The sequence below is a fragment of the Streptomyces sp. NPDC096311 genome (assembly GCF_044763085.1).
In the GTDB taxonomy this organism is placed as follows: Bacteria; Actinomycetota; Actinomycetes; order Streptomycetales; family Streptomycetaceae; genus Streptomyces.
Genome location: NZ_JBIWFN010000006.1, coordinates 1 through 112,723, shown reverse-complemented (window position 1 = coordinate 112,723; position 112,723 = coordinate 1). Strand labels below are relative to the sequence as shown.

Below are 112,723 nucleotides of genomic sequence, written 5' to 3'. Positions count from 1 at the left end.
CGCTCCTCGACCTGGCCGCCGTCCTGGCCGCCGCCCTGCTCGTCACGACGGCCGCGCTCGTCGGCACGTCGATCCAACGCCGCCACCACTCGCTCTTCGTCCGCTGGCCTCCCCTGTTCGCCCAGTGGGAGCCGCACCTCGGCCCCGGCACCCCGGCCGCGCTCGCCGTGGCCGTCGCCGTCGTCGCCTACGGGCCGCTCCTCGCCACGCGGCTGCCGTGGCGGGCGCTGCTGTGGGCGTCCTGGGGCACCGCCACCGCCTGGACGTTCTCCCTCGCGCTGGTCGACGGGTGGCAGCGGGGGATCGCCGGTCGGCTGACGGCCACGAACGAGTACCTCACGGTCATCGACCGCTTCCACGACATCCCCGCCACCCTGCGGGACTTCACCCACCACATCGTCAGTCACTCCCCCGCCCCCTGGCCCGCGCACATCGCCGGCCACCCGCCGGGGGCCACCGTCACCTTCGTGCTCCTCGACCGGGTCGGGCTGGGTGGCGGCGGCTGGGCGGGCGTCTGGTGCATCGTGGCCGGGGCGGCGGCGCCGGCCGCGGTCCTGGTCGCCGTACGGGCGCTGGCCGCCGAGGAGCTCGCCCGCCGCGCCGCCCCCTTCCTGGTCCTCGCCCCGGCCGCCGTATGGGTGGGCGCCTCCGCCGACGGCTACTTCGCCGCGGTCGCCGCCTGGGCCCTCGCCTTCCTCGCCCTCGCGGTCACCGGACCCCGGCCCCGGGCGACGGGCCTCGCCGCCGGGCTCCTCCTCGGCCTCACCGCGTACCTCTCGTACGGCCTGACGCTGTTCGCCGTGATCGCCGCCGCCGTCCTGCTGCTCGGCTCCCGCCGACTGCGCCCCCTCCCGTACGTCCTCGCCGGACTGGTCGTCGTCCCCCTCCTGTTCACGCTGCTCGGCTTCAACTGGTGGGAGGCATACCGCCTGTTGGTCACCCGCTACTACGAAGGGGTCGGCGGCCTACGGCCGTACGGCTACTGGGTCTGGGCGAATCTCGCCTGTACGGCGCTGATCGTGGGCCCGGCGACGGTGGCCGGCCTGCGCCGGACGGTCGCGACGGCCGTACGCGAGGGCCCCCGCGCCGTCCGGCGCCCGCACGCCCTCTCCCCCGAGCCGCGCCTCGCCCTCCTCGCGCTCGCCGCCCTGCTCGCCCTCCTGGCCGCCGACCTCTCCGGCATGAGCAAGGCGGAGACGGAACGGATCTGGCTGCCGTTCGCGATGTGGCTCCTGCCGACCTGCGCGTTCCTGCCCCGGCCCCGTGTCTGGCTCACCGCCCAGGCCACCCTGGCCCTGCTCCTCAACCACCTGCTGCTGACCGGCTGGTGACACCAGGAGCGAAGACCGTGACCGATGCGGCGAAGACCGTGACCCGTGCGGCGGGGACCGCGATCGCTGCGGCAGGGACCGAGTTCAATCCAGCTGCGATCCGCGGCCGGGCGTCATAGCCTCCCCCGCATGACCGACCATCCCCTCGTCCCCGACGACTTCGCCGTCCCCACCGAACTGATCACCCCGCACTTCCGTCTGGAACCCCTGGGACCTCGGCACAACGCCTCCGACCACACCGCCTGGTCCGGCAGCGTCGAACACATCCGTGCGACCCCGGGCTTCGAGGACGGGGAATGGCCCCCCACGGACGGAATGACCCTGGAGGCGAACCTCGCCGATCTGCGACGGCACGCGGACGACTTCGCTCGCAGACGCGGATTCACGTACACCGTCCTCGACACCGTGAGTGGCGAGGTGATCGGGTGCGTCTACATCTACCCGTCCCGCGACCACGCCCACGGCACCGACGTGAGCTCCTGGGTCCGAGCGGACAGGGCCCACCTGGACGCGCCCCTGCACGAGGCCGTCACGGCCTGGCTGACCGCCGACTGGCCCCTCGACACCTTCACCTACCGGCCTCGCCCCCGCCGGCTCCCCTGACAGCCGAACGGCGACGGGCCGGGACGGTCGTGGCGCATCGGGGGAAAGGCGCTGTTCAGTGCCGTACCGGGGAAGGAGCGGGGGGCCCGGCGGGGGCGTGGGGCGGGTTGCGGCGGGGGGTCGTGGATCTCACGGTGGGCCCAAGCAGAAGCAGCCGCCGAAAGGACCACGTATGCATGCCGACATATCCCGCTCCCGCGTATCCCGATCCCTCATATCCCGATCCCGCGGCATCCTCCTGCCGACCCTGGGCGGCGCCCCGCCGGTCCGCGGCCCGGTCGGCAGGGCCGACCACGACGCCGTGTTCCACCCGCTGCTGGATGTACTGTCCGCCGTCGCCGAGCGGGGCGGCCGTCTCGACGCGGCCGAGGCCGCCGGTTTCGCGCGCGCCCTGGAGACGGCGAACGCGTCTCTCGAGCGGCGGCTGAAGGAGCGGGCCTCCGCCACGTCCGCCGCCCCCGGCGTCACCGATCGGGCCGGGGCCGCGGTCGCCGATCCGGTCGCGGTCGCGGTCACCAATTCGGTCGCGGTCGCCGATCCGGCCGCGGTCGCCGATCCGGTCGCGGATCTCCTCGCCCAGCTCCAGTCGACGGTCGACGGGCTGGTCAAAGCCCTGACGGGAGCGCTGGGCACGGTGACCGGCCTGCTGTCGCCGGTGGTCGGGGTGGTCACGGGCCTCCTCGGCGGCGGAGTGCGCTGACAAGCGCCCCGGGGCCTGAGGGACGTCAGCGGGCGAGGGACGTGGCGTCGCCCATGACGATCACCGGGTGCCGGGCGGGATCCAGCGTGCGCATCAGTTCCCGCAGGTGCTCCTGGGCCAGGCTCACACAGCCGTGCGTGGGGCCCCCGTGATCGACGTGCAGCCAGACGCCGCCGCCCTTGCCCGCGCCGAGCGGACGGGTCCAGTCGAGGGGTGAAGTGCCGGGCACGTGGTTGTAGTTGATCGCGACGACGTAGTCGAAGGAGCCGGCCAGCGACTCCCCCTCGAAGCCCGTGCCGGCGATGGTGAACCCGACCGACCGGTCGTAGGGCAGCTTCGTCCCGGGGTCGGGCCGGAGTCCGCCCGCGTCGGTGAGGGTGAACACGCCGATGGGCGAGCGGAGATCACCGGCGTGATGGTCGTCCGTCCAGCCCTTGAGGGCGTTATGGGCCGGCCAGATCGCTCCCCGCTCCCAGCCCGCGCCCGTACGCCGGTACAGCGCCACCTGCGACAGCGGGGAGTCCTTGCCCCGGCCGGTGACCAGGACGACCTGCCGCGCGTTCCCGGGTATCCCGGCCAGCATCCCGGGGCCGACACCCGGCAGCCGCGCCGGCACGACCGGCGCGGCGGACTCCGCACTGTCCGGTGCGGGCCGCCCGGGTCTGGCCTGCGTCGTACCAGGGGCGCCGGTCGACTCCCGGGCACCGCCGGCCGATTCGGCGCCGGCGCTTGCGCATCCGGCGAGCGTGACGGACAGGACCAGAGCCCCGGCGGCGATCAACGGCGTACGGAGACGCTGTCGGGGGGAGGCCGGGCGACGGGTGAAGGAAGCCATGATCGTCAGCCTGGGGGTGACTTGTGAGGAACTGGTCAGCTCCGCAGCTTTCCTGGCCGAGGCACGGCAGCCCTACACCCGGCTCCAGCCTGTCGCCGACGCGACCGCCGTAGACGACGATTTCCTCAAGGTCGCCCTCTTCGCTCCACCGGACGGCTTCGTCGTCACCCTGCGGCCCCGTGCTCCTGCAACCACCGCCGGGCGCCGACCTCGCTGGGGTATTCGCGCACGGTGAGCGCGGCAGCGAACCAGCCCACGCACCAGGCGGCGAACGCCGGCATGATGGGTGCCGCAATCGCCAGGAGGCCACGACCGGCGAGAGCGAGACCCGCGGAGCGGCGGACCTCCGCGCGCTTGCGGCTGCGGAACTCGGCGGGGGTGGGTGGGTCCAGGAGGGCCTTTCGGTGATCCCGGCGCTGCTTCACCCACCCCCAGACCACCGCCACGCAGGACGCGGTCATCTGCGCCCAGTCCCACACCATCCGCACGGTCGACGGCAGCACCGTGCGGAATCCCAGGTAGAGATTGACTGCGGCGAAGCAGAGGAAGGCCATCACGGCGAACATGAGAACGACCGTGCGGACCCGGCGCAGCCAGTAGCGCGTACTGCGCTCGTACCAGGTGGTGCCGAGCCCCGGCAGAGCCGGGATCCGGGCGGGGATCCCGGAAACGGGCAGTTCAGAAGATGCTCTTGACGCCACCCCAGACATCCTTTCCAAGTCGCTTGAAGTCGTCCCCGGTCTCCGAGAGGACATTGCCGGTGCCGTGCAGCACACCACCGACCACGCCGTGGTGGTGGATGTCCTCGCCCCAGTGCTCGTGGAAGGAGTGGTCGATGATGCCGGTCGCGCCGACCACTGCCACGATGCCGATCCCCGCAACCGTGACCGCACCCGCTTCGAAGGGCAGCGCGGCCACCACCCCTGCGGTGACGGCCGCACCGACGGCCAGGCCGCCGAAGTTGGCGCCCTCGTCCACCGCGACCGAGTGCTGCCAGGACCAGCCCTTGTCGTGGTCGTCGGAGGACTCCAGCAGCCCACAAGCACCGGCCGCGGCGATGTCCAGGACCGGCACCTCCTTGAGGAAGTCCGGCAGCTTCTCCACGCCCTCGCCCGCGCGCAGCGCCTCGGCCGCGTCGACCAGTTTGACGTTGAGGGCCCGGTCGTACGGCAGTTTGGTGCTGCCGTGGTCGGCGCGGGCGATGTCATCTTCCAGCGACTCGACATCGGCGACCGCGTCGCGATAGGCCCCCTTGGCGGGGAGGTCTTCGGGGAGCGCGCGGCCCGCCTTCTGGAACGCCTTGCGCTCCGCGCGGAGTTCCTTCTTGGCTGCCCGTTCCTCGGCCTTTGCGTCGTCGATCAGTTTGCGGGCCTTGGCGCCACCCACCCGGGCGTCCTCGGCGTCGTAGGCGTACAAGGTACGCAACATGTCGGCAAGGGTGATCTTGTCGCCCGGCGACACCGCCGCGGTGACCTGTGCGTACAACCCCCGCAACTTGTCCGCCGCGACCAACCTCGCGTGCTGCGCCGTATGCAGGATCTCCGTGCGCACCTTGTCGTACTCGCCGAACGCCGAGATCGTCCGCTGTTCGTCGGCGCTCGGCGGGTCGGAGGTGACGAACGGGAGCGGAGCGCCCTGGGCGCCCATGGGTACGCCCTTCTTCACGGCGATGTGCTCGGCGTTCTGCAGGGCGCTCTCGCACGCGGACAGCGCACCGACGAGGGTGTCGAGGATGTCGCCCGCGTCGTGGACGAGGCCCGCGAAGGCGCCCGCCGTGAGGGCGTCCTCGCTCCAGGTGGCGCGGAAGGCCTCGGCCGCGTCGCCCCTCCAGCTCGCGTCGCCGACCAGCTCCTCGACGGCGCTGCTGAGCGGACGGACGACGTCCTCGAGCTTCTTCTTGGCGTTCTTGTACGTCTCGGCCATCGTGCGCAGTCCACCGATGTCGCCGCCGACCCAGCTGTCGCTCATCAGCCGTCCCCCACCATCAGGTCCTCGAACAGGCCGTGTACGTCGATGTCGTGCCGCTGGAACGAGTCGCGGGCGTAGGTCACCTTGTCGCCGTGGTCGTCCAGCCGGTCGGCGAAGCCGGTGTGCAGGGCGACGATGAGGTCGGCGACCTCCTTGATGGCGTGGTCGAGGCCGCTGTCACCGCCGCTGACGACGGGCGGGGCGACCTGGCCGTGCAGGTTCCGGTAGTGGGTGGCCTCGTCGTGGAAGGTCTTGGACATCGAGGTGAGGTCGCTCAGGACCGCCTTGAAGTCGGGCGGCATCAGCGCATCTCCCGTGCGTAGGCGGCCAGATCGTCCGGCTGCCAGTTGTGGTGTCCGGGCGCGACGCGCGGGTCGACGCGGACGGTGACGCCGTGCTCGCGCACTCCCTCGGCCAGCGGCCCGATCGACGTGGCGACCCACGGCTGGGCCTCGCCGAGCGCGGCCACCAGCCGGGCCGGCGTGGTGAAGGCGAGGGCCACGGTCCCGTCCGTGGGGTGCTCGAAGAGTTCGTAGGCGATGAAGGGCACGCGAGTGGGACGGCCGGACGCGTCCAGCGCGTCGACGTAGCGCGGATGGGCCGGGACGAGCACGGGGGTGTGGTAGGCCGGAACCCCGGGCTTCGGGGCCTGCCGTCCCTCCGCGTCCGGCCGTACGGGCGCCTCCGCCTCGGCGTAGTCGAGCAGGCGCGAACGACGCGGCTCCGGGTTCGACGGACGGGGTTCCAGGGCCGAGGAGCCGGCCTCGGCCGACGGCTCGGGCGGCCGGGTCCCGGCGTAGTCGGAAATGTGCGACCGTATCGGCGCCCCCACCGCCGTCACCTCTTCACTCTTCACCGTGGGCGTGGTTCAACCCGGACGTTTTGGCGGGCTCACCCTAACGACCGGCCCCGAGGGCAAATCCCGCTATGTCAGGCTGCCGGGCCGTGTACATGCCGAGTGCATGCCTACTGCATACCGACCGCATACCGACCGCATGCTGAACCGAGACGCCTCCTGTGACCCAGCTCTCATCTCCCTCGTGCAGCAGATGAAGGGGCTTCCCCGTCGAGGAGGGGTGACAGGAAGGGAGGAGCGTGTGGATCTGGCAACCGAGTGGAAACTGGGCGCCGAGCGCGGCGGGACCGAGTCCCTGGCCATGGACTTTCCCGCTTTCGTCGCCGCCCGGTCGGCCGCCCTGTTCCGTGGCGCCCTCGTCTTGACGGGAAACCGCGAAGCCGCGGAGGACCTGCTCCAGGAAACCCTGGAACGGACCTGCCGCAAGTGGCGCACGATCGCCGCCAAGGACGCCCCCGACGCCTATGTGCGGCGGATCATGGTGAATCTGGCGAACGACCGCTGGCGAAGATTCCGCCGCACGACCCCTCACCCCGACAGCGGCGGCGACCGGGCCGCTCCGGGGGACGAGTACGGGCAGATAGACAGCAGGGACCAGCTCGTTCGCGCCCTTCAGCAGCTGCCGATGCGCATGCGCACGGTCGTGGTCCTGCGGTACTTCCACGATCTGTCGGACGCGGAGATCGCGGCCGATCTGAAGATCTCGGCGAGTACCGTACGGTCCCAGCTCGCTCGTGGGATCGAGAAGCTGAGAAGCCAGTTCCCCGCGCTCCCCGGCCCTTCACCGCAGCGGCCCACGGAAGGAAACCGATGACTTCACACGATGCACGGCCTTCCAGCCGCACCGGTTACACACCCTTCGAAGAGGAACTGGTGAACGCCATGAACGCATTCGCGAACTCCGCCGACGCGCCGTCCGTCGACACCGTCGGCATCGTGCGCAAGACCCGCCGCAAGCGCGTCACGGCCATCGCGGGTCTCGCCGCCGCCCTGATCGTGGCCGGCGGCGGCACCGCCCTGGCCACCGCCGTCTCCAACGGTTCGGACGCCTCTCGGCCCGCCGCCGCGACCACCGCGACCGACGACGCCACCACCGTTCTGGTCAACGGCAGCAAAATCAAGCGCGAGTTCGCGGGCCTCGACCTGGACTTCGCCAAGCAGTTGCTGCTGAAGTCCCAGCTCAAGCTCGGCACGGTCAGCAAGGTGGACTGCGGCAAGAACGGCAAGCCGGGCTCGGTCCACTCGGTCGACCCGCACAGCCCGAAGACCGTGTCCATCGGCGACACCATCAACGTGACCATCTGCGCCGGCTGATCCAAGACACCTCAACCGCCCCGAACCGCCCCCGCCCCGGTCGTCGCGAGCTCCGACGACCGGGGCGGAGTGCGTTCCGCGGACAACCGACAACCGACGACTGACGACCGACGACCGGCCGGAGTCGGCTCAAGGACAGAGGTGTGTGCCGAAGTGCCGTGAACGGTCGGGACCTCGTCAGGTGAACGCCAACACCCTGGCCCGCCGCCCTCCCCCCGCGTTCGATGGAACGCGGATACCCGTGTCGACGTACGCCGAGGGGTGAGCGAGCGATGGGCGAGGGAGAGCGGCGGCGGGTCGTCGTGGGGGTGAGCGGTTCGCCGGGGAGTCTGGCGGCGCTGCACCGGGGCGCGTTCGAGGCACGCCGCACCGGCGCCGTGCTGCTGGCCGTGGGTGCCTGGGAACCGCCGCGCGGCGCGCTCGCCCACCCGAGTTCGATGCTCGCGCCGCCGATGACCGAGTTCCGGCAGATGGCGGACGACCGGCTGCTCACCGCCCTCGACACGGCCTTCGGCGCCGACGGCCCCGGGGTGCCGTGCCGGGGGCTGGTCGTGTGGGACCGGCCGGGGCGCGCGCTGGTGCGGACCGCCGACCGGATCGGCGACCTCCTGGTGATCGGCGGCGGGCGACGCGGCCGGATGCGCCGGGCGCTGTACCCGTCCGTCGCGCGCTACTGCCTCGCGCACGCCGCCTGCCCGGTGCTGGCCGTACCGCGCTCACCGCTGCACCGCGAACTCGCCTCCGTACGCCGCCGGGTCAGCCTGCGCCTGCCGCTCGACGCCAGCGAACTGACGGACGGCAGGTCCCCCGACCCGCTGTCCTGAACCGTCGTCCCGATCTGCCGTCCCGGCTCAGCCGACCCGGAAGCCTGCCGAGACCGTGTCGAAGACCGGGCGGAAGCTGTCCCACTTGAGGTCCGGAGCCGAGAGGTAGATGTCGTACTCCCGGCCGCCCTCCTGCCCGAAGCCCAGGTCGATGGCGCGGAACGCCCGGACCCGGCCCTTGAAGGTGAACTCCCACACGGCCGCGGGCTTCTCCTGGAACGTGGTGCGCTGCATGCGCAGTTTCCGGTACGAGGAGGGGTAGTTGACCTTGGTGTTCGCCTCGATGTTCGTGAAGTGCGACTCGGGGTTCGCGCCCGCCGGCTCGACCATGCCGATCGTGAGTTCCGCGAGACCTGACGTGTCGGTGTAGGTGACCTGTTCGGAGGTCGCCTTGCCGCGCTTCCAGCCGTCCGGGACCGGCAAGGAGACGCCCAGCTTCTTGTCCGTGACCAGGTGGTAGCCCGCGGGAACGGCCGGCGGCGCGGAGGTGGAAGCGTCGGCTTTGTGGTGGGTGCCGCCGCTCTTGCCGTCCCGGGTCATGGACCACGCGCCCGCCACGGTCGCGGCCGCCAGCACCACGGCCAGCGCGCTCCAGACGGCCACCCGGCGCCCACGGGCCCGGGGCGGTGCGTCTTTTTGCGCCGGTGCCACTGTGGTCGCGGTCCGCGGAGACGGTGCCGGTACCGGCATCGGCGCCGGTACCGGTACCGGTACCGGACGTGTGGGCGTCAGCTGCGTCGGTACCCCCGACACCACTTCCCTCAGGACCCGCTCCACCTCCTGCGCCGACGGCCGCTCCTGCGGTTCCTTCGCGAGCAGCGCGTCGATGAGGGGTTCCAGCGGCCCGGCCTGCTTCATGGCGTCGACCGGGTCGACCGCGATGGCGTACGCCGTCTCCACGGCCGTGGCCTTGCGGAACGGCGGCCGCCCCTCGACGGACTGGTAGAGGGTCGCCCCGAGCGCCCACAGGTCCGCGGCGGGTCCGGGCTTCTTGCCCCGCATCCGTTCGGGCGCGATGTAGTCGATCGAGCCGATGATCTCGCCGGTCTTGGTCAGCGTCGAGGTGCCGGTCGCCATGGCGATGCCGAAGTCGGTGAGGACGACGCGGCCGTCGGCGCCGAGCAGGACGTTGCCCGGTTTGACGTCACGGTGCAGCACCCCGGCGGCGTGCGCGGCCCGCAGCGCGGCGACCATGCCGAGGCCGATCCGCGCGGCCTCGCTGGGCGGCACCGCGCCGCCGTCCGTGAGCAGGGCCGCGAGGGTGGTGGAGGGCACGTACTCCATGACGATGCAGGGCAGCCCCTCGTCGTCCACCACGTCATGCACGACGACCACGTGGGGATGGGCGATACGGGCGGCGCTGCGCGCCTCGCGGCGGGTGCGTTCGTGGAGGGTGACGAGCTCGTCGTCGGTCAGGTGCCGCTGGACATGCAGCCGCTTGACGGCGACCTCGCGGTTGAGGACCTCGTCCTCGGCACGCCACACCGTGCCCATGCCGCCACGGCCGATCTGTTCGATCAGCCGGTAGCGCCCGGCGACCAGCCGCCCCTCGTCCGCCACCGCGTGCCCCTTGCCGTTCTTTCCGGACCGCTCGCTCCGGACCGGTTCGAACCATTGCGCGTTCGATTCGTGTCGACACCATAGTCGGCCCAGGTTGCGGGGGAATCTCAGCCCGGGTCCCGCTCGTCAGGGGCCGCGAGGACGAGTTGGGTCAGCGGAGTGGGGTCGCCCGTGTCCAGGGTGACCCGGTAGAGGCCGGGCGCGGGCACGGTGACACGGGCCGCGAGGTGGTCGTCGTCGCCGTACAGCCGGGCGGGTCCGGCGAAGGCCCCGCCGACCTCCTCGACCGCGCAGTCCAGTCCCGCGGGACTGTCGACGCCGCGCACCCGGACCGTCCAGGGCGTGCCCGGCGCGACGAGGTCCGGGACCTCGATGCCGACCCGGGCCCCGGCCTGCGGGGGACCGAGGTGCTCGTCCTCCTCCAGGAACGACGTCACCGCCTCCAACGCGGCCTCCCCCTGGGCCAGCGCACCGTGCTGCAGTGCGAGGGGCACGATGGCGCGGTTCAAGGGGGAGGTCGCGGACTCCTTGTGCACGGTGCCGTCGCCACCCACGTCGAAGCGGCGCGGGGCACCGGTCGCGTCGCGCATCAGCTCGCCGTCGCTGTGCTCGCGGTAGCAGTGCTCGGAGGCGGTCACCACGCCCTGCCGGAGGGCCAGGGACTGAAGGGTGGGCTGGCTGATGCCCACCAGCGCCCGGTGCCCGGGCAGCGCCCGCCCGCGCAGGGTGTCGTGCAGGGTCTGGGAGTCGACGGCCAGATCCTTGTCGCCGCCCAGGTCGGCGATGTCCGTGGGGCTGAGCCGGCGGATGTTCAGGCCCTCGTCGAGACAGGGGAACGTCGGGAGCAGGTCGTGCAGGCCCGGCATGGTGTACGCGAGTCTCCTGAGCCTGCCGTGCGGCAGCGGAACCGGCGCGCCCCGCCCGGTGTTGAGGATCGCGGCGGCGGCCACCGCCCCCTGGAAGGGCGTACCGAGGGTGAGCACCCCACGCGTGTCCGCCGCGAGGTCACCGTCGGGGCCGTCGGTGAGAGCGGCGAGGGTGAGCAGTCCGCCCATGGAGTGCGCGACGAAGACCAGCCGGCCCTCCCGCTCGTCGACCCGGTGCTTACGGGCGAGCGCGTGCGCGGGGTGCCGCCGCCACCGCTCCAGGTGTTCGCGCGCGGCCTCGGCGAGGAACCGGGCGTTCGTGGCGACGGACAGCCGCCAGTCGTAGGCGAAGGGCAGCACAGCCGCCGGGTCGGCCACGCTCCGGGTGACCGTCGCGACCAGGTCGTTGTAGGGCTCGATGCCGCGCAGGAACGGGCTCCAGGCGGGGGTGCGCAGCAGGCGCCGGGCCCGGATGCGGCCGAGGCGGCCCTCGCGTTCGTCGGACGTGAGGCGCAGGGCGCGCAGTCCCCGGGGCGCCGTCCACGCCTTCAGCAGCCATCCGGCGTTCGCGAGACCCCAGACGACCTCGCCGGACTCGGTGTCGTACAACTCGCTCCCCATGATGCCGGGAACGACGACGACGGCGTCCTGCGTCGTGTTCGGGGAGAGGCCGGGGAGGCTGTAGGGCCGCTCGTCCGGGCGGCGGCCTGCGGTATTGGGCTGCGACGACTCGGTCATGGCGGGAACAATAGAGACCATGCGAGGGCGGGCGGGCGGGCTTGTCAGGATCGGGGAGCCGGGGGACGGCGGCGATACGGGGCAGGCCACGGCGGGCCGTGCGCCGGCGAACACCGTGGAGGAGGACTCCGCGCACCGCACCCTGTTGACCCTCGCCGTCCGTGACTACGGCGACGGGGACGCGGAGTTCACCGCCGGGATCGACGAACAGCTCTCGGTCGTGGCCGACTGGTGGTGCGCCCCGGGGGCACCGGAACCCTTCACCCACGTCCCCGCGCCGGAGCTGCGCGAGCGCTACGACGTCGAGCGCTTCCTGCACGAGACCGGGGTGCGCGAGACGCGCGGCCGCGCCCTGGTCGTCTTCATCACGGGACACGGCCAACTGGGCGCCTCCCGCACCCACTTCCTCCAGTTGCCGAGGACCGAACCCCGGCGCCAGCTGGCCACGGCCATCCGCACCAGCGAGATCGTCGCCGCCGCCCTCGACTCCCGCGCCGAACACGTCCTGGTCGTCATCAACACCTGCTACGCGGCCGGGATCGCCGAGGAGCTGGAGAAGCTGCACCAGGAGATCCTGCCGAGCCGGCGCACCGGCGGCAGCCTGGACGTCGTCGCCACCTGCGCCCACGACCAGCTGGTCCAGGTACGGCAGTTCCCCTCGGTGATGCGCCGAGTGCTGGAGCGGCTGCGCACCACCGCCCAGATCACCACGCCCTGGCTGAGCGTCGCCCATCTGATGACGGAGTTCGAGAGCGAACTCGGCACCGACACCGAGCGGCGCAAGCACCGGCTCAAACGGGTCCTGGACGGCGGCGGCCAGACCACCCTGACACCCTGTCTGCCGAACCCCGGCTACCGGCCCGTACGGGAACTGGTGGGGCCCGCGCGCCGCCAGGTCGCCACCCCCGCCGACGAGGTCGACCACTGGCTCGACCGCGCCAGCGGCCGCCCCCAGAAGACCGACCCGGGCTGGTACTTCAGCGGTCGGGAGGGACTGGGCCGCGCCGTCACCGCGTTCCTCGGCCGTCCCCGCGGTGTCCTGCTGCTGACCGGAACCGCCGGGAGCGGCAAGTCGGCCGTGCTGGCGCGGGCCGTGACGCTCAGCGACCCGCTGTTCCGCGACGACCCGCGCTACGGCCGCGCGCTGCGCTCGGCCGCGCCCGAGACCGTCCCGCCCGAGGGCTCCGTCACCGCCGCCGTACTGGCCCGCCACCGCACCGCCTCCGACGTGCTCGGCGACCTGCTGCGCGCCCTGGAACTGCCACCGCGCCCGGCCGGGCCGACCGACGACCCGGTGGAACTGCGCCGCGCCCAGCTGCTGGCCCATCTGGACGAGCCGGGCGACCCGGTCACGCTCGTCCTCGACGGCCTGGACGAGTCCGTCGAACCCTTCCGCGTGGTCAGGGACGTCCTCGCCCCGCTCACGGCCCACTGCGGCGCCGCCCCCGCGCTGCCCGGCCAGCGCCGTCCGGAGCGGCAGCGGTCCCTGCGGCTGCTGATCGGCGTACGCAGCAGCCGTCCCCGTGCGGACCGCGCCGCCCCTCCCGGCCCCGCGGGGCGGGAGGCGGGGCTGCTCGGCGCGCTCCGGGAGGTCTTTCCCACGGCGTCCGTGCTGCGTACCGACGAGACGGACAGCGAGAGCGACATCGCCGACTACGTCCGGGCGCTGGTCGGCGACGGGACGTCCGGCGGCGACAGCACCCGGCAGGCGGCCGAGACCGTCGCCAAGCGGGTCTGGCCGTCGTTCCTGGACGCCCGGCTGGCCGGCGAGCAGCTGCACCACGCGTCCGACCCCGACGCGCTGGCGGGCAACCCCGACTGGCTCGACCTGCTGCAGGCGGGCACCATCGGTCTGCTCCGGCGCGATCTGGCGCTCGTCGAGGACGAGGGGCTGCCCGCGGAGGTCGCCCTCGCGCTGCTGCGGGCCGCCGCGTTCGCGCTGGGCGCGGGCATCCCCTGGTCGGACGTGTGGCCTGCCGTCGCCGGGGCGCTGCTCGGCCGGCCGGTCGAGGAGCCGGACCGGATGATCGAGAACCTGCTGAAGAGCAGGCTCGCCGGATATCTGGCCCACGACGACGAGGACGACCGGCTGGTGTACCGGCCGGCCCACGAAGCCCTGGCCGAGCTCCTGCGGGATCCCCGCCAGGACCTGCTGGCCGGCATCGGGGGCGACGCCGTATGAGCGACGCGGACAGCCCGTACCGCGCGCCCCGTCCGGGCCGCTCCCACACGGGCGACTCGAAGACGTGGGCCGACGACTCGAAGGCCTGGGCCGACACCAAGGACGCGCACCGGCTCATCGCCGAGGCGCTGGCCCGGCTCGTCGCCGCGGACCCGACGATCCCGCCGCACCCGTATCTCAGCCGCCACCTGGCCCATCACGCGGCCCGGGGCGAGGTCCTCGACGACGCCCATGTGCCGCTCGCCGTACTGCCCTGGGAGTCCAGCGCGAACGTGCGCACCCTGCTGCGGCAGAGCGACGCGGTGAGCGCGGCGCGACGACAGGAGTGGCTGGAGGCGTGGGCCCGCATCGAGCCCTTCATCGGCGACGCCGGTCCGGACTCCCGGCTGACGAGCCTGCACCTGGCCCATCACGCGGCGACCCGCCCCCGCACCCCGCTCGACACGTCCGCCGCGCGGGTGTCCGGTTCGCGCATCACCCCGCTGTGGAGCGACTGGACGGCGCAGGACAACGTACTGGCGGTCTCCGAGACCCGCCTCGAATCGCTGACCCGCACCACGACCACCGACGGCCGCTCCCTGCTGGTCAGCGGCGACAACCACGGCACGATCCGGATGTGGGAGCCGCACGGCGTACCGGCGATGGCGCCGCTGCACACGTACGGCGGGGCGGTCCAGCATCTGCTGCCGCTCCCGGGCGATCTGCTGCTCTCCGCGGGCACCGACGGTTCGGTGCGCGTCTGGCACCTCACCCGGGGCCAACTGCTGGCCGAACCCGTCCACCGCCCCGGCACCTGGGTCAGCGCCCTCACGCTCTTCGCGGCGAAGGACGCCCCGGAGGTCGTCCTCGTCGCCCACAGCGACGGCCGTCTCGGCGCGCTGGATCCCGTCACCTTCCGGCCCGTCGACACCCCGCTGCCCTCCCTCGACCCCGCGCCGGCCCTGCTGAGCGGGGTCGGTCTGGGCGGGGCGGAGGGGATGGCGCTGGCCGTGGCCCAGGGCCGGCGGGTGCGCGTCTGGGACCCGCGGCGGGCCGACGGGTACACGCACGAGCACGAGCACGAGGGGGCGGTGCGGGCCCTGGTGGACCTCGCGGCGCCGGGGCGCTACGCGCTCTGCGACGACTCGGGGTACATCGGCTTCCGGGACGCCTCGACGGGCCGGGAGACGGCCGTCGCGCCCGCTCCGCCCGCGGGGCCCGTCGTCGCCCTGACCGCCCTGACCGTGGCGGGCCGGGCGGCGGTGGCGTCCGGGGGCAGCGACCACGCCCTGCGGGTCTGGGACGCGCGGACGGGCGCGGCGATCGGCGGCCCCCTGGAAGGGCACACCGCTCCTCCCGTGGCCCTGACCACCCTGCCGGGCACCGCGCGGGAACTCCCCGCCCCGGCCGGACAGGAACTCCTCGTCTCGGCCGGCGCGGACCACACCCTGCGGCGTTGGAAGCCGGGTGGCCCGGGCGTCGGCGCCGGGCGCGCGGTCCGGCGGCCCGTCACGGCGGCGGCGCTGTCCGGTCCGGGGTCCACCGCCGGGGCGCCGCTGATCGCCGTGGCCGACGAGTCCGGTACGGCGCTGTGGGACACCGGGACCGGTCGCCCGGTCCCCCTCCCGGCGGGCCACGCCCCGGTGACCGCCTTCGCCTCGGCGCGCGTCCGGGGCGAACCCCTGCTGGTGACCGCGCACCACGACGCCGGAATCCAGCTGTGGTCCCTGGACCGGGGTGCCCACGCCGCCCCCGCGCGGCTGGCCGGGCTCCTCGGCCACAGCCTGCCGGTGCGGTCCATGGCCGCCTTCCCGCACGACGGACGGACCCTGCTGGTCACCGGGGGCGCCGACGGCACCGTACGCCTGTGGGACCTCGACCGGATGTGTGCGCTGGCCTGCCGGGAGGACCATCTGCTCAGTGTCCGGGACGTCACCGTGCTCGACACGGCACAGAGTCCACGGATCGTGTCGGCGGGCACCGACGGGACCGTACGGTTCTGGGATCCGGTCACGCTGCGGCCCGTGGGAGCGCCGCTCCACTGCGAGCAGCGGGTCGTCAACGCCGTCGCCGCCGTGCCCGTCGACGAGCCGGACGGGGCCGAACTCGTCGCGTCCGGCGGGGAGGACGGCACGATCCGGCTCTGGGATCCCGGCACCGGGCGGCCGGTCGGGCGGCGGCTGGACATCGGCGACGGGCCGGTGGCCGCGCTGGCGTTCTTCCGGACCGCGACCGGCCGCCCCTGCCTCGCGGCGACGGGCCCCGGCGGAACCATCCACCTGTGGGACACCGGCACCGGCTCGCACCTGCTGCGGATCGTGACGGGCAGCCCGCTCGGGACCCTCGACGCGCTGGAGGCCCGCCAGCCGGGCGGCCCGCACCCCGAGCACCCCGTCCTCCTCGCGGCCGGAGTCGCGGGCGTATGCGTGTTCGACGTCCGAATGGAGGGGCGCTGATCCGGCGCCCGCCGAGCCGCCCACCGTGGGCGTGCGCCTCCCGTGTGCCCCAGCGCCCCCCTCTCGCGCCCCCGCCACGGCGTGGAACCGGGCATCCCGGGGCGCGCGCTACGGGAGAATGATCGCCCGCATGTTCCGGCGGAACATGCGGGCGAGGGACACATACAGCCACGGAAACGTACGGGCACGGGAACCTGCGGGACACAGGGACGCGCGCCTCGTGCGGACCGCGCGGACCGCGCGGCACCTTCCGCACGGCACGGAGGCCGCGCGGGCCGCACGAACCCGGGCCCCTCGGCCCGCCGGGCGGCGCCCCGGCAGTGCGGCAGCGGCCGCAGACCATCGGCTCAGCAGCGAGGACCAGGATGAACAACAGCCCTTCGGCGGTGACCACAGCCCACTTACCGTCTCTCGTCCCCGCTCCGGAACGCGGAGTGTGGCGGCTGGGCAAGAGGGACCACCCCAAGGAGTACAACCGGCTCGAACCCGAGACCAGCCAGGGCTCCAGCGCGGGCCGCTTCAGCCTCGCCACCTACGGAATGCTGTACTGCGCCAGCGATCCGGCCGGCTGTTACGCCGAGGCGCTCGCGCCCTTCCGCGTCCACCCCAAGCTGCGCGGGCTCATCGGCCACGAGTGGGACGAGCGGCCCAGCCACATGAGGCTCGGCCACCTGGCCTCGGGCTGGCGCGAGGACCACATCCTGGTCCGGCTCGAACCCGCCAAGGACGCCCAGTTCCTCGACGTCGACGCCGAGGCCACCCGGGCCGTCCTCGCGCGCGAACTGCGGGGCGAACTGACGGCGTGGGACATCGAGCCCCCGCTCACCGACCTGCACGTCCACGGGCGGGACCGCAGACTGGCCCGGCAGATCGCGGCCTGGACGGTCGCCCAGCGCAACGACGCCGGCCACCGGCTGGCCCAGGGCATCGCCTACCGCTCCGGATACGGCGGGCGCACCTGCTGGGCCATCTTCCACGACGTCGATCTCGTCGAGGCCGAGCGGCGCCCCATCCAGCCGGAGTCCCCCGAACTGCGCGCGGTCGCGGCGGAGTACGGCCTGCGTGTCTTCTGAACGGGGCCGGCGGATCTCCTGAACGGGGTCTTCGGGTCCGCCGAACGGCGCCGGCCCCCCGGGCGTTCGGCCGCACCCGCGTCGCCCGATCGAGCGGTGCTCCGTCCCGCACCCATCGGCGGCACCGGAGAAAATCCCTGGTCAAACCCCTCATGCCACATTCGAGGTGGGATTTCACAGGGGATTGAAGGGGGGAAAACGGTGGAGTGAGGGACCCTCAGACGGGTAGACTTCCTTCAACACAACTGAGGAGACGCCATGTTGACACCCTGTATGTCACCCCTCGCGCCATCCCGTGTCTTACCCGTTTCATGACCGCCAGGAAGCGAGGAATCATGCAGCCACTGCGAGAGCCCGCGGCCAAGACGGTCACCACGAGCGTCATCGACACGGTCACCGAGACCACCGCGCACGCCAACACGGTCCAGAAGTCGATCGCCGACATAGCGCGCTTCCTCCAGGACAACTTCGGGCAGAAACTCACCGCGTTCATCGCCGGTATCGAGGACCCGAAGCAGGTCGGCAAGTGGTCCAACGCCCAGAACAGCCCGAGAATCGACTCCGAGTTGCGCCTGAGGGCGGCCTACCAGGTGTTCCAGATCATCGAGCTCCAGGAGAACTGCCACACGGCACGCGCCTGGATGATCGGCATGAATCCGCAGCTGGAGGACGACTCACCGCTGCAGGCCATCGCCGAGGACCGGCACAAGGACGTCATGGCGGCGGCCCGCTCGTACGTCAAGGGCGATCTCTGACGCGCCCCACGGGCTTGCTTGCATATGCAAGGATCTCGCGCCTATCTTGGCGCGCATGCAGTCCTACACCATCGGTCAGGCGGCCCGGCTGCTCGGCGTGAGCCCGGACACCGCACGGCGGTGGGCGGACGCCGGGCGGATGGCGACGCACCGGGACGAGGGCGGACGGCGGCTGATCGACGGGCGGGATCTGGCCGCGTTCTCCGTCGAGCTCGCCAAGGGCGGCAGCGGTGAGGAGGACGCCTCCTACACCTCCGTGCGCAACGCGTTCCCGGGCATCGTCACCGCCGTGAAGCTCGGCGACGTGGCGGCCCAGGTGGAGATCCAGGCCGGACCGCACCGGCTGGTCTCCCTGCTGACCCGGGAGGCCGTGGAGGAACTCGGCCTCGAGGTCGGCATGGAGGCCACCGCCCGCGTGAAGTCGACGAACGTGCACATCGACCGGGTCTAGGGCCCGTCTTTCGGTTCAGGCCCGTCGGGCGGTGGCCTCGGCGGCCGTCGGTCTACCCGCTCATCGGGTGACGGAGTACGAGTGCGCCCCCGTCCCCGCCAGCGCACCCCCGTCGACGATCAGGTACTCGTCCCGGATCGGGGTCCCGTCGAGCCAGGACTCCAGGATCTCCCGGGTGCCCGCCGCGTAGCGGGCCTGCGCGGACAGCGACGAACCCGAGATGTGCGGGGTCATTCCGTGGTGCGGCATGGTGCGCCAGGGGTGGTCCGCCGGCGCGGGCTGCGGATACCAGACGTCACCCGCGTATCCCGCCAACTGCCCGCTGCGCAGCGCCCGGTCGACCGCGTCCCGGTCCACGATCCGGGCCCGCGCCGTGTTGATGAGATAGGCGCCGCGCTTCATCGTGGCGAGCAGCTCGTCGCCGAACAGGCCCTCCGTCTCCGGGTGCAGCGGCGCGTTGATGGTGACGACGTCGCAGTGCGGCGCCATCTCCGCGGCCGTGGCGTGGAAGGTCAGCCCGAGCTCCCGCTCCAGCTCCGTCGGCAGCCGGTGCCGGTCCGTGTAGTGCAGCTTCACATCGAAGGGGGCGAGGCGGCGCAGCACCGCGAGGCCGATGCGACCGGCGGCAACCGTACCGACGTGCATGCCCTCCAGGTCGTACGAACGGGCCACGCAGTCCGCGATGTTCCAGCCGCCGTCCAGGACGACCTGGTGGGAGGGGAGGTAGTTGCGGACGAGGGAGAGCGTCATCATCACCACGTGCTCGGCGACGCTGATGCTGTTGCAGTACGTCACCTCGGCAACCGTGACACCCTGCGCGATGGCCGTGTCGAGGTCGACGTGGTCGGAGCCGATGCCCGCCGTGATCGCCAGCTTCAGGTTCTTCGCGGCGGCGATCCGCTCGGGGGTCAGATAGGCGGGCCAGAACGGCTGCGAGATGACGACGTCGGCGTCCGGCAGCTCCTGGTCGAAGACGCAGCGGTCACCGTCCTTGTCGGAGGTGACGACCAGGGTGTGCCCGCGTTCCTCCAGGAAGCGGCGCAGACCGAGTTCGCCGCTCACACTGCCGAGGAGATGGCCGGGGGTGAAGTCGGTCGCCTTCGGGGTGGGCGTGGTCTGACCGCCGGGGTAGTGGCCGATGACGGGGAGATCGTCCCGGGCGTACGTCGTGGGGTATCCGTCGGTCGGGTCGTCGTACAGCACGCAGAGCACCTTGGCCATGACGCGGCTCTCCTCAACTCCGTTGATCGCGGGCTCCGTTGAACGGACGGTGCTGTCACGATCCTCGGAGCCGAACGCGCTGGTCAAAGCGAACGTCGCTATGCCCGGATAGACGGCGGCTATCAACGCCCCCTCAACCGCGCCCGCCCAGATAGGTGTGGAGCAGCGCGTCCAGCGCGTCCCTCACCCGCGCCTCCCGCGCCACCGTGAACAGCGCCTCCGCGAGGACGGAGGGAGGATCGTCCCGCGCCACGACGAGCCCCACCCTCGGCCCGTGCGCGGGCCCCTCCAACGGAACCACCCGCATCCCCTCCGGCATCCCGAACATGTGCAGCCAGGCATGGGAGATCACGCTGGACCAGCGGCCACTGGGCAGATGCGCGTACAGCCCGGCGACACTGTCCGACTCGATCGCCGGGGTCGCCTTCGCGCCGTCCGCCGCGAAGCACTCGTCGATGATCCGCCGGTTGCGCATCCGGGGGCTCAGCAGGCACAGGGGCAGGGCGGCCGCGTGCGCCCAGCGCGCGGTCGTCGCCGCGCCGAGCGGACCGGTCACCGGGGTGAGGAGCACATACCGCTCCTCGTACAGCGGGAAGCGGCGTACGTGACGGAGCTCTTCGTCGTCGAGATACGTCATGGCCGCGTCGAGCTCGAACTCGGCGAGCCCCTGGGTGATCTCGGCCGACGACAGGGACTCCAGGCCGACGCGGACCCCCGGGTGGCGTTCGCAGAACGGGGTGGTGAGGAGGGAGGCGGCGGGCAGCGCGGTGGGGACGATGCCCAGGCGCAGGGTGCCGGTCAGGCCGCCGCGCAGTGCCGACAACTCCTGGTGCAGGGCGTCGCGTTCGGCGAGGATGCGGTGCGCCCAGGCGAGGACCACCTCCCCCTCCGGGGTCAGCCCCTCGTACCGTCTGCCACGGCGCACGATCGGCACGTCCAGCTCGTGTTCGAGACGGCGGATCGCGGCGGACAACGAGGGCTGCGAGACGAAGCAGGCGGCCGCCGCGCGGGCGAAGTGCCGCTCCCTGGCCAGCGCGACCAGGTACTCCAGCTGACGCAGCAGCATCCACGACCTCCCCGGCGGGTCAGGCTCGCAGACGCGTGTGCGTGGCGTCCATGCCCTGCCCGGCTACGTCCACGACGGGTAGTGCCCGTCCACACGGATCGCGTTGATGCCGCTGATGTGCCGGGCGCCGCAGCGGTCCTGGGGCAGCACGAGCTGGGGGCCCGCCCGGTCCAACGGGGTGTCGTCGATGCCGACCGCGAGGAGGACCGGGGCGTGCCCGAAGTCCGGGTCGATCTCGGCCCAGGTGAGGAGCGCGTGATGGCCGTCCGCCCCGGCCACCGCGATGAGGAAGCGCAGCCGGTCCTTGCGGCGGGCGGGGTCGAAACCCGGTCCGGCGTCGTGCAGGACGTCGTGCAGCAGGGGCCCCTCGAAGCGGTGGTGCTGTACGCCGCTGGTGGCGCACTCGAAGCTGACCCGGGCCCGGTGCTGGGGCCAGGCCAACAGGTCGGGCACGGTCAGCCGGACCGGGCGGGCGAGGTCTCCGGTCAGGGCGACCGACGCGAGCGAGTGAGCGGGCGGCTGAGTCAGGGACTGCCCCACTGGGCACCACCTCCCGAATGTCCGTACCCAGGAAGCGGTCCCGTACAAACGCACATGCATACACCCCGGCAACGATCGTGCGGCTCATGCGATGTGACAGGAGACTTCCGGCTTGCATCTGCGGAAGTATGATCGGCGTAAGCATGCCTGAGGCTTCCGAGGGAGTAGACCCGTGATGACCCGATCCACGCGCCGGACCCGCACCCGCACTCTGCGCGTGGCCGGCGTCGGTGCCGCCGCGCTGCTGGCCCTGAGTGCCTGCTCGTCCTCCGACTCCGACTCCTCCTCCGACTCCTCCCCGAAGTCGGACACCTCGGCCTCCTCCTCGCCGAAGCTCTCCGGCACGGTGACCGTGTTCGCCGCCGCCTCGCTCAAGGAGAGCTTCACGGCCCTGGGCAAGGAGTTCGAGAAGGCCAACCCGGGCACGAAGGTCACCTTCAACTTCGGCGGCAGCGACACACTCGCCGCCAGCATCACCGGGGGCGCCCCGGCCGACGTGTTCGCCGCGGCCAGCCCCAAGACGATGGCGATCGTGACGGACAAGAAGGACGCCGCGACCACGCCCGCGACCTTCGTGCGCAACCAGCTGGAGATCGCGACCCTGCCCGGCAACCCCGACAAGGTCGCCTCCCTGAAGGACCTCACGAAGTCCGGCCTCAAGGTCGTACTCTGCGACAAGACGGTGCCGTGCGGTGCCGCCGCGCAGAAGACGCTGGACGCGAGCAAGCTGAAGCTCACCCCGGTCTCCTACGAACAGGACGTCAAGAGCGCCCTGACGAAGGTGGAGCTGAAGGAGGCCGACGCCGCCGTCGTCTACAAGACCGATGTGAGGGCGGCGGGTGACAAGGTGGAGGGCGTGGAGTTCCCCGAGTCGGCCGAGGCCATCAACGAGTACCCGATCGCCCTGCTCAAGGACGCGCCCAACGCGGAGGCGGCGAAGGCGTTCATCGCGCTCGTGCAGTCCGCCGAGGGCCAGAAGGTGCTCACCGCCGCGGGGTTCCTGCAGCCGTGACCGAGCTGGACGCCTCCGACGCCGCGGCCGACACCCTCACCGGTGGGCCGCGGCGCCGGCGCGTCCGGACGGGCGAACGGGCCGCCGGGGTCCCGCTCCCCCTCCTCCTCCCCGCCCTGGTCGGCCTGGCCTTCCTCCTGCTCCCCCTGCTCGCCCTGCTCGTACGGGCCCCCTGGCGGGACCTCCCGAACCAGCTGACCAGTACGGCGGTCTGGCAGGCGCTCCAGCTGTCCCTGGTCTGCGCCACGGCGGCGACCGGAGTGAGCCTGGTGCTCGGCGTGCCACTGGCCTGGCTCCTCGCCCGTACGGATTTCCCCGGCCGGGGCTTCGTGCGGGCCCTGGTGACGCTGCCCCTCGTGCTGCCTCCGGTCGTGGGCGGTGTGGCGCTGCTCCTGGCGCTCGGGCGCAACGGCGTCGTCGGGCAGTGGCTGGACTCGTGGTTCGGGATCACGCTGCCGTTCACCACGGCGGGCGTCGTCGTCGCGGAGGCGTTCGTGGCGATGCCGTTCCTGGTCATCAGCGTGGAGGGCACGCTCCGGGCGGCCGATCCGCGCTACGAGGAGGCCGCCGCGACGCTCGGCGCCTCCCGGTTCACCGCGTTCCGCCGGGTCACCCTGCCGTTGATCGCGCCCGGGATCGCCGCCGGTGCCGTACTGGCTTGGGCGCGCGCCCTGGGCGAGTTCGGGGCGACGATCACCTTCGCCGGCAACTTCCCCGGCCGCACCCAGACCATGCCGCTCGCCGTCTACCTGGCCCTCCAGAACGACCCGGACGCCGCGATCGCCCTGAGCCTGGTCCTGCTGGCGGTGTCGATCGCGGTCCTGGCGGGCCTCAGGGACCGCTGGACGGCGGCGCCGTCATGACGGACCCGACGCTTCCCCCGGGTAAGCCCTCCGGCTCGGACAAAGGCCTCGACGCCCACCTGGTCGTCCACCGGGACGCCTTCCGTCTCGACATCGCCCTGACCGCCGCGCCCGGTGACGTCGTCGCGCTGCTCGGGCCGAACGGGGCGGGCAAGAGCACCGCGCTGCGGGCGCTGGCGGGGCTCACGCCGTTGTCCGACGGCGGCCGGATCCGGCTGGACGGCGCGGACCTGGGGCGTACGCCGCCCGAGGCCCGCCCGGTCGGTGTCGTCTTCCAGGACTATCTGCTCTTCCCGCACCTGTCCGCCCTCGACAACGTGGCGTTCGGGCCGCGCTGCCAGGGCGTATCGAAGGCGGCGGCGCGGGAGCGGGCCGCGCGGTGGCTGGAGCGGATGGGGCTGGCCGAGCACGCGGCCGCCAAGCCGCGCCGGCTGTCCGGCGGACAGGCGCAGCGCGTCGCGCTCGCCCGCGCGCTGGCCACCCACCCCCGGCTGCTCCTGCTCGACGAGCCGCTCGCCGCGCTGGACGCCCGCACCCGCCTCGATGTGCGCTCCCAACTCCGGCGCCACCTCAGCGACTTCGAGGCCGTCGCCATACTCGTGACGCACGACCCGCTGGACGCGATGGTGCTCGCCGACCGGCTGGTCGTCGTCGAACACGGCCGGGTGGTCCAGGAGGGGACACCGTCGGACATCGCCCGCCACCCGCGCACGGACTACATCGCCCAGCTCGTCGGCCTCAACCTCTACCGGGGCGCGGCCGAGGGCCACACCGTACGACTGGACACGGGTCCGGCGATCACCACGACCGAGGACCTGGACGGTCCCGTCCTCGTGGCGTTCCCGCCCAGCGCCGTCACGCTGTACCGCGACCGTCCGACCGGCTCCAGCGCGCGCAACCTGTGGCGGTGCGAGGTCGCGGGCCTGGAGACGCACGGCGACCAGATCCGCGCGGACCTCACCGGAGAGCTCGCGCTCGCCGCGGACCTGACGACGGTCGCCGCGGCCGAGCTCGACCTGCACACCGGGGCGCCGGTCTGGGCGACGGTGAAGGCCGCCCAGACGCACGCGTATCCGGCCTGACAAGGCCTGAGAACAAGGCCTCAGGAGGGGGAGGGGTCACTCCTCCTTGGGTGCGGCGTCCGCGCGGACCATCACGCAGTCGAACTCGACGACCCGGCCGGTGCTCTCCTCGCGCGTCACCGGGTACATCCCCGAGATCTCGAACCCGCTGCCCTCGTACGTGGCGATCGACTCGCTCATCCGGGGGCTGCCCTCGTAGAGCCGCAGGGCCGCGACCTCCGACTGCATGCCCACGAAGTCCGCGATCCGCTCACCGGCCCCCGCGAACACCTCCAGGTCGTAGCCCTGGGTGTCCATCTTCAGATACGGCCGGGGGTCGGCGATGCCGTCCAGCGCCTTCTCCAGCATCCCGTCGAGGCGCCGGATCTCGATCTCCTCGGTGTTGGTCTTCGCGAACCGGAGGTAGCGGTCCTTGCCGTAGTCGCTGGGCGGGAGAAGGGAGTTCATGGTGTTCCAGCCCACGTGGATGGACTGGGCGGAGTCCTCACGGCCGAGCCCGACGTTGTACACCCACCAGTCGTCGTCCTTCTTGGCGGCGCGCTCCAGCTTCTCGAAGGCGTCCTTGGTGGGTTCGAAGGAGACGATCCGGCCGGTGTAGCCGAGTTTGCGCAACCGCCGCCCGTACTGACCGGAGTTGGCGCCCACGTCGAAGACACAGTTGACCTGGTACTTCTCCAGCAGGGCCGTAACGTGCTGGGTACACAGATACTCGGCGGCGGCCAGCTGGAAACGACGTTCGTCCGCCGCCGAGGCCGTCTCGTCGACCAGCAGCCGCCCACCGGACTCGCCGAAGGAGACACTGCCCCAGACGTCACCCGGCGCCGAGGGCTCCCGGGCGACCACCCACATGTCCGCCTTCGCCTCCGCGCCCACCGGTGTGACCACGTACGATCCGCTGCCGCGGGTGATCAGATCGGCGGCGCGCCCCAAGGGGACGCGGGTACGTTTGCCGCGCCGGTAGACCACCGCCGCACCCGAACCGAGATCAAGAACCCGCACCCCGATCCGGGGCAGCAGACCGAGCATTCTTCTGTAAAGGGTCGGCATCCCCACACCCTTTCAGACTCCTGTGGGACACGGGAGTGGTCGGAGAACTTTCGAGCGGAAGGACGGAAAGTGAACACGAGCACCGATCCGGAGAAACCGGCGACGGCCGCCGCACTGGGCATGCTGAGGCATCCCGAGGGCGGCTGGTTCGTGGAGACGTGGAGGGCGGCGCGGGACTTCCACCCCGACGGTTACCCGGGTCCCCGGGCCGCCGCCACCGCCATCTACTTCCTCTTGTCCCCCGGGGAGACCAGCGCCTGGCACACGGTCCGCTCCGACGAACTGTGGCTGTGGCACCGCGGCGGCCCCCTCGACCTGCTCCTCGGCGGCGACGGCGAAGCCCCGGACGCGGAGCCGGCGGTCCTGCGTCTGGGCCCCGCCCTGGAAAGCGGCGAGCGCCCGCAGATCCTGGTCCCCGGCCACGTCTGGCAGTCCGCCCGCCCGGCCGGCGACCAAGAAGTCCTGGTCAGCTGTGTGGTGGCCCCCGGTTTCGACTACGCCGACTTCCGCCTCCTCGGCAACGGGCCGTGAACCACCGGCAACTCTGCCGTGAACCACCAGCAACTCTGTACATCCTTGGCGGCTTTGTGACCTCCGCCCCTGGTTGCCGATCGCCGGGGGCGGGCATCACCCGAGGGCAGGACCGGCCGCGCGCTGTTTCGCGCGGGTCCCGGCCGGCGGGGGTCCGGTCGCCGGGTACCGGTTGTCCTGGGAGGGGAAGTGAGGTTGTCATGCGTGCGCAGCAGCGCGCCGTCCGACTGACCGCCCGCGTGGAGTACACACTGCCGCGCGCGGCCGTTTCGGCAGGCAGGGCCCGCAGGTTGACCTCGGCGTTCCTGACCCGTCCGCGTCCGCGGACGGCGGCGCCGACCGCCGACCAGGTCGACGACGCCACGCTCATCGCTTCGGAGCTCGTCGCCAACGCCGTCCGGCACGGCCGTACGGGCTGCCGGCTGCGGCTGCAGCTGGGACAGAGCGGCGAAGTGACCGTCGAGGTCCATGACGACAGCCCCGGCCGCCCCCGGGTCGGCCTGGTGGACACCGACGCCGAAAGCGGCCGCGGCCTCGCGATGGTCCAGCAGCTCGCCCACCGCTTCGAGGTCGTCAACACGGGCGTCGGCGGCAAGACGGTCCGGGCGATCCTGGCGGTGTAGCCCCGCCCGCCTCACCCGGGAGAGTGACCCGGGGCGAACCGTCCAGCGGAGTCGACCGGTGGAGAGCCCGCCCGCAGGTAGAGACAAGCATGCGCTTCTCTCCTCACGAGCCTCACGAGCTCCACCTGCCGCAACCGCCGCGTAAGCCAGGCAAGCCGCGCGCACCACGCGAGCCGCGCAAGAAGTTCCGGGTGGCGGCGGTCGCGGCCACGACGGCGCTGGCGGGCGCCCTGACCGCCCTCCTGCTGCTGCTCTCCGGCAACGGAGGCGCGTCCCCGCACCCGGTCTCGGTGGACGAAGCCGAACGCATGGCACTGGCCCGGTTCCGCGCGTACGAGGCGAGTCCTGCGGAGGTGATGGTGCGGCTGCCCGCGGCGGAGTCGGGGGACGGGACGATCACGGTGCGTGCGGTGGTCGACCACCATGTGCACCGGGCCGTGGGCGCGTACGAGATCGTCGACGACACCCGGACCGTGCAGGGCCTGCTCGCCTGGGACCTGGAGGGCATTGCCGTGGCCCGCCCGCCGACCGCCGCGCCCGGCGCCGAACCCGGCCGGACGACGGCCGGACCCCCCGCCCCGGACATCGTGACGAGCGCCGCGCAGGCCGTCCGCAGGGCCGGCACCCTCAAGCGCGAGGAGTGGACCCGCCGCCCCTACTCCACGGCGCCTCTGGACCGAGCCCTGCGTCTGGTGGTGTCCGTGGCCGCGGACCGGCCCGACAACGCGGCACTCCTCGCCCGTTCGGGTCCGCTGTGGCTGCGCGACGAACGCCTGGACGGCCACGGTTACGGTGTCTTCTCCGGCCCGAGCGCCTCCGCGAGCCCCGTCGACGACTCGACTCTCACCTACTGGATCGACACCGACGGCAATCTCCGCCGCGTCACGTCGCGGATGTCGCCGGGCCACTACGCGACGGTGGACTTTGTGGCGACGAGGGTGCGGACGGGCGTCCCCGGCGCCCCGTGGATGAAGGGCTGAGGAGACCTTCATCGACTGCGGCGGTCCGGCCGGTCCGGAAAAAGGCCCGGGGCTGCTGGGCCGAACGGGGTGTTACGCGGTCTCGGCCCAGCTGGGGACGGCGGAGCGGGCCGGGGTGACGGCCGGATGGCAGACGAAACCCAGGCGGGTGAGGGCGCGGGCGACCTCGACCTCGGTGAAGTCACGGCGGTCCTGCTTGGTGATGACCTCCCCGACCTGCTTGACGGGGTAGGTGTGCGGGCCGACGACCACGGACGCGCTGGTGACGGGTTCGGGCTCGCGGCCCGCCATCGAGTGCTCGACCTCACTCTTGATGAGGTCGAAGGGGAAACGGGCGATCACACAACGCATGGTGTCTCCGCGGGATGAAGTTTCACGGCGCCGGAAGGTGGGCACGGCAGACCGGAAAGTGGGCACAGCGGCCAGAAAATTCGCCGGAAATTCAATCCGGAACGACCGGGAACGGCGGGGGCTGAACCGGGGCCGAACCGGACGGAAGAAAAAAAGCAGGTGGCCGGGGCCCACACCTCATGGTGCAGGTCCCGGCCACCTGTAAGCGTCGGCCGACTCAGAAGTCAGGCGTCAGCGGGTCCCGGACTAGGCGGGGACGATGTTCTCCGCCTGCGGGCCCTTCTGGCCCTGCGTGACGTCGAAGGTCACCTTCTGGCCTTCCTGGAGCTCACGGAAGCCCTGGGTGGCGATGTTCGAGTAGTGGGCGAAGACGTCGGCGCCGCCGCCGTCCTGCTCGATGAAGCCGAAGCCCTTTTCCGCGTTGAACCACTTCACGGTGCCAGTAGCCATGTCAAATCTCCTTCGGGGCAAAGCTCGAGGACCCACACTGTGCGGGTCCGCGTCGCCGCAATGATTGCCCCATCCGGAAAAACTTCCGGATAATTCAGAAGCGACCGACCGGTACGGACCGGAAAGTACGCTCCAAGACTTTGGGAACCACAACTGCAACTGATATCGACACTAGCACGTGCGGCTCCCGAAGGGCGGCGCACTATCTCACCCCACCCCGGGGAATAAAAAAACCGCCCGGACGGCGGCCCATTTTCTACCACGGTCATGACAGATATGCGCCCGCGGAGCCTCGCCGGGGCGGTCCTGCGGGCAGGGGGCGGTCCGGGCAGGGGCGGGGTGATCGGCCGGGCCGCTCACCCGGACGGCCCGGTACGGCTGGTGGGCCGCGGGGCCCGGTGGTGGCGTGGGAGGGACACTCGCGCGTCCGCCCCCTGGAGGCCCCCGCCATGAAGGTTCCGAACGGTCCGACCGCTCCGAACGGTCCGTACCGTCTCCTCGCCCGCGTCCTGACCGCGGGCGTCCTGGTGTCGGCGTCCGCGTGCTCGTTGCACGGCGTCGTGAGGTCCGCGGACGCGCCGTCCATCGTGCCGCCCGCCACCTCCGCCACCCCCTCCCTCACCGACGCCCAGGCCTCGGCCGCGCTGATCACCCAGGGCGAGCTGGGCGGTCGCTGGTCCGCGACGCAGGGCGGGGCGACCTGGCGGGACGGGCTCCTCAAGACCAGGACGGACGCGCCGGACTGTCAGCGACTGCTCGACGGTCTGTACGCCGAGGATCTGCTGGGCGAGCCGACGGGAGCCCGGGCCGTCGTGGGCCTCGACGAGAGCGGCAACGCGGCGCAACTGCGCTACCAGGTCGCCGCGTACGCCGCTCCTTCGGAGGTGGACGCCAAGCTGGCCTGGTTGCGGACGCTGCCCTCGAAGTGCGGGCGGTTCACGTCCACGGACGTGCGGGGTGGGCGGCTCGACGTGACGGTCGTGCCGGCGGTGTTGCCCGGGGTGGGCGATGCGCGGGAGGGGCTGCGGCTGACGATGAGCGGGGCGTCGGCCGCCGACGCCGGTGACGGTTCCGGCGCGGTGCCGATGCTGACGCTGGACTTCGCCGCCGTGCGGGTCGGGGACCGCGCGGTCTCCCTCACCAACGGCGGGCTCGGCGGGGCGGCACAGGACTCCACGCAGCAGGCCGTCCAAGTCGGTACGCAACGACTCCAGGACGTCCTGGCGGGCCGACCCCCCACCACCGCGCCGGCCACCCCCACGACCGGGCCGGGCCACTCCACCACCGGGCCGGGCCACCCCCTCACCGGCAGGCCCACCGAACCCCTCGCCGAGAGCCCCGCCGACACCGACAACAACACCACCGACAGCACCACGGCCGACACCACCGACACGGCTGACACCGCCGACACCGCCGACACCGCCGACAACGCCCAGGAGGGCTGACCCCGGGGCCCGACACCAGGACGGGGCTCCGCCCCGAATGCCCCGCCCACCCGAAGTGCCCTGCCCGCGGGCCCGTGGAGGCTGGGCGCGCAGTTCCCCGCGCCCCTAAAACGGGGCTCCGCCCCGAATGCCCCGCCCACCCGAAGTGCCCTGCCCGCGGGCCCGTGGAGGCTGGGCGCGCAGTTCCCCGCGCCCCTGAAACGGGGCTCCGCCCCGAACCCCTGGCCGGCGCTGAGAGTCCTGGATCGTTCGGCGTTCGAGGACGGGGCGCGGGGGCGGTCAGGCCAGTTGGTCGACCGCGTCCTTCGCCTCCTTGAGGCCCGCGCCCGTGGCCTCGCGGTACGCCTTGATCGCCTGGATCTTCCTGCCGTCGCGGGCGAGCGCGGCGACCTGTTCGAGCTCCGGGTCGGCCTCCGCCAGGCCCAGGTGGTCGAGGATCCGGTCGAGCTTCTTCTCGACGCGGGCGATTCTGCGGTCGTTGCGGCTCAGTCTGCTTTCCAGGCCCGCGTAGGCCGCGAAGACGATCATGGAGAGGACGAAGAAGCCTAGTGTTCCCATGGAGTCAGATCCTAGGGAAGCGCTTCTCCCCGGACTCCCGTTCGGGGAGACAACGGGCACCTAACCGGCCGGTACCGCCACCACGGAAGGCGTTGTGGGCGCTGACGGCGTGGGCGTACCGGCGGTCCGGGCGGGATAGGTCGCGGCGCCGCCGGTGCCGCCCGGCAGGACCGCGCCCTCGGTCGCCGACGGCGGCAGGTCCGTCGCCGGGGTCGGGGTGGTCGCGGCCCTGATCTCGATCACCGCGCCCGGCGCCAACTCTTTGTACAGCCACACCGCGTCCGCGCGGCGCAGGCCGATCCATCCGGTCGTGACGTCGTAGTTCCCGGGGGCCTTCTCGTCGCTCGTGAGGGCTCCGACGAAGTTCGTCGTCCCGTCGGCGGCACGCAGACCGATCACCCAGGCCACTTTCTGCAAGTCCTTGCCCGCGAACAAGGACAGCGTCCTGACGCTGTCCTTCGTGACGACCATCATCCGTCCCGTGGCCGTTGGGTAGCGGACGGAACCGGAGGAGATCGGCAGCTCTCGGCCCGCGACCGTCAGCACACGCCGCGAGAGGTCGACGGTGGCGACGGGCGCGGCCGGGGAGGGGCTGCTGGGCGGGGCGGTGGGGCTCGAGGCCGGGGAGGGGCGGTCCTCGCGGTCGCCGCCGGTCAGGTTCAGGGCCAGGAGCAGGGCCAGGCTCGCGGCGGCGCAGGCACCGGCGACGGTCACGGCGGTCCATCGAAAACGCCGGCGCCTGCGGCGTACGGCCCGCAGCCGGATCTCGGCGCCGGACACCGACGGGGGAGTCTCGGCGTCCTGAGCCAACTCTCGCAGGCCGGAGGCGAGTTCATCGGACACGGTCGTCCTCCCTCTTCCCCTCGTCCGTCGGATGCAGCGAGCGCGCGGAGCCCGGCGAGTCCGGGGAGCCCGCGGACGGCTTCCCCCTGTCCGCGCTCTTCTTGCCCCCGTCGACGGTCTCCCACTCGTCCGCCGTCGCCAGCGTCTGCGCCAGCGCCGCCCGGCCCCGGGACAGCCGGGCCTTGACCGTGCCCACGGGGGCACCGGTTTCGGAGGCTACCTGCTCGACACTGAGGTCGCACAGATGGTGCAGGACCAGCGCCCTCCGCTGCGCCTCGGGCAGCGTGCGCAACGCGTCGACCAGCGCGGTGCGCTCGGGGTCGGGGCCCGGCGTGTGCTCGGGCGGCGGGGTGCGGCGGACGAGTTCAAGCCAGCGGCGCGCGCGGCGCCAGCGGCTCACCGCGAGCCGCATCGCCACGGTCCGTATCCACGCCTCCGGCGCCCCTTCGGCGAGGAAATCCCGCCGCCGGTCCCAGGCGCGGACGAACGCCTCCTGGACGACGTCCTGCGCCTCGCCGTGGTCCCCGGTGAACGCGTACAGCTGGCCGGTCAGCCGGGGGAACGCGGCGGCGTAGAACGCGTCGAACTCTTCCTCGGTCATGCCCCCCGTCTCCTCCTCGGTCGTGCCCCCGCCGAAGACTTCGGAATTTCAACTGCCCCGTGCAACCCGGCGGTCCGTGCCGTGCGTACAGGTCCCGTACGCCGCACATCGAAACACACCGCAGGGGGATCAGGATGACCAGGAGAGCCAGGAGCCGTCGTATCGCGGCCGGCTGGACGGCGGCCGCCCTGTGCGCGCTCGCGCTCGCCGGCTGCTCGAAGGCGGCGGTGACGGGGAGCGCGGGCACCGAGGTGGACACGGCGGCGAAGCCGGACACGACGGCCGGCCAGAAGCCGACCACCCGGCCTGTCGAGACCACACCCCTCGCGAAGCTCACCGGCGCGCACATCAACATCGCCGACGGGCAGACCGTGGGCGTCGGCATGCCGATATCCGTGACCTTCGACCACGCGATACCGGCCGGTGAACGGGCCGAGGTGGAGCGGCAGTTGAAAGTCGACGCCGCTGTCGAGGGCTCCTGGAGCTGGGTGAAGGACCGCGATCTGCTGGAGGGGCAGCGGGTGGACTTCCGGCCGCGCGCGTACTGGAACCCGGGCACCGAAGTCACGGTACGGGCGGGCTCGGGCATCACCCGGCACTTCACCGTGGGCCGTTCGCTCGTCGCCACGGTCGATGTGCGCACGCACCTGATGAGAGTCGTCAAGGACGGGCAGACCCGGAACGTGCCCATCACCGCGGGCGCCCCGGGCATGGACACCTGGAACGGCACGATGGTCGTCTCCGACAAGGCGACCAAGGTCTTCATGAACTCGCAGACCGTCGGCTACGGCGACGCCTACGCGGGCTATTACTCCTACGCCGTCCACCTCACCACCTCCGGGACCTACCTCCACCAGAACCCGAAGGCCAATACGTACGCCGGGCACCAGAACGTCACCCACGGGTGCGTCGGGCTCGCGACGGACGGCACCGCCAAGAAGTTCTACGACGAGGTCATCCCCGGCGACGTCATCACCGTCGTCGGCTCCAAGGACACGGTGGCCGTGGGCAACGGCTACGGCGACTGGAACGCGGACTGGGCCCAGTGGCGGGCCGGCAGCGCGCTGAAGTGAGCGTGCGGGCGGGAGAGCCGGGTGTTCAGGTCCCGGCTCCCCCGCCCGCCCGCACCCCCCACGTACCCGACTCCGAGGGACCGCAGGCAGTGCCCCACACCTCCTCCCCCGCATCCTCCGACGCCGCGCCTGCCGGGAAGGGCGAGTTCGCCCCGTACGCCACCGCGGCCTGGCCCCGTCTGGTCCGCACCGCGCACCTGCTCACCGGCGACCTCCACGAGGCCGAGGATCTCGTGCGGACCACACTCGCCCGGGTCCGTGCCCGCTGGCGGCACATCCCGCGCGACGACGTCGACTTCTACGTACGGCGCTGCCTGGTCAGAACCCACCTCGGCCGGACGCGCAGGAGACGCACCGCCCGTCTGCTGACGCCGCTCCTGCCCGAGCAGGCGCGCCGGGCCCTGCCGGATCCCGCGAGGGCCGCCGGCCGGCGGGACGCGTTCGGCCGGGCGCTGGCCGCGCTGCCCCAGCGGCGGCGGGCCGTGGTGGTGCTGCGCCACTGGGAGGGCCTCGGCGAGGCCGAGATCGCGCAGCTGCTCGGCTGCTCGGCCGGCACGGTCAAGGCGCATGCCCGGCGCGGTCTCGCGGCCCTGCGCGCCCATCCCTCCCTCGCCGCCCGCCTCGCCGCCCCGTGCGTCGCCCCCTCCGTCGCCCCGTCCCCCGCTCGCCGACACCCCGTCTCCGGAGCCCGCTCATGAAACGTCACCGCAAGTTCCCGCGTCCCTCGGCCGAGTCCGAGCGGCTGCGCGAGGTGTTCGCCGAAGCCGCCTACGACGTCACCCCCTCGGCCGTGCCGCTGGCCGCCATCGAGCGCGCGGGCCGGCGGCGCGGACGGCGTCGCACGGCCGCGGTGGCGGGGTCCGCGTGCGCGCTGCTCGTGGTCCCGCTGGCCGTGATCGCCCTGCGCGCGGCCGTGACCCCGGGGTCGGGCGACGAACGGTGGACGGCCCCCTCCACTACGCCCATGGCCACGGTGCGGGTCGTGACCGCCGGCGAACGGGTCGAGGTCGCGCACGGCATCAAGATCTGGCTCACCGAGGACGGCGCGCACTGGTCCTCGGCCGCCGGCTCCGGGCCGCTGTTCAGCAGTGTGAAGGACGGCGCCGACAAGCCCGGCGTCACCGTCCAGCAGGAGGGCGCGGGGGACTGGGGGTACTTCCTCTCCGGTGTCTACCGCGGCAGGCGCGAGGCGGCGCGGGTCGAGATCGAGACCACCGCGGGCCGGGTCGCGGGCACGGCCCTCACCCTCGCGGGCGGACCGCACTGGGGAGTCTGGTACGCGATGGTGAGCACGCCGAAGTCGGTCGCGCCCGGCAGGCCCGTCGATGTGACCAGGAGAGTCACGGTGTACGACGCGGCGGGCGGGGTGACAGCGAGCACGGGGGCCGGCCGGTGAACGCCGCGGACGTGGACACGGGCACAGGCGCCGTCGGCACCGGCGTCACCGTGACGGCCGATGACCACGGCGGGGGCGGAGGCCCCGGCCACGGGCCCGGCGGCGGACGCCACGGCGCCGGTGGGCGCGGCCGGCTCATGGCGGGCCTGCGACGCAGGCTCGTCAAGCGGCGGATCCGTATCCGTCGCACCCGCGGGCGCCGGCTGCGCCGCGCGCTCATCGTGCTGCTCGCGCTCCTCGCGAACCTCGTCGGCGCGGCCGTGGTGGCGTACCACCTGACGAAGATCCCCGAGCCGCACCCGGAGACGGCCATGCAGAGCACGGTCTTCGTCGACGACCACGGCGACTACCTGGGCCGGCGCGGCCCCGTGGACCGGCAGGAGATCCCGCTCTCGCAGGTCCCCCGCTATGTGCAGGAGGCTGTGATCGCGGCGGAGAACCGGTCCTTCCGCACGGACACCGGGATCTCCCCGAAGGCGATCGCCCGGGCCGCCTGGTCGACGGTGAGCGGCGGCGGCCGGCAGGGCGGCTCCACGATCACCCAGCAGTACGTGAAGAACGCCCTGCTCAGCCCGCAGCAGTCGCTGTCCCGCAAGGCGCGCGAGGCCTTGATCTCGATCAAGCTGGACCGCACCCGTTCGAAGGACGAGATCCTGCAGGGCTACCTCAACACGGTGTACTTCGGCCGGGGCGCGGCCGGCATCCAGTCCGCCGCCAGGAACTACTTCGGCGTCGACGCCAAGGACCTCACGGTGAGCCAGGGCGCGGCGCTCGCGTCCGTCATCAACATTCCGTCGTACTACGAGAAGGCCGGCTCCGACCCGAAGGTGACGGCCAAGCTGGTGGACCGCTGGGAGTGGGTGCTGGACGCGATGGCGCACAGCGGCGCGATCACGTCCGCGCAGCAGGCGGCGGCCCGTTTCCCGGCCTTCCGTTTCTATCCGCCCGGCGACACGGACGGCCAGCGCCAGTACCTCATCGACGCGGCCGCCTCGGAGGCCGCCGACCGGCTCGGCATCACCGAGGACCAGCTTGCCCGCGGTGGTTACACGGTCCGTACGACCTTCGACCTGACGGCGCAGGACGCGACGGCGGAGCTGGCGGCCGACGGCACCGACAAGAAGCCCGGGGAGAAGACGGCCGAGGCGAAGGCGGCCGAGGCGAAGGCAGGTGGAATGAAGCAGGCCGAGGTGAAAACGACCGGGGACGTCCGGGTCCACACGGCCGTGGTCGCGCTGGTCCCCGGCGACGGCGCGGTCCGCGTGCTGTACGGCGGCGCGGACTACGCCAGTCAGCCCTTCAACGACGCGCGGGACGGAGCGGTGGAGGCGGGCACCGCGCTCCAGCCGTTCTCCGGCATGAAGCTGCTCGCCCCCCTCACGCACCTCACCCGCACCGCGGCGCCGACCCCGCTCCGGCTCGCCTCCGCGTACGCCACGGCGGCGGCGCACGGCGTCTACGCCACGCCGTACACGGTCGCGAAGATCACCCGCGCGGGCCGCACCCTCTACGAGGCCCGCCCCCGCACCCGTACGGCCATGACACGCGCCGACGCGGGGATGGCCGCCAAGCTCCTGTACGGCCGGTCGGACGCTCCTCCGGCCATCCAGACCGGTGCCGCGGGTCTGCGCACGCTCTGGCAGACGACCTACGACGAACGCCTCACCCTCACCGTCGCCCTCTTCGCGGAACACCCGGCCAAGGGCAAGAAGGCGGCCCTGCCCGCACCCCTCCCGTACACGGCGGAGAACCGTTCGCTGTCCGTCTCCGAGGGCGTCTGGTCCAAGATCGTCGGCACCGCCGAAGGCCACGATCCGGCTGCGGAACCAAATCCGGGGCTTCCAACCGGCCAAACAAAGCCCATACTGGCTACACGATGACGAAACCCTCCGCGCCCCGGCGCCACCTGCCCACCAGCCCCTTCGCCGCCCCGGTCGTCCCCGTGGCCAAGGAATTCAGCCTCGGAGACCGGGTCACCCACGACCAGTTCGGCCTGGGCACGATCATCGGTGTCGAAGAGGGCATCGCCATGCTCGTCGACTTCGGCTCCCGCCAGGCCCGCATCCTCAGCCCCTACACCCGGATGGACCGGCTCTGACGCACGTCACGAGCCCACACCTCGCGACCGCGCACCTCACGAACGGCCCACTCCACTAGCCGCTCGCCGCTCGTCGGCAGAGGCTGGACGTATGACCGTCCCGGCGCGTGATGACCTTCCCTTCGACGATCTCACGGACTTCGAGAACGCCGATCGGGGGTTCATCGCGGCGTTGGACCCGCCCGTGATCACCGATGCCGAGGCACAGATCGTCTACGACGGGAACGCGTACGCGTTCCTGGACGAGGACTGCCCCGACACCGCGCACCCCAGCCTGTGGCGCCAGTCACAGCTGTGCGCACGCCACGGCCTGTACGAGGTCACCGAGGGCGTGTACCAGGTGCGCGGCCTCGATCTCTCGAACATGACCCTCGTCGAGGGCAGGCACGGCGTGATCGTGATCGACCCGCTGATCTCGGCGGAGTGCGCCGCTGCCGCGCTGGGGCTCTACCACGAGCACCGGGGTGCACGGCCCGTGACCGGGCTCGTCTACACCCATTCCCATGTCGACCACTTCGGCGGCGCCCGCGGAGTGGTGGCACACGGCGGCGAGAGCGGGCTGCCCGTCCTCGCGCCCGATGGCTTCCTCAAGCACGCGGTCAGCGAGAACGTCTTCGCCGGCAACGCGATGCTGCGCCGGTCGGCGTTCATGTACGGCTCCCGGCTGCCGAGGGCCCCGCGCGGCCAGATCGGTACCGGGCTCGGCACCACCATCTCCACCGGCACCGTCACGCTCATCGCCCCGAACGTGGACATCACCCGGACGGGGCAGGAGGAGACCGTCGACGGTGTGCGGTTCGTCTTCCAGCTCACGCCCGGGACCGAGGCGCCCGCCGAGATGAACTTCCTGCTCCCCGAGCAGCGCGCCCTGTGCGTGGCCGAGAACGCCAGTCACACCCTGCACAACGTGCTCACCCTGCGCGGGGCCCCGGTCCGCGACGCGCACGTGTGGGCCCGCTACCTCGACGAGACGATCGACGTGTTCGGTGACACCTACGACGTGGCGTTCGCCTCCCACCACTGGCCGATCTGGGGCCGGGCGAACGTCGTCAGGTTCCTCGGCGAACAACGGGACCTGTACGCCTACCTGCACGACCAGACCCTCCGCATGCTCAACCGGGGCCTGACCGGCACCGAGATCGCCGAGGAACTGCTGCTGCCGCCCGCCCTGGAGAGAGCCTGGCACGCCCGCGGCTACTACGGCTCGGTCAGCCACAACGTCAAGGCCGTCTACCAGCGGTACATGGGCTGGTACGACGGCAACCCCGCCCACCTCTGGGAGCATCCGCCGGTCGAACTCGGGCGGCGGTACGTGGAGTTGGCGGGCGGCCAGGCGGAGACCCTGGTCAAGGCGCGGGCGTACATCGACGCCGGTGACCTGCGGTTCGCCGCCACCCTCCTCAACCACCTGGTGTTCGCCGATCCGTCGAACAACGCGGCCAAGGACACCCTCGCGGGCGTCTACGAACGGCTCGGGTACGGCGCGGAGAACGGGACCTGGCGCAACGCCTACCTCACGGCCTCCCTGGAACTGCGCGCGGGCACCGCCGACATCCCCGTCGACACCACGAGCCCCGAACTGACGTCCGCGCTGACCGTGAGCATGCTCCTCGACTCGCTCGCCGTCCGTATCGAGGGCCCCCGCGCCTGGAACGAACACCTCACCCTCGACCTCGTCATCATCGACGAGCAGCGCCGCCACCGCGTGAACCTCCACAACGGCGCCCTCACCCACCGCGCCATGCCGGTCCATCACACCCCGAAGCCCCACGCGGACCTGACCCTGACCCTCACCCGCCCGGAACTGCTCGGGGTCGTGTCGGGCCAGGGCCTCGCGGGCATCGAGTCGGACGGCGACACCACCGTGCTGGCCCGGCTGCTGTCGTACGTCTCCGAGCCGGACAAGGCGTTCCCGATCGTGACGCCGTGAAGCCCCCGGGAGGGCGTGCCGGGGAAAAACCGTTCGACAGGTCCGGCTCCCCCCGATGAGGATCCGCGCTGTGACAGACAACGCTGCAAGAGACAACGTCGAGCAGGCCGCCCGCGTCCTCCCCGCCGGCCCGAAGGCGGTGCGATTCGTCGAGGTGACGAGCGCGGCCATGACCGCCCTGCTGGACTCCGACCTCGACCGGGCCGGTGCCGAGGTGGAGGCCGAACTCACCGAGTACTTCCTCAGCGACAGCGCGCGCTGGCTCTGGCGCTACCGGCTGAACCAGCTGACCGCGCGCCCCGAGTGCGCGGGATGGCTGTCCAAGGTCGTGATCGCCGAACCGGAGGGTACGGTCGTCGGCTACGCCGGGTTCCACGGGCCGCCGGACGAGACGGGCATGGTGGAGATCGGCTACTCCGTGGACCCCGCCCACCGCCGCCAGGGCTACGCACGGGCGATCCTGGCCGCGTTGATGCGCCGGGCCGCCGCCGACGCCCGGGTCCGGACCCTACGCGTGACGATCAGTCCCGACAACGCCGCGTCCCTGGCCACGATCGCCGGGTTCGGCTTCACGGAGGTCGGCGAACGGTGGGACGAGGAGGACGGCCTCGAAACCATCTTCGAGATCCCCGCCTCCGAGGTATCCGAGATATCCGCCCCCGGGACATCCGTCCGGGAGTCCGCGCCCCACCGCCGCCCGTAGGGGTTCTCCGGCTTCCCCGCCCCCGCCGCCCCTACCCGTCCCGTCCCAGGGGGCTGCGCCCCCAGCCCCCCGCTGTCGGCTTGGACGGCCTCGCCCTCAAGCGCCGGACGGGTCGAGGCCTTCGGAGGCGCGGGGAACGGTGCGAGCGGATCCGTTACAGCGGGGGCTGGGCCGGGGCCGGGCCCAGGGTGGTGGTGCCGGGAGCCGTGCGGTGGCCGAGGCCCGTGCGGTAGGCGTCGAGGGCCGCTTCCACCCGGCCCGTGCGGCGCAACAGGTCCCCGAGGAGACGGCACAGGTCGGCGAGATCCCCCGCCGCCCCCGCCCGCTCGAGAAGGCTCAGCGCCCGCACGTAGTGCTCCTCGGCGGACTCCGTGTCCCGGGCGTCCTCGGCGATGATGCCGAGCAGGCGGTGCGCGCCGGCCGAGTGCACGGCGCCGCGCTCGGGACTGAGGTCACCGAGCACCTCGTGGAGGAGGATGGCGGCCTCGGCCGACTTCCCCCGCCGGTGCAGTACGTCCGCGAGCTCCACGTTGACCTGGCTCGTGTACAGGGCGGCGCGCTTCGCGGAGAGCATCGTCTGCGCCTCCCGCAACTCGCCCTCGGCTCGCTCCAGTTCACCGTTCTGGGCGTACAAATAGCCGCGCATCCAGTGACAGTTGGCGAGCTCGGTACGGATCTGGAGCTGCCGGTAGAGCTCGGAGGCCTTGGCGAGGGAGGCGTCCGCCTCGGCGACCCGGCCCTCGGCGATCATCGTGCGGGCGACGGAGCGGTGCATCCGGGCGACGAGGGCCGGATCGCCCACCTGGGGCGCCAGGGCGAGCGCGAACTCCGCCGCCTGCGCGGCCCGCGCATGGGCGCCCATGTCCATGTACGGGGCGATGACGCCCGTGTACAGGAGCAGCAGCGCGTCCGGGTCGTGCATTCCCTTGCGGTTGAGCTCGTCGAGGGTGGACTCGAACAGATAACAGGCGTAGCGGAGTTCACCGGCGAGGTAGTGGGACACGGCCCGGCCGCGCAGGGCGGGCACCCGGTTCGGGAGGGGCGCGTCGCCGAGACGCTGTTCCGAGGCCTCGAAACGTTCCCGCGCGGTCTCCAGGTTCCCGGTCTCCAGGGCGCACTCGCCGAGCCCGAGCAACGCCGCGGCCTGCTCGGCGACAAGCCCGTGCGCGTCCGCCTCCGCGAGGAGCGCGTCGTACTGCTCCGCCGCGACCTCCGCCTCGCCGGTGGCGAGCGTGCGCTGGGCGTCGGTGAGCCGCAGCCGCAGATCGGTGGCGAGGTGGGCGGGGCGCCCGGTCGCGATCTCCTCGTACGCCACCCCGAGCCGCTCGGCGATGTGCCGCAACGCGGGCTCGGAGGCCCGCACCCGCCCGGCCTCCAGGGTGGAGATGTACGCGGGCGTGTACGCCGGTTCCGCCAACTGTTTCTGCGTCAGCCCGCGTTCCGTACGCAACTGCTGAACCCTGCGCCCGATGACCTCCGGGCCGTCACGCTCCGCCATGGATTAAGCATGCCATTAACCCGACTTACACTCGGCCAAGTTTTGACTATTGTCCAACTCCCCTTGCGCCCCTTGCCCTTTGATGCTTCGAACCCCTACGTTAAGCGGCGGATTAAGCCTGCTTAATACGCCGCTGTTGTTGCGAGGTCGCCATGCTCCGACGTATTTCCGCGCGCTACTTCAGAGGATTCGGTGCGGCCGTCGTCGCCGTCGCCGCCCTGGTCCTGGCAGCGAACGCCGGCCCCGCCCGGGCGGCCGAAGCCACCACCCCGCACCTCCAGCACCTTCAGCACCTCACGGGCCACGCGCAGGCCCTTCGCTAGACCGGCCGCCGACGGGAACTCCCCCGTCCCGTCGGCGGCCCCTACGCTGGCCCCGTGATCTCGCCTGCCGCACGCATCGCACTGGACCTCACCGCCGATCTCCCGGTTCCCGACCTGGAGGACTTCTACCGCGACCTGCACCGGCACCCGGAGCTGTCGACGCGGGAACACCGGACGGCCGCCGCGCTCGCCGACCGGCTGCGCACGTCCGGGTTCGACACGGTCACCGGCGTCGGCGGCACCGGAGTCGTCGGCGTCCTGCGCAACGGACCCGGGCCGACCGTGCTGCTGCGCGCCGACATGGACGCGCTGCCGGTGCAGGAGGAGACCGGACTGCCGTACGCCTCCCGGGTGCCCGGCGTGATGCACGCCTGCGGGCACGATCTGCACGTCACCTGGCTGGCAGGCGCGGCCCGGGCGCTCGCCGCCGGACGCGGCGCCTGGTCCGGCACGCTCCTCGTGCTCGGGCAGCCCGCCGAGGAGACCGGCGAGGGCGCCTCGGGGATGATCGCGGACGGACTGTACGAGAGGTTCCCGCGGCCGGACGTCCTGCTCGCCCAGCACGCGGCCCCCGGTCCCGCCGGGCTCTACGCCCACTCGCCCGGCCTGATCATGTCCGCCTCCACCGACGTGGACATCGTCGTGCACGGGCGGGGCGGGCACGGTTCGCGTCCGGAGTCGACCGTCGATCCGGTCGTCACCGCCGCGTACCTCGTGACCCGGCTGCAGACCGTCGTCAGCCGGGAGATCGCGGCGCGCGAGTCGGCCGTGCTGAGCGTGGGACGGATCGAGGCGGGCACCCGGCACAACATCATCCCCGCCGAGGCCCGGATCGCCCTCAACATCCGTACGCAGTCGGACGAGGTCCGTGAGCGGATGATCGCGGCGATCCGGCGGATCGCCGCGGGCGAGTGCCTGGCCGCCGGCTGCCCGCGCGAGCCCGACGTCGTCGTCGGCAACAGCTTCCCGGTCACCGTCAACGACCCGGAGACCGACCGCCGGGTCGCGGCCGTGCACGGCGAGGTCTTCGGCGCCCAGGCGATCCTCGACCCGGGCCCGGCGATGGGCAGCGAGGACTTCCCCCGGCTCGCGGAGGGGAAGATCCCGTACTCCTACTGGTTCGTGACCAGCACCCCGGCGAAGGTGTGGGACGCGGCCCCGGGGGACGACCTCATGGAGAAGTTCGCGGCCGTGCCCAGCAATCACAGCCCCCAGTTCGCGCCCGACCTGGCGACGCTGGCGCCCGGCGTGCGGACACTGGTGTCGGGGGCACTCGCGTATCTCGTCAGCCCGGAAGAGCCTTCCTGAGTTCCTTGTCCAGTTCGGCGGCCAACTCCGCGTCGCCCGGCGGGTCGTCGGTGAACAGCTTGCCCAGCTCGGTGGCGAACGTCTGGGTGAACGCGCCGTACAAGGGGGTGCGGGGGCGCTGGACGGCGCGCCGGAGCGCGGGGAGCAGGATCGTCCTGGCGTACCCGGGGCGCCCGTGGTCGTCGCGCGGCATGCGGTCGGCGCTCTCGCCGGAGGGGGAGGCCGAGGGGGACGCCGCTCCGGGTGTCCTCGCCACGTCGCAGGTCACGTCGTCGGTCGTGTACGCGGACTCCCGGGTGGCCGCGAACCCCGCGTCGAGCAGACAGCGTTCGCTCTCCTTGCTGGTGAGGAACCGTATCAACTCCCGTGCCTTGTCGGCCTGTTGGGACGATCCGGCCAGCGCCAGGTTCTGGCCGCCGAGCACCGCCCGGCCGGGCAGCGGAGCGACGCCGAGCTGCGCGTCGGTCAGCGACTGGTGCAGGGTGCGGTAGGCGTAGGGCCAGTGACGCAGGAACGCCGTACGCCCGTCCGCGAAGTCGGTGAGCGATTCGCCCTCGTCCGAGCGGACCGCGTCCCCGAGCGTGTACGCGCCCTGGGTGCGGGCGCGCAGCTCCGCGAGGCCGTCCGTCAGCTGCTGGACGGTGGCGGTGTAACGGCCGTCCTCGTCGGTGAGGCCGGCGCCGTCCGTGGCGGACAGGAACGCCTCGATCCCGTTGACCGTGCGGCCCTCGTACGGGCCGAGCTGGGTGGTCCAGCCCTTCTCGTACCCCTTGGGCCGCGACCGGCCCGGCGCCTCGACGGCGTCGATGAGGTCCCGCAGCTGCCGCCAGGTGATCCCCTTGCTCAGGTCGGTGTCCTGGACGTGCGCCTGCTTGAGGTGGTCCCGGCGGTAGTAGAGCAGGCCGACGTCGCTGTTGAAGGGGACGGCGTAGAGTTTTCCGCCCCAACGGGCCGTGCTCGCCACCGACTTGATGACGTCCGCGTCGACCAGGGCGTCCGGCAGCGCGCTGATGAGGTGCGCGGCGGCGAACTCCGGCACCCAGGTGACGTCCAGGTTGACGACGTCGTACTGGGCGCCGCCGGACTGGAGCGCGCCGAGCAGCTGGCTGCGCTGCTGGTCGGCGGAGCCCGGGAGTTCGACCAGGCGGGCGTGGACGCCGCTGTGTTCCCTGTCCTGCTGGGCGTTCCACGCGTCGATGAGCTGCTGGCGGACGCCGCCCTTGCCGGTCACGTCCCGCCCGCTGGCCACGACGATGTCCCCGGAGGCGCCGGGGGAGACCGTGGCGCCGGGTCCGGCCTGCCCGCCGCCGGTGCAGGCGGTCAGCAGCAGAGCGAGGGCCAGCCCATACCCGTGGACCCGCCCGTGGACTCGCCCGCAGATCCGCCCATGACCCCGCCCGGATGTCCGCCGCCGTCGCCGCATCACTCGTCCCCCGTTCCGGTGCGCGCGACCTCGTCCCGCAGGCCCGCCACGAGGTCGCCCTTGGTGTCCAGGCAGCGCCCGCCGCTCGCGTCCGAGATCCGCTGGTCGGGCCTGCCCTTGGCGCAGCCGCCGCTGTCGAGGGCCGCCATGACCACCGGAACGCCCTTGGTCCGAGCCGAGGTGAGCAGCTCGTCCAAGTGGCCCTTCGCCGTGAGGTGGTTGTCGTCCTCGTCGTCCGTGAGGAAGACGATCAGCTCGGGGCGGTCGTCGTCCCTGCCCTTCTGGGCCATGGTGTCCAGCGCCGCCTTCAGCGCGCCGTACGGGTCGGCCTCCGCGTCCTTGACCGCGGCCCGGTCGAGGGCCCGCTCGGCGTCGCCGCGCTTGTGGGGTCCGAAGGGCAGCAGTTCGGCGTACGGGCTCCGGCCCGGGGAGGCCACGGACCAGACGCCGTACTCGTCCTGGGTGCCGAGTCCGCCGAGGGACTGCTTGAGGATCCCGGGGGCGCCGCCCGGCCCCTGCCACAGGCCGGCCATCGAGCCGGAGCTGTCCAGCAGGAAGAGCACCCGGCCGGGTCCCTTGGCGTTGCGGTACTGGTTCAGGGCCGTGTCCATCGCCTCGGCGCCCGCGGCCCCGGCGGGCCGGCCGGGGTCGGAGATCAGACCGGTGGCCGAGTCGTGGGCGGCGAGGAAGGCGCGGGCGCCGGAAGGGGCGCGGAAGCCGTCCTGCCCGAACACCGCGAGACCGGTGCCCGTGAGCCAGTCGTGGAAGCGCTGTACCGCGTCGTCCCGGGCCGCCTCGTCGTTGTCGCCGCCCGTCCAGCGGACACGGACGAAGGTGGGGGTCAGGCCCGGCACGTCGTCGGGGTACTCGGCCCTCCGCGGGGTGCGTGTCGTCCGGTCGCAGCCGACCCCGCTCACCATCAGGAACTCCGGTACGAGGGCCGCGGTGCTCCGGTCGGTGTCCGCATTGTCGGGCAGGGTGCACAGCAGGTCACCGGCGGTGGGCGCGGGCGGTCCGGTCTGGGCCACGCTCCCCTCCGCCCGGCCCACGTCGGCCTTGCCCGGGCCGTAGAGGCCGACCGTGGCCAGCAGCGCGGAGTCGGTGTACTCCGGGTCCGGGCGCCGCATGGAGGCGCTCTCGTCCCGGCGCGCCAGCTTCGCCCGCAGGCCCGCGAGCGAGTCGCCGGTCCGGTCGCGCACCGAGTCCTCGGCGATGCCCTGCGGCAGCGACAGCACCATCGGGGAGTACGCGAACGGCACCGTGTCCGGCTCCAGCGTCACGTAGGTCCGCGCCACCCCGGAGGAGCGTGCCCTGGCCGCGGTCGCGCGTGTGCCCGGGATCCAGATGTCCGGCTGGGGCCCGATGTCGCGCTGCGGGTCGGTGTCGTCGCTCACCGGCCGTTGCCAGGGGTCCGACTGGTCGCGCAGGCCCGACACCACGGCCGCCGAGCCCGCGCCGTACACCGTGATCCCACTGCGCCGGCAGCCGCCGCCCGTGGTGTTCGCCGCCGACGTGAGATAGGTGTCGGCCGCCTTGCGGACGGTGGATTCGAGATCGGGGTCCGTGAGCAGCCGCAGTTCCACGGGCGGGCCGCAGGTGGACCGGTCGGAGGCCGCGTTGTCGACGACGAAGTAGCCGACGAGACCGAGGGCGGCGGCGAGGACGAGGAGGACGACGGCGGCACGGCGGGTCGATCGCCCGCCGGGGGCCTGGCCGGGGGGCCGGTTCGGGGCGGGAGCCGAGGGCCGGAGCGCGCCCGGGCCCACGGCCGCGGACCGTAACCGGGCCGCCGCCGCGCGCACCCGGGCCACCAAGGCGCGCCGCCGACGGCGACCGGACGCGGGGCGGCTCGCCGGGCCCGCTCCGACGGCCACCGCCCTGGAGCCGACGGTTCTCCCGGCTCCCGCCCGGATCCCCAGCACCACGTCCACCGGAGGGTTCTCCGTGCGGCTCTGCGGTTCCCACGCTTCGCCGCGCTCGGTCCGGTGGTGGGTGGACATGTAGGCCCTGAGCGCCTCCGCGAGGGCCAGGAAGTGAACCTCGTCGCCCCGCCCCTCGTCGCCCCGCCCCTCGCCCTCCTGATCCTCGATGCCCGACGTCAGCAGTTCCACCAGCCGGGCGGTGAACGGCGTGGGGGTGTCGGCGTCGCCCGCGTCGATGCGGTGGTTGGCCTGCACGCTCATCAGCACAGAGACGCGCCGTCGGACGTCGGGGCGCTCCACGGCCTCCCACACCCGGGCGGCGTTGCCCGCGTTGCAGCAGTCGAGGACGACCACGATCCGCTCCGCGTGGCTGTTGGCGAGGATGCGCAGCACGTTGGTGAACCGGGCCGCGCCCTCGAACCCCGCCGTCTCGCCCCGGACGACCTCGGCGTCGCGCATCTGCAGCCACAGTTCGTCGCCCGCGCTGGGCACGGCGCCGTGTCCGGCGAAGTAGAGCAGGAGCAGCCCCTCGGCGGAGCCGGCGGCCGCGCGCAGGGAGTGGCGGAAGTCGGCCAGCCGTGGTGAGCGCGCGACGGTGATCTCCAGGGGACGGAGGACTCCGCCCCGTTCCAGGGCCCGTACGAGCACGGCGAGGTTGTGGGCGACGGCGGGCAGCTGGCCCGGAACGCCGTCGCGGTGCTTCGGCCGCGTGAACTCGTACTCGGACACACCGACCAGCAGCGCCCGGTTCACCTTTCCCCGCGGGTCGAAGCGGTCCACCCGGCTACCTCTCGTCGGAACCCAGGGGATCGACACGGGCCTCCGGCGGATCGCCGTTCTCCACGGAGCCGCGGTTGTCGCTCCAGGCCCGTACCGCGCTCTTGACCTGTGCGAACAGTTCCTTGAAGAGCGTCTCGGCGCCCGCCCCGATCAGCACCAGCACGATGTCCATGCCGACGCCCATGGGCGTGCCGTGCTCATCGGTCCCGGCGCGCTCCTCGATCCTGAGATCGCCCCGTTTGACCAGCTGCTCCAGCGGCCTCTCCCGCTCGAGCCATTTCTTCAGGGCGCCGACATCGCTGTCGCTCGCCGTTCCGTCCAGACGCACGCGGATGGCCCGGGCTGCCACACCGTCCCCCTCAGCAGTCATGACTCACCATCATGGCACCGGAGTTGACGCCGGGGGAGGCTCTCGACAGGGGCGGAACGGCATGCCCACGCGTTTCTGGGACCCCTGCGCCTCCTGTTGTCAGTGCCATGACTTAACCTTTGCCCACTCGCCACACACGGCTCACAGGTTCTGCACGGATCGCAGGTCATACACGGCTCGCGGTCCTACCCGGCCAGGACATCACCCGACCCGTATCCGTGGCGTCCACACTTCGTTCCGGGGGGTTCGAATCAGCGTGCGTATGCGCACTCTTCCCGCCGCCACAGCGCTGGCGGTCCTCTTCAGCTCCGCGGTGCTCGTCGCCGCACCCGTGGCGTCCGCCGACACCAGCAGGCCCATCGCGGTCTCGGACGCGGACGACACGGTCGTCGACGGCGTCCATCAGCGGCTCTACTTCAGCGACCGCTACCAGAACCGGATCGTCGTCACCGACAACACCGGCAAGGTCGTCACCTCGCTCACCGGGCTGCCCCAGGTCCGGGACCTCGAACTGAGCCCGGACTCCGGCACGTTGTACGCGGCGGTCCAGGGGGCCGACAAGATCGTCGCCTTCGACACGGCGACGCTCACCCAGACCGCCGAGTACCCCACCGGCGAGAAGACCATCCCCTCCCGACTCGCCTACGCCGACGGCAAGCTGTGGTTCGGCTACGGCGACCAGTGGGAGTCCGGGCTCGGCGAGGTCGACCTGACCGCCGAGACGCCCACGGTGACCCTCGACCTGGCGGCCGGCCACGACTTCTCCAGCCCGCCCGAGCTCTACGCCGACCCCGACAACCCGGGCACGCTGCTCGCGCTCGACGCGCACATCAGCTCCGCCCCGATCGTCGTCTACGACATCTCCTCCGGCACCCCGGTGATCCGCGTCTCCGCCGAGAAAGGCGGCTTCTACCGCGACGCGGCGCTCACCCCGGACGGCCAGAACGTCGTCGTGGCCGGGCCCGGGAACCGGGCACTCACCGAGTACCGGCTCTCCGACCTGGAGCAGGTGCGCACCTACCCCGTGCGCGACGAACCGGAGACGGTCAGCGTCGCTCCGGACGGCACGGTCGCGGCGACCGTCCTCGACACCGACAACCTCGGCGACACGTACGTCTTCAGCGGCGGCTCCGACAAGCCCGCCAGCGTCCGCAACCTGTCGTCCAGCTGGATGCCGTGGTTCGGGCACTCGATGAACTGGTCGGCCGACGGCGGGAAGCTGTTCGTGCTGACCGGGTCCAACGAGTCCACCGAGTTCCACGCCGTCGACGAGCCCCGCAAGTACGCCGGCACCCTGACGGTCGACGCGCCCGCCACCGCCACCCGGGCCAAGTCCCTCACCGTCAGCGGCAAGCTCACCTCCGGTCTGGCGCTGCCCGCCGGGACTCCGCTGACCGTCACGCGCACCGACATGGAGTCGCCCGGCGGCAAGTCGCTCGGTACCAAGACCCTCGGGTCCGGCGGGAAGTTCTCCTTCAACGACACCCCGCCGGCCGGCGGCAAGGTGAAGTACACGGTGAAGTACGCGGGCGACGCCACCCACACCGCGGCGTCCGCCTCGGACACGGTGGAGGTCTCGCGCGCCACCCCGACGCTGACCCTGAACAACGATCGCAAGGTGTACGCGTACGGCACCGACGTGAAGTTCACGGCGCACCTGGGGTCGACGTACAAGAACCGCGCGGTCGAGATCTGGTCCGACCCGTTCGGCTCCGACAAGCCCAACAAGCTGGTGAAGTCCGGCAAGGTGAACTCCTCGGGCAACCTCACCGTGACGCTCGACCTCACGCGCGACGCGAAGGTCACCGCGAAGTTCGCGGGCGACTCGCGCTACAAGTCGAAGTCCGTGAGCAGCACGGTCGGCGCCAAGGTGAAGGTGTCCACGGCGATCAGCGGCCAGTACAAGAAGAAGTCGGTGTACGGCCACACGTACTACTACTTCCACAAGTCCAAGGACCCGCAGTTCACCACGACGATGACGGCGTATCCGCACCGTCAGCAGCGGCTGGAGATGGAGCTCTACTACCAGGGCACCTGGTACGACGCGGGCACCAAGTACTTCAAGCTGAGCTCCACCGGCGTCTCCAGGGTGCAGCTCGGCGGCAACCACGAGACGGGCTACCGGATGCGCGTGCGCTCCTCGTACTACAACGGCACGTCGGGCGACACCGTGAACTCGACGACGCACGGCGACTGGAAGTACTTCATCTTCACCAGCTGATTCATCGGCTGGTGAACCAGCCGAGCTGATACCTCGGCGCCGTGACCCGGAAGCCCGCCTTCCCCGGGGAAGGCGGGCTTCCGCATGTCTCGGGATCCGCACCCACACCCCGCACGGCGGCGGGCGTCACACCCGCGTCTGGAGCCTGCTGAGGTGCCGCTGTACGTGGTCGAGGGCGCCCCGTCGGCGTCCGGGCACGCGCAGTCTCAACTCGGCCAGTGCGGGGCCGAGTTCGACGGCCCGTGCGGAGTCGCCGATCTGTCCCCACTGGTGGTGGGCCCGGTCCACGGCCGACTCGACGGCCGGGGCGTCCGCGGGCTGGCCCGCGTCCAGCCGGTGTCCGGCGATCGCCAGCCAGGTGCGGCAGCTGCCGACCGGGTCGCCCGCGAGCATCGCCAGGTCCGCGCGGACCTCCGCCCAGTGCAGGGCCTGTTCGGAGGCGACGCCCCAGGCGCGGGCCGCCTCCTGCTCCCAGCGCGCGGCCAGTGCCGCGGCCTCGCCGTGCCGGCCCGCCTGCGCGGCGGCGGTGATCGCGGCGTGCGGGTCCGGGACCACGGGTATCCGCGCGGGAGCCGCCAGCACGATCCCGGGCGGCCCGCTCTCGGCCTCGATCCGGGCCAGCGACTGCTGGTGCAGCAGCGGGAGTTCGGGCCGCCGGCCGCTGCGCAGGATCGTGGCAAGGGCCTTCATGTACGCCGGTGACGCCACCGTGCGCCGGGGCGGCGGCGGGGCGACGCGCCCGTACAGGCCGACCCCCGCGCCCGCGGTGAGGGGGCTCGTCGCGAGGTACTCCCAGGTCTCCGCGTCGGCGTGCAGGTCGACCAGGAGCTCGGTGGTGCCCGGCGCGCGCAGCCGGAGCTCCTCGGTGATCCAGTGCCAGGGAAAGGCCGTGTAGCGGACGGTCGAGGGGGTGGTGCGGGCCAGCGCGAGGTGCGGCAGGCGCTGGCGGCGGTCCAGTTGGAGCTGGCCCGTCACGAACATCGTCAGCGGGCCGGGGGCCGTGGCGGCCGCGCGCAGCCGGGTCAGCACGGCCTGCGGCTCCAAGGGATCGGCCAGTTCCACCACGTTCGCGGTGTCCGTGCCGGACAGCACCGCGGGGGACACCGCCGCGAGCACGGGGAGCACGGACGCCGCGTCCACCAGACACCCCTTGCCCACCGGTGAGGCCGCGAGGAGCAGCACGGTTCCGGGCATGGTTCCCTCCCTCCCCATCGATCACGTACGCCAGCACCGTAACCGCTGCGCCTGCGAAGGGGGGACGGCAGCCGGGCAAACGCCCGCCTATGGCTGGGTTGTGCCCCCGCCCGTGCCCTCCGGGACCACGTTCGGTGACGCCACCGGACTGGGGTCCTCCCGTCGTCGTACCGCGAAGATCGTGGTGTCGTCGGCCAGACGCCCGCCGCAGTGCCGCAGTGTGCCGTCGCGGACGAGTTCGACGAGGTGCTGCGGCTCGACGGTGCGCGGGTCCTCGGTCAGGGCGCGCGTCACCCGGTCGAGGAGCGGGAAGAACGCTCCGTCGGCGTCGCGGGCCTCGGTCACCCCGTCCGTGACGAGGAGCAGGGTCTCGCCGGGGACCAGTACGGCGGTCAGGACGAGCGGCCGGTCGGAGGTCAGCTCGGCGAGACCCAGCGGGAGTCCGTGGCCCGGCGGCAGGGTGCGTACGCCGTCGGGCGCGACCACGAGGGGCGGCTCGTGGCCGAAGTTGACGAACTCGACGGTGTCCCGGGGGTCGTCGGGGAAGCCCATCAGGACGGCGGTGGCGAAGCGATCACCGTCGTCGCGGCCGACCGCCGTGCGGTAGCCGACATGCCGGAGCATCCGCACCTCCAGACGGTCGGCGACCGTCCGCAGGAGGGGTTCGTGGTACGCCGCCTCGCGGAACGTGCCGAGCAGCGCGGCCGCCGACTCCACCGCGCCCAGCCCCTTGCCCTGCACGTCGCCGAGGAGCAGCCGGGTGCCGCGGGGGCCCGGCTGGATGTCGTAGAAGTCCCCGCCGACCCGGGCCTCGCTGTCGGCGGTGAGGTACACGGCCGCGTGGTCGAGGCCGCCCCAGCCCGGCGGCAACGGGCGCAGCACCGTGCGCCGGGTGGTCTCGGCGACGTCCCTCATGTGCAGCATGCGCCGCTCGCCGCGGACCCGCACCGCACAGGCCAGGACCGCGAGGCCGCCGCCCATGCTGACGAGGATGAAGTCGGGAATGCCGGTCTGGTGCTGGTGCTGCCAGGACGCGTCCACCTCGACGTAGGTGACGACCGCCAGACAGGCGAAGACCGCCGTGGTCCACACCCCGCAGATCGCCGCCGCGATGGCGGGGACGAGGACCACCCAGGAGATGATCCGGAACTCGCCGGAGGTGTTCCAGTCGGCCAGTCCGATGGCGATGAGGAGGAGCAGCGGCGGTACCCAGGCGACGCTGTGGCGGCGCAGCCGCAGCATCTTCTGCCGCTGGAGGGGGTCGTCGCGCTGCTCCGGGGGCACGGGGCCGAGCAGCGGCGACAGGTCTCGGATGCGTCGCAGGGCGCCCACGTCGCCGTACCATCCGTTCCTCGTCAGTACGCCACCGACATCCGGGCGCGCGGGTGGGCGGGCGTCTCCAGCTCGTCGACGAGGGCGATGGCGTAGTCCTCGGCGCTGATCCTGCTGTTGCCGTGGTCGTCGGTGAGCAGCCGGTCACCGCCCAGGCGGAAGGCGCCGGTGCGGGCGCCGGGGGCGATGTCGGCGGCGGGCGAGATGTACGTCCAGTCGAGGTCGTCGACCGTGCGGTAGAAATCGAGGGCGTCGCGGTGCGCGAGCGCCTCCGGCAGCACGGCCGCGGGGAAGCCGGGCTGGTCCGCGACCTCCTGTCCGGGCGCGACCTCCAGACTGCCCGCCCCGCCCACGATCACCAGCCGCCGCACCCCGGCCGCCCGGACGGCCTCCACCAGCGCCGTGTTCAGCGCCAGAAACGGCCCCCGGGGATCCGTCCCGTCTCTCGGCGGTACGACGGCCGAGACCACCGCGTCCGCGCCCGCCACCAGCTCGGTCACTTTCGCCGTGTCCGAGGCGTCCGCGGCGGTCGCCGTGACCCCGGGGACCGGCGATTGCCCGGAGCGGCTCACCGCCAGGACCTGGTGCCCGCGCGCCGATGCCTCCGTTGCGATACGGCTGCCGATCATTCCGGTGGCGCCGAAGAGTACGACCTTCATGGAGTTCAGCGAAACACGAGGCCAAAACCCCCGCATCCCGACTTGCCAGCCACCCGGCCGGGGTGTGACCTGGTAGGCGGGGCGAGGAGAGAGGAGTGCTCCCATGACTCACGTGGCACCAGTCTCGAAGGCGTCAGGGGCACGACACGGAGCGGTGACAGGGCGTACGGCGGGAACGGCGGGCATCGCGGGTTCGACCTGGGCGGCGCGGACGCACCGCGCACCCGATGTCTTCGACGCGCGCACCCACGCCGTCGCGAAGTGGGCGGTGCCCGTCGTCGGCGGGCTGCTCTACGGGTACTGGGCGGCGGCCAACGCGCGCGACGCCGGATCGATCACGGGCTGGAACGTCCTGTTCGGGTTCGTGTGCGCGATCGTGTTCGCGGCCGCCTACATCGGCGTGCGCATGCTCGCACCGGTGCTGAGGCGTGAACTGCACGCGCTGGTGTGGACCGCGTTCGCGGGCATCGCGTTCGGGTTCCTCTTCAGCACGACCGGTGAGTCCGTGCTGCGCTCCACGTTCATCGGGCTGGGGGCCTCGGTGCTCGTGTTCGCGGCGAGCTTCTACCACTACTACACGCACGAGGACGCGGCGGGCCATCCGGTGAACTGACGCGGCGGCACGCCGACGCGACGCCACGGCATGGTGCACGAGGCCCCGGCAGGCTGCCGGGGCCTCGTGCACCTCCCTCACTCACCTACCCCCTGGGACCAGGTCCCAGGAGTCTGGGGAAGAGCCGCTACAACCAGGTAACACCCGTTCGGGTGAGCTCTCCACCGGAGCGGCTCGTCGTTTGCACCCATATGGAGTCACACCGCTCGCGTTCTCCGCCCACGCGGCCTTGCCTGGTGAGGTGTCCCCTCGCGTGCGCAGCACCCTGTCGGCCGTCCTGATCGCCCTCGCCTGCCTGTTCGCGCCGCTCGGCGCGCTGTCGACCTGGGCGGCGTACGGGATCGGCGACGACGAGCGCTACGCGGCCGCGATGGAGCCGCTCGCCGCCGACACGGACGTAAGGGAGGCGATCGCCGCGGCCGTCACGACCGGGATCCTGCGCGAAGTCCATGTGCGGGCACCGCTCCAGGGGCCGGTGAACCACTTCGTACGGGACGCGGTGCGCTCGTTCACGCTGACACCGGCGTTCCACACGGCGTGGCAGGCGGCGAACCGGGCCGCCCACGAGGCGGTGATGCGGGCGCTGCGCAGTGACCGGGAGGAGGCCGTGACGATCGACCTCGCCCCGGTCGCCGAACAGGTCAGGAATCAACTCGCCGACGCGCACGTGCCGTTGGCGAACCGTATCCACGTCGAGCACACCGAGATCACGGTGTTGCCCTCGGAGGATCTGGCCGAGCTCCGGAAGGGGTTCCACGTGCTTGAAGTCGCCGGATTCTGGCTGCCCGTCTCGGCGGCCGTCCTCGCCGTGACGGGCATCCTCGTCGCGGTGTGCCGCAGACGGGCGGTGCTGGCCACCGGGCTCGGCACGGCGCTGGGCGCCGCGCTGCTCGGCGTCGCGATCGCCGTCGGCCGCCGGCTCACCCTCGCCGACCTGCCGCCCGATGTGTCCCCCACGGCGGTGGGCGCGGTCTACGACGCCCTCACCGACACCCTGCGCCTGGTCTCCTGGGCGCTGCTCGTCCTCGGCCTCACGGTGGCGCTGACCGCCCTGCTCACGGCCGCGTACGCGCGACGTCGGCGAGCGTCCGCAGAGCCCGGGCCAGCTCCGGCGGAGCCACCGACGCAAGTCCGAGCCTGACGGCGTCCGAAGCGCCCGCCGCGGCGGCCGGGGCGGCGGCGAAGGCCGAGCCCGGGGTCACCGCGATCCCGCGCGCCGCTGCCGCCGCCGTGAACGTGTCCGCCCGCCACGGCGCGGGCAGCTCCCACCAGACCTGGTACGCCCGCGGATCGGCCCGCACACGGAACCCGGCGAGGTGCTCGGTGACCAGCCCCTGCCGCAGCTCCGCGTCCGCCCGCTTGGCGGTGACCAGCCGGTCGACGGTGCCGTCCGCCAGCCAGCGCACCGCGGCCTCCAGCGCGAACCGCCCCGCGCTCCAGGCACCGGAGCGCAGCGCCGCCGCCACGTCCTCGACCCGGTCCTCGGGCGCGACGAGAAAGCCGACGGTGAGGCCGGGCGCGACCCGCTTGGAGAGGCCGTCGACGAGGTAGGTGCGCTCGGGGGCGTGGGCGGCGAGGGGGTCCTGGCCGGTGTGGAGGAAGGACCAGATGCGGTCCTCGACGAGCGGGAGGTCCAGGTCGCGTGCGGTGCCGGCCAGTTGCCGGCGGCGCGCGTCCCCCATCGTCACGCCGGTCGGATTGTGCAGGGTGGGCTGCACGTACACGGCGGACAGGGGCGCCGAGCGGTGGGCCGCGGTGACCGCCTCGGGCCGCAGCCCTTCGTCGTCCATGGCCAGCGGGACCAGGGTGACGCCGAGCCGCGTCGCGATCTCCTTGACCAGGGGGTACGTCAGTGCCTCGACGCCGACACGGCCGCCCGGCCGGACGAGGGAGGCGAACGCGGCGGCGATGGCCTGGCGGGCGTTGCCCGCGAAGGCCAGCCGGGACGGGGCCGGACGCCAGCCCGGGGTGGCGAGGAGGTCGGCGACGGCCTCGCGGGCGGCGGGCGTACCGGTGGCGGGAGCGGTGCGCAGGGACTCGGTGAGGACGTCGGGGCGCAGCAGGGGGGCGAGGGCGGGCGTGAGCAGCTCCGACTGGCCCGGCACGGACGGGTAGTTGAGCTCCAGATTCACGAGCGGGGCCGGGGATTCGGGGGACGGCTCGGCGAGGGCGCGTCCCGAGGGGACCGGGGCGGCCCGGACGAAGGTGCCGCGCCCGACCTCGCCGACCACCAGTCCGCGCCGCACCAGTTCGGCGTAGACGCGTCCGGCCGTCGATCCGGCGATCCCGCACCGCCGGGCGAACGCCCGCTGCGGGGGCAGTCGTTCGCCGGGGCGGAGCCGCCCGGCGGCGATGTCGTCGGCGAGCCGGTCGGCGATGCGCCGGTAGTCGTCCGCCACGTGAAGTCCCCCTGTTCGCGTTCCGGATCGCGGCACCGGATCGCACCGCCTGGATGGCACTGCCCGGAGCGCATCTCCTGGAGCGCATCTCCTGGAGCGCATCTCCCGGAGCGCATCTCCTGGATTGCACCGAGGGCAAAGATCCTATTGCACCGAGCAGTTGGCCGGACCTAGGGTCGTGACCATGGCACCCTTCCTCGCATACGAGGACAAAGGGGGCGCCGTCGATGCAACGGCGCTCCCTCTCGTCCTGATCCACGGCCACCCCTTCGACCACACGATGTGGACCCCCCAGATCGCCGCGTTCTCGTCGCGACGGCGAGTGATCGCCCCGGACCTGCGCGGCTACGGCGCGTCTCCTGTGGTCCCCGGCGTCACGCCCCTCGCCACCTTCGCCGAGGACATCGCGGCGCTGCTCGACCACCTCCGGGAGGACCGGTTCATCCTCGCCGGACTCTCCATGGGCGGCCAGATCGCGATGGAGTGCTACCGGCTGTTCCCGGAGCGGATCCGGGGGCTGGTGCTGGCCGACACGTTCCCGTCGGCCGAGACCCCGGAGGGCAGGAAGGCGCGCGCAGCGATGGCGGACCGCCTGCTGCGCGAGGGCATGGCAGGCTACGCCGACGAGGTGCTGTACAAGATGGTCGCGCCGTACGCGGACGCCGAGGTCGCGGCGCACGTGCACCGCATGATGACCGCCACGCCGCCCGAGGGCGCGGCGGCGGCCCTGCGGGGACGGGCCGAGCGCCCCGACTACCGCGACCTGCTGACCCGCGTCACCGTGCCGGCCCTCGTCGTCGTGGGCGCCGACGACGAGTACACGCCGGTCCCGGACGCGGAGGCGATGCACGCGGCGCTGCCGCACTCGACGCTCAGCGTGATCGCCTCGGCGGCCCATCTGCCGAACCTGGAGCGACCGCAGGAGTTCAACGGGGCGCTGGCGGACTTCCTGGACGGACTCGAGGCCTGAGCAGACGCCCCGCCCGTCGGTGAGGGAGGATTCGGGCACCCCACGCGAACGAGCGGAAGGCAGGCCGAGACGTTGAGACTGCTGAGACCGCGGTGACTGCCCCGGCGGCCTCCGAGGACCGGCCGACGCGCTCCGGGGGCCGTCGGGCCGCGGCCTGGGCGGCCGGGCTGCTGCTGGCCGGGGTGAGCGTGGTGGTCGGATGCCGGGCCGCCGACAGCGACGGCATCACTCCCGTGCCCCAGCTGCTCGCCTTCCTGCCATGGCTCCTCGCGCCCACCGGCCTCGGACTCCTGCTCGCCCTGTTCGCCCGCCGGCGGATCGGCATGGTGTGGGGTGTGCTGGTGCTGGGCGCGCTCGCCTGGTACATCGAGCCCTACGGCAGGACCAGCGAGCCGACCGGGAGTCCGGTCGCCGAACTGCGGGTGATGACGTCGAACGTGCAGTTCGGAAGGGGTGCCCGCGCGCTCGTCGCCGCCGTCCAACGGCACCGGCCCGACATCGTGTTCGTGGAGGAGTGCGAGTACACGTGCTCCGCCGCGCTCACGAAGGCCTTCCAGGGCCCGGGAGGCGCCTATCCGTACCGCGTGTCCGTCGAGGGCGCCGGATCCGACGGCTCCGTGATCATCAGCCGGTTCCCGCTCGCGATGGCGGACGGCGTACGCGGGACGATGGGGATGCCGGGGGCCGTGGCCGACGTACAGGGGCACGCCGTACGGCTCCAGCTCGCGCACCCCATGCCGCCGCTGCCGGGGCAGGTCGGACTGTGGCGGCACGAGCTCGGCGCACTGCGCGACTACGCCGCCGGGGGCAAGGACGGCTCCACCATCCTCGCCGGGGACTTCAACGCCTCCCAGGACCACGCCGCGTTCCGCCGCATCCTCGACACCGGACTGCGCGACAGCGCCCGCCTGGCCGGCTCCCCGCGCACCCCCAGCTGGCCCGAGCGCACCGCCCCCACCCTCGGCGCCCAGATCGACCACGTCCTCGTCTCCCCGGACTTCTCCGCGAACGCGGCCACCTTCCTCGACATCGCCGGCAGCGACCATCGCGCGCTCGTCGTCGATATCACCCTTCACCAGCACAAATGAGCCCCAGGGTCGGTGGGGCGATGCGGTCATAATGGGTCCATGCCCCGCCAGTTGCCCAGTGTTCTCACCCCTCCCGACTGGCTGGTCAGGAACCTCCGACCGCAGCAGGCCCCCATGCCCTGGGCCGCCGCCGCACGCGCCGCGATCGCACTGGCCCTGCCGCTGGCGATCGGCCTCGCGGCGGGCGAACCCGCGTACGGCGCCCTCGCCTCCATGGGCGCCCTGTCCGGCGTCATCGGCGACACCGCGGACGCCTACCGCATGCGCATCTTCAACATCGCCGTCCCCCAGCTCTTCGGCGCGATCGGCGTCACCATCGGCTCGCTCGTCTTCGGACACGGCTGGGTCGCCGTCGGCGCGGTCACCGGCGTCGCGCTCGTCTCCGGGATGATCTCGACGATCGGCGCCGTGGCCTCCGTGTCCAGCCTGCTGCTCCTGCTCAACTGCTCCATCGGCGCCGGACTTCCACTGCCGGGATCCTGGTGGCTCGCACCCCTGCTGATGTCCGGCGGCGGCCTCCTCGTACTGGCCCTGGCCCTGCTCGCCTGGCCGCTGCGCTCGGGCATCCCCGAACGGGCCGCCGTCGCCCACACCTACCGGACCGTCGCCGACCTGCTCGCCGCGACCGGCACCGAGCGGTACGTCGACATCCGCTTCGCCGTCACCCAGTCCCTCAACCAGTCCTACGACCTCACCCTCGCCCGGCGCGCCTTCCACCACGGCCGCAACCCCGAACTCGCCCGGCTGCTCGCCCAGCTCAACGCCATCACGCCCGTCATCGAAGCCGCCCCGGCAGCCCACCAGTTCAACGAGCCGCTGGCCCCCGAGCTCCCGGAAGCCCTGCGTCACCTCGCCGACGCCGTCGAGACCGGCTACACAGGCCCCATAGGGCTCGGCCTCCCGGTCCCCACCAACGAGACCGCGCGCGCCATCGACCACGCCCTGCGGCACACCGCCGACGTCGTCAGCGACCGGCCCGCCGGCAAGGCGTCCCTCCGAAACGTCGACGACCGCCTCGGCAGTCCCTCCCCCAAGCTCTCGGCTTCGCTCGACCAGGGGGGACCACCGTCCCTGCGCGTCCGCGCCGCCCGCGCCTCCCGCAACGTCCTGCTGTCCGCCGCCTCCTGGCGCTACGGCCTGCGCCTCGCCCTGTGCATCGGCCTCGCCCAGGCCCTGGTCTCCCTCGTCTCGGTGCCACGCTCGTACTGGGTCGCCCTCACCATCACCTTCGTCATGAAGCCCGACTTCGGATCGGTCTTCTCCCGGGCACTGCTGCGTGCGCTCGGCACGGTGGCCGGACTCGTCGTCGCGGCCGTCGTCCTCGCCCTGGTGCCGCTCGGCTGGTGGGACGTGCCGGTCATGTTCGTCCTCGGCCCGCTCATCCCGGCCCTCGGCCGACGCGGCTACGGCTACCAGACCGCCGCCGTCACCCCGGTGATCCTCCTCCTCTCCGACGTCCTCAACCATCTGGGCACCGCCCTGCTCGTGCCACGCCTGGCCGACTCCCTCATCGGCTGCGCGATCGCCCTCGTCGCCGGCTATCTGCTGTGGCCGGAGAGCTGGCACACCCGGGTCGGCGACCGCCTCGCGGACGCGGTCGCGGACACTGCCCGCTATGTGGAGTACGCCTTCGGAACGGACGTCGACCCCGCCGCCCGCGCCCGGATGCGCCGCCGCCTCTACCGCGACCTGTCCGCCATCCGCACGGAGTTCCAGCGCGCCCTGACCGAACCGCCGCCCAACGGCCGGCGCGCCGCCGCCTGGCTGCCGCTCGTCGTCGCGGTCGAGCGGATCGTGGACGCGACCACGGGCGCCGGGGTACGGATCCGGCACGGCGCCCAGCGCCCCTCCCCGGCCGAGATCTCCCACGTCGCGCTGCAACTGCGGGAGTTGTCGGACGGGCTTCGCGAGACCGACACCCTCGTCGCCGTCCGTACGGATCTCACGGGGCCGGCCGACAGTGTGCTGGAGCCGCTGCGCCAGGAGGTCGCCGCGGCCCGCGCCATCGCCTCACCGCACTGACCGGTCCCCACACAGGGGGTGCGGGCCGCCCGTGCAGGGGACGGCCCGCACCTGTGGGGGTGGGGACTGGCTGTTACGGGTTCAGCTGCCTAGCGGGCGTTGGTCTTGCTCAGGGCCTTGTCCAACGCCTGTGCGAGACCGTTGGCCCAGAGCTGGTTGACGCGCGAGCGCTCGGTCGCGTTGGGGATCGCGTTGGTGCAGGACGGGCCGGGGCCACCGCCCGACATCAGCTCGCTGCACGGACCGGAGTAGTGATCGGGCAGACCGAGCACATGGCCGGTCTCGTGCGCGGTGATGCGGATCGGGTCGTACTGCTCGCTCTGGGCGTAGTCGAGGAAGACGTACCCGCTGCCGTGGCCGTCCGTGGAGGCATAGGAGCCACGCGAGTCATTGCCCTCGCGGTAGGTGAAGTCGGCGCTCGACGCCGAACCCGACTGGAGCTTGACGTTCGAGACCGCGCTGTTCCATATCTGGGTGCTACGGGCTATCTCCGCGCTGAAGGACGGGGCGCGGGAGGCGTTGTAGACGACCGTGACGGCCGCGGCGCTGCTCGGGTTCGCGGCGCGCTTCTCGGCGACGGATCTGATGACCGCCTGGAAGAACGCCTGGTTCGCCGTGGCCTCCGCGGCCGATCCGGAGTAACCGGCGTACGGGGCCGACGCGGAGACGGGAGCGGGGGCCGGGGCCGCCGTCGCCGGGACCGCGCCGAACGTGGCGGCCGTGAGGCCCAACCCGACCGCGGCCGAGAGCATGGGCAGGGAGAGTCGCATGATGACTCCTTGTGTGGGGGGGGGAAGTCGTCATCGGTGAGTGTCGATGCCTGTGCGTCCGCTGTGATGATGGCAATCGGCGATAGGACAGCCCTATCGGGGCGAGCTGCCCGCACCGTCCCGGAGCACCCAACTCGCCTGCCTTGCACAGGGTTTGTGCGTCTGGTGCAACCCACGCCCGCGACTTAGGCTCCGACGGCATGGAGCTTGAGGTCCGGCATCTCCGCGCGCTGTGCGCCATCGCCGACACCGGCAGCCTGCACCGCGCCGCGCGCCTGCTCGGCGTTGCCCAGCCCTCGTTGAGCACCCAGCTGCGGCGGATCGAACAGGAGCTGGGCGGGGAGCTGTTCACCCGCGAACGTACCGGCTGCCGTCCCACCCCGCTCGGCCGGGTCGTGCTCGGCCGGGCCCGCCCGCTGGTGGCCGAAATGCGGTCCCTGGTCGCGGAGGCCCGCGCCGCCGCCGCGGACGACCCCCAACTGCGCATCGGCTCCACCGCGAGCCGTGCCCTCGCGGGCTGGCTGCGACGACTGCGCGAACGCCGCCACGAACCGGTCCTCCAGATGGACGTGTCCGCGAACGCCCTGCTCAACCTGGTCGCCGAGGGCCGGCTCGACGTGGCGTTCGTGCACGAGGTCGAGGGCTGCCCGCTGCGCATCCCCAGCGGGCTGCGGCTGCGCGTCCTGGTCGAGCGCGAGCCCCAGTTCGTGTCCCTGCCGAACGACCACCCGGCCGCCGCACGCTCCGTCGTACGCCTCTCCGACCTGGCCGAGGACCGCTGGATGATCGACCCGACGGTCGACGGCGAGTGGGACGCGGTGCACCGGATGCTGCGCTCGGCCGGGCTCAACCCCCGCGTCCTGCACGGCGATTACCACACGACGGCGTCCCTGGTGGCGACCGGTGAGGTCATCACGGTCTGCCAGCCGACCCGCCAGTCCGGCCCCGAGACGGTCGTCCGCAGACTGTACGGCGACCCCCTCGGCGTACGCCTGCTGCTCGCGGCCCGCACCGAGGCCGAGCTGGACGGCGTCTATCCGGACCTGGCGGAGGCATACCGGGAGACGGCACAGCAGTCCCCGGCATACCGGGAGTGGCTGGAACGCAGCGGTGTGGACAACCCCGTCCCAGCCCTCCCCTGAGACCCGTCAAGACCCGTACGCGGCTTTCGCGACGGCGCCCGCGACGACTTCCCGCGGCCTCAGACCCCGATGTCGCAGCCGTCCGTGCGCCACACCGAGACGACCGCCGGGCGCACGATCTTCCCGGGTCCGTCGGGCCAGTTGCTCGCCGGTTTCTCCACCGACGCGCCGTCGATCTCGCCCGGGTGCTGGACCGCGACGAGCACCCGCCGGTCCTGGATGATCGGCCCGCAGGTCTCCGCGCCGGTCGGCACCGTCAGGAACTGCTTCAGCTCACCGCGCCGCTCGCCCTTCGTCGCCACGCCCAGCAGGCCGTCGTGCGAGCCGAGCTGGTTGCCGTCCGTGGAGATCCACAGGTTGCCGTGCGGGTCGAAGGCCACGTTGTCCGGGCAGGAGATCGGGCTGACCTTGTCCTTCGGGAAGCCCGCGAAGTAGGTCGCGGGGTCGGCCGGGTCGCCCGCGACGAGGAACAGCGACCAGCCGAAGGTGGTCGCCTCCGCGCGGCCCCGGCGCTCGGTGAGCTCCAGGATGTGCCCGTGCTTGTTGGCGTTGCGCGGATTGGCCTCGTCGGCGCCCGCGGACCCGGCCTTTCCACGGTTGGTGTTGTTGGTCAGAACGACATAGACCTTGCCGGTGTGCGGGGAGGGCTGGATGTCCTCGGGCCGGTCCATCTTGGTGGCGCCGACCTTGTCACCGGCGAGCCGCGTGAAGACGAGGACCTCCTCGGCCGTCATCCCGTCCACGTGCGAGACGGCCCCGCGGGCGGTCGCGGTGACCAGCGGAATCCACTCACCACTGCCGTCGAACTCCCCGTCCACCGGAAGCTTCCCGCTCCCGTCGATGTCGGCGGCGGGGGAGTCGCCGGTCAGCCGGGCCACGTAGAGCGTCCCCTCGTCGAGGAGGGAGAGGTTGTGCTCCCGGACGGAGCGCGAGGAACCGTGCCGCATCCGCTTGCTGCCGACGAACTTGTAGAAGTAGTCGAAACGCTCGTCGTCGCCGGTGTAGACGACGGGCCGCCCGTCGTCCGTCAGCCGCACGGTCGCGGCCTCGTGCTTGAAGCGGCCCAGGGCGGTGTGCTTGCGGGGCGTGGAGGAAGGGTCGTACGGGTCGAACTCGACGACGTATCCGAAGCGGTGCGACTCGTTGGGCTCCTGCGCCACGTCGAACCGCTTGTCGAACCGCTCCCACTTGCGCTCGGTCTCGCCCGTACCGAGCCCGTACCGCTTGTCGGTGTCACGGCTCGCATGGGCGAAGTACTGGTTGAAGTTCTCCTCGCCGTGCAGCGTGGTGCCCCAGGGGGTGGTGCCGCCGGAGCAGTTGTTGAGCGTGCCGAGCACCTTGCGGCCGGTCGGGTCCGCGGAGGTCTTGAGCAGGTCGGACCCGGCGGCGGGGCCGGTGAGCCGGAACTCGGTGGTGGCGGTGACCCGACGGTTGAGGGCGTGCCGGGTGACGGCGGTGAGCCTGCCGGTCCTGCGGTCCTCCTCGACCACGACGGCGGACAGACCGTGGGCGGCCCACGCCACCTCGACCTGCTCACGGGTGGGGTTCGCGGGGTCGTACCCGCGGAACATCAGCACCTCGTCGGTGTACTCGTGGTTCGCCACGAGCAGCTGCCGTCCGCGCTCGCCGGGCAGCGGGAGGAGAGCGAGGAAGTCGTTGTTGTAACCGAACTGGCCGGCCTGGGCCTTGGCGGTCTGGTGCTCCGGGTCGAAGGCGGGAGCGCCACGCAGGATGGGCTCACCCCAACGGATGACGACATTCTGGCCATATCCACCGGGGACGGTGACGGCGTCGGCGGTGTTCGGCGGGACGGGGCTGAACCGGAGCCCGCGCGCGGCCTTGTCGGCCGTGTGTCCGGTACGGGCCGCGGCACCCCCTTCCACCCCCTGAGCGGCCTGCGCGTCCTGGGCGCCGGTGCCGACGACCGCCGCACCCGTCGCCGTGGCGACCGTGACGACGGCCGCGGCCCGCATCATCGAACGGCGGCCGATCGCACCGGCGATGACATCACCGACGTACGCGTTGTCGCTGGTGTTGGGCACCTCGTGGAAGCAGGCGTCACCACAACGGAACCGACAGGTCAGGGCAGATCGCCCACCGGGATGCGAACCGGGCGTTCCGATCAACGGCAGCAGTCTGCGCATTTTACTCTCCCCTTACGAAACCTTGGTGTGAGCGTGACGCTAGGGGGGTGCGGGTGCAAGCACCCTGCGGCCGGGTGAACAGCGGGTGAACCTCCCGCTCTCGCAGGGGTCTTGATAACGCTCTTGACACCGCTACCTGTCGGTACCCGACCCTGCCCAAGATCGCCGGAGACGGCCGCTAACCTTACGTGTCCGTCCTGGCCAGGGATTGACGGCTTCAACTCATGCGAAGGGTTGCGCACATGGGCATTCTCACTCTCCTGCGGAACGCGTTCGGCCGCTCACGCAAGGGGCGTGACGCCGACGCGGAGACCTCGCCGACGGAGGCTACGGCCCCCACGGTCCCGGCCCCGGCCACCGAGCCGGAGCTCACGCCGGCTCCTGCTCAGGAGGCGGAGCCGAAGATCCCCGCACCTTCGTCGGAGCCGTCCGTGGTGGACGAGCTGGTGTCGGCGGCCTTCGACAACGTCACGGTCCCCAAGCCGGCGGCGCCGGTACTGGAGGAGAAGACGACCGAGGAGACGAAGGCGACGGAGAAGACGGAGGCGACTGAGGAGACGGAGAAGGAGAAGGCCGAGACGGAGCCGACTCCGACTGCCGCTTCCCCTTCCGCTTCCCCTTCCGCTTCTACTTCGGCTTCCGCTTCGATTCCTTCTCCGGCTCCGGATCCCGAGCCGGTGATCGCCGCCGAGGTCGAGACCGAGGTCGCGGCGGAGCCCGAGGCCGAACCGGTGGCCGAGGTCGAGGTCGAGGTTCCGGCCGAGCCTGAAGCCGAGGTCGAGGTCGAGACCGAGGTTCCGGCCGAGCCCGAGGCCGAGGTCGAGGTCGAGGCGCCCGCGCCCGAGCCCGTGGTCGAATCGGAGCCGGTCGCCGAAACCCCCGAGGTGTCCGCGCCGGAGCCCGAACCCGTGGCCGAAGAAGCTCCCGAGCCCGTGGCCGAGGAGGTCTCCGAGCCCGAGCCGGAACCCGTCACCCAAGACGCCCCCGCGCCCGCCGCCGAGGAGACCCCGGAACCGGTCGCCGCGGAGGCCTCCGAGCCCGTGGCCGAAGAGGCTCCCGAGCCCGCCACGGAGGAGCCCTCGGAGCCGGTCGCCGAGGAAACCCCCGCCCCGGTCACCGCTGAGATCACCCCCGCCGAACCGGTCGCGGAACCGACCACGGAAGCGGTCACCGAACCGACCGCGGAACCGGTCGCGGCCTCGGTGGACGAGCCGACGGACGACTCCGTGGACGTGCCGACGGCCGACTCCGTGGACGAGCCGACGGACGAGCCGGTGCACGACTCGGCGAACGAGCCGGTCGCCGCCGACGGCGATCAGCCCCCGGCAGGGCCCCCCGCACCCGACGACGAGAGCGTCACCGGTGGTGCGGGCGGGGAAGAAGACGTGACCGAAGGCGAAGCCGAGGCCGGAACGACCGGCACCCCGGCCACCCCCCTCACCCACGTGAAGACCCACGCCCCCGACCTCGCCACCGCCTACCAGGAAGCAGGAACGGCCCTCGCGAAGAGGGACCTCACCGGCACCCGGGCCAAGGTCTACCTCGTCCTCGACCGCTCCGCGTCCATGCGCCCGTACTACAAGGACGGCTCCGCCCAGGCCCTCGGCGAGCAGGCCCTCGCCCTCGCCGCCCACCTCGACCCCGAGGCCAGGGTTCAGGTCGTCTTCTTCTCCACCGAACTGGACGGCACCGGCGAGCTCACCCTCCCCGAGCACGAGAACACGATCGACGACCTCCACGCCGGCCTCGGCCGCATGGGCCGTACGAGCTACCACATCGCGGTGGAAGAAGTCGTCACGCACCACCAGAAGTCCGGCACCACCGACCCGGCCCTGGTGATCTTCCAGACGGACGGCGCCCCGGACGCCAAGACTCCCGCCACCCAGTCCCTCACGGACGCGGCGAAGGACCACCCCACCGTGTTCTTCTCGTTCATCGCATTCGGTGAGCACGACAACAAGGCCTTTGACTACCTCCGCAAGCTGAAGACCGACAACACGGCCTTCTTCCACGCGGGCCCGACCCCGCGCGAGCTGACCGACGCGGAGGTCTACGAGGGCGTGCTGGAGAACTGGCGCCCGTAGCACCCATGGGCCCAGCAAGAACAACCGGAGGCCGCCCGTTTCCCACCCCTTGAAAAGGGAAACGGGCGGCCCACCCATGTCGGCTACGATTTCAAGGTTCGCAAGACGACCGACGGTACGACCAGCACCGACGATCGTCACCCCACGTAACGACACGTAACGACTTGGGAGCAGCCGCGATGGCTCGACACCTCATCACCAGCGCCCTTCCGTACATCAACGGGATCAAGCACCTGGGCAACATGGTGGGGTCCATGCTCCCGGCGGACGTGTACTCCCGGTACCTCCGCCAGCGCGGCCACGACGTCCTCTACATCTGCGCGACGGACGAGCACGGCACCCCGGCCGAGCTGGCGGCCAAGGAGCAGGGTCTACCGGTCGACGTGTTCTGCGCACAGGCGCACGACGCGCAGAAGGCGGTGTACGACGGCTTCGAGCTGGCCTTCGACTACTTCGGCCGCAGCTCAAGCCCGCAGAACCGCGAGATCACCCAGCACTTCGCGCGCCGCCTGAACGAGAACGGCTTCATCGAGGAGCGCGCGATCCGCCAGGTGTACTCCCCGACGGACGGCCGCTTCCTCCCGGACCGCTATGTGGAGGGCACCTGCCCCCACTGCGGCTACGACAAGGCCCGCGGCGACCAGTGCGAGAACTGCACGCGTGTGCTGGACCCGACCGACCTGATCAACCCGCGTTCGGCGATCTCCGGCTCGACGGACCTGGAGGTCCGCGAGACCAAGCACCTCTTCCTCCTCCAGTCGAAGCTCCAGAGCGAGGTCTCGGAGTGGGTGGCGCGCCACGAGCACGAGTGGCCGCAGCTCGCCTCCTCCATCGCCCGCAAGTGGCTGACGGAGGGCCTGCACGACCGGGCGATCACCCGTGACCTGGACTGGGGCGTCCCGGTCCCGGCCGACACCTGGCCGGAGCTGGCGGCGGAGGGCAAGGTCTTCTACGTCTGGTTCGACGCGCCGATCGAGTACATCGGGGCGACGAAGGAGTGGGCGGACCAGTCCCCGCAGAACCGGGACTGGAAGTCCTGGTGGTACGAGGCGGACTCCGGCGAGAACCCGGTCCGCTACACGGAGTTCATGGCGAAGGACAACGTCCCCTTCCACACCGTCATGTTCCCGGCCACCGAGCTGGGCGTGCGCGAGCCGTGGAAGAAGGTCGACTACGTCAAGGCCTTCAACTGGCTGACGTACTACGGCGGGAAGTTCTCCACGTCCCAGAAGCGCGGTGTCTTCACCGACCACGCGCTGGACATCCTGCCCGCGGACTACTGGCGTTACTTCCTGATCGCCAACGCCCCCGAGTCGGACGACTCGTCCTTCACCTGGGAGCACTTCACCGCCACGGTGAACAAGGACCTGGCCGACACCCTCGGCAACTTCGTCAACCGCGTCCTGTCCTTCTCCAAGAAGCGCTTCGGCGAGGAGGTCCCGGCGGGCACCGAGGCGGGCGAGGCGGAGGCGAAGCTCGGCGAGGAGATCGCGGGCCTGCTGGCCGAGTACGAGACCCAGATGGAGGCCCTCCAGTTCCGCAAGGCCGCGGCGGCGCTGCGCGCCCTGTGGTCGGCGGGCAACTCCTACCTGGAGGAGAAGGCCCCCTGGCTGGAGATCAAGACCGACCCCGACGGCGCGGCCCTGACCCTGCGCACGGCGATGAACCTGATCCACCTCTACTCGGTGGTCTCGGAGCCCTTCATCCCCGCGTCCTCCCGCGCGATGCGCTCGGCGTTCGCGCTGACGGACGACACGGCGGCGTGGGTTTCGGCGGACGAGGCGAGGTCCCTGTCCTCCGTCCCCGCGGGCACCCCCTTCACGGTTCCCCCGGTCCTGTTCGCCAAGATCACGGACGAGGACCTGGAGTCGTACAAGGAGCGCTTCGGCGGCGCACCGGAGTAGTGACGGCGCAGAGCGGGGCCCGGCACCGGAAAGGTGCCGGGCCCCGCTCTTTCCCTGCCCGCCGCACCCCTCTTCGCAGCCGCTCCGTCTCACTCCTCGGCCGGAAACCGACCCCGCTGGTGGCATGCTCTTGACCACCCGTATGGTTTCGCCATGGCAGTCCCTCCGGTCATCCCGATCGCCTACGAGCCGAAGTCCCGCACCGAGAGCATCGGTCGCTACGCGGACGGCCAGTTCCTGGCGTCGATCACCTACGCCTTCCCCGAGGGCTACCGTCCCGACGATGGCTGGGAACAGCACAAACGCCTCTACACGGTGTTGCACACCTTCGACGCCGAGGGCCGCTACCGCGACTCGGAGATCTGGTGCGCGGGCACCTGGGCCGAACAGCAACTGGCGCCGGACGGACCGGACTCGGTGCTGTCCCGGGCCAGGGCCCATCTGGCGAAACTCCTGCGGAGCCTGCCTCGCCGCTCCTACACGGACATCGCGGTCCGTCCCTTCCAACGCACCGTCGACGGCGTCCTGTTCGGCCTGGTGATCAGGGAGGACGAGGAGGAGGCCTGGGCCGAGCTCTACCCGGACCGGCTCGCGTTCGCCGAGCCGTGGAACGGCCAGTACGACACCTGAGCCGCGCGGCGGCATCCGAGGACCGGGCGCCCGGAGCCTTCCGGCCCCGGGCGCCCTTGCCGTCCCCTACGAGGTCAGGACCGCACCGGTCGTGGTGGCCAGCTCGGTCGGCAGGTTCTTCGCGGAGGACTGGATCCCGGCGTTCAGGGTCGGAGTCCAGTTCACCGTCGTCTTCAGCTTCTTCGAGTTCGCGGCGTTGTACGCGGCGACGAGGTCGGTCGAGGTGCCGTTGACGAGGTTGCCGCCGCCGGCGATCGAGCCGGTGCCGTCGCCGCTGAGCAGCTTGGAGATCTTCCCGCCCGTCGGGACCTTCCAGTAGTTGTCCTCGGCGACGACCTGGGCCTTGGCACGGGAGTTGATGCTGTAGAGGGGCGCGTACCCGTTGACGGTCGTGGTGTCGAAGTAGTTGTTGTAGATGTGCACCTGCCCGATCCGGGTCAGGGGAGCCCGCTGGACGATCCCCTTCCACACGTTGTGGTGGATGGAGACACGCAGCTTGCCGACGCTGTCGGTGTCGCTGCTGCCGATCAGCATGGTCTTGTCGTGGTGGGTGAACTGGTTGCGCTCGACGGTCACCAGGTCCGAGCCCTTGGTGATGTCGAGGTCACCGTCGTGGATCTGGTACTCGCGGCCGTAGTACTTCGGGTTGGCGCTGTCGAAGTGCGACGCGTCGGTGAAGGTGTTGTGGTCGGCCCACACGTGCGTCGCCCCGCGCAGGGTGACGGCGTCGTACTGGGAGTTCCAGTTACCGCTGTCGCCGTCGGTCGGGTCCCACTGCGGGAAGCAGTCCTCGGTGGCGGAGAAGGTCAGGTTGCGGATGATGACGTTGTCGACGCTCTGCACCTGCAGACTGCCACCGGTGATCCCGGCCTTGGTGCCCGGCACACCCACGATGGTGGTGTTGGCGGGCACCTTGAAGACGATGTTCTTCGCCTGCTTCTGCTGCGCGGCGTCGCGGGCCTTCTCCTGCGTGCCGGAGGGCAGCTTGGAGCGGCCGTAGGTGGCGGGGTCGTAGGCCTTCAGATAGGCGGCCTGCGAATATCCCGTACCGGCGGAGTAGTCGGCGCACGTCAGCTTCTTGCCCGAGTCGTCGGTGTTGGCGTCGATGACACCCTTGACCTGAATGATCTTCGGCGTGGAACGGGAGCTGCTGCCCAGTGCCTTCACGAGCTGGGCGCGGGTGCTGACGGTGTAGACGTGCGAGGAGTCGGCCTGCGAGCCGCCGGTCGTCCCGGTTCCGGAAGCCGCCCAGCCGTCCTTGGCGGGCAGCACCTGGTGCGCGAGGTCGACCGTACCCGCGTTCGCGTTCATCACGAACGCGACGGCGCCGAGGCCCGCGGCCGTGACGGCGGCGGCGGAGACGATGACGGCGCGACGCTTGCGGAGGGACCTGCGGTGCGAGGGGGATGCCACGGATGAGTCCTTACGTGGTGGTGGAGCACGTGTCGTAGTGCGCGAAGCCCCGCTGAACGACGCTTCTGACTCATCAGTGGCCGCGGGAATCGGAAAGGTTGCCGGTCTTTTCTCAACTCGCCGGGCCATGCGAACCGACCTCGGCGGCGTGAACGTTTCGTCGACCCCCGAAAGAGTGATCCTGTCCTGTCGGCCGAACACTCGGCCCAAGATCCTCCTAGGTTCCGCCACATGGTCACATCAACCCACGAGGTCTCACACCGGATCTTCGACGCGCACCCAGAGGCCCTCGCGCCCCTCTACGAGGCGCTCGGTGTCCCGCCGCCGACGAAGTCGGACATCAGGGAAATCACCCCCGACGCGACGGAGATCCGGCCGTTGGAACGCCGGGTGGACACCGTGCTGAAGGTCGAGCCGCCCGAGGGGGAGCACTATCTGCTCGCCATCGAGGCCCAGACCAAACGGGACCCGGACAAGGCGACGAACTGGGCGTACTACGTCGCCTACCTGCGCGCGACGTACGACCTGCCGGTCCTGCTCGTGGCCGTCTGCCGGGACCGCCCCACCGCGGACTGGGCGGCCGGACCCTTCGCGTGCGGCGTGGGCCCTTGGACGACACAGGTCACGCGCCCGTTCGTACTCGGTCCCCAGACCGTTCCGGAGATCACGGACCCGTCGGCCGCGGCCCGGCGGCCGGGGCTCGCGGTGCTCTCGGCCATCGTTCACAGCGACAGCAGGAGAAGCGCCGCCATACTGGACGCGGTGGCCGACGGATGGCGGTCGTTCGACAAGGACACTCTGGCGTACTGGTTCGAGACGATGGAAATCGCCCTGGCGAACACCCCAGCCAGGGCAAAGTGGAGGGAGCTGCACATGCCGGTCGGCAGTTACTACCCGGGCCAGGGAACCCTCATCGAGGAGAAGTACCTGGAGGGCGAGGCCAATGGCGAGGCCAAAGGCGAGGCCAAGGACCGAGCCACGCTGATCCTGCGCGTGCTGGACAAGCATGCTGTCGACGTCCCCGAGGACATCCGGGAACGCGTCACCTCATGCACCGACCTCGACACCCTCATGCTCTGGTTCGACCGGTCCCTGACCGCCACCACGGCCGAGGACCTGTTCGCCGAGAACGAAGACGGTCCGGATGAAGGCAACCAGAACCAGACCTCCGTCTGACCTTCAGAAGCGTCCGCCGAAGTCCCCGAGGCCTCCCAGTCCGCCGGGCCCGCCCATCGGGCCGCCCCCGTGCGGGCGGCGGAGGCCGTCGAGGAGGGCGTCGGCCAGGATCACCCCGCCGGCTCCGGCCGCGCCGGCGACCAGGGCCGTCTTCCACCAGGGGGCGCTGTACCAACCGCCCGGCATCTGCCGGCCGCTCACGACCCCGCCGGGGTAGTAGTACGGCGTTGCGTCACCTGGGCGGGGCGAGGCCGCGTAGGTCCGGCCGTCGATCGTGACGCGGCCGTCCCGGGCGGTGATCGCACCCATGCCCAGGTCGGGCAGGGCGGGGCCGGTGTCGAGGCCCAGCGAGGTGCGGGCGGCGCGGATGTAGTGCAGGCCCTCCAGGGCCGTCTGCGAGGCCATCGCGTACTGCGCGCCGGAGCGAGCCGTGACCAGCTGCCCCTGCGCGGCCCGGTGGCGCTCGGCGGCGTCGGCCAGCGCCTGCGCCGCCGTCGCGTTGTCCCGCGCGTCGAGCGTGGACAGGCTCCCGCCGAGCCGCTCCACCCACCGGTGGGCCTCCGCCTCCGCGTCCAGGTCGGACACCGCGCCGTACGGCTGCGACAGCCGCCGCTGGTAGGCGACCGCGGCCACCGCTCCGACGATCAGCAGCACTGCGACCAGCACGACTCCCATGGCTTCCTCCGGCGCTTGCGGTGTTCCGGTACGGCGCGAGGTGACCTCACCCGCCTCCGCCCATCACACGCCCAGCCGCTGTGCACCCGCGCCGAACCGCCTGTGCGTCGACGGTGAACCTCCCCGGACGTCGTTCAGGAGGCAGCCGGTGTCGGTACGGCGGAGGCAAGCAGGAGGAGTTTTTCGGCGCTGTCGGTGCCGGGGTCCGGGTGGTAGACGACAAGCGTCTGACCTGCCGTTCCGTCGATGCCCAGTCTCTCCCGGTTCAACTGCAGGCCACCGACCCGAGGGTGGTCCATGTGCTTGGGTGCGCCTTCGCACGCCTCCACGTCGTGGCGGGCCCAGAGCCGTCTGAAGCGGGGGCTGGCGAGGCAGAGTTCACCGACGAGCTCGATGACCCGGGGATCGTCGGTGTCCGTGCCGACGGACTCGCGAAAGCCGGCGACCATGCCCCCGGCCGCGCTCTCCCAGTCCGGGTGGAGGGCCTGCTCGGCAGGGTCGAGGAACAGGTCGCGCAGCCGGTTGGCCCCTGCCACGAGGCGCGGTGACAGAGCGGTCGCCAGGGCGTTGGCGGCGAGGACGTCGAAGGAGCGGCCCTCGACCAGTGCGGGCAACGGGAGCGTGGCGACGAGCTTGGCGATGCCCGGAGGCACGGTCTCCTCCCGGCGTCGGCGTCGGTGCCGTCGGGGTGTGTCGGCGCCGAGGCGCAGCAGGTACGCCGTCGCGGCGTCGTCCAGCCGCAACACGCGGGCGAGGGACTCGAGGACCTGCACGGAGGGGTTGCGGTCGCGGCCCTGCTCCAGGCGCAGGTAGTAGTCGGCACTGATGCCGGCGAGCATCGCGACCTCTTCCCTGCGCAGACCCGGCACCCGCCGTACCCCCGAAACGGGGATACCGACCTGTTCGGGAGTGACGAGCTCACGGCGGGCACGCACGTAATCGCCCAACAGGTTGGGTGCGTCGGTCATCTCCCCACTGTAATTCGCGCCGTCGCGCGCGTGCCTGGTCCTGTCACCCCCAGGATCGCGGGTGCCCTGGCTCGGTCAGCACCTCGGCGGCAGCCTTCAACACGACCGAGCCCGACCACACCGCCCTCGACCTCACCGCCGGTGTCGACGGCGCGCAAGGAGCGAACCCATGTCAACGTATCTGCTGGTACACGGTGCCTGGCACAACGGAGAGTGCTGGGAGCGGGTGGTCCCCTTGCTGGCGTCGGCCGGACATCGGGTGATCGCGCCGTCCCTGACCGGCTATGGCGACAGGTCGCATCTGCTCGGCCCCGAGGTGGGGCTCGACACACACGTCGACGACGTCGTCGATCTGATCGTCGAGGAAGACCTCACCGAGGTGGTCCTCGTCGGACACAGCTACGCCGGGCTGGTCATCTCGTCCGCGGCCAACCAGATCCCGGACCGGATCGCGCGGCTGGTCTACCTCGACGCGATGGTCCCCGAGGACGGCGAGAGCGCGGCCGACGTCCTCCCCGTGACCCAGGCCCTGATCGACCTCGCCGTGCGGTCCGACAGCGGCTGGCGGGTTCCGCCGCTGCCCGAGATGCCGCCGCCCTCGGGTCTGTTCGGGGTCACCGACCCGGCGGATGTCGCCTGGCTGCGCACGATGCTGTCCGATCAGCCGGTGCGCTGCCTCCAACAACCGGTCCGACTGGACAACCCCGCCGTGCACACGATCCCGCGGACACACATCCACTGCACGGTGGGCAAGCCGGAGGGCCTCGACCGGCGGCCCGTCCCCGCGACACAGCCCAACGGCACCCCGGCACAGGTGTGGGAACTGGCGACCGGCCACGACTGCATGGTCACCATGCCGGTCGAGCTCACCGAACTGCTGCTCAAGCTCGGCTGACCCGCTCATCCTGCGCAGGCGACCCCAAGGGCCCGGAACCAGTGGAGTTCCGGGCCCGGGTCGAGCGAGCCGGTGGGTCAGCTCGCCGAGGGCGACGCCGACGTGCTCGGCTGCGTGTCCGTGCTGTCGTGCGTCTCGTCCGGGGCCACGCCCATCGTCAGGTGCGCGCGGACTCCCTTCGCGATGTTCTTCTTGTCGTACTTGAGGTACAGAAGGCCGCCCGTGTGGCCGTTCTGGGGGTAGATCGTGTCCTCGGTGAGCGTGGTGCGCGTGGTGGTGTTGGTGGAGTACGGGGAGACCTTCGCCGACGCCAGCACCGACTTCTCGTCGAAGAAGAACTGGCCTGTGTGGCAGGTGTGCCCGCCCTCGTAACCCGCGTCGGTCCAGGTGCCGTCCACATGCACCTTCGTGTGGATGTGGACGGCGCGGCCCTGGTACCAGCCCGGGAAGATCGTCTTGAAGGTCACATAACCGCGCTTGTCCGTCTTCCAGGTGCCGCGAAGATAGCGCTCGTCGTCGGTCGGCTCGGAGTGGCCGCCACCCGTGCCGCCGGAGGGCCCGCCGGACGGGGGCTCACCCGTGGGCGTGCCCGAGGGGGCGTCGGTCGGGGCGCCGGAGGGCGGGGTGCCGCCGCCACCGCCACCGCCGCTGCCCATCGCCTCGAAGCCGGAGTAGACACCCAGAGCGGTGCAGTGCCAGATGTCGACCGCCGCGTTCTTGACGGGCTTACAGGTGTCAGCGTCGATCACTTTGAGTTCGAGGGTCATCGGAATGCCCTCCTTGCCCTCGGTGATGTTCTGACGGAGCTTGTCCGCGTCGATGTAGTAAGGGCCCTCGGTGGTCTCCGAGGTGAGGGTGTAGCACGTCTCCGACGCCGTGGCGGAAGAGGAGGCAGAGGCAGAGGCGTCCGTCGTCTCGCCCGCGAACGCGTTCACGGCGAGTCCGCCGCCCACGCCCACGGCCGCGACAGCCGCGCCACCTGCGACGACGACTTTACGTCGCGTCATGTCCCGCTTGTGCGCCGGTGCTTGTTTCTCAGTCATGTGCAGGGACGCTAGGGACCCCGCCTGTCAGCAGCATGGGTGCGGACTGTGGTTTTGCGTGGACACGCAAAAGTGGCCCGGAACCGGCGGCGGTTCCGAGCCACTGAGGCAGGGAGGGGTACCTGGAAATGCCCCTGCGAGGACTACTTCGGCTGCGGCTTGCGCACCGAGAGGTGCAGCTCCCGCAGACGGGTCTCGTCCAGCTCCGTCGGCGCGCCCATCATCAGGTCCTGCGCGTTGCCGTTGAGCGGGAACGCGATCGTCTCGCGGATGTTCGGCTCGTCCGCGAGGAGCATGACGATGCGGTCGACGCCCGGGGCGATCCCGCCGTGCGGCGGGGCGCCGAAGCGGAAGGCGCGCAGCATGCCGGCGAACTGCTCCTCGACGGTGTCACGGTCGTAGCCCGCGATCTCGAAGGCCTTGAGCATGATCTCGGGCTCGTGGTTGCGGATCGCGCCGGAGGACAGCTCGACGCCGTTGCAGACGATGTCGTACTGCCAGCCCAGGATGTCCAGCGGGTCCTGGGACTCCAGGGCCTCCAGGCCGCCCTGGGGCATCGAGAACGGGTTGTGCGAGAAGTCGATCTTCCCGGTTTCCTCGTCCTTCTCGTACATCGGGAAGTCGACGATCCAGCAGAACCGGAAGACGTTCTCCTCGAAGTTGCCCGAGCGCTTCGCGGCCTCGACCCGCACCGCGCCCATGATCTTCGAGACCTCGTCGAACTCGCCCGCTCCGAAGAACACCGCGTGGCCGGGGGCCAGGGAGAGGCGCTTGGTCAGCTCGGCGACGTTGTCCTCGGTGAGGAACTTGGCGATCGGGCCCGTCAGCGAGCCGTCCTCACCCACCCGGACCCAGGCCAGGCCCTTCGCGCCCTGCTCGACCGCGTAGTCACCGAGGCCGTCGAAGAACTTGCGGGTCTGACCGGCGACGTCCGGCACCGGCAGGGCGCGTACGTGCTTGCCGGCGAAGGCCTTGAACTCCGAGCCCTCGAAGATGTCGGTGATGTCGACCAGTTCCAGCTGGGCGCGCAGGTCCGGCTTGTCGGAGCCGTACTTCAGCATCGCCTCGCGGAACGGGATGCGCGGGAAGGGGGAGGTGACATGACGGCCACCGCCGAACTCCTCGAACAGCTCCGTCATCAGCTTCTCGATGGGCTGGAAGACGTCCTCCTGCTCGACGAAGGACATCTCCACGTCGAGCTGGTAGAACTCGCCCGGCGAGCGGTCGGCGCGCGCGTCCTCGTCGCGGAAGCAGGGCGCGATCTGGAAGTAGCGGTCGAAGCCGGAGATCATCAGCAGCTGCTTGAACTGCTGCGGCGCCTGCGGCAGGGCGTAGAACTTGCCCGGGTTCAGACGGGAGGGGACCACGAAGTCGCGCGCGCCCTCGGGGGAGGTGGCGCTGAGGATCGGGGTCGCCATCTCGTTGAAGCCCAGCGCCGTCATCTTGTGACGGATCGCGGAGATCACGGCCGTACGCAGCAGGATGTTGCGGTGCATGCGCTCGCGGCGCAGGTCGAGGAAGCGGTACTCCAGGCGCCGCTCCTCGTTGACGCCGTCCTCGGCGTTGATCGTGAACGGCAGCGAGGCGGCGGCGCCGAGCAGCTCGACCTCGCTCACCTCGACCTCGATCTCGCCGGTGGGCAGGTCCGGGTTGACGTTCTCCGCGCCACGCGAGACGACCTTGCCGTCGACGCGAACCGTCGACTCCTTGGAGACCTTGTCGAGGGCCTCGTAGGCGGGCGTGCCGGGGCGGGCGACGAGCTGCGTGATGCCGTAGTGATCGCGCAGATCGATGAAGAGGATGCCGCCCAGGTCTCGGCGATTGTGCAGCCAGCCGCTCAGCCGGACGTCGCTGCCGACGTCAGAGGCGCGGAGCTCGCCGCAGGTGTGGGACCTGTACCGATGCATCGTCGTTCATCCAGTCTTCGCGGATCGGGGTCTGTTTCACATGAGCTTGGGTCTGTTTCACGTGAAACTTCCGGGCCGACGCCCGGATCCCCCAAGGGTACCGGCCGCCCAAAGATCACCACTCCGAATACTCTCGGTGGCACCTTCCGATCACCTCTTCATACAGTGGGTCAATGCGCACTGGTGAGCCCCTGCCTGCTGTGGGGGACGTACTGGCCGCCCTTGCGACCGGCGTGTGGCGCTGGGACAACGCACACGGGCAGGTCACCGTCGACGCCGAGGCCGCCCGGCTCCTCGGGCTGCCCGCGGAGAGAACGACCGTCACCGAGGTGGCCACGCGCTCCCGGTTCCACCCGGCCGACTGGAACGAGGTCGTCAGCGTCGTACAGCTCGCCGTCGCCGAGGACACGCTCGCCGAGGTCCGGCTACGGATCATGGACGAGCACGGGCGGGTGATCCGTACCGTGCGCAGCCGCTCCAAGCCGAGCGTCGACCCCGAGACCGGGGAGTTCGTGCTGTTCGGCACCCTCCAGGAGGTCACCGAGACCTCGGGGGCCACCGCCGCGCGCACCCCGCTCACCGGTGACTGGCGCCGCTCGCGCGAGGCGTTCCTGCTGGACGCGGGGCGGGCGCTGGCCGAGGCGCGGTCCACGGCCGAGGTACTGCGGGTCGCGGCGGGCCTGTCGATGCCGGGGTTCACACCGGACGGGCTGGCCGTCTTCGGCGTGGACGGGGAACGACTCACCGTCGTCGGCCACCACGGGCAGAAGCCGGGAGACGAGGGCCCCTTCACCCATATGTCCCTGGCCACCGACTACCCGGCCGCGGAGGTGGTCCGCACGGGCCGTGCCGTCTATCTCTCCTCCCCCAAGGACTACAAGGAGCGCTATCCGGTCTCCTGGCCGCTCGCCGAACACTTCGGGCGGGAGTCCTGGGCCTTTCTGCCGCTGACCGTCGCCGGGCGCACGATGGGCGCGTGGATGGCGGCCTTCACCTACCCGGTCAGCTTCACGCCCGACGAGCGTTCCGTGCTGACGACCGTGGCCCGGATGCTCGCACAGGCCCTCTCCCGCGCCGTGGCCGCCGAGACGGAGCGGGAGCTCACCGACGGCCTGCAGCGCTCGATGATGCCCACCCTCGGCCCGCAGATGCCGGGCATGGGAGTCGCCGCACGCTATGTCCCCACCGGCGGCGGCCTCCAGGTCGGCGGCGACTGGTACGACGTGATCCCGCTGCCGAGCGGCCGCTTCGCCCTGGTCATCGGGGACGTCCAGGGCCACGACGTGCGCGCCGCCGGGCTGATGGGCCAGCTCCGTATCGCCCTGCGCGCGTACGCCTCCGAGGGCCACCGGCCCGACGCGGTCCTCTCCCGGGCCTCACGGTTTCTGTGCGGGATCACGGACTCGGTGACGTACGGCTCCACCGGCGAGAGCGGCGGCAACACCTCGGACCCGCGCTTCGCGACCTGCCTGTACGTCGAGGTGGACCCGGCGACCGGCATCCTGGACTTCGCCCGTGCGGGGCACCCGGACCCCGCGATACGCATGGCGGACGGGACGGTGCTGATACGGCCCACGGCGGGCGGACTGCCGCTCGGCATCGACCCGGACGCCGACTACCCCACGACCCGGCTCGCCCTGGAGCCCGGCGAGACCATGCTGCTGTGCACCGACGGGCTGATCGAGACCGGCGGCCACGACCTCGACACCGGATGGCGCCGTATCCGCCACATCCTGGAATCCCACGACGGCGGCATGGAGGAGCTCGCCGACGCGCTGGTCCAGGGCGTGCACGGGCCCTCCTCGCACCACACCCCGGGGCCGCTGGCCGACCGGCGCGAGGACGACATAGCCGTGCTGCTGCTGAGCCGGCAGGGCAAGGGGGACGGCGACACGGTCGAGGCCCCGCTCTCATCCTCGGTGCGACGCACCGCGCTGACCGTGGCGCAGGCCGAGCCCGAGCGGATCTCGGGGGCCCGCCAGCAGCTGCGCGAGATGCTGCACGACTGGGCCTGCGACGACCAGCGCGATTCGGCGGTCCTCCTCGTCTCCGAGATGCTCACCAACGTCCTCGTCCACACCGACACCGACGCGCTGCTCGTCGCCGAGGTGACCGGCGGTGCGGACGACCGCCGGATGCGGGTCGAGGTCACCGACGCCAGCGACGACCTGCCGCACCGCCGGCATCCGGGCGAACTGGCGTCCTCCGGACGCGGGCTGATGCTCGTGGAATTCCTCGCCGACGCCTGGGGCGTCGACCCACGGGGCGAGGGCAAGAGCATCTGGTTCGAGTTCTACGAGGTGTCTGGTGAAGACGGGGAGGCCGGTGGGGACGGGGAGGCCGACTCGTAGTGGGTCCGGAGTTCCGCGAGGATCCCGAACCCGGCGGCCGTCAACGGTACGGCGAGCAGCATGCCCAGGATGCCCGCGACGGACGCGCCCGCCGTGATCGCCAGCATCACCACCGCCGGATGCATCTGCACGGTCCGGCTCTGGATCATCGGCTGCAGCACATGCCCTTCGAGGACCTGCACGGCGAGCACGACCCCGAGCGCCCACAGCGCGATCACGAACCCCCGGTCGGCGAGCGCGACCAGCACGGCCACCGCTCCGGAGAGGAACGCGCCGAGGTAGGGGATGAACGCCCCCACGAAGACCAGCGCACCGAGCCCGGCCGCGCCCGGGACACGCAGGATCAGCAGCCCGATCGTGATGCACAGGGCATCGATGAGGGCGATCACCGTGGTCCCGCGCATGAAGCCCTGGACGGCGCCGAAGGCGCGCCGGGCCATGGCCTCCACCATGTCCGCGGTGCCGCGCGGCGCCAGCGACCGCAGCAGCCCGGCGGTGCGGTGGGAGTCGCGGAGGAAGAAGAAGACGAGCAGCAGGGCCAGTACGGCCATGGCGATGGACTCGCCCACCACGCTCACGCCGCTGATGACATTGGACGCGGCCGTCGCGCCGAACTTGGTCAGCAGGTCCTTGGCGTTGGCGGCGATGTCGTCGAGGGAGGTGCCCGCCGCGCCGAAGTGCTCGGCGACGGACCGCGCGGCCAGCCTGAGGGAGGCGGTGATCTGGTCCCCGGTGTCGATGAGCGCGGCGACCACGATGTAGACGGCGCCGCCGACGACCACGACCACCGCGACACAGGTGAGCCCCGCGGCCAGCGACCGGTTGACCCCGACGTGCACCAGCCGCCGGTACATCGGCCCGAGCAGCGCGGTGCCGAGGAGCGCGAGCAGCACGGGCACGATCGCCGTACGGAACTCCCCGCACAGCCGGATCCCGACCCACGCCACACCGGCGACGAGCAGGATCACGGCGCACCAGGCGGCCAGCCGCCGGGCGCCCTCGGGGAGTAGCTGCACGCCTCCACCCGACCACGCGAGGGCCGGGCCGTCCCGCCGGAACGGCCCGGTCGGGTGACACGGCGTCAGCGCGAGAGGCCCCGTCCGACGGCCGAAAGGCCCCGTCCGGGGTGGGGACGGGGCCTTTCGTGGTCGGGCGGAGGAAGGCCGGAAGGGGCCGGGAAGGGATTACATCCCGCCCTCGGACATTCCGTGCACCGCCGGAACGGTGCCCAGACGGCCCTTCTGGAAGTCCTCGAAGGCCTGCTGCAGCTCCTCGCGGGTGTTCATCACGAAGGGGCCGTAGTGGGCCATGGGCTCGCGGATCGGCTGTCCGCCGAGCAGGACGACCTCGAGGTCCGGCGTGTTCGCGTCCTGCTTCTCGTCCGCGCGGACGGTCAGCGAGCCGCCCGCGCCGAAGACGGCGGTCTGGCCGGTGTGGACCGGCCGACGGCCCGTACCGACGCTGCCGCGTCCGGCGAGGACGTACGCGAGACCGTTGAAGTCCTCGCGCCACGGGAGGGTCATCTCGGCGCCGGGCGCCAGGGTCGCGTGGACCATGGTGATCGGCGTGTGCGTGATGCCGGGACCCTGGTGGCCGTCGAGCTCACCGGCGATGACGCGCAGCAGCGCGCCGCCGTCGGGGGTGCTCAGCAGCTGGACCGAGCCGCCGCGGATGTCCTGGTACCGGGGGGCCATCATCTTGTCCTTGGCCGGGAGGTTCACCCACAGCTGGAGGCCGTGGAAGAGGCCGCCGGACATGACGAGAGACTCCGGCGGGGCCTCGATGTGCAGGAGGCCGGCGCCCGCCGTCATCCACTGGGTGTCGCCGTTGGTGATGGTGCCGCCACCACCGTTGGAGTCCTGGTGGTCGAAGATGCCGTCGATGATGTACGTCACGGTCTCGAAGCCGCGGTGGGGGTGCCAGGGGGTGCCCTTGGGCTCGCCCGGCGCGTACTCCACCTCGCCCATCTGATCCATCATGATGAACGGGTCGAGGTGGCGGTAGTTGATTCCGGCGAACGCACGGCGAACCGGGAAACCCTCGCCCTCGAAGCCGCTGGGCGCGGTCGTCACGGTGAGCACGGGACGGTCCACGGCGTCGGCCGGCGCGACCACACGGGGCAGGGTCAGCGGGTTCTCGACGGTCACTGCAGGCATGTCGGTACCTCCTTGTGCTGCGAGTTTAGTTGATTGTTGAACTTTCTGCCACCCACAACGACGGACGCCCGGAGGGCATTCCCTCCGGGCGTCCGGACTGTCGTAGGGGAGTGGGCGCTACCCGTACATACGGCGCATGGCGAAGTCCACCATCTGCTCCACGGCCTTCGCGTCGAAGACCATACGGTGCTCCCCCTCCATGTCGAGGACGAAGCCGTAGCCGGTGGGGAGCAGGTCGATCACCTCGGCGCCGGTGATCACGAAGTACTTGGACTCCTTGCCGGCGTACCGGCGCAGCTCCTTGAGCGAGGTGAACATCGGGATGACCGGCTGCTGGGTGTTGTGCAGCGCCAGGAATCCGGGGTTGTCGCCACGTGGGCAGTAGACCTTCGACGTCGCGAAGACCTGCTGGAAGTCCTCCGCGGACATCGATCCCGTGGTGAACGCACGCACCGCGTCCGCCAGCGAGGGCGGGGACGGCTCGGGGTAGAGCGGCGGCTGCTGGCCGTAACCGCCGGGCATCTGCTGCTGCGGCGGGGCGTACTGCTGCTGGGCTGCACCACCAGTCGCGTCATGGCCGTATCCGTACATGGGTCAAAGAGTAGTCGGCCACATATGGGCCATCAGGGGTTGATTCTTATTACCGACGGGTAGCATCATCGTAGCTACTTGCCAGTACGTGTAACGAGGCTGCGAGTACCTCCACCTCCCCGATCCCTTACGGAGCCGTCGCCATGGGGCACTACAAGTCGAATCTCCGCGACATCGAGTTCAACCTCTTCGAGGTGCTCGGGCGCGACAAGCTGTACGGCACCGGACCGTTCGCGGAGATGGACGTCGACACCGCCAAGAGCGTCCTCGACGAGCTGGCCCGTCTCTCGGAGAACGAGCTGGCGGACTCCTTCGCGGACGCCGACCGCAACCCGCCGGTCTTCGACCCGGAGACCAACACGGCTCCCGTACCGGCATCCTTCAAGAAGTCGTACAAGGCCTTCATGGACTCCGAGTACTGGCGCCTGGGCCTGCCCGAGGAGCTCGGCGGCACCACCTCGCCCCGCTCCCTGATCTGGGCGTACGCGGAGCTGGTGCTCGGCGCCAACCCGGCGGTCTGGATGTACTCCTCCGGCCCCGCCTTCGCGGGCATCCTCTTCGAGGAGGGCACCGAGGTCCAGAAGCACATCGCGAAGATCGCCGTCGACAAGCAGTGGGGCTCCACCATGGTGCTCACCGAGCCGGACGCCGGCTCGGACGTGGGCGCGGGCCGCACCAAGGCGGTCCAGCAGGAGGACGGCTCCTGGCACATCGAGGGCGTGAAGCGCTTCATCACGTCCGGTGAGCACGACATGTCGGAGAACATCCTCCACTACGTGCTCGCCCGTCCCGAGGGCGCCGGCCCCGGCACCAAGGGCCTGTCCCTCTTCCTCGTCCCGAAGTACGAGTTCGACTTCGAGACCGGCGAGCTGGGCGAGCGCAACGGCGCGTACGCGACGAACGTCGAGCACAAGATGGGCCTCAAGGCGTCCAACACCTGCGAGATGACCTTCGGCGACCGCCACCCCGCCAAGGGCTGGCTGATCGGCGACAAGCACGACGGCATCCGCCAGATGTTCCGGATCATCGAGTTCGCCCGCATGATGGTCGGCACGAAGGCGATCTCGACCCTGTCGACGGGTTACCTGAACGCCCTTGAGTACGCCAAGGAGCGCGTCCAGGGTCCCGACCTCGCGAACTTCATGGACAAGACCGCGCCCAAGGTCACCATCACGCACCACCCCGACGTGCGCCGCTCGCTGATGACGCAGAAGGCCTACGCCGAGGGCATGCGCGCCCTGGTGCTGCACACCGCCGCGATCCAGGACGAGATCCAGGTCAAGGAGGCCGCCGGCGAGGACACCGCCGCCCTGGAGGCCCTCAACGACCTGCTCCTGCCGATCGTGAAGGGCTACGGCTCCGAGAAGGGCTACGAGCAGCTCGCCCAGTCGCTGCAGACCTTCGGTGGCTCCGGCTTCCTGCAGGAGTACCCGATCGAGCAGTACATCCGCGACGCCAAGATCGACACCCTGTACGAGGGCACCACCGCGATCCAGGGCCAGGACTTCTTCTTCCGGAAGATCGTCCGCAACCAGGGCGCGGCGCTGAACTCCCTCGCCGAGGACATCAAGAAGTTCCTGGCGCTCGGCACGGGCGGCGAGGACCTGTCCGCGGCCCGCGAGCAGCTCGCCAAGGCGGCCGTCGAGCTGGAGGCCATCGTCGGCCTCATGCTCACGGACCTGGCGGCCACCGAGCAGGACGTCAAGAACATCTACAAGGTCGGCCTCAACACCACCCGCCTGCTGCTGGCCTCCGGCGACGTGGTCGTCGGCTACCTGCTGCTGCGCGGTGCCGCCGTGGCCGCCGAGAAGCTGGAGACGGCCTCGGCGAAGGACAAGCCCTTCTACACCGGCAAGATCGCCGCGGCGAAGTTCTTCGCCGCCAACGTCCTGCCCGGCGTCACCGGCGCCCGCAAGCTCGCCGAGGGCGTGGACCTGGACCTGATGGAGCTGGACGAGGCGGCGTTCTGATCCTCGTGGCCTGAGGGCATCGCCGTCGGCGGCCCGTTCCCGGAGCGAATCTCCGGGGGCGGGCCGCCGCCGTACGCGGCCACAAGGGGCTCGCGGCAGCCCGCTCCTCGCATGTATTTCTCGCATGGTTCGAAGACCACGGGACGCGGGGATTCGAAGACCACGAGGCCCGGGAAGCGAACCGGAACCTGCCCCTCCAGTCAGATGTCCGTCCTTCACATCCCCTTACGAGGGGCCGTCCCCATCGCCGGGAGCGGGCCCGCGGGCGTCGTTAAGGTGAACCCATGAGCACAAGCGCCCGCTTCGATCGCGGCCACACCGACGACCTCATGACCTTTCTGGCGGCAAGCCCGACGCCGTACCACGCCGTGGCGAACGCCGCCGAGCGGCTGGAGAAGGCCGGATTCCGTCAGGTCGCCGAGACCGATGCCTGGGAGGGGACGAGCGGCGGCAAGTACGTGCTGCGCGGCGGCGCGATCGTCGCCTGGTACGTGCCCGAGGGTGCCGAGCCGCACACCCCGTTCCGGATCGTGGGCGCGCACACCGACTCCCCCAATCTGCGGGTGAAGCCGCAGCCGGACAGCGGGGCGCACGGCTGGCGCCAGGTCGCCGTGGAGATCTACGGCGGCCCGCTGCTGAACTCCTGGCTGGACCGGGACCTGGGGCTGGCGGGACGACTGACGCTGAAGGACGGCTCCTCGCGTCTGGTAAACATCGACCGGCCCCTGCTGCGCGTGCCCCAGCTCGCCGTGCACCTCGACCGTTCCGTCTCCACCGACGGCCTCAAGCTCGACAAGCAGCGTCATCTGCAGCCCGTCTGGGGTCTGGGCGACCCCGGCGAGGGCGACCTGATCGCCTTCCTGGAGGAGGAGTCGGGGCTGCCGGCGGGTGAGGTCGCCGGCTGGGACCTGATGACCCACTCCGTCGAGCGGCCCGCGTACCTGGGCCGCGACAAGGAGCTGGTGGCCGGACCGCGCATGGACAACCTGCTGTCCCTGCACGCCGGTACGGCGGCGCTGATCGCGGCGGCGACGGGCGAGGGCTCACCTTCCGACTCCGGTTCCGGCTCCCCCTCCGGTTCGGATTCCGGTTCTGGCTCGGGTTCCGGTTCGGGGCTCTCGTACATCCCCGTCCTCGCGGCCTTCGACCACGAGGAGAACGGCTCGCAGAGCGACACCGGCGCCGACGGTCCGCTGCTCGGCGGCGTGCTGGAACGCTCGGTGTTCGCGCGCGGCGGCTCGTACGAGGACCGGGCGCGCGCCTTCGCGGGCACCATCTGCCTCTCCTCCGACACGGGCCACGCCGTCCACCCCAACTACGCGGAGCGGCACGACCCGACGCACCACCCGCGCGCGGGCGGCGGCCCCATCCTCAAGGTGAACGTCAACAACCGCTACGCCACGGACGGTTCGGGCCGTGCCGTCTTCGCCGCCGCCTGCGCGAAGGCCGGTGTGCCCTTCCAGTCCTTCGTCTCCAACAACTCGATGCCCTGCGGCACCACCATCGGCCCGATCACCGCGGCCCGCCACGGCATCAGGACCGTCGACATCGGCGTGGCCATCCTCTCGATGCACAGCGCCCGCGAACTCTGCGGCGCTGACGACCCGTTCCTGCTGGCCAACGCGCTGGTGGCGTTCCTGGAAGGTTAGTTCCGCATGCCCGGCGCGCCGCCGGGTACCCGGACCGGGCCTGAGAGAAGCCGAGTTGGTGACAAGGAGGCGACACCCATGAGTCTGGGCGGATGCATCATCCTGATCGCAGCGGGGGCGGTCCTCACATTCGCGACCGACTGGCACATGAAGGGGGTCAACCTCGACCTGGTCGGTCTCATCTTCATGATCGTCGGGCTGATCGGCGTGGTGACGTTCAGCAGCATCGCCAGGAGGCGCCGGGTGGTCATACCGCCCAGCACCCCGGTGATCGAGGAGGAGCGGCACCACCGGGGCGGCTACGGCGTGTAGCCAACGCTGCGGAAGTACGTGCAGCCAACGCTGCGGACGCAGGGGACGATCAGTCGGCCATGCCCGCCAGCACCAGCGGCAGCCGGTCCGTGCCACCCTCGGTGAGGCGGACCGGCACACCCCAGTCCTGCTGGTGGACATGGCAGGCCGGGTACTCGTTCGCGGGATCGTCGTCGCAGGACGCCGCCATCGCGGAGACATGCAGAACGCCCTCCGTGACGGCCGGGTTCAGCTCCAGGGCGCGGAAGAGATCGGTTCCCGCGCCCTCGCCCGTGAGCAGCAGCTCGGGCGGGGTCGAGGACACGAGCAGCCGGGTGGACGGCCCGTAGCGCATGTCCAGCTTCTGGCCCGTCGGGGCCTGGAAGACGACGTCCAGCCGGAGCCCTCCCGGAGCGACTTCGGTCGCCGCGCGCTGGGTGCGGTGGGCCACCGACTCCACCCGCACGGCCTCCTCGGGAAGCCGCAGCCGGGTCAGCCGGTGCCGCGCCGACTCCACGACCACGATGTCGTCCCCGACGAGAACCGCGTCGCTGGGCTCCCTCAAGTCGGTCGCCAGCGTGGTCAGCTCGCCCGTCGCGGGGTCGTAGCGGCGCAGTGCGTGGTTGTACGTGTCGCTGACCGCAACCGAGCCGTCGGGGAGGGCCGTGACACCCAGCGGGTGCTGGAGCAGGGCCTGTTCGGCGGCTCCGTCCCGGTGCCCGAAGTCGAACAGCCCGGTGCCGACGGCGGTGTGCACGGTCCCGTCGAGGTCGACCCAGCGCAGGGCGCTCGTCTCGGAGTCGGCCAGCCAGAGCCGGTCGGCGGTGGCGGCGAGCCCGGAGGGCTGCGCGAACCAGGCCTCGGCCCCCGGCCCGTCCACGAGCCCCTCGTTCGTCGTACCGGCGGCGACCCCGACGGTGGAGCCCCGCGGGTCATACGCCCACAGCTGGTGCACCCCGGCCATGGCGATCCAGACCTTCCCGCCGAACAGCGCCACGTCCCACGGCGAGGACAGGTCCACCTCGCGCGCCGGGCCGGACGTCGGCGAGCCCTGCCACCACTGGCGTCCCGTCCCCGCGAGGGTGCTGACCTCGCCGGTCACGAGGTCGAGGCGGCGCAGCGCGTGGTTCACGGTGTCCGCGACGACGACCGAACCGTCGTCGAGCAGCGCCAGCCCCTGCGGCTCGCTGAACCCGGCCTCCTCGGCCGATCCGTCCACGAACCCCCGCACCCCGGAGCCGATCCGCCGTACGACGCTCTCCCCGTCGCCCTCCAGCTCGACGAGCTGGTGCCGGGTCGTGTCGCTGACCAGGAGGTTCCCGCTCGGCAGGGCGAGGGCCTTGCCGGGGAAGCGGAGCGCCGTGGGCTCGGGCTCGGGTGCCACGTACGGCCCGTCGCCGCGGCGCAGCGTCCCCTTGGCCGCGTGCTCGGCCTCCAGCTCCTCCACCAGGCGGGCGATCGCGTGCGCGTGCCCCTCACCGGCGTGCTGCGCGACCACGTACCCCTCGGGGTCGATCACGACGAGCGTCGGCCAGGCACGCACGGCGTACTGCTTCCAGGTCGCGAGCTCGGGATCGTCGAGCACCGGGTGCTCGACCCCGTACCGCTCCACCGCGTCCACGACCGCCTGGTGCTCGGCCTCGTGCACGAACTTCGGCGAGTGCACCCCGATGATCACCACCGTGTCCCGGTGCTTCTCCTCCAGCTCCCGCAGCTCGTCCAGGACATGCAGACAGTTGATGCAGCAGAAGGTCCAAAAATCGAGGATGACAATGCGCCCTCGCAGGTCGGCGAGGGTGTACTGCCGCTCTCCCGTGTTCAGCCAGCCGCCCTTGCCGATCAGCTCGGGGGCGCGGACGCGAGCGCGGCGGGGGGTGGGTGCCGAGGCGGTGGGCGGGGCGGAGTCGTTCATGGAAACAAGGGTGCCACCCGCCACCGACAATCAGCCCAGCGCGTGCCCCGTGGTGGCGTCCACGTGGTCCGGGATCTCGTCGTGGCGGTCGCCGACGGTGCTGGTTCCGGTGGGCTCGAAGAGCAGGATCGCGGCGCCGGTCGGGGCGGCCGGCCTGTGTTCGGTCCCGCGGGGGACGGTGAAGACGGAGCCCTGGGGGAGAACGACGGTCCGCTCGCCCGCCGTCTCCCGGAGCGCGATGGTCAGCTCGCCCTCCAGGACCAGGAAGAACTCGTCCGTGTGGTCGTGCACGTGCCACACGCGCTCGCCCTCGACCTTGGCGATGCGCACGTCGTAGTCGTTGACGGCGGTGACGATACGGGGGCTCCAGAGGTCGGAGAAGGAGGCGAGGGCGGTGGCGAGGGCGACGGGCTCACCGCCGCTGTCCGAAGAGGTGGTACGGGTGCTGCTCGAAGAGGCCATGTGGTCATCCTCGGCGGTGGTGCGGCACGAGCACGAGTGCTAGAAATCGCATATGGCGCAAGAATCCTCTCACCGTGTCGTGCTGATCGTCGACGAGAACTCGAACCCGTTCGAGATGAGCTGTGCCATCGAGGTCTTCGGGCTGCCCCGGCCCGAACTGGGGCGGGAGTTGTACGACTTCCGGCTCTGCGCCGCCGGGCCGCTTACGCGGATGCGCGACGGCTTCTTCACGCTGACCGGAGTCGCCGGTCTTGAGGCGGCCGAGGAGGCGGACACGCTGATCGTGCCGAACCGGCCGGACACCGAGGCCCCGCGCTCACCCCGTGTGCTGGATGTCGTGCGCCGGGCGCACGCGCGCGGCGCACGGCTACTCGGTTTCTGCTCGGGCGCGTTCACGATCGCGGAGGCCGGGCTGCTGGACGGGCGGCGGGCGGCCTGCCACTGGATGTGGGCGGACTCCTTCCGGGCGCGTTTCCCGGCGGTGCGCCTGGAGCCGGACGTCCTCTTCGTGGACGACGGCGACATCCTCACGGCGTCCGGCAGCGCCTCGGCGCTCGACCTGGGGCTGCACGTCGTGCGCCGGGACCACGGCGCCGAGATCGCCAACGCGGTCAGCCGACGGCTCGTGTTCGCGGCGCACCGGGACGGAGGTCAGCGGCAGTTCGTGGAGCGGCCGGTGCCCGACGTGCCGGACGAGTCGCTCGGTCCGCTGCTCGCGTGGGCGCAGGAACGGCTGGGCGAGCCGCTGACGGTGGCGGACCTCGCGGCCCACGCGGCCGTCTCCCCCGCCACGCTCCACCGCCGTTTCCGAACCCAGTTGGGCACCACGCCACTGGCCTGGCTCACCGGGGAACGCGTCGCCGTCGCCTGCCGGTTGATCGAGCGGGGAGAGGAGCGACTGGACGTCGTGGCCGAGCGGAGCGGCCTGGGCACGGCGGCCAACCTACGGGCACGGCTCCGGCGGGAGACCGGGCTGAGCCCGTCGGCGTACCGGCGGCGGTTCGGGCCGGCCCCCGGAGAAGCGGTGATACCCGGCTCCTTCGTGAGGAAGGAGCCGGGCGCGGGTTTTCCGGCCTCAGGAGGACGGAGCGGGACCGGGCTGTGAAGTGGCCTGGGATCCGGCCTGCTTGCCCCAGGCCTCGGACGCCGCCTTCGGAGGGGTGAAGGCGTGATGATCTTGTGGATCCCGGGAACCGGTAACGGTATGAGATTCCTCGTACGCGACCGGCTCCTCGGCTTCGGTGACGACTACTGGATCGAGGACGACCACGGCAACAAGGTGTTCCTCGTCGACGGCAAGGCGATGCGACTGCGGGACACCTTCGAGCTGAAGGACACCCGCGGGCGTGTCCTCATCGACATCCACCAGAAGATGTTCGCCCTGCGGGACACGATGGTGATCGACCGAGAGGGGGAACCGCTGGCGACGATCAGACGCAAGCGGCTGTCCCTGCTCCGCAACCACTACCGGGTGTCCCTGGTGGACGGTACGGAACTCGACGTCAGCGGCAAGATCCTCGACCGCGAGTTCGCCGTCGAGTACGAGGGTGAGCTGCTGGCGGTGATCTCGCGCCGTTGGCTGCACGTACGGGAGACGTACGGCGTCGACGTCGTCCGCGAGGACGCGGACCCCGCGCTGCTGATCGCGGTGGCGGTGTGTGTGATCCACCTGGCGGAGAAGGAGCGGGGCGAGGACTGACTCGACGGGCCGAGGTGAGGAGGGGCCAGAGGAGAGGAGAGGAGCGGCCGGAAGACCGGGGAAAAAGGACCGGCTCAGCGGCGCGGTGCCGTCAGTCCCAGCATCCGGTCCTTCAGCGCCGGGAACTGCTCCCGCGTGGTCGCGACCTTCCCGGGGTCGAAGTCCACCGTGAGCACCTGCTCCCCGGCCCCCGCCTCCGCCAGGACCTCCCCCCACGGATCGACCACGATCGAGTGACCGGCCTGGGGAACGCCCGCGTGCGTGCCGGCCGTTCCACAGGCGAGAACGAACGCCTGGTTCTCGACCGCGCGGGCCTGGGCGAGCAGCGTCCAGTGGGAGCGGCGCCGCTCGGGCCAGCCGGCCGAGAGGACGAGGGTCTCGGCGCCGGCGTCGACGAGCCCGCGGAAGAGCTCGGGGAAGCGGAGGTCGTAGCAGGTGGCGATGCCGAGGGTGGTCTCCGGCAGACGGACCGTCGCCAGTTCGGCGCCCGCGCCCATCATGACGGCCTCGCCCTTGTCGAAGCCGAAGCGGTGGATCTTGCGGTAGGTGGCGGCCAGGTCGCCGGAGGGGGTGAAGACGAGAGAGGTGTTGTAGAGCGTGCCGTCGGCGTCCCGCTCGGGGATCGACCCGGCGTGCAGCCAGGTGCCCGCGTCGCTCGCCGCCTTCGCCATGACCTCGAACGTCGGCCCTTCGAGGGACTCCGCCTCGGTACCGAACGCCTCGTAGGCGAACGCGCCGGTGGTCCACAGCTCCGGCAGCACGACCAGATCGACTCCGGCTTGTTCTCGTACCAGAGCGGCCACACGCCGCCGACGCGAATCGACCGATTCGCCGTCGTTTACGTCGATCTGGAGGAGAGAGGCGCGCACACTACCACCGTCCTGGCATTCGAGCCGTCCATACAGGCCTACGATCGTCACACGAAAGCACTGCCGGGGTGCCTCACAGCAGCGTAACTTAGCGTCCCAAGACACCCGCTACCTGTGCACTGCCCGCGTCCTACCGCCCGAGGGGTCCCGTTCCGTGAGTCTGCATCCCAGCCTTCAGTCCTACGCCGACGCCTGGACCCACTCCGTCGATGCGATATCCGAGTTGGTGTCGCCGCTGGTGGAAGGTGAGTGGAACCGGCGCACGCCCTGCCCCGGCTGGTCGGTGCGGGATCTCGTCTCGCACGTCATCGGGCTCGACTGCGAGATGCTGGGCGATCCGCGGCCGATCCACACGCTCCCCCGCGATCTGTATCACGTGACGAACGAGCACCAGCGGTACATGGAGATGCAGGTCGACGTGCGCCGCCACCACACGGCGCCGGAGATGACCTCCGAGCTGGAGTACACGATCATCCGCCGCAACCGTCAGCTGCGGAACGAGTCGCGGCAGCCGGACGCCAAGGTGCGCGGGCCGCTCGGGACCGAGATCACCCTCGAACAGGCGATGCGCAGGCGTGCGTTCGACGTATGGGTGCACGAACAGGACCTGCGGGTGGCCCTCGGGATGCCCGGCAACCTCGACTCTCCCGGCGCGCACATCGTCCGCGACAAGCTCCTCGGGGCCCTGCCGAAGGTCGTCGCCAAGGACGCGGGGGCGCCCGCGAACTCTGCGGTCGTCTTCGACATCCACGGGCCGCTGGAGTTCCTGCGGACGGTGCGGGTCGATGCGGACGGGCGCGGCTCGATAGACGGCGCCCCCTCTCTCGGCCCGGCCGCCACCCTGACCCTCGACTGGGAGACGTACTTCCGTCTCGCCTGCGGCCGCGTCACGGCCGACGCCGTCTTCGACCGCATCAAGACGGAGGGCGACCCGGAACTGACCGCGGCCATCCTGAGGAACTTCACGGTCACGCCGTAGCGCGAGGTTCTCGGACCGCGGGTTGGGCGGGGGCTGCTGGTCAGGCAGTTCCCCGCGCTCCTGAAGGGGCGCTACGCGGGGACGTGCACCGTCTCCACGCGGCTGGCCACCAGCCGCTCACGCTCCCTGCGCGCCGCCTGCTTCCGCAACCGGAAGATCTGGCTCAGCCCCAGCGCCTGAAGAACGAACACGGCGGAGAAGGCGACGCGATAGTTGTCCCCGGTCGCGTCCAGCAGCACGCCGATCGCGAACAACGTCGTCATGGAGGCGACGAAACCGCCCATGTTGGTGATCCCGGACGCGGTGCCCTGCCGCTCCAGTGGATTCGCGGGCCGCGCGAAGTCGAACCCGATCATGGAAGCCGGCCCACACGCCCCGAGCACCGCGCACAGCACGACCAGCAGCCACATGGGATCCCGGTCACCGGGATACGCCAGCGCACTCGCCCAGACCACCGCCGTCGCCGTCACCGTCCCGAGCGCCAGCGGAAGCCGCGCCGCGTGATGCCGGGCGACGATCTGCCCGTAGACAAGACCCACGAACATGTTGGACAGCACCACGAGGGTGAGCAGTTCACCGGCCGTCGCCCGCGACAGCCCCTGCGCCTGGACCAGGAACGGCATGCCCCACAGGAGCAGGAAGACCATCGCCGGGAACTGTGTCGTGAAGTGCACCCACATCCCCAGTCGCGTGCCGGGCTCCCGCCACGACGCCGCGATCTGTCGCCGCACATACGCGGCCCCCTGGTGCGGGAACGGTTCCGGCTCGTGCCCCTCGGGGTGGTCCTTCAGGAAGAGAAGGAGGAGTACGAGGACGACCACTCCGGCGAACGCGCTGCCCGCGAACGCCGTCGTCCACCCCACCCCGTGCAGCAGCCGCGCGATGACGAGGGTGGAGACCAGGTTGCCCGCCATGCCCACAAGACCGGCGAGCTGCGCGACCAACGGCCCCCGCCGCGCCGGGAACCACCGCGTGCCCAGCCGCAGCACGCTGATGAACGTCATCGCGTCCCCGCAGCCCAGCAGCGCGCGCGAGGCGAGCGCCATCCCGTACGTGGAGGAGAACGCGAAGCCCAACTGGCCCGCGGTGAAGAGCAGGACGCCGATGGTCAGCACCTTCTTGGTGCCGAGTCCGTCGACCAGCAGTCCCACGGGTATCTGCATGCCCGCGTAGACGAGGAGTTGCAGGATCGAGAAGGTGGAGAGGGCGGAGGCGTTCACATGGAAGCGGTCCGCGGCGTCGAGCCCGGCCACTCCCAGCGAGGTACGGAAGATGACGGCGACGAAGTAGACGGAGACGCCGATGCCCCAGACGCCGATCGCGCGGCGGCCCCCGGGCGGGTCTCCGGGGAGCGAGACGGCCGAGTGGGAGCTCATCGGACCTCGCCCCGCGCCAGGTTCGAGAACCAGCTGACGTGACCGTGGACGATGTCGACCGCCGCCTCCGCGTCGCCGGACCGCAGTGCTTCGAGGATCGCCTCGTGCTCGGTGAGCGTCTTGGTGATGCGGTCGGGGTGCGCGTGCATGACCGCGACGCCCATCCGCAACTGCCGGTCGCGCAACTGGTCGTAGAGCCGGGAGAGGATCTCGTTGCCGCCGCTGCGGACGATCTCGGCGTGGAAGCAGCGGTCGGTGACGGCGGCGCCGGCCAGGTCTCCCGCGGCGGCCTGCTCCTTCTGCTGCGCGAGGAGTTCCTCCAGGCGCGCGATGAGACGCGGCGACGCGGGTACGGCCTTGCGGACCGAGTGTTCCTCCACGAGTTGCCGTGTCTCGACCACGTCCGCGATCTCCTGCGCGGAGACGGGCAGGACGAGCGCGCCCTTCTTCGGGTAGAGCTTGATCAGGCCCTCGACCTCGAGCCGGAGCAACGCCTCGCGCACCGGCGTGCGCGAGACCCCCACGGCCTCGGCGAGCTCGCCCTCGGTGAGCAGCGTCCCACCCTCGTAACGGCGTTCCAGGACGCCCCGCTTGACGTGGGTGTAGACGCGGTCGGCGGCGGGGGGTTGCTTGGTGGCGGGCGGAGCGGACACGGACGGCGCGACAGGCATGCGCACATCATAGATACAACACGTACGCATGGTCGTGCGTCGTCCAGGATGCGGACCGATAGCCTTCACGCGGTCAACGCCCGCCCCTCGGCGTAACCCACGTCACACAATTCCAGCCCATCTTCCGTGCATCCCTTTGGGTCCCTCACGAGTCCGTACGTAAGACGGCACTGCCATGTGCCGTTCTCCCAGGGGCATTTCGCGCATTCGGAGCGTTCATTTTGATTACCGGCATTAAGGGCACGCGTTTCCGTCGAGCCGCCGCTGTCACCGTTACCACCGGCGCCGTACTGGCGGCCGGAGCCTTCGGGGCCGCCCCCGCAGGGGCCGTCACGACGCCCACCATCGCCGCCGCCGGCGGCTACGTGATGAACAACGGCACGGCCAAGACCTTGTACACCAAGGCTGCGGACACCAAGCGTTCCACCGGTTCCACCACCAAGATCATGACCGCCAAGGTCGTGCTCGCGCAGCCGAACCTCAACCTCGACGCCAAGGTCACGATCCAGAAGGCGTACAGCGACTACATCGTCGCCAACACCGCGTCCTCCGCCCACCTGATCGTCGGCGACAAGGTCACCGTCCGTCAGCTCCTCTACGGTCTGATGCTGCCGTCCGGCTGTGACGCCGCCTACGCGCTCGCCGACAAGTTCGGCTCGGGCACGACCCGTGCCGCCCGCGTGAAGTCGTTCATCGGCAAGATGAACACCACCGCGCGGAGCCTCGGCATGACGAACACGAAGTTCGACTCGTTCGACGGCATCGGCAACGGCAGCAACTACTCGACGCCGCGCGACCTGACGAAGCTCGCCAGCAGCGCGATGAAGAGCACCACGTTCCGCACGGTCGTGAAGACCAAGTCGTACACGGCGAAGACCGTCACGAAGACCGGCAGCACCCGCACCATGGCGGCGTGGACCAACACGAACACGCTGCTCAGCAGCTACAGCGGCACCATCGGCGTGAAGACCGGCTCCGGCCCCGAGGCCAAGTACTGCCTCGTCTTCGCGGCCACCCGCAACGGCAAGACGATCATCGGCACGGTCCTCGCGTCGACCTCGATCACCCAGCGCGCCACGGACGCCACCAAGCTCCTGAACTACGGCTTCGCCAAGTAGTTCCCGGACAGAGCAGTTCCCGGGCACCACAGCCGAAGGGGGCCCGTCGCCGAACGCGACGGGCCCCCTTCGTCGTGCCCGCGCCGACTACGCGCCGGCGCTCACGCCCAGGTGATCAGCCGCTTCGGCTGTTCCAGGATCGCCGCCACGTCGGCCAGCACCTTGGAGCCCAGTTCGCCGTCGACCAGGCGGTGGTCGAAGCTCAGCGCGAGCGTCGTCACCTGGCGGGGCTTGACCTTGCCCTTGTGGACCCAGGGCTGGAGCTTGATCGCGCCGATCGCGAGGATCGCCGACTCGCCGGGGTTGAGGATCGGCGTGCCGGTGTCGACGCCGAAGACGCCGACGTTCGTGATCGTGACCGTGCCGCCCTGCATCGCGGCGGGTGAGGTCTTGCCCTCACGGGCCGTGGCCACCAGCTCGCCCAGGGACCCGGCGAGTTGAGGGAGCGTCTTGGTGTGGGCGTCCTTGATGTTCGGGACGATCAGACCACGCGGGGTGGCGGCGGCGATGCCCAGGTTCACGTAGTGCTTGAGCACGATCTCCTGGGCCGCCTCGTCCCAGGACGCGTTGACGTCCGGGTTGCGCTTGATGGCGACCAGCAGGGCCTTGGCGATGAGCAGGAGCGGGTTGACCCGCAGGCCCTGCATCTCCTTGTCCTGCTTGAGCTCCTCGACGAGCTTCATCGTGCGCGTCACGTCGACCGTCACGAACTCGGTGACGTGCGGCGCGGTGAACGCCGAGCCGATCATCGCGGCGGCCGTGGCCTTGCGGACCCCCTTGATCGGGATACGCGTCTCACGCGCCGTGTCGTACGTGACGACCGGAGCGGGAGCCTGGGCCTGGGCGGGAACCGGGGGCGCCGGCACAGCCGGCTGCTCCGGGGCCGGAGCAGGTGCGACCGCCGCGTGCACGTCCTCGCGCGTGATGATGCCGTCCGGGCCCGACGGCGTGATCGTGGCCAGGTCGACGCCGAGGTCCTTGGCGAGCTTGCGGACCGGGGGCTTGGCGAGAGGGCGCTGCCCGACCGGCGCGGACCCGTGGCCGTGGCCGTTGAGCTCGCCCTGGAGCGCGGTCGCCGCCAGGAACGTCTCGGGCTGCTGGGCCGGGACCTCGGCGCCCTTGCGGGGGCGGCGCTTCGTGGAAGCCTCGGCCACCCCGTACCCGACGAGGACCGGTGTGCGGCCCTCGGGCTTGGGTTCCTCGGCGACCGGTGCCTGGGGAGTGGGGGCGGCGGGCGTCTCCGCCACGGGCGCTTCCACGGCGACGGGGGCCTGCCCGGTGAGCGCCGAACCGCCGGCCACGTCCACCGCGATGATCACCTGGCCCACGTCCACCGTCGTCCCCTCGGGGAAGTGGAGTTCGCGCACCACGCCGTCGTACGGGATGGGCAGTTCCACGGCGGCCTTGGCGGTCTCGACCTCGCAGACGACCTGGCCGTCGGTGACCGTGTCACCGGGCTGGACGTACCACTTGAGGATCTCCGCCTCGGTGAGCCCCTCGCCCACGTCGGGCATCTTGAACTCGCGGAGCCCCGACGCGTTCTCAGTCATCGTCGTCACGACCCTCTCCTCAGTACGCCAGTGAGCGGTCGACGGCGTCGAGCACCCGGTCCAGGCCCGGAAGGTACTCCTCCTCCAGGCGCGCCGGCGGATAGGGGGCGTGATAGCCGCCCACCCGCAGGACGGGTGCCTCCAGGTGGTAGAAGCACCGCTCCGTGATGCGGGCGGCGATCTCCGCGCCCGTACCGAGGAAGACCGGGGCCTCGTGCACCACGACCAGGCGGCGGGTCTTCTCCACCGAGACCTGGACGGAGTCGAAGTCGATCGGGGACATCGAACGCAGGTCCAGGACCTCGATCGACTTGCCCTCCTCCTGGGCGGCCGCGGCCGCCTCCAGGCAGACCTTCACCATCGGGCCGTAGGCGGCGAGCGTCAGATCGCTGCCCTGGCGCGCCACGACCGCCTTGTGCAGCGGTCCGGGAATCGCGTCGGTGGTGACCTCGCCCTTGTCCCAGTAGCGCCGCTTCGGCTCGAAGAAGATCACCGGGTCGTCGCTCTGGATGGCCTGCTGCATCATCCAGTAGGCGTCCGACGCGTTCGACGGGGAGACCACCTTCAGGCCCGCCACGTGCGCGAACAGCGCCTCGGGGGACTCGGAGTGGTGCTCGACCGCGCCGATGCCACCGCCGTACGGAATCCGGATCACGACGGGAAGCTTGATCTTGCCCAGCGCCCGCGCGTGCATCTTCGCGAGCTGCGTGACGATCTGGTCGTACGCCGGGAAGACGAAACCGTCGAACTGGATCTCCACCACCGGCCGGTAACCGCGCAGCGCGAGACCGATCGCCGTGCCGACGATGCCCGACTCCGCGAGCGGGGTGTCGATGACCCGGTCCTCGCCGAAGTCCTTCTGGAGCCCGTCGGTGACCCGGAAGACACCGCCGAGCTTGCCGACGTCCTCACCCATGATCAGGACCTTGGGGTCGGCGTCGAGGGCCGTACGCAGCGACTCGTTGATCGCCTTGGCCAACGCCATCTTTTCCGCAGCCATCGCTACTTGCCCTCCCCTTCATCCGCGAACGACGCCTGGTAGGCGGCGAACTGGGCCCGCTCCTCGTCGACGAGCGCGTGCCCGTCGGCGTACACGTTCTCGAAGATGGCGAAGTGGTCCGGGTCCGGCATGGCGCGGACGACTTCGCGTACTCGTTTGCCCAACGCCTCGCTCTCGGCCTCAAGTTCCGCGAAGAATCCCTCGTCCGCGTGGTTTGAAGCCTCCAGGTACGCGCGCAGGCGCAGGATCGGGTCCTTCGCCTCCCACGACTCGCGCTCCTCGTCGGCCCGGTACTTGGTCGGGTCGTCGGAGGTGGTGTGCGCGCCCATGCGGTAGGTGTACGCCTCCACGAGGGTGGGGCCCTCGCCGCGGCGGGCCCGCTCCAGCGCCCACTTGGTGACCGCCAGACAGGCGAGGACGTCGTTGCCGTCGACCCGGACGCCCGGGAAGCCGTAGCCCTGCGCGCGCTGGTAGAGCGGGACGCGGGTCTGCTTCTCGGTCGGCTCGGAGATCGCCCACTGGTTGTTCTGGCAGAAGAACACGACCGGGGCGTTGTAGACCGCGGAGAAGGTGAACGATTCAGCGACGTCGCCCTGGCTGGAGGCGCCGTCCCCGAAGTACGCGATCACGGCCGAGTCCGCGCCGTCCTTGGCGACGCCCATGGCGTAGCCGGTGGCGTGCAGCGTCTGCGAGCCGATGACGATCGTGTACAGGTGGAAGTTGTTGCTGTTCGGGTCCCAGCCGCCGTTGTTCACACCCCGGAACATGCCGAGCAGGTTGGTCGGATCGACCCCGCGGCACCAGGCGACGCCGTGCTCACGGTAGGTCGGGAAGACGTAGTCGTCCTCGCGGGTGGCCCGCCCGGAGCCGATCTGAGCGGCCTCCTGGCCGAGCAGCGAGGCCCACAGGCCCAGCTCGCCCTGGCGTTGCAGGGAGGTGGCCTCGGCGTCGAAGCGGCGGGTCAGCACCATGTCCCGGTACAGACCGCGCAGCTCTTCGGGGGTGATGTCGGCGACGTACGGGTCGTACGTGGCGTCCTCGACCCGCTCGCCCTCCGGCGTCAGCAGCTGGACGAGCTCGGGACCGGGGCCCGATGCGCCAGGTGCGCCGGGTACGCCCGGTGACTTCTTGCCGGCCGCGCTGGTGCGCTTGGTCGCGGCGCTCTTCGTACCGGTCGTACTGGCGCCGCTTTTCGCAGCGGTCGTACCGGCGCTGCGTCGCGGCTTGCGCGCGGCAGTGCTCTCCACGGTCACGTGTGCTCCTCCGTCGGTCCGGCCCCCGGGGTTGCCGGGTGGCCAGTGCGGCTCGCCTGTTCCAAGTACCCGTGCACGGGGTGGGTGCACTCGGCCGGGAACAGGCGTGACAGGTGCCCCGGCGAGCGCCCTGCAACGGCCACGTTACCCAGTGCTCCACAATTCTGTGAAACCCCTCCTGACCTGCGTTTTTGCTTGGACTTCCCACTATTTATTAGTCGGATTTCCAAGTAATGCACGCAGGTCGGGAACAGTCGCTGGTCACAGCACTGGTCACAGCCTCGCAGGGGGCCGGAACACGGGCACGTTATCCCGGTCACCCCGGGCACGGGAAGAGTTCACCCCGGGCAGGGCCAAGGGTGTTGTGTGACACTGCCTTTGTGCCCGAAAGTGGAAAAATTACCGTATTTCTCCTCGACGATCACGAAGTGGTACGCCGCGGTGTCCATGAGTTGCTTTCGGGCGAGGACGACATCGAGGTCGTCGGCGAGGCCGGCACGGCGGCCGACGCGCTGGCGCGGATTCCGGCCACGGCCCCGGACGTCGCGGTCCTGGACGTACGGCTCCCGGACGGCAGCGGAGTGGAGGTCTGCCGCGAGATCCGGTCGCTGAACGCGGACATCAAGTGCCTGATGCTGACCTCCTTCGCCGACGACGAGGCGCTTTTCGACGCGATCATGGCGGGCGCGTCGGGCTACGTGCTGAAAGCGATCCGCGGCGCCGAACTGCTCTCGGCCGTACGCGATGTCGCGGCCGGCAAGTCGCTGCTCGACCCCGTGGCCACCGCCCAGGTCCTGGCGCGGCTGCGGCGCGGCGGCGGTGTCAGGAACGGCGACAAGCTCGGACACCTCACCGAGCAGGAGCGCAAGGTCCTCGACCTGATCGGCGAGGGGCTCACCAACCGCGTGATCGGCGAGCGGCTGCATCTCGCCGAAAAGACGATCAAGAATTACGTGTCGAGCCTGCTGTCCAAACTGGGCATGGAACGGCGCGCACAGGCCGCCGCCTATGTGGCGCGCATCCAGGCGGAGAAGCAGCGCCACTGAGCGCGGCACCGAAGAACCCGGCTCACTGAGCACGGAGCCGCCGATCCCGCCCTGCTTGCGTTTCGGGACCTTTGGCCCCTCTTCAAGGGGCGGGTGCCTCTTTTTCGGGGCCTTCAGGGTGTCGGAAATTGGGGGCATGCCCATCGACGACGAGCTCGCCGTGGAACTCCTCGGCCGTACCGACCACGGCCGGCTGGCCGCCAGCCTGCGCGCCATGCCCTTCCTCACCCTCGCCCGCCACGTCGTGGTGGACGGCCGCGTCCTGTTGCGCCTGCACCGGGGCTGCGGCTACCACAGGGCCTGCCTCGGGAGCGTCGTCGCCTACGGCACCGACAACCTGGCCACGGCAGGGCCCGGCGAGAGCGTGTGGTCCCTACAGATCGTGGGCCGGTGCGAGGCCGTGGAGCCCACCTCGTCCCACCGCGAGCTGTTCGGGCCCGCGCCGCGGTTCATGGACGGCGAGCCCTTCGACCCGGTCCATCTGAGCATCGAGCCCCAGTTCTGCACCGTCCATTCCGCGGACGATGCCATGGAACGCCAGTTCCGGCGCACCCTGTGACTGTCCCGTGATCGAAGACGACTGTCTGTGACAAACCCGAGGTCAGAGGCCCGGCTCGTGCCCTAGCATCTGGCGCGTGCCGCGCCTATCCGCACCACCCCCGGTGTCTCACGCGCCCCCTCTGGGCGCCCTCCTCCGCCAGTACGCCGCCGGGTCCCCGCTGACCTGCGACCCCGTCGAACAGGGGCTGCTCAATCGCGGCTATCGGCTGCGCACCACCCGCGGCCGCTACTTCCTCAAGCACCATTTCGACCCCGAGACCGCCGACCCCGCGGCTATCGCCCGTCAGCACCGGGCGACCCAGCGTCTCGCCGACCTCGGCGTCCCCGTCGCCCCGCCGCTGACCGGCACCGACGGGCGTACCGTCGCCGTCATCGGGGGCCACGCGTACGCGCTGCACCCCTGGATCGACGGCCGGCACCGGCACGGCGGCCAGCTCACCACGCGGCAGTGCGCACGGCTGGGGGCACTCCTGGGTGTCGTCCACGCGAGCCTGGAGCGGGTGATGCCGACGCAGGGCCGCACCCCGGCGAGAGCGACCGACGTCACCGGGGCGACGAAAGGCTCGGCAAGGGCGGGAGGCTCGGCGAAGGCCGGCGCGGGAGGCTCAGCGGCGGCGGAAGGGGTCGATCCGGCCCGGGGAGCCGACCCCGCGGACACCTTCGCACTCATCGACCGCCTGCTCGCCCAGGTACGCCGCCACCGCCCGTACGACGCCTTCGACGAGCTGGCCCGGCACCGGCTCCTGGAGCGGCGCGCCCTCCTGGAGCGGCATGCCGACCGACGGCCCCCGCAGGGCGGCCCGGTGGGCTGGGTGCACGGCGACTTCCACCCCTTCAACCTGCTCTACCGCGACGGCGAACCGGCCGCGATCGTCGACTGGGACCGGCTGGGCGTCCATCCCCGCGCCGAGGAGGCCGTACGCGCCGCGGTGATCTTCTTCGTACGCCCCGTCGGCGTGCTGGACCTGGCGAAGGTGCGGGCCTACGCGCGCGCGTACCGGCGTACCGCGGGCGCCGGCCCCGCCGAGCTGGCGGCCGCCGTGCACCGGGTGTGGTGGGAGCGCCTCAACGACTTCTGGATGCTGCGCTGGCACTACGAGCGCGGCGACACCCGCGCCGATCCGCAGTTCCCGGCGGCCTCGGCGCTGGCGGTGTGGTGGACGAGGGAGTACGACACGGTGTGCGAGGCGTTCGCCAGCTGATCGCCGACACCGGTCGGGGGGACGCCGACACCGGTCGGGGGGACGCCGACACCGGTCGGGGGGACGCCGACACCGGTCGGGGGGACGCCGACACCGGTCGGGGGAGACACAGTGGCCGGGGCGCGAACACCGCGACCAGGGGGAAACACCACGCGCGCGTGGCGCCCGTTTCGGGCTTCACGCGCGCGTGGAGGGCGTTTCCGTCGGTGTCCCTCAAGGGTTCTGCGAGCTGCCCTGGCTGTCGCCGCCGCCGTCGCCGCCGTCCGTCGGATCGACCGGCGTCGGCGGATCCTGGCTCTGGGTCGCCGGGTCCGTCGGCGTCGTGTCCGTCGGCGTCGTGTCCGTGGCCGTGTTCGACGGCTGGCTCGAGGGCTGGCTGCTGTAGCTCGGGGACGGCGTGTACGAAGGCGTGTAGTTCGAACCGCCGCCCGAGCTGGTGCTGTCGTCCGTGGAGTCGTCCGTCGCGGTGTCCGTGGCGCTGTCGCTGGGACTCGCGCTGGGCTGGTCCTCCGTGGCGGACGGCGTGGTGGTCGGCGATTGGGTCGTACCGCTCCCGCCGCCACCGGTGCCACCGGTCTTGTGGAGCGCGAGCGCGACGCCCGCCGCGATCGCGATCACCGCGAGGACCGCGAGGATCCACAGCTTGCCGCGGCCGCTGCCGTGGTTGCCGTGCCCCTCGAAGCCGCCGTCGTCCCCGCCGTTGCCGTACGGGGGGATGATCGGCGCCGGGATCTGCGTGGTGCCGGACTCACCGGGGTGCGGCAGCGCGGTCGTCCCCGCGAAGCCGGACGCCGGGGTGTGGAACCCCTCGTGCATGGCGACCGGGCCCGTGTTCCAGGTGCCGGTGTGCCCGCCCTGGTCGTACAGCATCTGCAGCCCGTACTGGACAAGGCCGCGCATCTCCTCGGCGGTCTGGAACCGGTCGTCCGGCTCCTTCGCGAGGGAGCGCATGACGAGCCCGTCGAGCTCCGGCGGCGCGCCGTGCGCGACCTCGGAGGGGGGTACCGGGATGTCCTGGACGTGCTGATAGACCACCGACAACGGCGTCTCGCCGGTGAACGGGGGCCGCAGCGCGAGCAGTTCGTACAGCAGACAGCCGGTCGCGTACAGGTCGGAGCGGTGGTCGACGGCCTTGCCGAGGGCCTGCTCCGGGGAGAGGTACTGCGGTGTGCCCATGACCATGCCGGTCTGGGTCATCGTCGACTGCGCGCCGTGCAGGGCGCGCGCGATGCCGAAGTCCATCACCTTCACCGCACCGGTGTTCGTGATGATCACGTTCGCCGGCTTGATGTCTCGGTGCACGATGCCGTGCTGGTGCGAGTAGGCGAGCGCCTCCAGGACACCGGACACGATGATCAGCGCCTGCTCGGGCCCGGGGGCCTCGGCGTTGATCAGCAGGTCGCGGATCGTGCGGCCCTCGACGAGCTCCATCACGATGTACGGCACGACTCCGTGGCCGACGACGTCCTCGCCCGAGTCGTACACGGCGACGACGGCGTGGTGGTTGAGTCCGGCCACCGACTGCGCCTCACGCGTGAAGCGGGCCTTGGACACCGGGTCCTCGGCCAGGTCGGAGCGGAGCAGCTTGACCGCGACGGTGCGCCCGAGGCGCACGTCCTCGGCCGCAAACACCTCGGCCATGCCGCCCCGGCCTAGTCTGTGGGTCAGCCGGTATCGGCCGTCCCCCACAAGTCCGCCATTACCCCACATCTCCGGCGCATCTGACATACCGCCGCCAGTCGCCTCGGGGTCGGACGGGCCCTGAGCGCGCTGCTGCTGTGCCATCAGTCCTCGCCGTCGTTTCTGCCCGCGGTCTGCGCGGTGGTTGTTACGGTCTCCGTCGGGCCACGCTACAGGCTTCGCGCAAGGCTCCGGCCCGAGATGGACGTGAGATGGACCGGCCATGAAACCTGTCCAGGGTGTCGACATGCAAATTCTGTGTACCGCTCGCACGGCACCTGTAACGCTTCCGCGACGCTTCTTTCGCAGACAGTCACGGAACGGGCACCGCGCTTGACGTGTCAGTGCCCTACGGCAGACTTGGCTGGGAATCAGCCAATCGATCACTGAGACACAGATCGATCACAGCACGGACCCGGACGGACTCGGTACGGATCACAGCGCAGTTCACCGCGCGGATCACGGCACGACCGCGCGGAGCGCGTGCAGGACGGCTCGCAGCACAGGCAGAACAATCCGCGCCAATGGGGGACGCAGAACATGAGCCAGGACGGCGCACAGGGCCGGTACGCGGGACGCGCGGTCGCCGGCGGCCGCTACCAGCTGCGTGATCTGCTCGGCGAAGGCGGCATGGCCTCGGTGCACCTCGCCTACGACTCGGTGCTCGACCGCCAGGTCGCGATCAAGACACTGCACACCGAGCTCGGCCGCGAGCAGGCCTTCCGCGAGCGCTTCCGCCGCGAGGCCCAGGCGGTGGCGAAACTCACGCACACGAACATCGTCTCGGTCTTCGACACCGGCGAGGACGAACTGGGCGGCATGACGACGCCGTACATCGTCATGGAGTACGTCGAGGGCCGCCCGCTCGGCTCCGTGCTCGACCAGGACATCGCGCAGTACGGCGCCATGCCCGCCGACAAGGCCCTGAAGATCACCGCGGACGTGCTGGCGGCCCTGGAGATCAGCCACGAGATGGGCCTGGTCCACCGGGACATCAAGCCGGGCAACGTGATGATGACGAAGCGGGGCGTCGTCAAGGTGATGGACTTCGGCATCGCCCGCGCCATGCAGTCCGGCGTCACCTCGATGACGCAGACCGGCATGGTCGTCGGCACCCCGCAGTACCTCTCCCCGGAGCAGGCGCTCGGCCGGGGCGTGGACGCCCGGTCCGACCTCTATTCCGTCGGCATCATGCTGTTTCAACTGGTCACCGGGCGGCTGCCGTTCGAGGCCGACTCGCCGCTGGCCATCGCGTACGCGCATGTCCAGGAGGAGCCGGTCACGCCCTCCTCGATCAACCGCTCACTGCCCCCGGCGGTGGACGCGCTGATCGCCCGCGCGCTGAAGAAGAACCCGAACGAGCGTTTCCCGAGCGCCGAGATCATGCGCGACGAGTGCCTGCGGGTGTCCCAGTCGCTGCAGGCCGCCGCGCCGAGCATCGTGCCGGGGGCCAGGACGTCGAGCGGGGCAGGCGTCGGCTCGGCCGTCTTCCCGCCCGTCGACCAGGCGATGCCGGCCCCGGGCCCCGTGCAGACGCCGTACCAGCCCAATCCCTACGGGGCACCGACCCCGCCGCCCGCGCCGTCCCAGGCGTACGGGTATCCGCAGCAGGGGGGCTACCCGACGCCGGGGGGCCCGGTGTACGCCCCCCAGCAGGGCATGTCGACCCCGCCGCCGTACCACCTCGCGCCCCAGCCCCAGACCTCCGTTCCGGGCGGCCCGGGCGGTTCCGGTGGCCGCAAGGGCAACAAGGCGGTCGTCGTCGGCTCGATCGTGGTCGCGCTCGTCGCGATCGGCGGTCTGATCACCGCCCTCGCGCTGAACAGCGGCGGCGACGACCAGGGAGGCGGCGGCAGCAGCCCCTCGCCGTCCGTGGTGGCGGGGCACAAGGGTCCGGACACGTCGAAGACGATCGACAAGGAGAAGTGCACGTCTCCGCAGGAGTCGTACAACGACCCGAACAAGATCAAGATCCCGGACTTCCAGTACAAGAACCTGACGTCCGTGAAGTCCTGCTTCCAGGCCGCGGGCTGGCACATGAAGATCAAGCGCGTCGACGAGAACACCTACGGCCAGGACACGATCATGGATCAGTTCCCGTCCGCGGACGAGGACGTCGATCCCAAGAACATGCCGGACATCGAGCTGAGCGTCTCTACGGGCAACCCGGCCTGAACCGCCACACACAATCCCCGCAATCCCCCGTAACACTCACGAGTACCCATAGCGCGCATAAGCACCTATAAGACAGGCCCGGCACTTCACGTGCCGGGCCCGTTTCGTGAGAACTCGAGAGAATTCGAGAGAAGGGGTCGCCCGGGGCTACAGGTACGGTCCGCCGGAGCGGCCACCCGCGCGCGGGTCCTCGTCGCCGTCCAGGCCGCCGACGCCCGGCGGGAGCGCGCGGCGCATCTGCTCCAGCTGGGCCCTGGCCGCCATCTGCTGGGCGAACAGGGTCGTCTGGATCCCGTGGAAGAGACCCTCGAGCCACCCCACCAGCTGGGCCTGCGCGATGCGCAGCTCGGCGTCACTGGGGGTCGCGTCGTGTGTGAAGGGCAGCGAGAGCCGCTCCAGCTCCTCGACCAGCTCGGGCGCCAGGCCGTCCTCCAGCTCCTTCACGGAGCTGGCGTGGATCTCCTTGAGCCGGACCCGGCTCGCCTCGTCCAGAGGTGCGGCGCGCACCTCTTCGAGAAGTTGCTTGATCATGCTCCCGATACGCATGACCTTGGCGGGCTGTTCGACCATCTCTGTCACCGGGACCTCGCGGGAGTCCTCGTCACCGGTGCCGCCGAGAGCCATCCCGTCCTGACCCACGACCAGGATCTGGGGATTCTCCGGCGACCTTTCGTTCCTCGGCATCTCCATGCCGCCATTCTCTCGCACACCTCCACCCCATCACGGTGGTGCCCCCCATACAGCGTGATCCACCGTTCAGGTGACCGTCGAGATGCCGGGAAGAAGGGGTCATGTGAGGCTTGCCCCATTGATCATGGGACTCCTCACCGGGAGGGGGCCACCCACGTGACTCCACGGCTCAGCGCGCTCCGTGTGACCGGACTGCTGCTCGTCCTGACGACCGGCGCGGTATCCCCTTCGTACGCCGTCTCGCGCGCCGTCCCCTACGTGGTGTCGTACGCCGCCGATCCCGCTCCGAGCGCCCGCGCCTCCCTCGCGGGGAGCAGTGCGGGCGAGGGCCGTACGCATCCGGGGCGCGAGGACCCCCCGGCGCGGGACGAGGACGGGAGCGGGAGCCATGAGGACACCGCGCCAACGTACACGGACCGCGACCCCGCCGGGGAGAACGCCGCGTCGGACGGCCCGGACGCGACCGGCGCCCCCGATTCGTCGCGGCCCGCGACCGTACCCGTCCAGCACGACGAGGTCGGCCCGGCGACCACCCCCGAACCGGTCCTCAAGATCCTGCCCCTCGGCGGTGGGCTGATCCTCATCGGCCTCGGCCTGGGCCTCGCCTTCCTCGCCCTGCGCCTGCGACGAGGCTGAGCGAACCGCCCGGGGACCTGGTCCCGTCCCGGTCCTCTCCTGGTCTCCTGGTCCTTTCCTAGTCCTTGCCGGGGACCACGAGGAGGACCTTGCCGATGTGACCGCTCTCCTCCAGGACCTGGTGGGCCGTCGCCGCCTCACTCATCGGCAGCTCGCGGTCGACGACCGGCCGGACATGGCCGGAGGCGATCAGCGGCCACACGTGCTCGCGCACGGCCGAGACGATCGCCGCCTTCTCGCCGAGCGGGCGGGCACGCAGCGAGGTGGCGCTGATCGCGGCACGCTTCGTGAGGAGCGCGCCGATGTTCAGCTCACCCTTGGCACCGCCCTGGAGACCGATGATCGCGAGCCGTCCGTTGACCGCGAGGGCCCGCACGTTCCGGTCGAGGTACTTGGCGCCCATGTTGTCGAGGATGACGTCGGCGCCCGAGCCGTCCGTGGCCCGCCCGATCTCCTCGACGAAGTCCTGCTCGCGGTAGTTGATGAGGATGTCCGCGCCGAGCTCGGCGCAGAAGTCGAGCTTCTCCTTGGTACCGGCCGTGACGGCGACCTTCGCACCGACGGCCTTCGCCAGCTGGATCGCCATGGTGCCGATGCCGCTGGAACCGCCGTGCACGAGCAGGGTCTCGCCCGGACGCAGGTGGGAGACCATGAAGACGTTGGACCAGACGGTGCAGGTCACCTCGGGCAGCGCGGCCGCCCGCGTGAGGTCCAGGCCCGCGGGAACGGGCATCAGCTGGCCGGCCGGGACGGCGACCTTCTCGCCGTATCCGCCGCCCGCGAGCAGCGCGCAGACCTCGTCGCCGACGGCCCATCCGGAGACTCCGGGGCCGATCTCGACGATCCGGCCCGAGCATTCGAGTCCGGGGTACGGGGAGGCGCCGGGCGGCGGGTTGTAGAAGCCCTGCCGTTGCAGCAGATCGGCGCGGTTGACGGCGCTGGCCACTACTTCGACGAGAACTTCCCCGTCACCGGGAACGGGATCCGGCACATCCGTCCAGGTGAGCACTTCGGGGCCGCCGGGCTGGGTGATCGTCACTGCCTTCATGAAGCTGACGCTACCCCCGTCACACGGTGAGAAGCCCGCGGGCACCGTGCGCGGCGCGCTGTCGGCGCTCGGCCCGGCGGACGACGACGAGGGTGGTCGCGTGGAGCCCGCACGCTGGGCGGATGTCTGCGGGAGTCCGGGGATTCAGCCCCGGGGATTCAGCCCCGAAGGATCAGTCCCGAGGATTCAGTCCTGGGGCAGTGGTCGGCTGTGCGGTGCCACCCGGGTGCCGGGCGTGACCCGCACGATGGTGATGAGCCGGTCGGTCAACTGGAGTTTGCCGATGGCGGGATCGTCGTAGCCGAGCACGCGATGCCCCCGTACGACGCTGACCACCAGGTCGTCCGTCTCGCGTACGCCCTTGCCCACCTCGGCCTTCACGACCGGCCGTTCCACGATGTCGAGCCCGCTGCCCTGCTGGATGAGGTCTTCCATGACCATGCCGGCGCTGGGACTGAGCACGGAGAGCCCGAGGAGCCGTCCGGCCGCGCTGGCACTGGTGATGACGGCGTCGGCACCCGACTGCTTGAGCAGCGGCGCGTTCTCCTCCTCACGCACCGCGGCGACGATCTTCGCCTGCCGGTTGAGCTGACGTGCGGTCAGCGTGACCAGCACGGCCGTGTCGTCGCGCTGGGTCGCGATGATGATCTGCCGCGCCTTGTGGACCTCGGCCCGCAACAGCACATCGCTGCGCGTCGCGTCCCCTACGACCCCGGCGTACCCCTCGGCCGTCGCCGACTCGACCGCCTTGGCACTGGGGTCAACGACCACGACCTGCTCCTTCTTCAGCCCGGTCGCACAGACGGTCTGCACCGCCGACCGCCCCTTGGTCCCGAACCCGACAACGACGGTGTGGTCGCGCATAGCCGCCCTCCAGCGTTTTCTTGAAAGTACCTTTAGAGCATGGACAACGACCTTGTGCAGCGAGCCCGTTGGGGCGACTTAGCGGGACAGAACTGGGCCGGTCTGGTCCGACTGTCCTTCGAAGTCGACGAGGGTCCCGCTACCGCTGGTGACGACGCTACTGGCAGCACGGACGCCAAGCCCGTGTTCCGGCCGATGACCGGACGGGACATCAGGAGCCGAGATGAGCAGGAGAAGGACAACCGCTCGTTCGTCGAGTCGCGCGGCGGGCGGTACGTCTACACGTACGAGGAGCCGGACACCAGCGCGTGGAAGCGCAAGCGTGTGCGTCTGCCCAACGGGGAGATCGGCTACCGCGTCATCCGGCCCGTGTTCGAGGGCGCGTTGGAAGACCTCAAACGAGGGACCGCGCCGAACGGCGAACGTCTGGACGGCCTGATCGTCTACGACATCGACCGCCTCACCCGCGACAACCGGCACCTTGAGGACGCGATCGAGGTCGTTGAGAACTTCGGGCGACCGATCATCGACATCACGGGCACTCTCGACCTGCTGACAGACAACGGCCGCACCGTCGCGCGCATCGTGACCGCGACCAACAACAAGCAGTCGGCCGACACAGCACGACGGGTTGCACGCAAGCACCAGGCATTACAACAGGCCGGAATTCCCACGGGCGGAACCAGGCCGTTCGGCTGGAAGGAAGACAAGCGCACTCTCGACTTGGACGAGGCCCAGTGGCTACGTCAGATGGTCGACTGGCTGCTCGCCGGAAAGCCGATCTCTGCTGTCATCAGGAAACTGAAAGACGCCGGAGTGACCACGTCGACGGGCCGCGATTGGTCGCACGCTGGGCTCAAAGCTGTGATGCGCAATCCCCGCCTGTGCGGGTATCGACCGCGCCAGGTGATCGACGTCGACCCCGTGACGGGGACGGCGAACACGCGAGTCGAGATCGTCTTGGACGACCGGGGCAAACCCGTGATCGGGCAGTGGGAGCCCGTGATCTCCGTCGAGGAGTGGGAGGCCGTCACGGAACTACTCGGTTCGAATCCCGCGCCGGGCCAAGGCCGCAATGCCCGAAAGTCCCTGTTGCGCGGCACCCTTCGGTGCGACCGCAACGGTTGCGGCGCGCTGCTACGAGTCTCCAAAGCAGAGAAGCGCCTCAACAAGCCGGACGGGTACTTCTACTACACCTGCCCAAGCAGCGGCAGCGCCTACGGAGGGTGCGGAGGTACGAGGATTGCCGGTCCGGAGACGGACAAGGCGGTCTCCATGTCGGTCATCGCGAAGCACCAGGAGGAGGCCGCCAAACGGAAGGCCAGTCCGGAGCCCACGACGTGGGAGAAGGAAGAGGAGTTGGAGCGTGTCCTCGAAGACATTGGGGACCTGAAGCAGGCCCGCAAAGCGCGGATCATCACTGCCGAGACGTACTTCTCGCAGCTCGCGGAACACGAAGCCGAGAAGCGTCGACTCACGGCGGAGCGGAATCGATTCCTGCGGAGCAAGCACGTCGCCCAGGGCGCTCCCGTTGATCTCGCAGCGGAGTGGGATGACCTACTGCTCAGCGAGAAGCGCGGTTACGTCGAAGACCTACTCCTTGCCGTACTCGTCTCACCCGCAGTCGGGCGCGGGAAGCCGGTGCGCGATCGTCTGACTCCGGTCTGGCGACCGAAGGGGAATCAGTCAGAGGAGGCAGCGGACTCCGAGGCCCCGTGATCTCCGGAACCCGGTGGCCCCGATCGATTGCGACGGGCAGGCCAAGGATTGCGTTCGCCCGTCGCCAGTCGTCGTCCGACCAAGCCGGTGCCTTACTGGCCTGTTCTCGCGCCCAGGCCCAGTCATCCTCACCTTCCAGGGGGAGGCTCAATCCGGCCGCCCCTGGCTCAAGTTTGCCGCCTCGCGTGCCGCCGCCCGATTCCCGGCAAGGTCCTCGGCAATGCCAGCGGCGATGAGCGCGGCACCGGGCGAATGGCCGGAGCCGACGTAACGCCACCGGGCATCTGTGTCGGTATCGGTCCTGGCTTCCTGCCCGACGTGTTTGGCACGGTCGGCGCGCAACGCCGCGTACGTCGTCGAGTAAGCGCGGGACTTGGTGAGGATGTGACCCCGGTAGCCGAGGGTGTGGGCCCAGTCGCGCAGGCGGAGCGACTCATACTCGGGGAGGCCGCCGAGACGCCAACAGGTGCGCATGAGCGCCCGCACGTGGTCGGTGACGGGAACCGCGGCGGTGTCGTCCCAGGTCGTAAGCCTGTGGTCGGCGCCGGCGCCTGTCTCTCCCGCTCCCTTGGAGACGTACTTGGCGACGTACGCGGCTACGGCGTCGTCGTCGGGGCCGAGGCCGTCGGCGCGCAGGGGACGGGCGTCGATTTGGGCGCCCCAGCGCAAGGCGAGTTCTCCGACGACGGGACTGTACGGAGTGCGCACCAGAACCCGCCGGGCAGATGCGTGCACGGCATCAGCAAGCCGGTCCGCACTGCCCCATGCCGGAGGTTCGTCGTCCAGTCCGTCCGGGCCGTCGAGACGTACGACAGCGTGCACGTGGACGGCCGCCCGCTTCTGGTACTCGGCGACCCGGGCGAAGGAGAGCCTCGCGTGCGACGAGAAGTGTGACTGTGTGAGGCCAACTGCCGAGGCGAGTTGGCGCCGGACGCCGATGACGAAGCGGTCCCAGAGCTTGCCCGCGTGTGCGTGCCAGAGGACGTGCGCCGGGTAGTCGTAGCAGTCGGCACAGAGGGGTTGTCCGACGACGGCATCGTTCGTGTCATGAACGGCGCCGCAGCCGAGGAGCCGACCGTGGTCGCACCGTCCGCGGTCGCGGCGAGGGCGGCAGCGATCTCCGGCGCGGTGCACGGGCCCGAACGATGGGGCGGTGAGGGTGATGAAGAGCCGGGGTCGGTCGCGGACCGTGGCGGGGACGTTCTTGCCGCCGAGGAGTCCGGCGCGGACGAGGTGGTAGGTGTCGCCCGCGTGGAGTCGGGAGCAGGGTGCGCAGACGGTTGCGCGTCTGTTGCGGCAGCGGACGAGGAGCCGTTCGCCGGGTTCGGTGCGGGTGTCGTAGTGAAGGAGGATCTCGCCAGTGTCCGTGTCCAGGGTGGTGGTCGAGCCGGAGAGGTGGACCGGGTGGGCGCAGCCGCCCGTTGCGGTGATCTGCTCCAGCCAGCGGGTGAACTGGGGATCTTGGGCGATGCGTAGCGCGTCTCGGTCTGTTTCGGGGAGCTGACGCAGGCGCGCCGCGCGGTCGAGGGCGGCGCGCCTGTCAGCCGGGGTGAACTCGGGTGTGATGGTGGTGACCTTCCAGGGTGGGTCGCCGAAGCGGCACGGGTGATGGTTGGTGGCGCGCAGTCGTCCATGGGGATCACTCCTTGGGCGGTCGGGGTGGTGCGGTGGGTCAGCGGATGGTTCCGGTACCGCGGCAGACGCGGCAGCGGCGGAGCCGTCCGGTCCAGGATTTGCGGGCTCCGTCGCCCTTGCAGTGGGGGCACCTCACGCGGGGCATGGGCATGGCGTTGGTCCTTCCTGCCGGTCTAGAAGTGGGAGAAGCCGCTGAGAACCCAGGTCAGAAGGCCGTTGATGGTGAGGCTGACGGGGGTCTGGCCGAGGTACATGCCGAAGAGGGCGATGCAGATCGCTTCCCAGGCGCGGACGTCCCGGGAGCGGATGAGGAGGAAGGTGATGATCCCGAAGACCACCACGAGGGACACGGCGGTACCTGTGCTGATCACTTGTCGTCTCCTTCGAGCGTTGCGAGGGCACGGTCTATGGCGGGCAGTTCGGGGGTGAGGGCCGCGTGCTTGCGGGTCGTCGCCGAGGCCTCTTCGGTCGAGGTGAGGTGGGAGCGGGCACGGCTCCAGCCGCCCTCAGGCCCGGTGCAGACGGCGACGCCCTTCTCGTCCGGGGTGATCGACTGGGCGACAACGACGGCGTCCTTATTGAGGTCGCCGAGGGTCATCTCTGCTGTGCCGGGGTCGTTGACCCGGTGGCAGATCCGGCCACCGAGCTGGGCCCGCAGAGCGGTGACGCCCGGTCCGAGGTCGGAGCCGACGCGTTGGCCGGCGACGACCAGGTGCATGCCGAGCGCGGCACCGAGCTGGGCCAGGCGGAGCAGGAGCGTGGAGCACTGTTCGGCTTCTGCCTTGCTCTCGCGTCGGCCGTCGGACAGGTAGAGCTCCGCGATCTCGTCGACGATCACCACGACCGGTATGGGACGCAGCTTCTCCGGGAGCTCCCAGATGGAGCGGACTCCGGCCGTGCGGCAGGCGCGCATGCGGTGCTGCATGTCGTCGGCCAGCGCGGCGAGGACTGCGACCGTTTCACGGCGGCAGGTGGTGAGTGCGCTGAGCCGTGCGGCGAAGAGGCCGAGTTCCATGCCGCCCTTGCAGTCGATGCCGACCAGGGCGACGGGCTGCGGAGCGAGTTGAGTGATCAGCCGGGCCAGCAACGTCGACTTGCCCGAGCGTGTGGCGCCGACGATGAGCCAGTGCGGCACGAGCCGCAGGTCCATGACCCACGCTCCGCCGCTTTCCAGTACGCCGATGAGCGCGGACAGCAGGGCGGCGGGCGCGGAGGCTAAGCCGGGCCGGGCCAGCGGATCACTGGCGGTTGCGGTCAGCAGTACGAGGCCGCGTTCCGGCGAGGTGACCCGTACCGCGTGGACCTTCCATGCGTGTACCAAGGCGTCCGCCGCCTTCATGTAGGTCGCGGGGGTCTGGCCCGCATGGAGACGTACGGTCGCCGTCAGTCCCATGCGGTTGGCCCGCGGGAAGGAGAGCCGGGGCACAACCGGCCGCAGCGGGTCGCCTTTGACGACCAGGTCCCCGAGGAGCCCGCGGGGTGCACGGGTGGATACGGCGAGGTCGTTGAGCATCGCGGCCTTGCGCCAGGTGAACACCACCCGGCACGCGGTGGCCGGGTATCCGGCGACGTACCAGTGCCAGGCCGGACGGTGCCGGCGCAGCAGGTCACCGATAACGAGCACCCACGCGAGCGCGGCGAGCACGAAGGCGAGTGCGATCGGTCCCATCACGCACCGCCGGTCTTGTTCGGCGCGGGAGTGCTGGGTACGGGGGTGATGGCGTCGGCGCGGAAGCTGATTCCGTGCCGGTCGCCCATGGCCCAGGCGAACGCGGTCAGGCCGGTGACCTTGA

General features: G+C 71.2%; 100 protein-coding genes and 2 pseudogenes (1 of these 102 cut by a window edge). 53 read left to right on the top strand and 49 right to left on the bottom strand.

Annotation, left to right across the window (positions count from 1 at the left end; genetic code table 11):
- From ACIRA5_RS17095 to ACIRA5_RS17085, 3 genes are all read left to right on the top strand, one after another.
- A protein-coding gene (locus ACIRA5_RS17095) for a hypothetical protein (RefSeq protein ID WP_403691487.1) crosses the window boundary here: on the top strand, nt 1–1,331 show its 3' portion. 67 nt of this gene lie to the left of the window's left edge; 1,331 of the gene's 1,398 nt are visible here — the last part of the coding sequence; the start codon falls outside the window, past its left edge; the stop codon is at nt 1,329–1,331.
- Between the two features lie 129 nt (nt 1,332–1,460).
- Nucleotides 1,461–1,934: a GNAT family N-acetyltransferase gene (locus tag ACIRA5_RS17090; protein ID WP_403691485.1), complete on the top strand. Its 474-nt coding sequence runs from the start codon at nt 1,461–1,463 to the stop codon at nt 1,932–1,934.
- Between the two features lie 172 nt (nt 1,935–2,106).
- Complete coding sequence (locus ACIRA5_RS17085) at nt 2,107–2,634, top strand: hypothetical protein (RefSeq protein ID WP_403691484.1); 528 nt, start codon at nt 2,107–2,109, stop codon at nt 2,632–2,634.
- A 25-nt stretch (nt 2,635–2,659) separates the two neighbouring features.
- Here the strand turns inward: ACIRA5_RS17085 and ACIRA5_RS17080 are convergent, their stop codons facing one another.
- From ACIRA5_RS17080 to ACIRA5_RS17060, 5 genes are all read right to left on the bottom strand, one after another.
- Entirely contained in the window at nt 2,660–3,469 is an 810-nt protein-coding gene (locus tag ACIRA5_RS17080; RefSeq protein WP_403691482.1) for a L,D-transpeptidase family protein, read from the bottom strand.
- A gap of 164 nt (nt 3,470–3,633) precedes the next feature.
- On the bottom strand, nt 3,634–4,179 hold the full coding sequence (locus ACIRA5_RS17075; RefSeq protein ID WP_403691481.1) for a hypothetical protein: 546 nt from the start codon (nt 4,177–4,179) through the stop codon (nt 3,634–3,636).
- Entirely contained in the window at nt 4,148–5,437 is a 1,290-nt protein-coding gene (locus ACIRA5_RS17070) for a WXG100 family type VII secretion target (protein WP_403691480.1), read from the bottom strand. Before ACIRA5_RS17070 ends, ACIRA5_RS17075 begins: the two co-directional genes overlap by 32 nt.
- The gene (locus ACIRA5_RS17065) at nt 5,437–5,739 is read right to left on the bottom strand and encodes a DUF6317 family protein (protein WP_403691478.1); all 303 of its coding nucleotides are present in this window, start codon (nt 5,737–5,739) and stop codon (nt 5,437–5,439) included. Before ACIRA5_RS17065 ends, ACIRA5_RS17070 begins: the two co-directional genes overlap by 1 nt.
- Complete coding sequence (locus ACIRA5_RS17060) at nt 5,739–6,293, bottom strand: SAV_915 family protein (protein ID WP_403691477.1); 555 nt, start codon at nt 6,291–6,293, stop codon at nt 5,739–5,741. The genes ACIRA5_RS17065 and ACIRA5_RS17060 overlap by 1 nt, the downstream gene beginning before the upstream one ends.
- Nucleotides 6,294–6,534: 241 nt before the next feature.
- Here ACIRA5_RS17060 and ACIRA5_RS17055 point away from each other — a divergent pair, with 241 nt between their 5' ends.
- The 3 genes from ACIRA5_RS17055 (at nt 6,535) to ACIRA5_RS17045 (ending at nt 8,431) form a co-directional block, all read left to right on the top strand.
- The gene (locus ACIRA5_RS17055; protein WP_403691476.1) at nt 6,535–7,107 is read left to right on the top strand and encodes a SigE family RNA polymerase sigma factor; all 573 of its coding nucleotides are present in this window, start codon (nt 6,535–6,537) and stop codon (nt 7,105–7,107) included.
- On the top strand, nt 7,104–7,607 hold the full coding sequence (locus ACIRA5_RS17050; protein WP_403691474.1) for a hypothetical protein: 504 nt from the start codon (nt 7,104–7,106) through the stop codon (nt 7,605–7,607). Before ACIRA5_RS17055 ends, ACIRA5_RS17050 begins: the two co-directional genes overlap by 4 nt.
- A 272-nt stretch (nt 7,608–7,879) precedes the next feature.
- A complete protein-coding gene (locus ACIRA5_RS17045) occupies nt 7,880–8,431 on the top strand; it encodes a universal stress protein (protein WP_403691472.1) in 552 nt (183 codons plus the stop codon).
- Between the two features lie 27 nt (nt 8,432–8,458).
- Here the strand turns inward: ACIRA5_RS17045 and ACIRA5_RS17040 are convergent, their stop codons facing one another.
- Both ACIRA5_RS17040 and ACIRA5_RS17035 read right to left on the bottom strand, forming a co-directional pair.
- On the bottom strand, nt 8,459–9,991 hold the full coding sequence (locus tag ACIRA5_RS17040; RefSeq protein WP_403691470.1) for a serine/threonine-protein kinase: 1,533 nt from the start codon (nt 9,989–9,991) through the stop codon (nt 8,459–8,461).
- 107 nt (nt 9,992–10,098) lie between these two features.
- Nucleotides 10,099–11,478, bottom strand: a complete 1,380-nt coding sequence (locus tag ACIRA5_RS17035) for a hypothetical protein (protein ID WP_403691923.1) — start codon at nt 11,476–11,478, stop codon at nt 10,099–10,101.
- Nucleotides 11,479–11,614: 136 nt separating this feature from the next.
- On the opposite strand from ACIRA5_RS17035, the gene ACIRA5_RS17030 reads away from it, so the two are divergent.
- From ACIRA5_RS17030 to ACIRA5_RS17010, 5 genes are all read left to right on the top strand, one after another.
- Nucleotides 11,615–13,777 (top strand): AAA family ATPase, encoded by a 2,163-nt coding sequence (locus tag ACIRA5_RS17030; protein WP_403691468.1) that lies wholly within the window; start codon nt 11,615–11,617, stop codon nt 13,775–13,777.
- Nucleotides 13,774–16,212: a WD40 repeat domain-containing protein gene (locus ACIRA5_RS17025; protein WP_403691466.1), complete on the top strand. Its 2,439-nt coding sequence runs from the start codon at nt 13,774–13,776 to the stop codon at nt 16,210–16,212. The genes ACIRA5_RS17030 and ACIRA5_RS17025 overlap by 4 nt, the downstream gene beginning before the upstream one ends.
- A gap of 365 nt (nt 16,213–16,577) precedes the next feature.
- Nucleotides 16,578–17,285 carry an RES domain-containing protein gene (locus ACIRA5_RS17020; protein ID WP_403691465.1) on the top strand — a complete coding sequence of 236 codons (708 nt, stop codon included), beginning with the start codon at nt 16,578–16,580 and terminating at the stop codon, nt 17,283–17,285.
- 335 nt (nt 17,286–17,620) lie between these two features.
- Nucleotides 17,621–18,040 (top strand): XRE family transcriptional regulator, encoded by a 420-nt coding sequence (locus ACIRA5_RS17015; RefSeq protein WP_403691463.1) that lies wholly within the window; start codon nt 17,621–17,623, stop codon nt 18,038–18,040.
- A gap of 55 nt (nt 18,041–18,095) precedes the next feature.
- Nucleotides 18,096–18,491, top strand: a complete 396-nt coding sequence (locus tag ACIRA5_RS17010) for a molybdopterin-binding protein (protein ID WP_054234136.1) — start codon at nt 18,096–18,098, stop codon at nt 18,489–18,491.
- Nucleotides 18,492–18,551: 60 nt separating this feature from the next.
- Here ACIRA5_RS17010 and ACIRA5_RS17005 read toward each other — a convergent pair whose 3' ends face one another.
- The 3 genes from ACIRA5_RS17005 to ACIRA5_RS16995 all read right to left on the bottom strand — a co-directional run bounded on the left by ACIRA5_RS17005 (nt 18,552) and on the right by ACIRA5_RS16995 (nt 21,318).
- Nucleotides 18,552–19,712 carry an NAD-dependent formate dehydrogenase gene (locus ACIRA5_RS17005; RefSeq protein ID WP_403691461.1) on the bottom strand — a complete coding sequence of 387 codons (1,161 nt, stop codon included), beginning with the start codon at nt 19,710–19,712 and terminating at the stop codon, nt 18,552–18,554.
- 133 nt (nt 19,713–19,845) lie between these two features.
- Complete coding sequence (locus ACIRA5_RS17000; protein ID WP_403691460.1) at nt 19,846–20,778, bottom strand: LysR substrate-binding domain-containing protein; 933 nt, start codon at nt 20,776–20,778, stop codon at nt 19,846–19,848.
- A gap of 63 nt (nt 20,779–20,841) precedes the next feature.
- A complete protein-coding gene (locus ACIRA5_RS16995; RefSeq protein WP_352049424.1) occupies nt 20,842–21,318 on the bottom strand; it encodes a molybdopterin-dependent oxidoreductase in 477 nt (158 codons plus the stop codon).
- 175 nt (nt 21,319–21,493) lie between these two features.
- On the opposite strand from ACIRA5_RS16995, the gene modA reads away from it, so the two are divergent.
- The 3 genes from modA to ACIRA5_RS16980 are packed head-to-tail and all read left to right on the top strand — an operon-like array spanning nt 21,494 to nt 24,275.
- Nucleotides 21,494–22,330, top strand: a complete 837-nt coding sequence (gene modA / locus ACIRA5_RS16990; protein WP_403691458.1) for a molybdate ABC transporter substrate-binding protein — start codon at nt 21,494–21,496, stop codon at nt 22,328–22,330.
- Entirely contained in the window at nt 22,327–23,193 is an 867-nt protein-coding gene (modB, locus tag ACIRA5_RS16985; RefSeq protein ID WP_403691457.1) for a molybdate ABC transporter permease subunit, read from the top strand. Before modA ends, modB begins: the two co-directional genes overlap by 4 nt.
- Nucleotides 23,190–24,275: an ABC transporter ATP-binding protein gene (locus ACIRA5_RS16980; protein ID WP_403691456.1), complete on the top strand. Its 1,086-nt coding sequence runs from the start codon at nt 23,190–23,192 to the stop codon at nt 24,273–24,275. Before modB ends, ACIRA5_RS16980 begins: the two co-directional genes overlap by 4 nt.
- Before the next feature lie 36 nt (nt 24,276–24,311).
- On the opposite strand, the gene ACIRA5_RS16975 is transcribed toward ACIRA5_RS16980, so the two are convergent.
- Nucleotides 24,312–25,322, bottom strand: coding sequence for an FkbM family methyltransferase (locus ACIRA5_RS16975; protein WP_403691454.1), 1,011 nt, complete (start codon nt 25,320–25,322; stop codon nt 24,312–24,314).
- Between the two features lie 69 nt (nt 25,323–25,391).
- On the opposite strand from ACIRA5_RS16975, the gene ACIRA5_RS16970 reads away from it, so the two are divergent.
- The 3 genes from ACIRA5_RS16970 (at nt 25,392) to ACIRA5_RS16960 (ending at nt 27,456) form a co-directional block, all read left to right on the top strand.
- Complete coding sequence (locus ACIRA5_RS16970; protein ID WP_352049429.1) at nt 25,392–25,853, top strand: cupin domain-containing protein; 462 nt, start codon at nt 25,392–25,394, stop codon at nt 25,851–25,853.
- 200 nt (nt 25,854–26,053) lie between these two features.
- Complete coding sequence (locus ACIRA5_RS16965) at nt 26,054–26,476, top strand: ATP-binding protein (protein WP_382338767.1); 423 nt, start codon at nt 26,054–26,056, stop codon at nt 26,474–26,476.
- 89 nt (nt 26,477–26,565) lie between these two features.
- Complete coding sequence (locus ACIRA5_RS16960; RefSeq protein ID WP_403691452.1) at nt 26,566–27,456, top strand: hypothetical protein; 891 nt, start codon at nt 26,566–26,568, stop codon at nt 27,454–27,456.
- 72 nt (nt 27,457–27,528) lie between these two features.
- Here the strand turns inward: ACIRA5_RS16960 and ACIRA5_RS16955 are convergent, their stop codons facing one another.
- Together ACIRA5_RS16955 and ACIRA5_RS16950 are read right to left on the bottom strand one after the other, a co-directional pair.
- Nucleotides 27,529–27,807 (bottom strand): SCO5918 family protein, encoded by a 279-nt coding sequence (locus tag ACIRA5_RS16955; protein ID WP_403691450.1) that lies wholly within the window; start codon nt 27,805–27,807, stop codon nt 27,529–27,531.
- Between the two features lie 246 nt (nt 27,808–28,053).
- Entirely contained in the window at nt 28,054–28,257 is a 204-nt protein-coding gene (locus ACIRA5_RS16950; protein ID WP_010986199.1) for a cold-shock protein, read from the bottom strand.
- Nucleotides 28,258–28,706: 449 nt separating this feature from the next.
- Between ACIRA5_RS16950 and ACIRA5_RS16945 the strand changes: the two genes are divergently transcribed.
- The gene (locus ACIRA5_RS16945; protein ID WP_403691448.1) at nt 28,707–29,702 is read left to right on the top strand and encodes a hypothetical protein; all 996 of its coding nucleotides are present in this window, start codon (nt 28,707–28,709) and stop codon (nt 29,700–29,702) included.
- Nucleotides 29,703–29,981: 279 nt separating this feature from the next.
- On the opposite strand, the gene ACIRA5_RS16940 is transcribed toward ACIRA5_RS16945, so the two are convergent.
- From ACIRA5_RS16940 to ACIRA5_RS16930, 3 genes and pseudogenes are all read right to left on the bottom strand, one after another.
- Nucleotides 29,982–30,260 carry a ribosomal protein L7/L12 gene (locus ACIRA5_RS16940; RefSeq protein ID WP_403691447.1) on the bottom strand — a complete coding sequence of 93 codons (279 nt, stop codon included), beginning with the start codon at nt 30,258–30,260 and terminating at the stop codon, nt 29,982–29,984.
- A gap of 60 nt (nt 30,261–30,320) precedes the next feature.
- Nucleotides 30,321–31,103: a L,D-transpeptidase gene (locus tag ACIRA5_RS16935; protein WP_403691446.1), complete on the bottom strand. Its 783-nt coding sequence runs from the start codon at nt 31,101–31,103 to the stop codon at nt 30,321–30,323.
- A gap of 106 nt (nt 31,104–31,209) precedes the next feature.
- Nucleotides 31,210–31,704, bottom strand: a pseudogene (locus tag ACIRA5_RS16930) (SigE family RNA polymerase sigma factor); the annotation flags it as partial.
- A 134-nt stretch (nt 31,705–31,838) separates the two neighbouring features.
- On the opposite strand from ACIRA5_RS16930, the gene ACIRA5_RS16925 reads away from it, so the two are divergent.
- The 7 genes from ACIRA5_RS16925 (at nt 31,839) to ACIRA5_RS16895 (ending at nt 38,904) form a co-directional block, all read left to right on the top strand.
- Nucleotides 31,839–32,777: a L,D-transpeptidase gene (locus tag ACIRA5_RS16925; protein WP_403691444.1), complete on the top strand. Its 939-nt coding sequence runs from the start codon at nt 31,839–31,841 to the stop codon at nt 32,775–32,777.
- 89 nt (nt 32,778–32,866) lie between these two features.
- Entirely contained in the window at nt 32,867–33,475 is a 609-nt protein-coding gene (locus ACIRA5_RS16920) for a SigE family RNA polymerase sigma factor (RefSeq protein ID WP_403691442.1), read from the top strand.
- On the top strand, nt 33,472–34,173 hold the full coding sequence (locus tag ACIRA5_RS16915; RefSeq protein WP_403691441.1) for a hypothetical protein: 702 nt from the start codon (nt 33,472–33,474) through the stop codon (nt 34,171–34,173). The genes ACIRA5_RS16920 and ACIRA5_RS16915 overlap by 4 nt, the downstream gene beginning before the upstream one ends.
- Nucleotides 34,170–36,053: a transglycosylase domain-containing protein gene (locus ACIRA5_RS16910; protein WP_403691439.1), complete on the top strand. Its 1,884-nt coding sequence runs from the start codon at nt 34,170–34,172 to the stop codon at nt 36,051–36,053. The genes ACIRA5_RS16915 and ACIRA5_RS16910 overlap by 4 nt, the downstream gene beginning before the upstream one ends.
- Complete coding sequence (locus tag ACIRA5_RS16905; protein ID WP_054234148.1) at nt 36,050–36,271, top strand: hypothetical protein; 222 nt, start codon at nt 36,050–36,052, stop codon at nt 36,269–36,271. Before ACIRA5_RS16910 ends, ACIRA5_RS16905 begins: the two co-directional genes overlap by 4 nt.
- A 91-nt stretch (nt 36,272–36,362) precedes the next feature.
- A complete protein-coding gene (locus ACIRA5_RS16900) occupies nt 36,363–38,201 on the top strand; it encodes an alkyl/aryl-sulfatase (protein WP_403691437.1) in 1,839 nt (612 codons plus the stop codon).
- 70 nt (nt 38,202–38,271) lie between these two features.
- Complete coding sequence (locus tag ACIRA5_RS16895; protein WP_403691436.1) at nt 38,272–38,904, top strand: GNAT family N-acetyltransferase; 633 nt, start codon at nt 38,272–38,274, stop codon at nt 38,902–38,904.
- A 154-nt stretch (nt 38,905–39,058) separates the two neighbouring features.
- On the opposite strand, the gene ACIRA5_RS16890 is transcribed toward ACIRA5_RS16895, so the two are convergent.
- Nucleotides 39,059–40,402, bottom strand: coding sequence for a helix-turn-helix domain-containing protein (locus ACIRA5_RS16890; RefSeq protein ID WP_403691434.1), 1,344 nt, complete (start codon nt 40,400–40,402; stop codon nt 39,059–39,061).
- A gap of 152 nt (nt 40,403–40,554) precedes the next feature.
- Here ACIRA5_RS16890 and ACIRA5_RS16885 point away from each other — a divergent pair, with 152 nt between their 5' ends.
- On the top strand, nt 40,555–40,725 hold the full coding sequence (locus ACIRA5_RS16885) for a hypothetical protein (protein WP_403691433.1): 171 nt from the start codon (nt 40,555–40,557) through the stop codon (nt 40,723–40,725).
- A 54-nt stretch (nt 40,726–40,779) separates the two neighbouring features.
- On the top strand, nt 40,780–42,033 hold the full coding sequence (locus ACIRA5_RS16880; RefSeq protein WP_403691431.1) for an amidohydrolase: 1,254 nt from the start codon (nt 40,780–40,782) through the stop codon (nt 42,031–42,033).
- Here the strand turns inward: ACIRA5_RS16880 and ACIRA5_RS16875 are convergent.
- The 3 genes from ACIRA5_RS16875 to ACIRA5_RS16865 are packed head-to-tail and all read right to left on the bottom strand — an operon-like array spanning nt 42,011 to nt 46,528.
- Entirely contained in the window at nt 42,011–43,456 is a 1,446-nt protein-coding gene (locus tag ACIRA5_RS16875; protein WP_403691429.1) for an extracellular solute-binding protein, read from the bottom strand. The two genes, ACIRA5_RS16880 and ACIRA5_RS16875, sit on opposite strands and share 23 nt — an antisense overlap.
- On the bottom strand, nt 43,456–46,158 hold the full coding sequence (locus tag ACIRA5_RS16870; protein ID WP_403691427.1) for a caspase family protein: 2,703 nt from the start codon (nt 46,156–46,158) through the stop codon (nt 43,456–43,458). The genes ACIRA5_RS16875 and ACIRA5_RS16870 overlap by 1 nt, the downstream gene beginning before the upstream one ends.
- A gap of 4 nt (nt 46,159–46,162) precedes the next feature.
- Nucleotides 46,163–46,528, bottom strand: coding sequence for a hypothetical protein (locus tag ACIRA5_RS16865; protein WP_403691425.1), 366 nt, complete (start codon nt 46,526–46,528; stop codon nt 46,163–46,165).
- Between the two features lie 262 nt (nt 46,529–46,790).
- Here ACIRA5_RS16865 and ACIRA5_RS16860 point away from each other — a divergent pair, with 262 nt between their 5' ends.
- The gene (locus ACIRA5_RS16860) at nt 46,791–48,749 is read left to right on the top strand and encodes an Ig-like domain repeat protein (protein ID WP_403691424.1); all 1,959 of its coding nucleotides are present in this window, start codon (nt 46,791–46,793) and stop codon (nt 48,747–48,749) included.
- 126 nt (nt 48,750–48,875) lie between these two features.
- Here ACIRA5_RS16860 and ACIRA5_RS16855 read toward each other — a convergent pair whose 3' ends face one another.
- The 3 genes from ACIRA5_RS16855 to ACIRA5_RS16845 form a co-directional block, all read right to left on the bottom strand.
- Nucleotides 48,876–49,943, bottom strand: a complete 1,068-nt coding sequence (locus ACIRA5_RS16855; RefSeq protein ID WP_403691423.1) for a hypothetical protein — start codon at nt 49,941–49,943, stop codon at nt 48,876–48,878.
- An 87-nt stretch (nt 49,944–50,030) separates the two neighbouring features.
- Nucleotides 50,031–51,185, bottom strand: coding sequence for a PP2C family protein-serine/threonine phosphatase (locus ACIRA5_RS16850; protein WP_403691921.1), 1,155 nt, complete (start codon nt 51,183–51,185; stop codon nt 50,031–50,033).
- 113 nt (nt 51,186–51,298) lie between these two features.
- Entirely contained in the window at nt 51,299–51,934 is a 636-nt protein-coding gene (locus ACIRA5_RS16845) for an NAD(P)-dependent oxidoreductase (RefSeq protein WP_403691422.1), read from the bottom strand.
- A gap of 154 nt (nt 51,935–52,088) precedes the next feature.
- Here ACIRA5_RS16845 and ACIRA5_RS16840 point away from each other — a divergent pair, with 154 nt between their 5' ends.
- A complete protein-coding gene (locus ACIRA5_RS16840) occupies nt 52,089–52,547 on the top strand; it encodes a hypothetical protein (RefSeq protein WP_403691420.1) in 459 nt (152 codons plus the stop codon).
- A 241-nt stretch (nt 52,548–52,788) separates the two neighbouring features.
- Nucleotides 52,789–53,688 (top strand): hypothetical protein, encoded by a 900-nt coding sequence (locus ACIRA5_RS16835; protein ID WP_403691418.1) that lies wholly within the window; start codon nt 52,789–52,791, stop codon nt 53,686–53,688.
- Here ACIRA5_RS16835 and ACIRA5_RS16830 read toward each other — a convergent pair.
- The gene (locus ACIRA5_RS16830) at nt 53,603–54,946 is read right to left on the bottom strand and encodes a PLP-dependent aminotransferase family protein (RefSeq protein ID WP_403691416.1); all 1,344 of its coding nucleotides are present in this window, start codon (nt 54,944–54,946) and stop codon (nt 53,603–53,605) included. The two genes, ACIRA5_RS16835 and ACIRA5_RS16830, sit on opposite strands and share 86 nt — an antisense overlap.
- 184 nt (nt 54,947–55,130) lie before the next feature.
- Between ACIRA5_RS16830 and ACIRA5_RS16825 the strand changes: the two genes are divergently transcribed.
- The 3 genes from ACIRA5_RS16825 to ACIRA5_RS16815 all read left to right on the top strand — a co-directional run bounded on the left by ACIRA5_RS16825 (nt 55,131) and on the right by ACIRA5_RS16815 (nt 59,026).
- A complete protein-coding gene (locus ACIRA5_RS16825) occupies nt 55,131–55,916 on the top strand; it encodes an alpha/beta fold hydrolase (RefSeq protein WP_403691414.1) in 786 nt (261 codons plus the stop codon).
- Nucleotides 55,917–56,008: 92 nt separating this feature from the next.
- Complete coding sequence (locus ACIRA5_RS16820) at nt 56,009–57,004, top strand: endonuclease/exonuclease/phosphatase family protein (protein ID WP_403691413.1); 996 nt, start codon at nt 56,009–56,011, stop codon at nt 57,002–57,004.
- Between the two features lie 39 nt (nt 57,005–57,043).
- On the top strand, nt 57,044–59,026 hold the full coding sequence (locus tag ACIRA5_RS16815) for an FUSC family protein (RefSeq protein ID WP_403691411.1): 1,983 nt from the start codon (nt 57,044–57,046) through the stop codon (nt 59,024–59,026).
- Nucleotides 59,027–59,115: 89 nt separating this feature from the next.
- Here ACIRA5_RS16815 and snpA read toward each other — a convergent pair whose 3' ends face one another.
- The gene (gene snpA, locus ACIRA5_RS16810; protein WP_403691410.1) at nt 59,116–59,796 is read right to left on the bottom strand and encodes a snapalysin; all 681 of its coding nucleotides are present in this window, start codon (nt 59,794–59,796) and stop codon (nt 59,116–59,118) included.
- A 200-nt stretch (nt 59,797–59,996) separates the two neighbouring features.
- On the opposite strand from snpA, the gene ACIRA5_RS16805 reads away from it, so the two are divergent.
- Nucleotides 59,997–60,938, top strand: coding sequence for a LysR family transcriptional regulator (locus tag ACIRA5_RS16805; RefSeq protein ID WP_403691408.1), 942 nt, complete (start codon nt 59,997–59,999; stop codon nt 60,936–60,938).
- A gap of 59 nt (nt 60,939–60,997) precedes the next feature.
- Here ACIRA5_RS16805 and ACIRA5_RS16800 read toward each other — a convergent pair whose 3' ends face one another.
- A complete protein-coding gene (locus tag ACIRA5_RS16800) occupies nt 60,998–63,082 on the bottom strand; it encodes a PhoX family protein (RefSeq protein WP_403691407.1) in 2,085 nt (694 codons plus the stop codon).
- Nucleotides 63,083–63,324: 242 nt separating this feature from the next.
- Between ACIRA5_RS16800 and ACIRA5_RS16795 the strand changes: the two genes are divergently transcribed.
- From ACIRA5_RS16795 to ACIRA5_RS16785, 3 genes are all read left to right on the top strand, one after another.
- Nucleotides 63,325–65,166 carry a VWA domain-containing protein gene (locus ACIRA5_RS16795; protein ID WP_403691405.1) on the top strand — a complete coding sequence of 614 codons (1,842 nt, stop codon included), beginning with the start codon at nt 63,325–63,327 and terminating at the stop codon, nt 65,164–65,166.
- 179 nt (nt 65,167–65,345) lie between these two features.
- Complete coding sequence (gene metG / locus ACIRA5_RS16790) at nt 65,346–67,070, top strand: methionine--tRNA ligase (protein ID WP_403691403.1); 1,725 nt, start codon at nt 65,346–65,348, stop codon at nt 67,068–67,070.
- Nucleotides 67,071–67,223: 153 nt separating this feature from the next.
- A complete protein-coding gene (locus tag ACIRA5_RS16785) occupies nt 67,224–67,700 on the top strand; it encodes a hypothetical protein (protein WP_403691401.1) in 477 nt (158 codons plus the stop codon).
- A gap of 66 nt (nt 67,701–67,766) precedes the next feature.
- Here ACIRA5_RS16785 and ACIRA5_RS16780 read toward each other — a convergent pair whose 3' ends face one another.
- The gene (locus tag ACIRA5_RS16780; protein ID WP_403691400.1) at nt 67,767–69,113 is read right to left on the bottom strand and encodes a polysaccharide lyase family 1 protein; all 1,347 of its coding nucleotides are present in this window, start codon (nt 69,111–69,113) and stop codon (nt 67,767–67,769) included.
- Between the two features lie 231 nt (nt 69,114–69,344).
- Here ACIRA5_RS16780 and ACIRA5_RS16775 point away from each other — a divergent pair, with 231 nt between their 5' ends.
- Nucleotides 69,345–70,289 carry a hypothetical protein gene (locus tag ACIRA5_RS16775; RefSeq protein WP_403691398.1) on the top strand — a complete coding sequence of 315 codons (945 nt, stop codon included), beginning with the start codon at nt 69,345–69,347 and terminating at the stop codon, nt 70,287–70,289.
- Between the two features lie 3 nt (nt 70,290–70,292).
- On the opposite strand, the gene ACIRA5_RS16770 is transcribed toward ACIRA5_RS16775, so the two are convergent.
- Both ACIRA5_RS16770 and ACIRA5_RS16765 read right to left on the bottom strand, forming a co-directional pair.
- Nucleotides 70,293–70,964: a hypothetical protein gene (locus ACIRA5_RS16770; protein WP_403691397.1), complete on the bottom strand. Its 672-nt coding sequence runs from the start codon at nt 70,962–70,964 to the stop codon at nt 70,293–70,295.
- A 134-nt stretch (nt 70,965–71,098) separates the two neighbouring features.
- Entirely contained in the window at nt 71,099–71,932 is an 834-nt protein-coding gene (locus tag ACIRA5_RS16765) for a helix-turn-helix domain-containing protein (protein WP_403691395.1), read from the bottom strand.
- Between the two features lie 169 nt (nt 71,933–72,101).
- Between ACIRA5_RS16765 and ACIRA5_RS16760 the strand changes: the two genes are divergently transcribed.
- Complete coding sequence (locus ACIRA5_RS16760) at nt 72,102–72,827, top strand: alpha/beta fold hydrolase (protein WP_403691394.1); 726 nt, start codon at nt 72,102–72,104, stop codon at nt 72,825–72,827.
- 77 nt (nt 72,828–72,904) lie between these two features.
- Here ACIRA5_RS16760 and ACIRA5_RS16755 read toward each other — a convergent pair whose 3' ends face one another.
- Both ACIRA5_RS16755 and aspS read right to left on the bottom strand, forming a co-directional pair.
- Nucleotides 72,905–73,870 (bottom strand): intradiol ring-cleavage dioxygenase, encoded by a 966-nt coding sequence (locus ACIRA5_RS16755; protein WP_403691393.1) that lies wholly within the window; start codon nt 73,868–73,870, stop codon nt 72,905–72,907.
- 143 nt (nt 73,871–74,013) lie between these two features.
- Nucleotides 74,014–75,777, bottom strand: coding sequence for an aspartate--tRNA ligase (aspS, locus tag ACIRA5_RS16750; protein WP_403691391.1), 1,764 nt, complete (start codon nt 75,775–75,777; stop codon nt 74,014–74,016).
- Between the two features lie 173 nt (nt 75,778–75,950).
- Between aspS and ACIRA5_RS16745 the strand changes: the two genes are divergently transcribed.
- Nucleotides 75,951–78,128 (top strand): SpoIIE family protein phosphatase, encoded by a 2,178-nt coding sequence (locus tag ACIRA5_RS16745; RefSeq protein ID WP_403691390.1) that lies wholly within the window; start codon nt 75,951–75,953, stop codon nt 78,126–78,128.
- Here ACIRA5_RS16745 and ACIRA5_RS16740 read toward each other — a convergent pair.
- From ACIRA5_RS16740 to ACIRA5_RS16730, 3 genes are all read right to left on the bottom strand, one after another.
- Nucleotides 78,071–79,144 (bottom strand): AI-2E family transporter, encoded by a 1,074-nt coding sequence (locus ACIRA5_RS16740; RefSeq protein ID WP_403691388.1) that lies wholly within the window; start codon nt 79,142–79,144, stop codon nt 78,071–78,073. The genes ACIRA5_RS16745 and ACIRA5_RS16740 overlap by 58 nt on opposite strands.
- Before the next feature lie 168 nt (nt 79,145–79,312).
- Nucleotides 79,313–80,284, bottom strand: a complete 972-nt coding sequence (locus ACIRA5_RS16735; protein ID WP_403691386.1) for a pirin family protein — start codon at nt 80,282–80,284, stop codon at nt 79,313–79,315.
- A gap of 117 nt (nt 80,285–80,401) precedes the next feature.
- Complete coding sequence (locus tag ACIRA5_RS16730; protein ID WP_355313815.1) at nt 80,402–80,875, bottom strand: SseB family protein; 474 nt, start codon at nt 80,873–80,875, stop codon at nt 80,402–80,404.
- A 143-nt stretch (nt 80,876–81,018) separates the two neighbouring features.
- Here ACIRA5_RS16730 and ACIRA5_RS16725 point away from each other — a divergent pair, with 143 nt between their 5' ends.
- The 3 genes from ACIRA5_RS16725 to ACIRA5_RS16715 all read left to right on the top strand — a co-directional run bounded on the left by ACIRA5_RS16725 (nt 81,019) and on the right by ACIRA5_RS16715 (nt 84,806).
- Complete coding sequence (locus tag ACIRA5_RS16725) at nt 81,019–82,845, top strand: acyl-CoA dehydrogenase (protein ID WP_403691384.1); 1,827 nt, start codon at nt 81,019–81,021, stop codon at nt 82,843–82,845.
- Nucleotides 82,846–83,129: 284 nt separating this feature from the next.
- On the top strand, nt 83,130–84,494 hold the full coding sequence (locus tag ACIRA5_RS16720) for a M18 family aminopeptidase (RefSeq protein ID WP_403691383.1): 1,365 nt from the start codon (nt 83,130–83,132) through the stop codon (nt 84,492–84,494).
- Nucleotides 84,495–84,572: 78 nt separating this feature from the next.
- Nucleotides 84,573–84,806, top strand: coding sequence for a hypothetical protein (locus tag ACIRA5_RS16715; protein WP_403691381.1), 234 nt, complete (start codon nt 84,573–84,575; stop codon nt 84,804–84,806).
- 49 nt (nt 84,807–84,855) lie between these two features.
- Here the strand turns inward: ACIRA5_RS16715 and ACIRA5_RS16710 are convergent, their stop codons facing one another.
- A complete protein-coding gene (locus ACIRA5_RS16710; RefSeq protein WP_403691380.1) occupies nt 84,856–86,697 on the bottom strand; it encodes a thioredoxin-like domain-containing protein in 1,842 nt (613 codons plus the stop codon).
- 30 nt (nt 86,698–86,727) lie between these two features.
- On the bottom strand, nt 86,728–87,159 hold the full coding sequence (locus ACIRA5_RS16705; RefSeq protein ID WP_403691379.1) for a cupin domain-containing protein: 432 nt from the start codon (nt 87,157–87,159) through the stop codon (nt 86,728–86,730).
- A gap of 52 nt (nt 87,160–87,211) precedes the next feature.
- Between ACIRA5_RS16705 and ACIRA5_RS16700 the strand changes: the two genes are divergently transcribed.
- Nucleotides 87,212–88,264 (top strand): GlxA family transcriptional regulator, encoded by a 1,053-nt coding sequence (locus ACIRA5_RS16700; RefSeq protein WP_403691378.1) that lies wholly within the window; start codon nt 87,212–87,214, stop codon nt 88,262–88,264.
- A 99-nt stretch (nt 88,265–88,363) separates the two neighbouring features.
- Nucleotides 88,364–88,858 (top strand): LURP-one-related/scramblase family protein, encoded by a 495-nt coding sequence (locus tag ACIRA5_RS16695; protein ID WP_403691376.1) that lies wholly within the window; start codon nt 88,364–88,366, stop codon nt 88,856–88,858.
- A gap of 74 nt (nt 88,859–88,932) precedes the next feature.
- On the opposite strand, the gene ACIRA5_RS16690 is transcribed toward ACIRA5_RS16695, so the two are convergent.
- Nucleotides 88,933–89,727: a carbon-nitrogen family hydrolase gene (locus ACIRA5_RS16690; protein WP_403691375.1), complete on the bottom strand. Its 795-nt coding sequence runs from the start codon at nt 89,725–89,727 to the stop codon at nt 88,933–88,935.
- Nucleotides 89,728–89,881: 154 nt separating this feature from the next.
- On the opposite strand from ACIRA5_RS16690, the gene ACIRA5_RS16685 reads away from it, so the two are divergent.
- A complete protein-coding gene (locus ACIRA5_RS16685; protein WP_403691373.1) occupies nt 89,882–90,706 on the top strand; it encodes a maleylpyruvate isomerase family mycothiol-dependent enzyme in 825 nt (274 codons plus the stop codon).
- Nucleotides 90,707–90,777: 71 nt separating this feature from the next.
- Here ACIRA5_RS16685 and ACIRA5_RS16680 read toward each other — a convergent pair whose 3' ends face one another.
- Both ACIRA5_RS16680 and ACIRA5_RS16675 read right to left on the bottom strand, forming a co-directional pair.
- Nucleotides 90,778–92,082 (bottom strand): nitrate/nitrite transporter, encoded by a 1,305-nt coding sequence (locus ACIRA5_RS16680; RefSeq protein ID WP_403691372.1) that lies wholly within the window; start codon nt 92,080–92,082, stop codon nt 90,778–90,780.
- On the bottom strand, nt 92,079–92,753 hold the full coding sequence (locus ACIRA5_RS16675) for a GntR family transcriptional regulator (RefSeq protein WP_403691370.1): 675 nt from the start codon (nt 92,751–92,753) through the stop codon (nt 92,079–92,081). The genes ACIRA5_RS16680 and ACIRA5_RS16675 overlap by 4 nt, the downstream gene beginning before the upstream one ends.
- Before the next feature lie 221 nt (nt 92,754–92,974).
- Here ACIRA5_RS16675 and ACIRA5_RS16670 point away from each other — a divergent pair, with 221 nt between their 5' ends.
- The gene (locus ACIRA5_RS16670) at nt 92,975–93,871 is read left to right on the top strand and encodes a D-alanyl-D-alanine carboxypeptidase family protein (protein ID WP_403691369.1); all 897 of its coding nucleotides are present in this window, start codon (nt 92,975–92,977) and stop codon (nt 93,869–93,871) included.
- Between the two features lie 101 nt (nt 93,872–93,972).
- On the opposite strand, the gene ACIRA5_RS16665 is transcribed toward ACIRA5_RS16670, so the two are convergent.
- The 3 genes from ACIRA5_RS16665 to pdhA are packed head-to-tail and all read right to left on the bottom strand — an operon-like array spanning nt 93,973 to nt 97,674.
- Nucleotides 93,973–95,430: a dihydrolipoamide acetyltransferase family protein gene (locus ACIRA5_RS16665; RefSeq protein ID WP_403691368.1), complete on the bottom strand. Its 1,458-nt coding sequence runs from the start codon at nt 95,428–95,430 to the stop codon at nt 93,973–93,975.
- 10 nt (nt 95,431–95,440) lie between these two features.
- Nucleotides 95,441–96,421 carry an alpha-ketoacid dehydrogenase subunit beta gene (locus ACIRA5_RS16660; protein ID WP_352049480.1) on the bottom strand — a complete coding sequence of 327 codons (981 nt, stop codon included), beginning with the start codon at nt 96,419–96,421 and terminating at the stop codon, nt 95,441–95,443.
- Between the two features lie 2 nt (nt 96,422–96,423).
- Nucleotides 96,424–97,674 (bottom strand): pyruvate dehydrogenase (acetyl-transferring) E1 component subunit alpha, encoded by a 1,251-nt coding sequence (gene pdhA, locus ACIRA5_RS16655; protein ID WP_403691367.1) that lies wholly within the window; start codon nt 97,672–97,674, stop codon nt 96,424–96,426.
- Between the two features lie 380 nt (nt 97,675–98,054).
- Here pdhA and ACIRA5_RS16650 point away from each other — a divergent pair, with 380 nt between their 5' ends.
- The 3 genes from ACIRA5_RS16650 (at nt 98,055) to ACIRA5_RS16640 (ending at nt 100,483) form a co-directional block, all read left to right on the top strand.
- Entirely contained in the window at nt 98,055–98,720 is a 666-nt protein-coding gene (locus ACIRA5_RS16650; protein ID WP_403691365.1) for a response regulator, read from the top strand.
- A 136-nt stretch (nt 98,721–98,856) separates the two neighbouring features.
- Nucleotides 98,857–99,279 (top strand): pyridoxamine 5'-phosphate oxidase family protein, encoded by a 423-nt coding sequence (locus ACIRA5_RS16645; protein ID WP_403691363.1) that lies wholly within the window; start codon nt 98,857–98,859, stop codon nt 99,277–99,279.
- 103 nt (nt 99,280–99,382) lie between these two features.
- The gene (locus ACIRA5_RS16640; protein ID WP_403691919.1) at nt 99,383–100,483 is read left to right on the top strand and encodes a phosphotransferase; all 1,101 of its coding nucleotides are present in this window, start codon (nt 99,383–99,385) and stop codon (nt 100,481–100,483) included.
- A 213-nt stretch (nt 100,484–100,696) separates the two neighbouring features.
- Here ACIRA5_RS16640 and ACIRA5_RS16635 read toward each other — a convergent pair whose 3' ends face one another.
- On the bottom strand, nt 100,697–102,268 hold the full coding sequence (locus ACIRA5_RS16635; protein ID WP_403691361.1) for a protein kinase: 1,572 nt from the start codon (nt 102,266–102,268) through the stop codon (nt 100,697–100,699).
- A gap of 435 nt (nt 102,269–102,703) precedes the next feature.
- Here ACIRA5_RS16635 and ACIRA5_RS16630 point away from each other — a divergent pair, with 435 nt between their 5' ends.
- Nucleotides 102,704–104,338 carry a protein kinase gene (locus ACIRA5_RS16630; protein ID WP_403691359.1) on the top strand — a complete coding sequence of 545 codons (1,635 nt, stop codon included), beginning with the start codon at nt 102,704–102,706 and terminating at the stop codon, nt 104,336–104,338.
- Nucleotides 104,339–104,485: 147 nt separating this feature from the next.
- Here ACIRA5_RS16630 and ACIRA5_RS16625 read toward each other — a convergent pair whose 3' ends face one another.
- On the bottom strand, nt 104,486–105,028 hold the full coding sequence (locus ACIRA5_RS16625) for a bacterial proteasome activator family protein (protein ID WP_054234194.1): 543 nt from the start codon (nt 105,026–105,028) through the stop codon (nt 104,486–104,488).
- A 156-nt stretch (nt 105,029–105,184) separates the two neighbouring features.
- On the opposite strand from ACIRA5_RS16625, the gene ACIRA5_RS16620 reads away from it, so the two are divergent.
- Nucleotides 105,185–105,664, top strand: coding sequence for a hypothetical protein (locus tag ACIRA5_RS16620; RefSeq protein WP_403691358.1), 480 nt, complete (start codon nt 105,185–105,187; stop codon nt 105,662–105,664).
- 58 nt (nt 105,665–105,722) lie between these two features.
- Here ACIRA5_RS16620 and ACIRA5_RS16615 read toward each other — a convergent pair whose 3' ends face one another.
- The gene (locus ACIRA5_RS16615; protein WP_403691356.1) at nt 105,723–106,712 is read right to left on the bottom strand and encodes an NAD(P)H-quinone oxidoreductase; all 990 of its coding nucleotides are present in this window, start codon (nt 106,710–106,712) and stop codon (nt 105,723–105,725) included.
- Between the two features lie 186 nt (nt 106,713–106,898).
- Nucleotides 106,899–107,591, bottom strand: a pseudogene (locus ACIRA5_RS16610) (potassium channel family protein); the annotation flags it as partial.
- A gap of 24 nt (nt 107,592–107,615) precedes the next feature.
- Between ACIRA5_RS16610 and ACIRA5_RS16605 the strand changes: the two are divergent.
- Nucleotides 107,616–109,295 carry a recombinase family protein gene (locus ACIRA5_RS16605; protein WP_403691355.1) on the top strand — a complete coding sequence of 560 codons (1,680 nt, stop codon included), beginning with the start codon at nt 107,616–107,618 and terminating at the stop codon, nt 109,293–109,295.
- Between the two features lie 147 nt (nt 109,296–109,442).
- Here the strand turns inward: ACIRA5_RS16605 and ACIRA5_RS16600 are convergent, their stop codons facing one another.
- The 3 genes from ACIRA5_RS16600 to ACIRA5_RS16590 all read right to left on the bottom strand — a co-directional run bounded on the left by ACIRA5_RS16600 (nt 109,443) and on the right by ACIRA5_RS16590 (nt 112,599).
- The gene (locus tag ACIRA5_RS16600) at nt 109,443–110,804 is read right to left on the bottom strand and encodes a replication initiator (RefSeq protein WP_403691917.1); all 1,362 of its coding nucleotides are present in this window, start codon (nt 110,802–110,804) and stop codon (nt 109,443–109,445) included.
- A gap of 299 nt (nt 110,805–111,103) precedes the next feature.
- Nucleotides 111,104–111,301 (bottom strand): hypothetical protein, encoded by a 198-nt coding sequence (locus ACIRA5_RS16595; RefSeq protein ID WP_143608071.1) that lies wholly within the window; start codon nt 111,299–111,301, stop codon nt 111,104–111,106.
- Entirely contained in the window at nt 111,298–112,599 is a 1,302-nt protein-coding gene (locus tag ACIRA5_RS16590) for an FtsK/SpoIIIE domain-containing protein (protein WP_403691354.1), read from the bottom strand. The genes ACIRA5_RS16595 and ACIRA5_RS16590 overlap by 4 nt, the downstream gene beginning before the upstream one ends.
- Between the last annotated feature and the right edge of the window lie 124 nt (nt 112,600–112,723).

What these genes read in the sequence shown, in the direction of transcription:
- ACIRA5_RS16945 (WP_403691448.1), top strand. Translation starts at nt 28,707, where the DNA reads ATGAAGGTTCCGAACGGTCCGACCGCTCCGAACGGTCCGTACCGTCTC.
- ACIRA5_RS16815 (WP_403691411.1), top strand. Translation starts at nt 57,044, where the DNA reads ATGCCCCGCCAGTTGCCCAGTGTTCTCACCCCTCCCGACTGGCTGGTC.
- ACIRA5_RS16905 (WP_054234148.1), top strand. Translation starts at nt 36,050, where the DNA reads ATGACGAAACCCTCCGCGCCCCGGCGCCACCTGCCCACCAGCCCCTTC.
- ACIRA5_RS16755 (WP_403691393.1), bottom strand. Translation starts at nt 73,870, where the DNA reads ATGACTGAGAAACAAGCACCGGCGCACAAGCGGGACATGACGCGACGT.
- metG (WP_403691403.1), top strand. Translation starts at nt 65,346, where the DNA reads ATGGCTCGACACCTCATCACCAGCGCCCTTCCGTACATCAACGGGATC.
- ACIRA5_RS16955 (WP_403691450.1), bottom strand. Translation starts at nt 27,807, where the DNA reads ATGCGTTGTGTGATCGCCCGTTTCCCCTTCGACCTCATCAAGAGTGAG.
- ACIRA5_RS16960 (WP_403691452.1), top strand. Translation starts at nt 26,566, where the DNA reads ATGCGCTTCTCTCCTCACGAGCCTCACGAGCTCCACCTGCCGCAACCG.
- ACIRA5_RS16705 (WP_403691379.1), bottom strand. Translation starts at nt 87,159, where the DNA reads ATGGCCTCTTCGAGCAGCACCCGTACCACCTCTTCGGACAGCGGCGGT.
- ACIRA5_RS16855 (WP_403691423.1), bottom strand. Translation starts at nt 49,943, where the DNA reads ATGCCCGGAACCGTGCTGCTCCTCGCGGCCTCACCGGTGGGCAAGGGG.
- ACIRA5_RS17070 (WP_403691480.1), bottom strand. Translation starts at nt 5,437, where the DNA reads ATGAGCGACAGCTGGGTCGGCGGCGACATCGGTGGACTGCGCACGATG.
- ACIRA5_RS16645 (WP_403691363.1), top strand. Translation starts at nt 98,857, where the DNA reads ATGCCCATCGACGACGAGCTCGCCGTGGAACTCCTCGGCCGTACCGAC.
- ACIRA5_RS16805 (WP_403691408.1), top strand. Translation starts at nt 59,997, where the DNA reads ATGGAGCTTGAGGTCCGGCATCTCCGCGCGCTGTGCGCCATCGCCGAC.
- ACIRA5_RS16980 (WP_403691456.1), top strand. Translation starts at nt 23,190, where the DNA reads ATGACGGACCCGACGCTTCCCCCGGGTAAGCCCTCCGGCTCGGACAAA.
- ACIRA5_RS16735 (WP_403691386.1), bottom strand. Translation starts at nt 80,284, where the DNA reads ATGCCTGCAGTGACCGTCGAGAACCCGCTGACCCTGCCCCGTGTGGTC.
- ACIRA5_RS17050 (WP_403691474.1), top strand. Translation starts at nt 7,104, where the DNA reads ATGACTTCACACGATGCACGGCCTTCCAGCCGCACCGGTTACACACCC.
- ACIRA5_RS16825 (WP_403691414.1), top strand. Translation starts at nt 55,131, where the DNA reads ATGGCACCCTTCCTCGCATACGAGGACAAAGGGGGCGCCGTCGATGCA.
- ACIRA5_RS16635 (WP_403691361.1), bottom strand. Translation starts at nt 102,268, where the DNA reads ATGGCACAGCAGCAGCGCGCTCAGGGCCCGTCCGACCCCGAGGCGACT.
- ACIRA5_RS16730 (WP_355313815.1), bottom strand. Translation starts at nt 80,875, where the DNA reads ATGTACGGATACGGCCATGACGCGACTGGTGGTGCAGCCCAGCAGCAG.
- ACIRA5_RS16765 (WP_403691395.1), bottom strand. Translation starts at nt 71,932, where the DNA reads ATGACCGACGCACCCAACCTGTTGGGCGATTACGTGCGTGCCCGCCGT.
- ACIRA5_RS16915 (WP_403691441.1), top strand. Translation starts at nt 33,472, where the DNA reads ATGAAACGTCACCGCAAGTTCCCGCGTCCCTCGGCCGAGTCCGAGCGG.
- ACIRA5_RS17035 (WP_403691923.1), bottom strand. Translation starts at nt 11,478, where the DNA reads ATGGGGAGCGAGTTGTACGACACCGAGTCCGGCGAGGTCGTCTGGGGT.
- ACIRA5_RS16775 (WP_403691398.1), top strand. Translation starts at nt 69,345, where the DNA reads ATGGTCACATCAACCCACGAGGTCTCACACCGGATCTTCGACGCGCAC.
- snpA (WP_403691410.1), bottom strand. Translation starts at nt 59,796, where the DNA reads ATGCGACTCTCCCTGCCCATGCTCTCGGCCGCGGTCGGGTTGGGCCTC.
- ACIRA5_RS16875 (WP_403691429.1), bottom strand. Translation starts at nt 43,456, where the DNA reads ATGCGGCGACGGCGGCGGACATCCGGGCGGGGTCATGGGCGGATCTGC.
- ACIRA5_RS17075 (WP_403691481.1), bottom strand. Translation starts at nt 4,179, where the DNA reads ATGTCTGGGGTGGCGTCAAGAGCATCTTCTGAACTGCCCGTTTCCGGG.
- ACIRA5_RS16800 (WP_403691407.1), bottom strand. Translation starts at nt 63,082, where the DNA reads ATGCGCAGACTGCTGCCGTTGATCGGAACGCCCGGTTCGCATCCCGGT.
- ACIRA5_RS16845 (WP_403691422.1), bottom strand. Translation starts at nt 51,934, where the DNA reads ATGAAGGTCGTACTCTTCGGCGCCACCGGAATGATCGGCAGCCGTATC.
- ACIRA5_RS16925 (WP_403691444.1), top strand. Translation starts at nt 31,839, where the DNA reads ATGACCAGGAGAGCCAGGAGCCGTCGTATCGCGGCCGGCTGGACGGCG.
- ACIRA5_RS16975 (WP_403691454.1), bottom strand. Translation starts at nt 25,322, where the DNA reads ATGCCGACCCTTTACAGAAGAATGCTCGGTCTGCTGCCCCGGATCGGG.
- ACIRA5_RS16785 (WP_403691401.1), top strand. Translation starts at nt 67,224, where the DNA reads ATGGCAGTCCCTCCGGTCATCCCGATCGCCTACGAGCCGAAGTCCCGC.
- ACIRA5_RS16760 (WP_403691394.1), top strand. Translation starts at nt 72,102, where the DNA reads ATGTCAACGTATCTGCTGGTACACGGTGCCTGGCACAACGGAGAGTGC.
- ACIRA5_RS16615 (WP_403691356.1), bottom strand. Translation starts at nt 106,712, where the DNA reads ATGAAGGCAGTGACGATCACCCAGCCCGGCGGCCCCGAAGTGCTCACC.
- ACIRA5_RS16725 (WP_403691384.1), top strand. Translation starts at nt 81,019, where the DNA reads ATGGGGCACTACAAGTCGAATCTCCGCGACATCGAGTTCAACCTCTTC.
- ACIRA5_RS16720 (WP_403691383.1), top strand. Translation starts at nt 83,130, where the DNA reads ATGAGCACAAGCGCCCGCTTCGATCGCGGCCACACCGACGACCTCATG.
- ACIRA5_RS16860 (WP_403691424.1), top strand. Translation starts at nt 46,791, where the DNA reads ATGCGCACTCTTCCCGCCGCCACAGCGCTGGCGGTCCTCTTCAGCTCC.
- ACIRA5_RS16850 (WP_403691921.1), bottom strand. Translation starts at nt 51,185, where the DNA reads ATGCTGCGGCTGCGCCGCCACAGCGTCGCCTGGGTACCGCCGCTGCTC.
- ACIRA5_RS17010 (WP_054234136.1), top strand. Translation starts at nt 18,096, where the DNA reads ATGCAGTCCTACACCATCGGTCAGGCGGCCCGGCTGCTCGGCGTGAGC.
- aspS (WP_403691391.1), bottom strand. Translation starts at nt 75,777, where the DNA reads ATGCATCGGTACAGGTCCCACACCTGCGGCGAGCTCCGCGCCTCTGAC.
- modA (WP_403691458.1), top strand. Translation starts at nt 21,494, where the DNA reads ATGACCCGATCCACGCGCCGGACCCGCACCCGCACTCTGCGCGTGGCC.
- ACIRA5_RS17000 (WP_403691460.1), bottom strand. Translation starts at nt 20,778, where the DNA reads ATGCTGCTGCGTCAGCTGGAGTACCTGGTCGCGCTGGCCAGGGAGCGG.
- ACIRA5_RS17020 (WP_403691465.1), top strand. Translation starts at nt 16,578, where the DNA reads ATGAACAACAGCCCTTCGGCGGTGACCACAGCCCACTTACCGTCTCTC.
- ACIRA5_RS16965 (WP_382338767.1), top strand. Translation starts at nt 26,054, where the DNA reads ATGCGTGCGCAGCAGCGCGCCGTCCGACTGACCGCCCGCGTGGAGTAC.
- ACIRA5_RS16715 (WP_403691381.1), top strand. Translation starts at nt 84,573, where the DNA reads ATGAGTCTGGGCGGATGCATCATCCTGATCGCAGCGGGGGCGGTCCTC.
- ACIRA5_RS16605 (WP_403691355.1), top strand. Translation starts at nt 107,616, where the DNA reads ATGGACAACGACCTTGTGCAGCGAGCCCGTTGGGGCGACTTAGCGGGA.
- ACIRA5_RS17005 (WP_403691461.1), bottom strand. Translation starts at nt 19,712, where the DNA reads ATGGCCAAGGTGCTCTGCGTGCTGTACGACGACCCGACCGACGGATAC.
- ACIRA5_RS17090 (WP_403691485.1), top strand. Translation starts at nt 1,461, where the DNA reads ATGACCGACCATCCCCTCGTCCCCGACGACTTCGCCGTCCCCACCGAA.
- ACIRA5_RS16745 (WP_403691390.1), top strand. Translation starts at nt 75,951, where the DNA reads ATGCGCACTGGTGAGCCCCTGCCTGCTGTGGGGGACGTACTGGCCGCC.
- ACIRA5_RS17015 (WP_403691463.1), top strand. Translation starts at nt 17,621, where the DNA reads ATGCAGCCACTGCGAGAGCCCGCGGCCAAGACGGTCACCACGAGCGTC.
- ACIRA5_RS16865 (WP_403691425.1), bottom strand. Translation starts at nt 46,528, where the DNA reads ATGACTGCTGAGGGGGACGGTGTGGCAGCCCGGGCCATCCGCGTGCGT.
- ACIRA5_RS16680 (WP_403691372.1), bottom strand. Translation starts at nt 92,082, where the DNA reads ATGAGCTCCCACTCGGCCGTCTCGCTCCCCGGAGACCCGCCCGGGGGC.
- ACIRA5_RS16950 (WP_010986199.1), bottom strand. Translation starts at nt 28,257, where the DNA reads ATGGCTACTGGCACCGTGAAGTGGTTCAACGCGGAAAAGGGCTTCGGC.
- ACIRA5_RS16695 (WP_403691376.1), top strand. Translation starts at nt 88,364, where the DNA reads ATGAGATTCCTCGTACGCGACCGGCTCCTCGGCTTCGGTGACGACTAC.
- ACIRA5_RS16890 (WP_403691434.1), bottom strand. Translation starts at nt 40,402, where the DNA reads ATGGCGGAGCGTGACGGCCCGGAGGTCATCGGGCGCAGGGTTCAGCAG.
- ACIRA5_RS17045 (WP_403691472.1), top strand. Translation starts at nt 7,880, where the DNA reads ATGGGCGAGGGAGAGCGGCGGCGGGTCGTCGTGGGGGTGAGCGGTTCG.
- ACIRA5_RS16710 (WP_403691380.1), bottom strand. Translation starts at nt 86,697, where the DNA reads ATGAACGACTCCGCCCCGCCCACCGCCTCGGCACCCACCCCCCGCCGC.
- ACIRA5_RS16770 (WP_403691397.1), bottom strand. Translation starts at nt 70,964, where the DNA reads ATGGGAGTCGTGCTGGTCGCAGTGCTGCTGATCGTCGGAGCGGTGGCC.
- ACIRA5_RS16630 (WP_403691359.1), top strand. Translation starts at nt 102,704, where the DNA reads ATGAGCCAGGACGGCGCACAGGGCCGGTACGCGGGACGCGCGGTCGCC.
- ACIRA5_RS17065 (WP_403691478.1), bottom strand. Translation starts at nt 5,739, where the DNA reads ATGCCGCCCGACTTCAAGGCGGTCCTGAGCGACCTCACCTCGATGTCC.
- ACIRA5_RS16625 (WP_054234194.1), bottom strand. Translation starts at nt 105,028, where the DNA reads ATGGAGATGCCGAGGAACGAAAGGTCGCCGGAGAATCCCCAGATCCTG.
- ACIRA5_RS16900 (WP_403691437.1), top strand. Translation starts at nt 36,363, where the DNA reads ATGACCGTCCCGGCGCGTGATGACCTTCCCTTCGACGATCTCACGGAC.
- ACIRA5_RS16795 (WP_403691405.1), top strand. Translation starts at nt 63,325, where the DNA reads ATGGGCATTCTCACTCTCCTGCGGAACGCGTTCGGCCGCTCACGCAAG.
- ACIRA5_RS16885 (WP_403691433.1), top strand. Translation starts at nt 40,555, where the DNA reads ATGCTCCGACGTATTTCCGCGCGCTACTTCAGAGGATTCGGTGCGGCC.
- ACIRA5_RS16675 (WP_403691370.1), bottom strand. Translation starts at nt 92,753, where the DNA reads ATGCCTGTCGCGCCGTCCGTGTCCGCTCCGCCCGCCACCAAGCAACCC.
- ACIRA5_RS16590 (WP_403691354.1), bottom strand. Translation starts at nt 112,599, where the DNA reads ATGGGACCGATCGCACTCGCCTTCGTGCTCGCCGCGCTCGCGTGGGTG.
- ACIRA5_RS17085 (WP_403691484.1), top strand. Translation starts at nt 2,107, where the DNA reads ATGCATGCCGACATATCCCGCTCCCGCGTATCCCGATCCCTCATATCC.
- ACIRA5_RS16700 (WP_403691378.1), top strand. Translation starts at nt 87,212, where the DNA reads ATGGCGCAAGAATCCTCTCACCGTGTCGTGCTGATCGTCGACGAGAAC.
- ACIRA5_RS17080 (WP_403691482.1), bottom strand. Translation starts at nt 3,469, where the DNA reads ATGGCTTCCTTCACCCGTCGCCCGGCCTCCCCCCGACAGCGTCTCCGT.
- ACIRA5_RS17025 (WP_403691466.1), top strand. Translation starts at nt 13,774, where the DNA reads ATGAGCGACGCGGACAGCCCGTACCGCGCGCCCCGTCCGGGCCGCTCC.
- ACIRA5_RS17030 (WP_403691468.1), top strand. Translation starts at nt 11,615, where the DNA reads ATGCGAGGGCGGGCGGGCGGGCTTGTCAGGATCGGGGAGCCGGGGGAC.
- ACIRA5_RS16940 (WP_403691447.1), bottom strand. Translation starts at nt 30,260, where the DNA reads ATGGGAACACTAGGCTTCTTCGTCCTCTCCATGATCGTCTTCGCGGCC.
- ACIRA5_RS16660 (WP_352049480.1), bottom strand. Translation starts at nt 96,421, where the DNA reads ATGGCTGCGGAAAAGATGGCGTTGGCCAAGGCGATCAACGAGTCGCTG.